100 protein-coding genes and 1 riboswitch (2 of these 101 cut by a window edge) are annotated in these 114,386 nt (G+C 74.4%); of the genes, 32 read left to right on the top strand and 68 right to left on the bottom strand.

Annotated features, from left to right (window positions below; genetic code table 11):
• Together gltX and M8330_RS05255 are read right to left on the bottom strand one after the other, a co-directional pair.
• Positions 1–282, bottom strand: the start of a protein-coding gene (gltX, locus tag M8330_RS05250; protein WP_443689923.1) for a glutamate--tRNA ligase. 1,215 nt of this gene lie to the left of the window's left edge; 282 of the gene's 1,497 nt are visible here — the first part of the coding sequence; its start codon is at positions 280–282; its stop codon lies beyond the left edge, outside the window.
• 8 nt (positions 283–290) lie between these two features.
• The gene (locus M8330_RS05255; protein WP_250826466.1) at positions 291–1,100 is read right to left on the bottom strand and encodes a fumarylacetoacetate hydrolase family protein; all 810 of its coding nucleotides are present in this window, start codon (positions 1,098–1,100) and stop codon (positions 291–293) included.
• 255 nt (positions 1,101–1,355) lie between these two features.
• On the opposite strand from M8330_RS05255, the gene M8330_RS05260 reads away from it, so the two are divergent.
• A complete protein-coding gene (locus M8330_RS05260; RefSeq protein WP_250826467.1) occupies positions 1,356–2,255 on the top strand; it encodes a 3-methyladenine DNA glycosylase in 900 nt (299 codons plus the stop codon).
• Positions 2,252–2,878, top strand: coding sequence for a nucleoside/nucleotide kinase family protein (locus tag M8330_RS05265; RefSeq protein WP_250826468.1), 627 nt, complete (start codon positions 2,252–2,254; stop codon positions 2,876–2,878). Before M8330_RS05260 ends, M8330_RS05265 begins: the two co-directional genes overlap by 4 nt.
• Positions 2,879–2,894: 16 nt before the next feature.
• Here M8330_RS05265 and M8330_RS05270 read toward each other — a convergent pair whose 3' ends face one another.
• The 3 genes from M8330_RS05270 to M8330_RS05280 form a co-directional block, all read right to left on the bottom strand.
• Positions 2,895–3,083, bottom strand: coding sequence for a DUF6767 domain-containing protein (locus tag M8330_RS05270; protein WP_250826469.1), 189 nt, complete (start codon positions 3,081–3,083; stop codon positions 2,895–2,897).
• Positions 3,084–3,340: 257 nt separating this feature from the next.
• Positions 3,341–3,523, bottom strand: coding sequence for a DUF6767 domain-containing protein (locus M8330_RS05275; protein WP_250055606.1), 183 nt, complete (start codon positions 3,521–3,523; stop codon positions 3,341–3,343).
• A 98-nt stretch (positions 3,524–3,621) separates the two neighbouring features.
• Positions 3,622–4,263: a DUF4232 domain-containing protein gene (locus M8330_RS05280; RefSeq protein ID WP_250826470.1), complete on the bottom strand. Its 642-nt coding sequence runs from the start codon at positions 4,261–4,263 to the stop codon at positions 3,622–3,624.
• A gap of 100 nt (positions 4,264–4,363) precedes the next feature.
• Here M8330_RS05280 and M8330_RS05285 point away from each other — a divergent pair, with 100 nt between their 5' ends.
• From M8330_RS05285 to M8330_RS05300, 4 genes are all read left to right on the top strand, one after another.
• On the top strand, positions 4,364–4,987 hold the full coding sequence (locus tag M8330_RS05285; RefSeq protein ID WP_250826471.1) for a pentapeptide repeat-containing protein: 624 nt from the start codon (positions 4,364–4,366) through the stop codon (positions 4,985–4,987).
• A gap of 73 nt (positions 4,988–5,060) precedes the next feature.
• A complete protein-coding gene (locus M8330_RS05290) occupies positions 5,061–6,614 on the top strand; it encodes a pyridoxal phosphate-dependent decarboxylase family protein (protein WP_250826472.1) in 1,554 nt (517 codons plus the stop codon).
• A complete protein-coding gene (locus M8330_RS05295) occupies positions 6,611–7,921 on the top strand; it encodes a lysine N(6)-hydroxylase/L-ornithine N(5)-oxygenase family protein (RefSeq protein ID WP_250826473.1) in 1,311 nt (436 codons plus the stop codon). Before M8330_RS05290 ends, M8330_RS05295 begins: the two co-directional genes overlap by 4 nt.
• Positions 7,918–10,341: a GNAT family N-acetyltransferase gene (locus tag M8330_RS05300; RefSeq protein ID WP_250826474.1), complete on the top strand. Its 2,424-nt coding sequence runs from the start codon at positions 7,918–7,920 to the stop codon at positions 10,339–10,341. The genes M8330_RS05295 and M8330_RS05300 overlap by 4 nt, the downstream gene beginning before the upstream one ends.
• Here the strand turns inward: M8330_RS05300 and M8330_RS05305 are convergent.
• Positions 10,328–10,921, bottom strand: a complete 594-nt coding sequence (locus tag M8330_RS05305; RefSeq protein ID WP_250826475.1) for a TetR/AcrR family transcriptional regulator C-terminal domain-containing protein — start codon at positions 10,919–10,921, stop codon at positions 10,328–10,330. The two genes, M8330_RS05300 and M8330_RS05305, sit on opposite strands and share 14 nt — an antisense overlap.
• A 115-nt stretch (positions 10,922–11,036) precedes the next feature.
• Here M8330_RS05305 and M8330_RS05310 point away from each other — a divergent pair, with 115 nt between their 5' ends.
• The 3 genes from M8330_RS05310 to M8330_RS05320 all read left to right on the top strand — a co-directional run bounded on the left by M8330_RS05310 (position 11,037) and on the right by M8330_RS05320 (position 13,006).
• Positions 11,037–11,642, top strand: coding sequence for a biotin transporter BioY (locus M8330_RS05310; RefSeq protein WP_250055592.1), 606 nt, complete (start codon positions 11,037–11,039; stop codon positions 11,640–11,642).
• Positions 11,643–11,723: 81 nt separating this feature from the next.
• Entirely contained in the window at positions 11,724–12,383 is a 660-nt protein-coding gene (locus M8330_RS05315; protein ID WP_250826476.1) for an energy-coupling factor ABC transporter ATP-binding protein, read from the top strand.
• Complete coding sequence (locus tag M8330_RS05320) at positions 12,380–13,006, top strand: CbiQ family ECF transporter T component (RefSeq protein ID WP_250826477.1); 627 nt, start codon at positions 12,380–12,382, stop codon at positions 13,004–13,006. Before M8330_RS05315 ends, M8330_RS05320 begins: the two co-directional genes overlap by 4 nt.
• A 36-nt stretch (positions 13,007–13,042) precedes the next feature.
• Here M8330_RS05320 and M8330_RS22335 read toward each other — a convergent pair whose 3' ends face one another.
• From M8330_RS22335 to M8330_RS05335, 3 genes are all read right to left on the bottom strand, one after another.
• Complete coding sequence (locus M8330_RS22335) at positions 13,043–13,681, bottom strand: GNAT family N-acetyltransferase (RefSeq protein ID WP_250826478.1); 639 nt, start codon at positions 13,679–13,681, stop codon at positions 13,043–13,045.
• A complete protein-coding gene (locus M8330_RS05330) occupies positions 13,678–15,111 on the bottom strand; it encodes an amidase (protein ID WP_250826479.1) in 1,434 nt (477 codons plus the stop codon). The genes M8330_RS22335 and M8330_RS05330 overlap by 4 nt, the downstream gene beginning before the upstream one ends.
• Positions 15,112–15,260: 149 nt before the next feature.
• Positions 15,261–15,800, bottom strand: coding sequence for an NADPH-dependent FMN reductase (locus M8330_RS05335; protein WP_250826480.1), 540 nt, complete (start codon positions 15,798–15,800; stop codon positions 15,261–15,263).
• A gap of 161 nt (positions 15,801–15,961) precedes the next feature.
• On the opposite strand from M8330_RS05335, the gene M8330_RS05340 reads away from it, so the two are divergent.
• On the top strand, positions 15,962–16,579 hold the full coding sequence (locus M8330_RS05340) for a TetR/AcrR family transcriptional regulator (RefSeq protein ID WP_250826481.1): 618 nt from the start codon (positions 15,962–15,964) through the stop codon (positions 16,577–16,579).
• On the opposite strand, the gene cimA is transcribed toward M8330_RS05340, so the two are convergent.
• The 5 genes from cimA to M8330_RS21815 form a co-directional block, all read right to left on the bottom strand.
• Positions 16,548–18,140, bottom strand: coding sequence for a citramalate synthase (gene cimA, locus M8330_RS05345; protein ID WP_250826482.1), 1,593 nt, complete (start codon positions 18,138–18,140; stop codon positions 16,548–16,550). The two genes, M8330_RS05340 and cimA, sit on opposite strands and share 32 nt — an antisense overlap.
• A 255-nt stretch (positions 18,141–18,395) precedes the next feature.
• Positions 18,396–20,144 carry a serine/threonine-protein kinase gene (locus M8330_RS05350; protein WP_250826483.1) on the bottom strand — a complete coding sequence of 583 codons (1,749 nt, stop codon included), beginning with the start codon at positions 20,142–20,144 and terminating at the stop codon, positions 18,396–18,398.
• A 93-nt stretch (positions 20,145–20,237) separates the two neighbouring features.
• Positions 20,238–21,317, bottom strand: a complete 1,080-nt coding sequence (locus M8330_RS05355; protein WP_250055581.1) for a branched-chain amino acid aminotransferase — start codon at positions 21,315–21,317, stop codon at positions 20,238–20,240.
• A gap of 282 nt (positions 21,318–21,599) precedes the next feature.
• On the bottom strand, positions 21,600–22,715 hold the full coding sequence (locus tag M8330_RS05360) for a 3-isopropylmalate dehydrogenase (protein ID WP_250826484.1): 1,116 nt from the start codon (positions 22,713–22,715) through the stop codon (positions 21,600–21,602).
• Positions 22,716–22,725: 10 nt separating this feature from the next.
• A complete protein-coding gene (locus M8330_RS21815; protein ID WP_272495245.1) occupies positions 22,726–22,854 on the bottom strand; it encodes a hypothetical protein in 129 nt (42 codons plus the stop codon).
• Positions 22,855–23,202: 348 nt separating this feature from the next.
• Between M8330_RS21815 and M8330_RS05365 the strand changes: the two genes are divergently transcribed.
• Positions 23,203–23,772 (top strand): O-methyltransferase, encoded by a 570-nt coding sequence (locus M8330_RS05365; RefSeq protein ID WP_250826485.1) that lies wholly within the window; start codon positions 23,203–23,205, stop codon positions 23,770–23,772.
• A 58-nt stretch (positions 23,773–23,830) separates the two neighbouring features.
• Here M8330_RS05365 and yczE read toward each other — a convergent pair whose 3' ends face one another.
• Positions 23,831–24,535, bottom strand: coding sequence for a membrane protein YczE (gene yczE / locus M8330_RS05370; protein WP_250826486.1), 705 nt, complete (start codon positions 24,533–24,535; stop codon positions 23,831–23,833).
• A 62-nt stretch (positions 24,536–24,597) separates the two neighbouring features.
• Here yczE and yczR point away from each other — a divergent pair, with 62 nt between their 5' ends.
• Positions 24,598–26,046: a MocR-like transcription factor YczR gene (gene yczR / locus M8330_RS05375; protein WP_250826488.1), complete on the top strand. Its 1,449-nt coding sequence runs from the start codon at positions 24,598–24,600 to the stop codon at positions 26,044–26,046.
• A gap of 34 nt (positions 26,047–26,080) precedes the next feature.
• Here yczR and M8330_RS05380 read toward each other — a convergent pair whose 3' ends face one another.
• Positions 26,081–26,545 carry a globin domain-containing protein gene (locus M8330_RS05380; RefSeq protein ID WP_250826489.1) on the bottom strand — a complete coding sequence of 155 codons (465 nt, stop codon included), beginning with the start codon at positions 26,543–26,545 and terminating at the stop codon, positions 26,081–26,083.
• A gap of 27 nt (positions 26,546–26,572) precedes the next feature.
• On the bottom strand, positions 26,573–28,393 hold the full coding sequence (gene serA / locus M8330_RS05385; protein WP_250826490.1) for a phosphoglycerate dehydrogenase: 1,821 nt from the start codon (positions 28,391–28,393) through the stop codon (positions 26,573–26,575).
• Positions 28,394–28,579: 186 nt separating this feature from the next.
• Here serA and M8330_RS05390 point away from each other — a divergent pair, with 186 nt between their 5' ends.
• Both M8330_RS05390 and M8330_RS05395 read left to right on the top strand, forming a co-directional pair.
• Positions 28,580–30,016 carry an MFS transporter gene (locus M8330_RS05390; protein WP_250826491.1) on the top strand — a complete coding sequence of 479 codons (1,437 nt, stop codon included), beginning with the start codon at positions 28,580–28,582 and terminating at the stop codon, positions 30,014–30,016.
• A gap of 259 nt (positions 30,017–30,275) precedes the next feature.
• Positions 30,276–31,997, top strand: coding sequence for an ABC-F family ATP-binding cassette domain-containing protein (locus M8330_RS05395; RefSeq protein WP_250826492.1), 1,722 nt, complete (start codon positions 30,276–30,278; stop codon positions 31,995–31,997).
• Here M8330_RS05395 and efeB read toward each other — a convergent pair.
• From efeB to M8330_RS05415, 4 genes are all read right to left on the bottom strand, one after another.
• Positions 31,979–33,247 (bottom strand): iron uptake transporter deferrochelatase/peroxidase subunit, encoded by a 1,269-nt coding sequence (gene efeB, locus M8330_RS05400; protein ID WP_250055562.1) that lies wholly within the window; start codon positions 33,245–33,247, stop codon positions 31,979–31,981. The genes M8330_RS05395 and efeB overlap by 19 nt on opposite strands.
• 33 nt (positions 33,248–33,280) lie before the next feature.
• Positions 33,281–34,486, bottom strand: a complete 1,206-nt coding sequence (gene efeO, locus M8330_RS05405) for an iron uptake system protein EfeO (protein WP_250826493.1) — start codon at positions 34,484–34,486, stop codon at positions 33,281–33,283.
• Positions 34,487–34,559: 73 nt separating this feature from the next.
• Positions 34,560–35,429, bottom strand: coding sequence for an iron uptake transporter permease EfeU (efeU, locus tag M8330_RS05410; RefSeq protein ID WP_250826494.1), 870 nt, complete (start codon positions 35,427–35,429; stop codon positions 34,560–34,562).
• A gap of 122 nt (positions 35,430–35,551) precedes the next feature.
• Positions 35,552–36,268 (bottom strand): DsbA family oxidoreductase, encoded by a 717-nt coding sequence (locus tag M8330_RS05415; protein WP_250826495.1) that lies wholly within the window; start codon positions 36,266–36,268, stop codon positions 35,552–35,554.
• A gap of 205 nt (positions 36,269–36,473) precedes the next feature.
• On the opposite strand from M8330_RS05415, the gene M8330_RS05420 reads away from it, so the two are divergent.
• Positions 36,474–37,406: an ABC transporter ATP-binding protein gene (locus M8330_RS05420; protein WP_250826496.1), complete on the top strand. Its 933-nt coding sequence runs from the start codon at positions 36,474–36,476 to the stop codon at positions 37,404–37,406.
• On the top strand, positions 37,403–38,269 hold the full coding sequence (locus tag M8330_RS05425; protein ID WP_250055552.1) for an ABC-2 transporter permease: 867 nt from the start codon (positions 37,403–37,405) through the stop codon (positions 38,267–38,269). Before M8330_RS05420 ends, M8330_RS05425 begins: the two co-directional genes overlap by 4 nt.
• Before the next feature lie 107 nt (positions 38,270–38,376).
• On the opposite strand, the gene ilvC is transcribed toward M8330_RS05425, so the two are convergent.
• The 5 genes from ilvC to M8330_RS05450 form a co-directional block, all read right to left on the bottom strand.
• A complete protein-coding gene (gene ilvC, locus M8330_RS05430) occupies positions 38,377–39,405 on the bottom strand; it encodes a ketol-acid reductoisomerase (protein ID WP_308196027.1) in 1,029 nt (342 codons plus the stop codon).
• 66 nt (positions 39,406–39,471) lie between these two features.
• Positions 39,472–40,017, bottom strand: coding sequence for an acetolactate synthase small subunit (gene ilvN, locus M8330_RS05435; RefSeq protein ID WP_250055550.1), 546 nt, complete (start codon positions 40,015–40,017; stop codon positions 39,472–39,474).
• On the bottom strand, positions 40,017–41,771 hold the full coding sequence (locus M8330_RS05440; protein ID WP_250826497.1) for an acetolactate synthase large subunit: 1,755 nt from the start codon (positions 41,769–41,771) through the stop codon (positions 40,017–40,019). The genes ilvN and M8330_RS05440 overlap by 1 nt, the downstream gene beginning before the upstream one ends.
• A 308-nt stretch (positions 41,772–42,079) precedes the next feature.
• The gene (locus tag M8330_RS05445) at positions 42,080–42,811 is read right to left on the bottom strand and encodes a 4a-hydroxytetrahydrobiopterin dehydratase (RefSeq protein WP_250055546.1); all 732 of its coding nucleotides are present in this window, start codon (positions 42,809–42,811) and stop codon (positions 42,080–42,082) included.
• The gene (locus tag M8330_RS05450; RefSeq protein WP_250055544.1) at positions 42,808–43,227 is read right to left on the bottom strand and encodes a VOC family protein; all 420 of its coding nucleotides are present in this window, start codon (positions 43,225–43,227) and stop codon (positions 42,808–42,810) included. The genes M8330_RS05445 and M8330_RS05450 overlap by 4 nt, the downstream gene beginning before the upstream one ends.
• A gap of 91 nt (positions 43,228–43,318) precedes the next feature.
• Between M8330_RS05450 and M8330_RS05455 the strand changes: the two genes are divergently transcribed.
• Entirely contained in the window at positions 43,319–43,972 is a 654-nt protein-coding gene (locus M8330_RS05455; RefSeq protein WP_250826498.1) for a Pr6Pr family membrane protein, read from the top strand.
• A 10-nt stretch (positions 43,973–43,982) separates the two neighbouring features.
• Here M8330_RS05455 and M8330_RS05460 read toward each other — a convergent pair whose 3' ends face one another.
• Both M8330_RS05460 and M8330_RS05465 read right to left on the bottom strand, forming a co-directional pair.
• Positions 43,983–45,038, bottom strand: coding sequence for a S66 family peptidase (locus M8330_RS05460; RefSeq protein ID WP_250826499.1), 1,056 nt, complete (start codon positions 45,036–45,038; stop codon positions 43,983–43,985).
• A 5-nt stretch (positions 45,039–45,043) separates the two neighbouring features.
• Positions 45,044–46,279: a kynureninase gene (locus M8330_RS05465; RefSeq protein WP_250826500.1), complete on the bottom strand. Its 1,236-nt coding sequence runs from the start codon at positions 46,277–46,279 to the stop codon at positions 45,044–45,046.
• A gap of 127 nt (positions 46,280–46,406) precedes the next feature.
• On the opposite strand from M8330_RS05465, the gene M8330_RS05470 reads away from it, so the two are divergent.
• Complete coding sequence (locus M8330_RS05470; RefSeq protein WP_250826501.1) at positions 46,407–46,736, top strand: antibiotic biosynthesis monooxygenase family protein; 330 nt, start codon at positions 46,407–46,409, stop codon at positions 46,734–46,736.
• Here the strand turns inward: M8330_RS05470 and M8330_RS05475 are convergent.
• Entirely contained in the window at positions 46,703–47,821 is a 1,119-nt protein-coding gene (locus M8330_RS05475; RefSeq protein ID WP_250826502.1) for an FUSC family protein, read from the bottom strand. The two genes, M8330_RS05470 and M8330_RS05475, sit on opposite strands and share 34 nt — an antisense overlap.
• A 174-nt stretch (positions 47,822–47,995) precedes the next feature.
• On the opposite strand from M8330_RS05475, the gene M8330_RS05480 reads away from it, so the two are divergent.
• Positions 47,996–48,766 carry an HAD family hydrolase gene (locus M8330_RS05480; protein WP_250826503.1) on the top strand — a complete coding sequence of 257 codons (771 nt, stop codon included), beginning with the start codon at positions 47,996–47,998 and terminating at the stop codon, positions 48,764–48,766.
• Complete coding sequence (locus M8330_RS05485; protein WP_250826504.1) at positions 48,763–51,357, top strand: glycoside hydrolase family 65 protein; 2,595 nt, start codon at positions 48,763–48,765, stop codon at positions 51,355–51,357. The genes M8330_RS05480 and M8330_RS05485 overlap by 4 nt, the downstream gene beginning before the upstream one ends.
• Positions 51,358–51,373: 16 nt before the next feature.
• On the opposite strand, the gene M8330_RS05490 is transcribed toward M8330_RS05485, so the two are convergent.
• Positions 51,374–51,844 carry an SRPBCC family protein gene (locus M8330_RS05490; RefSeq protein ID WP_250826505.1) on the bottom strand — a complete coding sequence of 157 codons (471 nt, stop codon included), beginning with the start codon at positions 51,842–51,844 and terminating at the stop codon, positions 51,374–51,376.
• A gap of 204 nt (positions 51,845–52,048) precedes the next feature.
• Between M8330_RS05490 and M8330_RS05495 the strand changes: the two genes are divergently transcribed.
• Complete coding sequence (locus M8330_RS05495; protein WP_250826506.1) at positions 52,049–53,005, top strand: EamA family transporter; 957 nt, start codon at positions 52,049–52,051, stop codon at positions 53,003–53,005.
• Positions 53,006–53,088: 83 nt separating this feature from the next.
• On the top strand, positions 53,089–53,364 hold the full coding sequence (locus M8330_RS05500; protein WP_250826507.1) for a hypothetical protein: 276 nt from the start codon (positions 53,089–53,091) through the stop codon (positions 53,362–53,364).
• Here the strand turns inward: M8330_RS05500 and M8330_RS05505 are convergent.
• The 8 genes from M8330_RS05505 to gatC form a co-directional block, all read right to left on the bottom strand.
• On the bottom strand, positions 53,351–54,280 hold the full coding sequence (locus M8330_RS05505; RefSeq protein ID WP_250055529.1) for an ECF transporter S component: 930 nt from the start codon (positions 54,278–54,280) through the stop codon (positions 53,351–53,353). The two genes, M8330_RS05500 and M8330_RS05505, sit on opposite strands and share 14 nt — an antisense overlap.
• A complete protein-coding gene (locus M8330_RS05510) occupies positions 54,277–55,938 on the bottom strand; it encodes an ABC transporter ATP-binding protein (RefSeq protein WP_250826508.1) in 1,662 nt (553 codons plus the stop codon). The genes M8330_RS05505 and M8330_RS05510 overlap by 4 nt, the downstream gene beginning before the upstream one ends.
• Positions 55,935–57,185 (bottom strand): energy-coupling factor transporter transmembrane component T family protein, encoded by a 1,251-nt coding sequence (locus tag M8330_RS05515; protein ID WP_250826509.1) that lies wholly within the window; start codon positions 57,183–57,185, stop codon positions 55,935–55,937. The genes M8330_RS05510 and M8330_RS05515 overlap by 4 nt, the downstream gene beginning before the upstream one ends.
• Entirely contained in the window at positions 57,182–58,231 is a 1,050-nt protein-coding gene (locus tag M8330_RS05520; protein ID WP_250826510.1) for a hypothetical protein, read from the bottom strand. The genes M8330_RS05515 and M8330_RS05520 overlap by 4 nt, the downstream gene beginning before the upstream one ends.
• Before the next feature lie 8 nt (positions 58,232–58,239).
• Positions 58,240–59,373 (bottom strand): prenyltransferase/squalene oxidase repeat-containing protein, encoded by a 1,134-nt coding sequence (locus M8330_RS05525; protein ID WP_250826511.1) that lies wholly within the window; start codon positions 59,371–59,373, stop codon positions 58,240–58,242.
• Positions 59,374–59,480: 107 nt separating this feature from the next.
• Positions 59,481–59,572, bottom strand: a riboswitch (cobalamin riboswitch).
• Positions 59,573–59,692: 120 nt separating this feature from the next.
• Positions 59,693–61,192 carry an Asp-tRNA(Asn)/Glu-tRNA(Gln) amidotransferase subunit GatB gene (gatB, locus tag M8330_RS05530; RefSeq protein WP_250826512.1) on the bottom strand — a complete coding sequence of 500 codons (1,500 nt, stop codon included), beginning with the start codon at positions 61,190–61,192 and terminating at the stop codon, positions 59,693–59,695.
• Positions 61,189–62,745: an Asp-tRNA(Asn)/Glu-tRNA(Gln) amidotransferase subunit GatA gene (gene gatA, locus M8330_RS05535; RefSeq protein WP_250826513.1), complete on the bottom strand. Its 1,557-nt coding sequence runs from the start codon at positions 62,743–62,745 to the stop codon at positions 61,189–61,191. Before gatA ends, gatB begins: the two co-directional genes overlap by 4 nt.
• On the bottom strand, positions 62,742–63,041 hold the full coding sequence (gene gatC / locus M8330_RS05540; protein ID WP_250826514.1) for an Asp-tRNA(Asn)/Glu-tRNA(Gln) amidotransferase subunit GatC: 300 nt from the start codon (positions 63,039–63,041) through the stop codon (positions 62,742–62,744). Before gatC ends, gatA begins: the two co-directional genes overlap by 4 nt.
• A gap of 286 nt (positions 63,042–63,327) precedes the next feature.
• On the opposite strand from gatC, the gene M8330_RS05545 reads away from it, so the two are divergent.
• Positions 63,328–63,930 (top strand): hypothetical protein, encoded by a 603-nt coding sequence (locus M8330_RS05545; protein WP_250055514.1) that lies wholly within the window; start codon positions 63,328–63,330, stop codon positions 63,928–63,930.
• Between the two features lie 13 nt (positions 63,931–63,943).
• Here M8330_RS05545 and ligA read toward each other — a convergent pair whose 3' ends face one another.
• On the bottom strand, positions 63,944–66,133 hold the full coding sequence (gene ligA / locus M8330_RS05550) for an NAD-dependent DNA ligase LigA (RefSeq protein WP_250826515.1): 2,190 nt from the start codon (positions 66,131–66,133) through the stop codon (positions 63,944–63,946).
• Between the two features lie 144 nt (positions 66,134–66,277).
• On the opposite strand from ligA, the gene M8330_RS05555 reads away from it, so the two are divergent.
• From M8330_RS05555 to M8330_RS05565, 3 genes are all read left to right on the top strand, one after another.
• Positions 66,278–67,009 (top strand): alpha/beta fold hydrolase, encoded by a 732-nt coding sequence (locus M8330_RS05555; protein ID WP_250826516.1) that lies wholly within the window; start codon positions 66,278–66,280, stop codon positions 67,007–67,009.
• A 273-nt stretch (positions 67,010–67,282) separates the two neighbouring features.
• Entirely contained in the window at positions 67,283–67,903 is a 621-nt protein-coding gene (locus tag M8330_RS05560) for a TetR/AcrR family transcriptional regulator (RefSeq protein ID WP_250055508.1), read from the top strand.
• A 78-nt stretch (positions 67,904–67,981) separates the two neighbouring features.
• Positions 67,982–69,640, top strand: coding sequence for an MFS transporter (locus M8330_RS05565; RefSeq protein ID WP_250826517.1), 1,659 nt, complete (start codon positions 67,982–67,984; stop codon positions 69,638–69,640).
• A 115-nt stretch (positions 69,641–69,755) separates the two neighbouring features.
• Here the strand turns inward: M8330_RS05565 and M8330_RS05570 are convergent, their stop codons facing one another.
• The 12 genes from M8330_RS05570 to M8330_RS05625 all read right to left on the bottom strand — a co-directional run bounded on the left by M8330_RS05570 (position 69,756) and on the right by M8330_RS05625 (position 86,239).
• Positions 69,756–70,877, bottom strand: a complete 1,122-nt coding sequence (locus M8330_RS05570; RefSeq protein WP_250826518.1) for a uroporphyrinogen decarboxylase/cobalamine-independent methonine synthase family protein — start codon at positions 70,875–70,877, stop codon at positions 69,756–69,758.
• Positions 70,874–72,049, bottom strand: coding sequence for a tRNA 2-thiouridine(34) synthase MnmA (gene mnmA, locus M8330_RS05575; protein ID WP_250826519.1), 1,176 nt, complete (start codon positions 72,047–72,049; stop codon positions 70,874–70,876). The genes M8330_RS05570 and mnmA overlap by 4 nt, the downstream gene beginning before the upstream one ends.
• A 3-nt stretch (positions 72,050–72,052) precedes the next feature.
• The gene (locus M8330_RS05580; RefSeq protein WP_250826520.1) at positions 72,053–73,333 is read right to left on the bottom strand and encodes a cysteine desulfurase family protein; all 1,281 of its coding nucleotides are present in this window, start codon (positions 73,331–73,333) and stop codon (positions 72,053–72,055) included.
• A gap of 95 nt (positions 73,334–73,428) precedes the next feature.
• Positions 73,429–74,493, bottom strand: a complete 1,065-nt coding sequence (locus M8330_RS22340) for an endonuclease/exonuclease/phosphatase family protein (protein ID WP_250826522.1) — start codon at positions 74,491–74,493, stop codon at positions 73,429–73,431.
• A 122-nt stretch (positions 74,494–74,615) separates the two neighbouring features.
• Positions 74,616–75,737 (bottom strand): glutamate 5-kinase, encoded by a 1,122-nt coding sequence (proB, locus tag M8330_RS05590; RefSeq protein WP_250826523.1) that lies wholly within the window; start codon positions 75,735–75,737, stop codon positions 74,616–74,618.
• Complete coding sequence (gene obgE / locus M8330_RS05595) at positions 75,734–77,320, bottom strand: GTPase ObgE (RefSeq protein WP_250826524.1); 1,587 nt, start codon at positions 77,318–77,320, stop codon at positions 75,734–75,736. Before obgE ends, proB begins: the two co-directional genes overlap by 4 nt.
• A 160-nt stretch (positions 77,321–77,480) precedes the next feature.
• Positions 77,481–77,735: a 50S ribosomal protein L27 gene (gene rpmA, locus M8330_RS05600; RefSeq protein ID WP_250055493.1), complete on the bottom strand. Its 255-nt coding sequence runs from the start codon at positions 77,733–77,735 to the stop codon at positions 77,481–77,483.
• A gap of 66 nt (positions 77,736–77,801) precedes the next feature.
• Positions 77,802–78,104, bottom strand: coding sequence for a 50S ribosomal protein L21 (gene rplU / locus M8330_RS05605; RefSeq protein WP_250055491.1), 303 nt, complete (start codon positions 78,102–78,104; stop codon positions 77,802–77,804).
• Positions 78,105–78,505: 401 nt separating this feature from the next.
• The gene (locus tag M8330_RS05610; protein WP_250826525.1) at positions 78,506–82,003 is read right to left on the bottom strand and encodes an Rne/Rng family ribonuclease; all 3,498 of its coding nucleotides are present in this window, start codon (positions 82,001–82,003) and stop codon (positions 78,506–78,508) included.
• A gap of 384 nt (positions 82,004–82,387) precedes the next feature.
• Positions 82,388–83,113 carry a TIGR03936 family radical SAM-associated protein gene (locus M8330_RS05615; RefSeq protein ID WP_250826526.1) on the bottom strand — a complete coding sequence of 242 codons (726 nt, stop codon included), beginning with the start codon at positions 83,111–83,113 and terminating at the stop codon, positions 82,388–82,390.
• Positions 83,106–84,305, bottom strand: a complete 1,200-nt coding sequence (locus M8330_RS05620; protein WP_250826527.1) for a winged helix DNA-binding domain-containing protein — start codon at positions 84,303–84,305, stop codon at positions 83,106–83,108. The genes M8330_RS05615 and M8330_RS05620 overlap by 8 nt, the downstream gene beginning before the upstream one ends.
• Positions 84,306–84,469: 164 nt before the next feature.
• The gene (locus M8330_RS05625; protein ID WP_250826528.1) at positions 84,470–86,239 is read right to left on the bottom strand and encodes a S8 family peptidase; all 1,770 of its coding nucleotides are present in this window, start codon (positions 86,237–86,239) and stop codon (positions 84,470–84,472) included.
• A 272-nt stretch (positions 86,240–86,511) separates the two neighbouring features.
• Between M8330_RS05625 and M8330_RS05630 the strand changes: the two genes are divergently transcribed.
• On the top strand, positions 86,512–86,979 hold the full coding sequence (locus M8330_RS05630; RefSeq protein WP_250826529.1) for a hypothetical protein: 468 nt from the start codon (positions 86,512–86,514) through the stop codon (positions 86,977–86,979).
• Positions 86,979–87,446 (top strand): NUDIX hydrolase, encoded by a 468-nt coding sequence (locus M8330_RS05635; RefSeq protein WP_250826530.1) that lies wholly within the window; start codon positions 86,979–86,981, stop codon positions 87,444–87,446. The genes M8330_RS05630 and M8330_RS05635 overlap by 1 nt, the downstream gene beginning before the upstream one ends.
• Before the next feature lie 80 nt (positions 87,447–87,526).
• On the opposite strand, the gene M8330_RS05640 is transcribed toward M8330_RS05635, so the two are convergent.
• The gene (locus tag M8330_RS05640; RefSeq protein ID WP_250055481.1) at positions 87,527–89,515 is read right to left on the bottom strand and encodes a TIGR03960 family B12-binding radical SAM protein; all 1,989 of its coding nucleotides are present in this window, start codon (positions 89,513–89,515) and stop codon (positions 87,527–87,529) included.
• A gap of 108 nt (positions 89,516–89,623) precedes the next feature.
• Positions 89,624–91,258 (bottom strand): MDR family MFS transporter, encoded by a 1,635-nt coding sequence (locus M8330_RS05645; protein ID WP_250055480.1) that lies wholly within the window; start codon positions 91,256–91,258, stop codon positions 89,624–89,626.
• Between the two features lie 100 nt (positions 91,259–91,358).
• Here M8330_RS05645 and M8330_RS05650 point away from each other — a divergent pair, with 100 nt between their 5' ends.
• Together M8330_RS05650 and M8330_RS05655 are read left to right on the top strand one after the other, a co-directional pair.
• On the top strand, positions 91,359–92,483 hold the full coding sequence (locus tag M8330_RS05650) for a calcium:cation antiporter (protein WP_250826531.1): 1,125 nt from the start codon (positions 91,359–91,361) through the stop codon (positions 92,481–92,483).
• Positions 92,484–92,640: 157 nt separating this feature from the next.
• Positions 92,641–95,487, top strand: coding sequence for an FAD/NAD(P)-binding protein (locus M8330_RS05655; protein WP_250826532.1), 2,847 nt, complete (start codon positions 92,641–92,643; stop codon positions 95,485–95,487).
• A gap of 65 nt (positions 95,488–95,552) precedes the next feature.
• Here the strand turns inward: M8330_RS05655 and rodA are convergent, their stop codons facing one another.
• The 7 genes from rodA to M8330_RS05690 all read right to left on the bottom strand — a co-directional run bounded on the left by rodA (position 95,553) and on the right by M8330_RS05690 (position 103,018).
• On the bottom strand, positions 95,553–96,782 hold the full coding sequence (gene rodA / locus M8330_RS05660) for a rod shape-determining protein RodA (RefSeq protein WP_250055477.1): 1,230 nt from the start codon (positions 96,780–96,782) through the stop codon (positions 95,553–95,555).
• Positions 96,779–98,989: a penicillin-binding protein 2 gene (gene mrdA / locus M8330_RS05665; RefSeq protein WP_250826533.1), complete on the bottom strand. Its 2,211-nt coding sequence runs from the start codon at positions 98,987–98,989 to the stop codon at positions 96,779–96,781. The genes rodA and mrdA overlap by 4 nt, the downstream gene beginning before the upstream one ends.
• On the bottom strand, positions 98,986–99,504 hold the full coding sequence (gene mreD, locus M8330_RS05670; RefSeq protein WP_250826534.1) for a rod shape-determining protein MreD: 519 nt from the start codon (positions 99,502–99,504) through the stop codon (positions 98,986–98,988). The genes mrdA and mreD overlap by 4 nt, the downstream gene beginning before the upstream one ends.
• The gene (gene mreC, locus M8330_RS05675; RefSeq protein ID WP_250826535.1) at positions 99,501–100,610 is read right to left on the bottom strand and encodes a rod shape-determining protein MreC; all 1,110 of its coding nucleotides are present in this window, start codon (positions 100,608–100,610) and stop codon (positions 99,501–99,503) included. The genes mreD and mreC overlap by 4 nt, the downstream gene beginning before the upstream one ends.
• Positions 100,607–101,629 carry a rod shape-determining protein gene (locus M8330_RS05680; RefSeq protein WP_250826536.1) on the bottom strand — a complete coding sequence of 341 codons (1,023 nt, stop codon included), beginning with the start codon at positions 101,627–101,629 and terminating at the stop codon, positions 100,607–100,609. The genes mreC and M8330_RS05680 overlap by 4 nt, the downstream gene beginning before the upstream one ends.
• Positions 101,630–101,865: 236 nt before the next feature.
• Positions 101,866–102,285, bottom strand: coding sequence for a nucleoside-diphosphate kinase (ndk, locus tag M8330_RS05685; protein WP_250055469.1), 420 nt, complete (start codon positions 102,283–102,285; stop codon positions 101,866–101,868).
• Between the two features lie 28 nt (positions 102,286–102,313).
• Positions 102,314–103,018 (bottom strand): pyridoxamine 5'-phosphate oxidase family protein, encoded by a 705-nt coding sequence (locus tag M8330_RS05690; RefSeq protein WP_284704284.1) that lies wholly within the window; start codon positions 103,016–103,018, stop codon positions 102,314–102,316.
• Between the two features lie 88 nt (positions 103,019–103,106).
• Between M8330_RS05690 and pdxR the strand changes: the two genes are divergently transcribed.
• The gene (gene pdxR / locus M8330_RS05695) at positions 103,107–104,441 is read left to right on the top strand and encodes a MocR-like pyridoxine biosynthesis transcription factor PdxR (RefSeq protein ID WP_250826537.1); all 1,335 of its coding nucleotides are present in this window, start codon (positions 103,107–103,109) and stop codon (positions 104,439–104,441) included.
• 76 nt (positions 104,442–104,517) lie between these two features.
• Here the strand turns inward: pdxR and M8330_RS05700 are convergent, their stop codons facing one another.
• The 3 genes from M8330_RS05700 to M8330_RS05710 are packed head-to-tail and all read right to left on the bottom strand — an operon-like array spanning position 104,518 to position 107,349.
• Positions 104,518–104,898: a DUF4233 domain-containing protein gene (locus M8330_RS05700; RefSeq protein ID WP_250055464.1), complete on the bottom strand. Its 381-nt coding sequence runs from the start codon at positions 104,896–104,898 to the stop codon at positions 104,518–104,520.
• Entirely contained in the window at positions 104,898–106,403 is a 1,506-nt protein-coding gene (locus tag M8330_RS05705; protein WP_250826538.1) for a bifunctional folylpolyglutamate synthase/dihydrofolate synthase, read from the bottom strand. The genes M8330_RS05700 and M8330_RS05705 overlap by 1 nt, the downstream gene beginning before the upstream one ends.
• Positions 106,404–106,434: 31 nt before the next feature.
• Positions 106,435–107,349, bottom strand: coding sequence for a GNAT family N-acetyltransferase (locus tag M8330_RS05710; protein WP_250826539.1), 915 nt, complete (start codon positions 107,347–107,349; stop codon positions 106,435–106,437).
• A 325-nt stretch (positions 107,350–107,674) separates the two neighbouring features.
• Here M8330_RS05710 and valS point away from each other — a divergent pair, with 325 nt between their 5' ends.
• Positions 107,675–110,287, top strand: coding sequence for a valine--tRNA ligase (gene valS / locus M8330_RS05715; protein ID WP_250826540.1), 2,613 nt, complete (start codon positions 107,675–107,677; stop codon positions 110,285–110,287).
• A 111-nt stretch (positions 110,288–110,398) separates the two neighbouring features.
• Here the strand turns inward: valS and clpX are convergent, their stop codons facing one another.
• The 5 genes from clpX to tig form a co-directional block, all read right to left on the bottom strand.
• Positions 110,399–111,679, bottom strand: a complete 1,281-nt coding sequence (gene clpX / locus M8330_RS05720; protein WP_250826541.1) for an ATP-dependent Clp protease ATP-binding subunit ClpX — start codon at positions 111,677–111,679, stop codon at positions 110,399–110,401.
• A 242-nt stretch (positions 111,680–111,921) separates the two neighbouring features.
• Positions 111,922–112,527 carry an ATP-dependent Clp protease proteolytic subunit gene (locus M8330_RS05725; RefSeq protein WP_250055454.1) on the bottom strand — a complete coding sequence of 202 codons (606 nt, stop codon included), beginning with the start codon at positions 112,525–112,527 and terminating at the stop codon, positions 111,922–111,924.
• A gap of 10 nt (positions 112,528–112,537) precedes the next feature.
• Complete coding sequence (locus tag M8330_RS05730; protein ID WP_250055722.1) at positions 112,538–113,140, bottom strand: ATP-dependent Clp protease proteolytic subunit; 603 nt, start codon at positions 113,138–113,140, stop codon at positions 112,538–112,540.
• Between the two features lie 119 nt (positions 113,141–113,259).
• Entirely contained in the window at positions 113,260–113,793 is a 534-nt protein-coding gene (locus tag M8330_RS05735) for an SRPBCC family protein (RefSeq protein WP_250055452.1), read from the bottom strand.
• 136 nt (positions 113,794–113,929) lie between these two features.
• On the bottom strand, positions 113,930–114,386 hold the 3' portion of the coding sequence (gene tig / locus M8330_RS05740) for a trigger factor (protein WP_250055450.1). The gene runs 956 nt beyond the window's last position; only the last 457 of its 1,413 coding nucleotides appear in the window; its start codon lies beyond the right edge, outside the window — the gene reads right to left on this strand; it ends in the stop codon at positions 113,930–113,932.

Consider the following 114,386-nt stretch of genomic DNA (forward strand, 5'->3'; position numbering starts at 1 on the left):
GGACTGCTTGTAGGGGCCGTACTCACCGCCGGCCTCGACGCCCTCGGTCCAGGTCAGACCGAGCCAGTGCATGAGCTCGAGGATCGCGCGGAAGGACTCCTCGGTGGAGCGCTCCTTGTCGGTGTCCTCGATGCGGAAGACGAAGGTCGCGTCCTGGCCCTGGCGCTTGGCGTGCTCGGCGAACGCCCAGTTGAACAGGGCGGTGCGGACGAGGCCGACGTGCGGGGAGCCCGTCGGCGACGGGGCCATCCGGACGCGGACGGGACGGGTGGTGGTGCTCAACGCTTCGGTCACCTTGCCTTGACGGTGTTCGTGAGGGAGCCGAGACCGTCCACGACGATCTCGAGCTCGTCGCCGACCTCCAGGGGGCCGACGCCGGCGGGGGTGCCGGTGAGGATGACGTCGCCGGGCAGCAGCGTCATCGTGGACGAGACGTGCTCGACCAGGGTGGGGATGTCGAAGACCATGTCGGCGGTGGTGCCGTCCTGGACGACGTCCCCGTTGCGGTAGGTATGGATGCGCACGCCGTCGGCGAAGGCCTGCGGGTCGAGGTCGGTCTCGATCCACGGGCCGAGCGGGCAGAACGTGTCGAAGCCCTTGGCGCGGGAGAAGTGGCCGACGGCCTTCTGCAGGTCGCGAGCGGTGACGTCGTTGGCGATGGTGTAGCCGTGGATCACGTCGGTGGCCTGGGCGGCCGGGACGTCGCGGCAGATCCGCCCGATGACGACGGCGACCTCCGCCTCGTAGTGCACGTTCTCGCTGGCAGAGGGGTAGGCGATCGCGTCGTTCGGCCCGATCACCGAGGTGTTGGGCTTGAGGAACCACAGCGGCTCGGTCGGCACCTCGTTGCCCAGCTCGGCGGCGTGGTCGCGGTAGTTGCGGGCGACGCCGACGACCTTGGAGCGCGGCAGGACCGGCGCGAGCAGGCGCACCTCGCTGAGCTTGTGCTCCGTCTCCAGCGGCCGGACGCCGACGTAGAGCGGGTCGCCGGCGAGCGCCACGATGGTGGCGTCCGCGTCCAGCTGGCCGTACTCGTCGAGGTCGCCGGTGATGACGCCGTACTGGGGCTCCTCGCCCGTCGTGAATCTCGCGATGCGCACGCTGCGAGCCTATCGGCGCGGCGCGGGCTGGCCGAGTCGGCAGCCCGGGGCAGCGGGACAGGGGTGAGCGCGCCCACCCGGGCGTCACGGGCCTCAGCACCGTCGGCCGACCGGAACAACGGGGGCGGACGCGGACCCGCCGCCGCGTCCGCGCAGGTCAACGGGGTCCATCCGCGGCGGCGCCGTCGTTGTTCCGGTCCGCCGACGCCGTCCTCGCTTCGGCGGCCGATGCCCGCGCGACCTACCGTGGTGGCCGTGACCGTGACGACGCAGGAGACCGAGGTCCTCGACCTCGCCACCTGGGGTGCCCGCGCGGCCGCGCACGAGGAGCGACTGGCGCCCTTCCTCGACGCCCACCTCGCCCGCCGCAAGGCGGGCGAGAAGCACCCGGTGCGCGACTTCCTGTTCGGCTACTACTCCTACCGGCCGGCGCAGCTGCGTCGCTGGCACCCTGGCTTCGGCGTGCGGCTCGAGGACGACGGCACGTTCGCGGGCCTGCACGGCTACGAGGCGGCGGACGACGGCAGCGTCACCGTCTCGCGGGGCCTGCTGGAGGAGAAGCGGGTGCTGCTGACCACGCTGCGCCGCCTGCTCGCAGCCACCGCGGCGCGCCCCGCCCACCACGGCTGCTTCGGGCTGCACGAGTGGGCGATGGTCTACCGGCTCGAGCAGGACGGCGTGCGCCACGCGTCCTGGCCCCTGCGCCTGGGCGGCGAGGGCACCGACGCCGTCGTGGAGTCGCACCGGATCGCCTGCACCCACTTCGACGCCTACCGGTTCTTCACCGAGCCGGCCCGGCCGCTCAACACCCTCTCCCCCGCCTCGCACGACCGCGCGGACTTCGAGCAACCGGGCTGCCTGCACGCCGGGATGGACCTCTACAAGCACGCCTTCCGGCTCTCCCCCCTGGTGCCCGCCGACCTGGTGGCCGACTGCTTCGAGCTGGCCGTCGACATCCGCACCCTCGACATGCAGGCCTCGCCCTACGACCTGGCCGGCCTGGACGACGACGCCTACCCGCCCGTGAGGATCGAGACCGCCGAGGGCAAGCGCGTCTACGCCGCGGCCCAGGCCGCCTTCACCGAGCGCGCCGCTCCCCTGCGGTCGGCGCTGCTGGCCGAGTGCGAGCGGCTGCTCGCCGCGCTCGAGGCGTGAGCGACCCCGCCGTGGTCCGCGCGGTCGTCGAGGTCGCCGAGGTCGTCGCTGCGACCCCGCGTCCGGGCCGACCTGTCCTGGTGGCCGTCGACGGCGTGGACGGGGCGGGCAAGACGACCTGGTCGGGGCACCTGCGCGACGCCTACCGGGGGGCCCGGCGGTGGGCCACCGTCGTCCACCTCGACGACTTCCTGCACCCGCGCGCGGTCCGCTACCGGCTGGGGCGCGACTCCCCCGTCGGGTTCGTGGCCGACACCTACGACCTGGCGGCGTTCCGGCGCTGCGTGCTGCACCCGCTCGCCGCCCCGGGCAGCAGCACGATCGTGCCCGCCGCCTTCGACCACCGCCGCGACGTCCCTCTCGAGGCCGAGCCGCTGTCGGTGCCGGACGACGGCGTGGTGGTCGTCGAGGGGATGTTCTGCCACCGCGCGGAGCTGAGGGGCGCCTGGGACGTCTCGGTCCTGCTGGACGTCCCCTTCGAGGTCAGCGTGGCCCGCCTGGCCGGCCGCGACGGCACGCCGGCCGACCCCGAGCACCCGGCGCTGCGCCGCTACGTCGAGGGCCAGCGGCGCTACCTGGCTGCGGTGCGGCCGGCCGAACGGGCCACGTTCGTGGTGCGCTGAGGCCTGGTCCGGCACCTCACCCGCACTGCCGTGCCCGCAGCTCCTCGGCCAGCTCCTGGGCCAGCTCGGGGTCGTGGCGCACCAACCAGGCCACGGGGCAGTCGTCGGGTCCGGTGGCGCCGGGCTGGCACAGCTGGCACGCCTCGTCCGGCCGGAGCGCGCAGCGCGCCTCGCCCACCTGGAGCAGGACCTCCTGTGCGGCCATCGCGATCATCTCCTCCAGGTTCCCCGGGTTCCCTACCATCGTCGGTGCGGCCGAGGCGCACGCGGAGGGGCGGAGGTCCCGACCACTGCGTGACCATCCGGACACGTCCGTCCGTTGAGCGGTGACGTCCAGGAGCTCGGGGCCCTCGGCGCAGGACAGCGGTGCGCGAGCAACCGTTCAGGCGCAGGGGGTCGGTTGCTCGCGCACCTTCCCGAGACCCGAGAGGCCGGGCGGGGCGCGCAGGTGGTCACGAGGGGTCAGGCGACCCGGCCGGTCGATCGTCGGTGCTCGGCGGTGATCTCGGCGAGCTGGGCGGAGAGCTCCGGGTCGGAGCGGACGAGCCACACGAGGGCGCAGTCCTGCGGGCCGGTGGCCCCGGGATGGCAGAGGGTGCAGGCGTCGCCCGGGCGGACCGGGCAGCGTGCCTCGGGTCGGGTCATGACGCCTCCTCCCCGGGTCCGCGAGCTGCACGGGCCCTCCTGGCCCCCATCCTCCCGCGGGGTCCGACCGGTCCCCAGGGTCGGAGGTCCCGGGCCGGTCAGGCCCGGTGGTAGGGGCCGACCTCCAGCAGGTGGACCGCGCCGTCCGCGCACCCGGTCGTGGCGTGCGCGGCGTAGAGCGAGGCGGTCTCGTCGGGCGGGTAGACCCGGACGCCGTCGACCTCCGTCGGGTCGCAGCGCGCGTCGCCGTACGCGCCGGCGTCGGTCTCGGTGAGCGCCTGCACGGCCCGCTCCCCCGTCGCCAGGACGAGGCGGGGCGCCGTGCCGCCGGTGCGGTCCGCGGCAGCGCCCACCTGCGCCCCGTCGCCCCCGCCGACGTAGGAGACGCCGCCGTAGCCCTGCAGCACGCAGGGGGCCTCGGAGGTGTTGGTGAGCACGACGCGGGAGTGCATCGCGCCGGCCGTGCCGCCACCGGGGGCCACCCGGACCGCCAGCATCAGGTCGTCGGCGGTGCACTCGGCCGGCCCGGACCCGGACGTCGCAGCGCCCGAGGACGATGCGGGCGACGACGCGGGCGACGACGGGGAGGAGGACGGGGAGGAGGACGGGGAGGCCGTCACGGTGGCGGTGACCGTCGACGGGCCGGTGGCGCTCGCCCCATCGTCGTCCTGCCCGGAGCAGGCGGTGAGCGCGAGCGCGAGGACGGCCAGCAGCAGTGCCGGGCGCAGGTGAGTGCTCATGTCAACGACGCTACGGCGGAGACGGGCCGACCCAAGCCCTCCCCGGGTTCGCCCGCACCGCGCCGCCGCACCGTCGGCACCCGTGGCTAGCGTGAGGCGCATGAGCGAGCCGATGACCGCGACGGGCCGCACCTTCTCCCGCGAGGACTGGTACGGCGACGACCTGGGGGCGGCGCGCTTCAGCGACTGCGCCTTCGTCGACGTGGACCTCACCGAGACCACCACGGACGGGGCGGTGTTCGACCGGTGCCGCTTCGAGCGCTGCACCTTCAACGCGAGCCGGCACACCTCGACGGCGTTCACCGCCTGCGACTTCATGGACTGCTCGTTCTTCGACGTCGAGCTCGACGGCTGCAAGCTGGTCGGCTCCGTGCTCGACGGCACGCGCCTGCGGCCGATCACGGTGCGGGGCGGGGTATGGCGAGGCATCTCCCTGCGCGGGGCGGACCTGGACCGGGCCGACCTGAGCGGCGTCGACCTGCGCGAGGCCGACCTCTCCCTCGCCAAGCTCACCGGCGCCCTCCTGCGCGGTTGCCCGCTCGAGGGTGCCTCGGTGCGGGAGACCGACCTGGGCGGGGCCGACCTCACGGGGGCGACGCTGGCCGGCGTGGACCTGACAGCGGCCCGACTGCGGCGCACCCGCCTGGACCTCGCGGGCGCCGTCCTGCTGGCGGAGCTGAACGGGGCCGTCGTCGTCAGCGAGGAGCTCGGCACCGACGAGTGAGCCCGCCGACTTGTCCTCCTCGCCGTCCGGAGATTAGGTAAGCCTTACCTACTTTCTCTCGGAAGGCTGATCGGTGTCCCTCACCCCTGCCCACACCCCCGCCCGCACCCAGGGCCCGCACGAGCCCCAGCACCAGGCCCAGCACGAGCACCCGCCGCGACGGACGCAGCAGCAGACGCAGCAGCACCTGCGCCAGCTGCTCCACCCCGCGCACCGCCACGCCTACGCCGATTCCGCCCGGCTGGCCGTCGACCACCTGGTCGCCGCGCTGGCCCGCGTCCGCGGCCCGGTCACCGGGCTCGACCCCGCACGGGCCGCGGCCCTGGTGGCCGAGGTCGACCTGGACGCGCCGCTGGGCTGCGCGCAGCAGGCGCTGGAGGAGCTGGACCGGATCTGGCTCGACGACACCGCCTGGTTCCACGAGACCGGCCTCGCCGCGCACCTGAACTGCCCGGTGCTGGTGCCCGCCCTGGTCGCCGAGGTGCTGATCAGCGGGGTCAACCCCAGCCTCGACACCTTCGACCAGAGCGTGGGCGGCACGTTCATCGAGCAGCGCCTGGTCGCGTGGACCGCCGAGCGGATCGGGTTCGGGCCCGAGGCCGACGGCGTGTTCACCTCCGGCGGCACCCAGTCCAACCTCCAGGCCCTGCACCTCGCCCGCGACCACGCGCTCAGCCAGTCCGGTGCCCGGCTGCAGGACCTGCACGTGCTCGTCTCGGCGGACGGCCACTACTCCGTGCAGCGTGCGGCACGCCTGCTCGGGCTGCCCGCCTCGGCGGTGGTGCCGGTCGCGGTGGACGAGCGGCGCCGGATGGACACCGCCGCCCTGACGTCCGCGCTGGAGGAGGTGACGCGCACGGGCGGCCGGCTCATGGCCGTCGTCGCCACCGCCGGCACCACCGACCACGGGGCGATCGACCCGCTGACGGAGGTCGCCGACCTGGCCCACCGGCACGGCGCCTGGGTGCACGTCGACGCCGCGTACGGCGGCGGGCTGCTCGTCTCCTCCCACCGGGCTCTGCTGGCCGGCATCGAGCACGCCGACTCGGTGACCGTCGACTTCCACAAGACGTGGTTCCAGCCGGTCTCGTGCAGCGCCGTCGTCGTGGCCGACCGGACCCACCTGCGGCACGTCGCCGCGCGCGCCGACTACCTCAACCCCGCGGACGGCGGCGGGCTCGGCCGGGCCGCGCCCGACCAGGTCACCAAGAGCCTCCAGACCACGCGCCGCTTCGACGCCCTGAAGCTGTGGCTGACGCTGCGCGTCATGGGCGCGGACGGCGTCGGGGACCTCGTGGACGCGCTGGTCGACCTGGCCCGCCAGACCCATCGGCGCCTGCTCGCCGTCGACGACCTCCAGGTGCGCGCCGCCCCGGAGCTCAGCACGCTGCTGCTGCGACCGGTCGTGCCCGGCCTCGACGCCGGCGAGGTCGACGCACTGGTGCCCCACGTCCGGGCCGCGCTGTGGGAGCGCGGCGAGCACGTGGTCGCCGCGACCGTGGTCGACGGCCGCCGCTGGCTCAAGCTGACCCTGCTCAACCCCTTGGCCGGAGTCGACGACGTGCTCGGGGTGACCCGCGCCGTCGCCGCGACCGCCCGGGCCCTGGCCGGGGAGCGGGCCGCGTGAGCGCGTGGACCGAGCCGGTGCACGACGTCGTCGGCATCGGCCTCGGCCCCTTCAACCTGGGGCTGGCCGCCCTGGCCGACCCGGTGCCGGACCTGGACGCCGTCTTCCTCGAGGCGCGCGACGAGGTGTCGTGGCACCCCGGGATGATGCTGCCGGAGTCGACCCTGCAGGTGCCGTTCCTCGCCGACCTGGTGACGATGGCCGACCCGACCTCGCGCTGGTCGTTCCTCTCCTTCCTCAAGGAGAGCGACCGGCTGTACCCGTTCTACGTGCGGGAGTCGTTCTACCCGCTGCGCAGCGAGTACGACGACTACCTGCGGTGGGCCGCGCACCGGCTCCCGTCCGTCCACCTCGGCCGACGCGTGACCCACGTGCGACGCGAGGACGACGGCACCTACCGGGTCACCACCGCGCGCGGCGAGACCTGGCGCGGTCGCCGCCTCGTCCTCGGCACCGGCACCTCGCCGACCCTCCCCTCCTGCGTGCGGGACGCCGGCGGCCCGGCCGTGCACACCGCGGGTTACCTGCCCGCCCGCGAGCGGCTCACCTCGTGCCGCACGGTGACGATCGTCGGCAGCGGCCAGAGCGCCGCCGAGGTCTACCAGGACCTCCTCGCGGCCTCCCCCGAGCACGACTACGACCTGGTGTGGCTGACCCGCAGCCCCCGCTTCTTCCCGATGGAGTACACCAAGCTCACCCTCGAGCTGACCTCGCCGGAGTACTCGGCCTACTTCCGCTCCCTGCCCGGCGACACCCGGGCCCGGCTGCTGCGCGAGCAGCGCAGCCTCTACAAGGGGATCAGCGGCGACCTGGTCGACGCCATCTCCGACCTGCACTACCGGCTGCGCGTGCAGGGGCAGGGCCCGCGGACCACGCTGGTGACGAGCACGTCGCTCGTCGACGCCCGGTGGGACGGGACCTCCTACGACCTGCGCCTGCACCACGACGAGACCGACGAGGACTTCGGCCTGCGCACGGACGGGCTCGTGCTCGGCACCGGCTACGCCGCCCGCGTCCCGGCGTTCCTGGACGACCTGCGCCCGCACCTGCGGCTCGACGAGGCCGGCCGCTACCTGGCCGACGACACCTACGCCGTGGACGTGCACGGCGGCGAGGTCTACGTGCAGAACGGCGAGGAGCACACCCACGGCTTCGTCGCGCCCGACCTCGGCATGGGCGCCCACCGCAGCGCCTGCATCGTCAACGCCCTCACCGGCCGCGAGGTCTACCCGGTGGAGAAACGCGTCGCCACCCAGACCTTCGGCATCCCCGACCACCTGCGCCGAGCCCACCCGGAGACCGCATGAGCACCCACGACCTGACCCAGCCCCCGACCCAGGCCCCGACCCAGCCCGGTGTCACCCTCGAGCCGCTGCCCGACGACCCGGGCACCACCGCCCTGCTGCACGCCTGGGTCACGCACCCGCGCTCCCGGTTCTGGCAGATGCAGGACGCCACCGCGGCCGACGTGGCCCAGGAGTACCGGGACATCGCCGCCTCGGCGCACCACGACGCCTGGCTGGGCCGGGTCGACGGACGGCCCACGTTCCTGGCCGAGACCTACGACCCGTCACGCTCGCCGCTGGCCGACGTCGGCGCGGACCTGCGCGAGGGCGACCTGGGCATGCACCTCCTGGTGGCCCCTCCGGTGGGTCCCCCGCGCGCCGGGCTGACCCGGGCGGTGATGGCCGCCGTCCTGGAGCACTGCTTCGCCGACCCCCGGGTGGCCCGGGTCGTGGTCGAGCCGGACGTCGGGAACGACGCCATCGCCCGGCTCAACGCCGAGGCCGGCTTCGTGGAGGTCGGCACGGTCCGGCTGCCCGACAAGACCGCGCGGCTGTCGTTCCTGGAGCGGGCCGACTGGGCCCGCGGACAGTATCCCGCGCCGCACCTGCGCCCCGACGTCCTGGCGCGGGCACAGCGACAGCTGGTGGCCAAGGCCATCGCGGAGCTCTGCCACGAGCGGCTGCTCGCACCGCGGCCCGCGACGCCGGTGAGGGCGGGCGGGGGAAGCGGCGGGGAGTCCGCCCCCGCGTGGACGCTGACCGCACCGGACGGCACCGAGTACCGGTTCACCGCCCGCCGGCTGCCCCTGGAGCACTGGGACCTCGACCCGGCCTCCCTCACCCGCACCCGGGACGGCGTCTTCCTCCCGCTCGACGTGCAGGAGCTGGTCGCGGAGCACGCCGAGCCCCTGGGGCTGCGCGGCGAGCTGGTCGCGGTCTACCTGGAGGAGCTGGCCGCCACCCTGGCGTGGACCTGCTGGCAGCTGGACCGCCCGCGCATGGGCGTCGAGGACCTCCTGGGGGCCTCGCACGCCGAGGTCGAGGCCGCGGTCACGGAGGGGCATCCCGGCTTCGTCGCCAACCGCGGCCGCATCGGTCTCGGCCTCGCAGCCCACGAGGCCTGGTCCCCCGACGCCGCCCGTCCCGTGCGGCTGCACTGGGTCGCGGCCCGCCGGGCCGCCTCCGGGCTGTGGCTGGGCCGCGGCTGGTCGGCGCAGGACCTCCCCGTGCTCGGCCCCGGCCGCGAGCGCGACGTCCTGCACGCGCGGCTGCGCCGCCACGGGCTGGACCCGGCGGACTACCTGCTGCTGCCGGTGCACCCGTGGCAGTGGGACGCGAAGGTGGCGGTCACGTTCGCCCCCGACGTCGCCCGCCGGGACCTGGTGCCGCTCGGCGAGGGCCTGACGCGCTACCAGGCGATGCAGTCGATCCGCACCTTCACCGACCTCGACGACCCGCGGCGCGTGCAGGTGAAGACGGCCCTGGCGATCCAGAACATGGGCTTCACCCGCGGGCTGTCTCCCGCCTACATGGAGGCCACGCCCGCGGTCAGCGACTGGGTCGCCTCGGTGGTCGAGGCGGATCCCGAGCTGCACGGCCGCGGGTTCCAGGTGCTGCGCGAGGTGGCCGCGGCGGGCTACACCGGCGACGTCTTCCACCGCCACGCCCCCGGCGCCCCGCAGCGCAAGATGCTGGCCGCCCTGTGGCGCGAGAGCCCGGCCTCCGCCGCCCGCCCCGGGGAGCGGGTCGTCACGATGGCTGCACTGCTGCACCGGGACGCGGCGGGCGACTCCTACGCCGCGGCACTGGTGCGCGCCTCCGGCCTGGAGCCACGCGCCTGGGTGGCCCGCTACCTGGACGCCTACCTGCGGCCCGTCGCCCACTGCCTGCTCGCCCACGACCTCGCGTTCATGCCGCACGGCGAGAACCTGCTGGTCGCCCTGGTGGACCACGCCCCCGTGCGCTGCGTGATGAAGGACCTCGGCGAGGAGGTGGCACTGCTCTCCCCCGACCGGCCGCTGCCCGCCGGGGCCGAGCGCGCCCGGGCGCGCGTCGACCCGGACGAGCGGTGCCTCGCCGTCCTCACCGACGTCGTGGACGGCTTCCTGCGGCACCTGGCCGCCGTGCTCGACGGCGCCGGAGTCCTGCCCGTCTCCGACTTCTGGGACGAGGCGGCCGGCTGCCTCGAGCGGCACGCGGCGGACCACCCGGAGCTCGCGGACGCCGTCGCCGCCGTGGGCCTCCAGCGGCCGCGGTTCCCGCACTCCTGCCTGAACCGGCTCCAGCTGCGCGACGCCCGCCAGATGGTCGACATCGCCGACCAGGCCTCGTCGCTGCTCTACGCCGGGACGCTCGAGAACCCGCTGCACCGACCCGAGGGCGCCGACGGCGCGACGACGAGCGAGGGCGGGGAGGTGGGAAGGCTGCTCACCCGGCCGTGAGGGACCGGTCGGTGCTCCGATCGGCACGGGCCCGCAGCCCGTCCAGGACGAGCTCGAGACCGGCCGTGAACGCGGCGCCGGGGTCGCGGGTGCCCAGCGGCTCGTCCGGGATGGCACCGGCGGCCCCGGCCTGGAGGTGGGTCTGCTCCTCCCAGGTGTGGCCGAGGGTGAAGTGCCAGACGGTGCGGGCGGCGACGGGGACGAGGTCGTCGGGCAGCCCGGAGCCGGCCAGGGCCTCCTCCAGGTCGCGCAGGGGCGCCGTGCCGCCCAGGCCGAACCCCACGACGGTGCCCACCAGCTCGGCGCCGTCGGTCCAGGCCAGCAGCGCGTCGCGCAGGCCCACGGCCACCTCGCGGACGCGGTCGGGCCAGGCGTGCGCGGTGGCGGGCCGTCGTCCGCGCGCCAGGAGCTCGTCGGCGACCGCGGCCAGCAGCGTCTGCTTGTCCGCGACGTGGTGGTAGAGCGCGGACGGGCGGACGTCGAGCTCGGCGGCCAGCCGCCGCATGGTGAGGTCGGCCAGGCCGTGGGCGTCGAGGACGCGCAGGGCCGTGCTCACGACGTCGCTGCGGGCGTGCACCACGCGCGGGCCTCCTCCTCACCGTGCTGGTCCGCTTGCCGGACCGGCGGCCCCCACCCTAACCTGAACGCCGTTCACCCTGAACACCGTTCAGGTAGGCCCGCACGAAGGACCACCCATGACCATGACCGAGCAGTCCGCCCCCGCCCCGGCCCGCCGCCGCCTCGGCGCCACCGACCTCGCCCTGGTCGCCGCGTTCGCCGCGTTCGTGGCCGTCTGCGCCGTGCTCGGCGGGTTCCCGCTCGGCGGCTCCGGCATCAACCTGACCCTCCAGACCTTCGGCGTGCTGCTGGCCGGTGCCCTGCTGGGCCCGGTGCGCGGCTTCCTCGCCGTCGCCCTCTACCTGGTGCTCGCCGCCGTCGGCCTGCCCGTGCTCTCCGGCCACGCCGGCGGCCTCGCGCCCTTCGTCGGGGCCAGCGCGGGGTACCTGTTCACGTTCCCGGTCGCCGCCGCCGTGATCGGCCTCGCCGTCGCCCTCGTCGCCCGCCGCACGGGCAGCGTCCTCGCCCTCGGCATCGCCGTGGTCGTCGGCGGCGTCCTCGCCACCGTGGTCAACCACCTCGGCGGCGTCGCGGGCATGAAGGTCTACTTCGGCGTCGACTGGGTGACCGCCTTCTCCTACGACGCGCCGTTCTGGGCCGGCGACCTGATCAAGGTCGCGCTCGTGGCCCTCGTGGCGGTGCCCGTGCACCGCGCGTTCCCGCGCCTGCTCGCCCGGGGCTGAGCCCTGAGCACCCGTCTCGAGCTGGACGGCGCCGGGGTCACCGCCCCCGGGCCCGGCACCGCGGCAGGCTCCGGCACGGTCGTGCTGCACCCGACCTCGGTCGTGCTCACCGAGCGGCGCGTCGCGGTCATCGGCCCCAACGGCTCCGGCAAGTCCACGCTCGCCCGGCTGCTCAACGGCCTGGTCACGCCCACCTCGGGTCGCGTGCTCGTCGACGGCACGGACGTGGCGCGCGAGACCGCCCGGGTCCGGCGCCGCGTCGGGTTCTGCTTCACCGACCCGGCAGCGCAGCTCGTCATGCCCACCTGCGTGGAGGACGTGGAGCTGTCGCTGCGGCGACTCGTGCCGCGCCGCGAGCGCCGGGCCGCGGCCCTCGCCGTGCTGGAGCGCTTCGGCCTCGCCGAGCGCGCCGACCAGTCCGTGCACACGCTCTCGGGCGGTCAGCGGCAGATGCTCGCGCTGGCCGGCGTGCTGGCCACCGAGCCGGACGTCGTCGTGGCCGACGAGCCCACGACCCTGCTCGACCTGGCCAACGCCCGGCTGGTCGGCGAGACCCTGCTGGGCCTGGAGCAGACCCTGGTCCTGCTCACCCACGACCTCGACCTCGCCCGCCGCTGCGAGCGCGCGCTGGTCGTGGTCGACGGTCGCATCGCGTTGGACGCACCCGCCCCCGAGGCGGTCGACGCCTACGTGGCCAGCGTGCTCGAGGGGGCCCCGCTGGGCGGGGGCGCACCGACGTGAGCGTCCCCCAGGTCGTCGCGCTGCACCGGCCGGGCAGCAGCGTGCTGCACCGGGCGCCGGTCGGCGCCAAGCTCGGCGGGCTGGCGCTCACCTCGGGGGTCGTCGTCCTGCTCGACGAGCCGGCGTGGCTCGGGCTCGCCTCCGCCGGCGGCGCCGTGGCGCTGGGGCTGCTCGCGGGGGCCGTCGCCGGGCTGCGCACCGCCGACGTGCGGGCCACGGTGCGGCCGTTGGTGCTGCCCCTGCTGGTGCTGGGCGTGCTCCAGGTGCTGCTCGCCGGGCCCGCGGAGGCGGGCCGCACGGTGCTGCTGCTCCTGGGCCTGGCCCTGTGCGCCTCGGTCGTCACGGCCACCACGGCGGTCAACGCGATGCTCGACGCGATCGTGCGCTGGCTCGGCCCGCTGCGGCGCGTGGGCGTGGACCCGGAGCGGTTCGCCCTGGCCTTCTCGCTGGCCGTGAGCGCGCTGCCCACCACCCTGGGCCTGGCCTGGGAGACCCGGGACGCCGCCCGCGCCCGCGGGCTGGGCCGGCACCCGCGCGCGTTCCTGGTACCGTTCGTGATCCGGGTGGTCAAGCGGGCCCACGACACCGGCGACGCGCTCGCCGCACGGGGGCTGGCGGACTGAGGTCCGGCAGGCACCAGGGGCAGGCTCAGGGGCGGTTCACCAGACGTCGCCGTCCCGCCAGTCGCACACGAGCGGGTGCGCCCGGTCCAGCGAGGCCGGGTCGAGGGTGCCGGGGAGCAGCAGCACGCCGTCGTCCTCGTCGGGGGTGGCCTGCACCCCCGACGGCGTCAGGACGGCGGTGGGGCCGGCCCACGGCGTCCAGCCGCGTGCCAGGTAGAGCGCCCGTGCCTGCGCGGAGGCCGACAGGGCGAGCAGGTCGTGGCCGGGGGCCAACGACTCCAACGACTCCATCACCCGGCTCGCCAGGCCGCGGCGGCGCAGGTCGCTCGCCACGGCCACCGCCTCCACGTACCCGACCCGCAGCGACCGCTCCCGGCCGGGAGGGCCGTGCAGGAACCGGCGGGCCACCAGGGCGCCGTGCGCGACGACCGGGGCCACCGGGTCCCGGCGGCCCTCCCCGGCCCGGTCCCCGCCCTGTGACCTGCCGCCCGACCCGCCCTCCGACCCGCCCTCCGACCAGCCCCCGTGCAGGAGCACCGCGTGCAGCCCGCCCAGCGCGTGCGTCCAGTCCTCCGAGGAGAACGACCCGTCGAAGGCCTGGACGCAGAGTCGGCGCGCGCCGTCGCGGACACCGGCCTCCAGGTGCGCCGTCGGCACCAGGGGCACGCGGCTCACGGACGCTCCCAGCCCGGCGGGCGGCGGTGGTGCCAGGCGGTGGGCTCCTGCTTCTGCGCCGCGGTCTCGACCTGCGCGGCCAGGCGCAGCAGCGTGGCGTCCTGGCCCGGGTGGGCGGCCAGCATCACCCCCACCGGGAGGCCGGTGGGCGTCTGGTGCAGGGGCAGGGAGACGGCCGGGCTCCCGGTGACGTTCCACAGCGACGTCCAGGGCGTGAACCGCTTCTGCGCCTCGAAGTCGGCCTCCGGGTGCTCGTCGTCGCGGATGGCGCCCACCGGCAGCGGCACGTCGGCCAGCGTGGGGGTCAGCACCGCGTCGAAGCCGGCCAGGGCCTCGAGCGCCGTCGCGGCGTGGCGGCGCATGGCGCCCAGCGCCAGCCCGAACTCGGGGCCGCTGACCGCCCGGCCCCGGTCGGCGAGCCAGGTGGTGAGCGGCCTCAGCAGGTGCTCGCGGCCGGCGGGCGCCGGGGAGAGCGCGGTGAGCACCGCCCAGCAGGTCTCGAAGGTGGCCACGGCCTCCCGCGGCAGCGGCACCGGCACGTCGACGACCTCGTGGCCGAGCGAACGGAGCAGGTCGGAGGCGTCCTCCCAGGCCTGCAGGACGTCGGGGTGCACGTGCGCGTCGGTGATGACCGGCTCGGCGAAGCGAGCCACGCGCAGGCGTCCGGGGGCCTCGTCGCAGGCGCCGAGGAAGGACGCGGGGCCGGCCGGCGGCGGGTAGGGGTCACCGGCGCGGTGCACGGCCAGCACGTCGAGCAGGGCCGCGGCGTCGCGCACCGTGCGGGCGATCGGCCCCGAGGTGGCCAGGCCGGTGGGCTCGCCGTACAGCGGCGCTCCGCTGACGCGCCCGCGCGAGGGCTTGAGCCCCACGAGGCCGCAGCAGGACGCCGGGATGCGGATCGACCCGCCGCCGTCCGAGCCCTGGGCCAGCGGCACGAGGCCCGCCGCCACCGCGGCCGCCGCTCCCCCGCTGGAGCCGCCGGCCATCCGGCCCCGGTCCCAGGGGGTGACGGCCGCGGGCAGGCCCGCGGGCTCGGTGTAGCAGGGCGAGCCGAACTCGGACGCCGCGGTCTTGCCGAGCCAGACGAGGCCGCCCTCCTCCAGCGACAGGGTCACCGAGTCGGAGACCTCCGGCACGAAGTCGGCGTAGGCGGCGGAGCCGAAGGTGGTGCGGACGCCGGCCGTGGCGTTGAGGTCCTTCACGGCAGTGGGCAGGCCCCACAGCGGCCCGGCGTCGGCGGGTCGGCCCCGCTGCGTCAGGTGCCAGGCGTGGGCGTGCGCCCGCTCGGTGGCCAGCGTGGCGAAGGCACCCACGTCGTCGAGACGGGCCGCCCGGTCCAGGTAGTGCTCGGCCAGCGCCAGGGGCGTCAGCTCGCCGGCGGCCACGAGCGCGCCCTGCTCCAGCGCGGTGAGGTCGTGCAGCGCGCTCATGCGGGCACCGTACTCCGCGACCGGCGGCTCCCGGCAGGTCCGCAGGACCCCCGGCACCCCTCAGGCCGGCACCCCTCCGGACGCGACGCGACCCCGGGACCCGCTTCAGGGGTGGCGGGTCCCGGGGTCGTGACGAGGAGGGGGGTCGCTCAGGCGGCCGCGACCTCGTAGGAGACGAGCTTGGCGACGGCGCCCCGGAGCTTGGCCTGGACGGTCTCGTCGGTGAAGACGTCGGTCTCGAGGTAGTTCTGGGAGACGGTCACGTCCTCCACCACGACGGCACCGGCAATGCCGGCCGAGCGGGCGGTGTCGCCGTGGGCCCACTGGCCGCCGTACGGGCTGGGGGCCAGGCCGATGACGCCGAAGGGCTTGCCCTTGATGGCGCCGGCGCCGAAGGGGCGGGACAGCCAGTCGAGGGCGTTGTTGAGCACGGCCGGCATGGTGCCGTTGTACTCCGGGGTCACGGCGAGGACGCGGTCGGCGCCGGCGACGGCCTCGCGCAGCGCGAGGACGGAGGAGTCGACGTCGTCGGTGTCGATGTCCTCGTTGTAGAAGGGCAGCGCGTCCAGGCCCTCGACGAGGAACAGCTCGGCGCCCTCCGGCGCCTGCGAGGCGAGGGACTCGGCGAGCTTGCGGTTCAGGGAGGCGGCGCGGAGGCTGCCGACGAGGACGGCGACGCGGGTCGTCATGAGGAAGGGGCTCCTGACTCAGCAGAGCTGAATATCGGGGACAGTTGTCGATTAAACTAACGGACCGTGGTCCGGTTCTTGTTCCCCGTCTCGCCCTGCGTGCACGTCGCAGTGCGGTGTTCTCCACCACACGGGCACCCCGCGCCGCCTAGGCTGGGCCGATGACGCGCCCGCTGCTGCCGCTCGCCGACGCCGCGCCGGCCGAGCGCGCGGACGCGGCCCGCAACCGCGAGGCGCTGCTGCGCGAGGCCGTGCGGATGGTCGCCGAGGGCGGCACCTCCTCGCTGACGATGGAGTGCCTCGCCCACCGGGCCGGCGTCGGCAAGGGCACCGTCTTCCGCCGGTTCGGCTCGCGCGAGGGGCTGATGGCCCAGGTGCTCGACCTCTCCGAGCGCGACTGGCAGGCCTCCGTGCTCGGCGGCGAGCCGCCGCTGGGCCCCGGGGCACCGCCGTGGGAGCGGCTGGTCGCCTTCGGCGAGTCCCGGCTGCGCACCACGCTGCTGCACGCCGACCTCATCCGCGCCGCGGGCGACGCGACCGGCTCACGCTCGGTGGCGGCCTCGTCCTTCATGGCGCTGCACGTGGGTCACCTGCTGGGCGAGCTCGGGGTGGCGGGAGACCTGCCGCTGCTGGCCACCGCCCTGCTGGCACCCCTGGAGGTGCCGGTGCTCGTCCAGCAGGTCGACCGCGAGCACCTGCCCGTCGAGCGGGTGGTCGCGGCGTGGGTGGACCTGGCCGGGCGCGTGGTCAGTGCTCGTGCCGACGCAGGCCGAAGGTGACCGCGTCGAGCAGCGCCTCCCACGAGGCCTCGATGACGTTGGGGCCGACCCCGACCGTCACCCAGGTGCCGGCGCCGTCCGAGGTCTCGATGAGCACCCGGGTGATCGCGTCCGTGCCGTGGCCCTGGTCGAGGATGCGGACCTTGTAGTCGACCAGCTCGAGCTTGGCGACCTCGGGGTAGGCCTGACCGATGGCGCTGCGCAGCGCCTGGTCCAGGGCGTTGACCGGGCCGTTGCCCTCGCCGGTCACCACGTAGCGCACGCCGCCGGCGCGCAGCTTGACGGTGGCCTCTGAGAGCGCGTCCGAGCCGGGGCCGGCGGCCGGGCCGGTCTCGGTGATGACGCGCCAGGACTCCACGTCCACGTAGGAGGGCCGGTGGCCGTTGACCTCCTCCTCGAGCAGCAGCTCGAAGGAGGCGTCGGCGGCCTCGAAGGTGTAGCCGCGGTTCTCCAGCACCTTCACGCGCTGGGTGATGCGGCTGACGAGGTCACGGTCCTCGGAGAGGTCGAAGCCGAGCTCGCGGGCCTTGAGCTCGATCGAGGCCCGACCGGCCATGTCGGAGACCAGCAGGCGCATGTCGTTGCCGACCCCGGCCGGGTCCATGTGCTGGTAGAGGTCGGGGTCGACCTTGATCGCCGAGGCGTGCAGGCCGGCCTTGTGGGCGAAGGCGCTGGTGCCGACGTAGGGCTGGCGCGAGGCCGGCGGCACGTTGGTGACCTCGGCGACGGCGTGGGCCGTCCGGGTCGCCTCCACCAGCTTGCCCGGCGGCAGCACCGGCCGGTCGAGCTTGAGCTCGAGGTTGGCCACCACGGTGACGAGGTCGGCGTTGCCGGTCCGCTCGCCGTAGCCGTTGACGGTGCCCTGGACGTGGGTCGCGCCCGCGTCCACGGCCGCCAGCGAGTTGGCCACGGCGCAGCCGGTGTCGTTGTGGCAGTGGATGCCGACCCGGCCACCGGTGGTCTCCACGACGTCGTTGACCACGTCGCCGACCCAGGTCGGCAGCATGCCGCCGTTGGTGTCGCACAGGGCCGCGACCTCGGCGCCCGCCTCGTAGGCGGTGCGCAGCACCTCCAGCGCGTAGGCGCGGTTGGCGCGGTAGCCGTCGAAGAAGTGCTCGGCGTCGAGGAAGACCCGCTGGCCCTCGGCGGTGAGGTGGGCGACGGTGTCGCGCACCATCGCGAGGTTCTCCTCCAGCGTGGTGCGCAGCGCCAGCTCGACGTGCCGGTCGTGCGACTTCGCCACGAGGGTGACGACCTGCGCGCCCGAGTCGCGCAGCGCGGCGACCAGCGGGTCGTCGGCGGCCGCGACGCCCGCGCGGCGGGTGGCCCCGAACGCGGCGAGCGTGGCGTGGCGCAGGTCGAGCTCGGAGGCCGCGCGCCGGAAGAACTCGGTGTCCTTCGGGTTGGCGCCGGGCCAGCCGCCCTCGATGTAGCCGACGCCGAGACCGTCGAGGGTCCGGGCGATGGAGAGCTTGTCGGCGACGGAGAGGTTGAGCCCCTCCTGCTGGGCCCCGTCACGCAGGGTCGTGTCGTAGACGTGGAAGGCGTCGTCGGCCGCCATGGTCTCTCCTCGCATCTCTCGTTCCCGCCCGGTGGCGCCCCGCGGTCGGGGCACAAAAAAACCTCTCGCGAACGAGAGGTGGCGCGCGTCGTGCTCCGTCGGTGGGCCTCAGCCCAGGAGCGCGACGCGCTGGCGAATGTGGGTCACCGGCTGGTCGGGCACGCCCCCAGTGTGCCACGACGGGGCGGTGGCGGCGCTCGCGTCCAGGTGCCGGTACCGCGGAGCGCCGGACGCCGGGAGCGGACGGACGTGGGGTCAGCCGACGAGCCAGTCGGGCAGCGTGACGCTCCGCCAGGGCGCTCCCCCGGCCGGGGCCCAGTCCGGGCCGCCGTCGAGCACGGCGGTGGCGCCCGCCCCCGCGAGCGCGGCCAGGACGACCAGCATCACCAGCCAGGTGCCCACGCCCGCCGACAGCGGCTGCACCACGCGACGCAGCGGGCGACGCACCCGCTCGGAGCCCGGGCCGGCGCCCAGAGCCAGCACGAGCAGGACACCGCCGACGAGCGCGGTGCGCGGCAGGCCCACGGCGGCCGCGTAGCAGACGAGACCGGCCGCCACGGCCCAGCCGACCGACCAGAGGAGCAGCAGCCCTGTCGACGGCAGGGTCTGGAGCAGGTCCCAGGGCAGGCCCACGACGCGACGGGGCCCGTCGTGCCAGCGGCTGCCGCGCTCGGCCCGGCGCTCGTCGACCCGGCTGGCACCGCGGGAGGCCCCGCGCAGCAGCCAGGTGGCCGCGGCCAGGCCGGCACCGACCAGGTAGGGGTAGGCCGAGAGCAGGGCCCCGACGGCGGCGGCGAGCGCCAGCCACAGCAGGCCGCGGCGCAGCCGCTCCCCCGCGCCGACGCGGACGGGCGGCTCCGGCTCGGTCTCCTCCTCGCCCCAGCCGCCCCAGCGCAGGCCGTCCAGGTCGTCGCCGTCGTCCCCGGTGCCCTCAGCGTCCCCGGTGTCCTCGTCGTCCCTCTCGTACCGGTCGTCGTACCGGTCCTCGGGCAGCACCTGCGTGTGGGGCGCCTCCTCCACGAGCGTGGGCTCGGCGGCAGCGGCCCTCGTAGCGGCACCGGCAGCAGCACCGGCGGCAGCACCGGCGACGGGGACGACGCGAGTGGTGTCCTGGGGGTGCGAGGCCGGGCCGAGCGGCTGGGTGTCGGGGACGGGGTCGGCGGCCACGGTGGCCGGCCGGGACGGCACGCCCTGGGCGCGGAACCAGGACAGCAGCTGGTCGAGGGTCGGACGGCGGTCGGGCTCGGGGTCGAGGGAGACCTCGACGACCCGGCGCAGGTCGCCCTCGAGGCCGGTCAGGTCGTGCTCGCCCCGGCGGACGCGGTCGAGCACCGCCTCGATCGGGCCGCGGCCGAACGGGGCGCGGCCGGTGCCGGCGTAGGCGACGGTCGCGGCCCACGCGTGCACGTCGGAGGCGGCGCTGGCGTCCTCGCCGACGAGGATCTCGGGTGCGACGTAGCCGGGCGTGCCGAGCAGGAAGCCGGTCCGGGTCAGCCGGGAGTCCTCGGCGAGCCGGGCGAGGCCGAAGTCGATGAGGATGGGCGCTCGGCCCTCCATCAGCACGTTGGACGGCTTGACGTCGCGGTGCAGGACGCCGGCACCGTGCACGGCCGCCAGGCCCTCGGCGAGGCAGCCGGCGAACCACAGCAGGTCGGCGCCGCGGATCGGGCCCTCCTCCGCAACGTGGTCGTGCACGGAGAGGCCCGGCACGTACCGGGTGGCGACGTAGGGCACGGTCGCCCAGGGGTCCGCGTCGAGCACCGGCGCCACCCAGCGGGAGTGGACCCGTCCGAGGGACGCGACCTCGCGGGCCAGCCGCTGCCGTCCCTCGTCGTCGCCGACCACGTGCGGGCGCAGCACCTTGAGCGCGACGCGGTCGCCCTCGGGCGTGCGCGCGAGGTGGACCACGCCCATGCCGCCCTCGCCGAGCTTGGTGATCAGCTCGTAGGGCCCCACGCGCTGGGGACCGGTGCGGTCACCGCGGTCGGTGGGCTGGGCGCTCATGGGCGTGAGGGTACCGGCGAGGGTGCGGCGCCCCCGACACGACGACGCCCGCCCCGGGCGGGCCGGGACGGGCGTCGAGCAGTGCGGGTGGGCTCAGCAGATCTTGTGCATCCAGCCGTGGCCGTCGTCCGCGCGGCCGTACTGGATGTCGACGAGCTGCTTGCGCAGCTCCATGGCGACCTCGCCGACGGGGGCCGAGGGCAGCGAGCCGCCGTCCCAGCGCAGCTCGCCGACGGGCGTCACGACGGCGGCCGTGCCGCAGGCGAAGATCTCGGTGATCTCGCCGGAGGCGACGCCGTCCTTCCACTCGTCGATGGAGAACTTCCGCTCCTCGACGGTGTAGCCCATCTTCTCGGCCAGCGTGATGATCGAGGCGCGGGTGATGCCCTCGAGGATCGTGCCGGTCGCCGGGGTGACGATGCGGCCGTCGGCGTGCACGAAGTAGAGGTTCATGCCGCCGAGCTCCTCGACGTACTTCTGCTCGGTGGAGTCGAGGAAGACGACCTGGTCGCAGCCGTGGGCCGAGGCCTCCTGCTGGGCGACCAGCGAGGCGGCGTAGTTGCCGCCGGTCTTGGCCGCGCCCATGCCCCCGCGGCCGGCGCGGGAGTACTGCTCGGTCAGCCAGATGGTGACGGGCTTGACCCCGCCCTTGAAGTAGGAGCCGACGGGGCTGGCGATCACCATGAAGGTGACGTGCTGCGAGGGCCGGACGCCGAGGAAGGTCTCGGAGGCGAACATGAAGGGGCGCAGGTAGAGGCTCTTCTCGTTCGCGCCCTCGGACGTCGGCACCCAGCGCTCGTCGGCACGGACCAGGGCGTCGACGTACTCGACGAACTCGTCCTCGGGCAGGACGGGCAGCGCGAGGCGCTCGGCGGAGCGGGCCATGCGCGCGGCGTTGGCCTCGGGGCGGAACGACCAGACCGACCCGTCGGGGTGCCGGTAGGCCTTCATCCCCTCGAAGATCTCCTGGGCGTAGTGCAGCACGGCCGCGGCGGGGTCGATCGACAGCGGCGCGTAGGGCTCGATGCGAGCCGCGTGCCAGCCGGCGTCCGGCGTCCACTCGACCGTGAGCATGTGGTCGGTGAAGTAGGTGCCGAAGCCGGGGTTCGCGAAGATCTCGGCGAGCCGGGCGTCGTCGACGGGGTGGTCCGAGACGGTCGTGCTGATCTGCATGAGGGTCACGTTAGTGGGTCTCTCTCGTGGTGAGACAGGGGTGCCGCGTCGGCGGGGGCTGCCTGGAGCGCGTCGTCACCCTGTCCGCGCGGAAGGGTCAGGGGTCGTGCGGCGGGCCTGCGAGGGCCTGACGCGCGGGGACGGCGGCGGAAAAGCGCCGACGCCGGGCGACCGCTCCCCGCCTGGTGGGGGGCAGCGCCCGACGTCGTCGGTGTCGCGAGGGTCGGGGTCAGGCCCGCGTCGTGCGGGGTCCCGGCGGTGCGCGGCGGACGTCCTCGGGCGTCAGCCGGCTACTCGGGCGGCGATCGCGTCGCCGATCGCGGAGGTCTTGCGCGGCTCGGCGCCGCGGTCTGCGAGGTCGGCCAGGACCGCCTTCTCGACCGCGGCGGCGGCGTCGGGGTGACCGAGGTGGTCGAGCAGGAGCGCGCCGGAGAGGATCGCGGCGGTCGGGTCAGCCTTCTGCTGGCCGGCGATGTCGGGGGCGGAGCCGTGGACCGGCTCGAACATCGACGGGTAGGTGCGGTCGGGGTTGACGTTGCCCGAGGCGGCCAGGCCGATGCCGCCGGTGATCGCGGCGGCGAGGTCGGTGACGATGTCGCCGAACAGGTTGTCGGTGACGATGACGTCGAAGCGCTGCGGGTTGACCGTCAGGTGGATCATCGTCGCGTCGACGTGCATGTAGTCGACGGTGACGTCGGGGTACTCGGAGGCGATCTCCTGCGTGAGGCGCCACCAGACCGCACCGGCGTTGACCAGCACGTTGGTCTTGTGGACCAGCGTCAGCTTCTTGCGGGGGCGCTTGCTGGCGCGCTCGAAGGCGTCGCGGACGACGCGCTCGACGCCGAAGGCGGTGTTGACGCTGACCTCGGTGGCGACCTCGGCCGGCGTGCCGACGCGCAGGGCGCCGCCGTTGCCGGTGTAGGGGCCCTCGGTGCCCTCGCGGACGACGACGAAGTCGACGTCCTCGCCCTTGAGCACGTGGTCGCCCAGCGGCGAGACGCTGCCCGGGTAGATCTTGCTCGGGCGCAGGTTCACGTAGTGGTCGAGCGCGAAGCGCAGCTTCAGCAGCAGGCCTCGCTCGAGGATGCCCGGGGGCAGGTTCGGGTCGCCGGGCTTGCCGCCGACCGCGCCGAGCAGGATGGCGCCCTGGCCCTTGATCTCCTCCAGCACCGAGTCCGGCAGCACCTCGCCGGTGCGCAGGTAGCGCTCGGCGCCGAGGTCGTAGGCGGTGCGGTTGAAGGTGACGCCCGACGGCGCAGCCGCCTCCAGGACCTTGAGGGCCTCGGGGACGACCTCCTGACCGATGCCGTCGCCCTCGATGACCGCGAGGTCGATGGACCCGGCTGCCGGGGCGGTGGCTTCGGTGGTGGAGGCGGCCTGCGCCGTGGTGCTCGTCATGCCGACGAGCCTAGTTGTCGTCGGGTCGCTCCCCGCCGTTGTCCCGCAGGTCGAGAGACCGCTGGACCGCCTCACGGCTGGTGGGGTTGGCGGGGTCGTGCGCGGCGGGGCCCCAGCCCTCGGGGTACATGTCGTACATCGGTGTTCGCTCCTCGACTCGTGCGTCGTCTGCTGTCCTGGGGATCGACCGTCCCTCGCCACCCTCAAGGAGTCCTGAGAGATGGATAGGAAAGGGACGGATCGGGCTCATCGACGGTGATGTGCCGGTGCGAGGCCGTGTGCGCAGTCCCTGCCCGCGCCGGTCACCACGGCGAGGGGGCCTCTGGGGCAGGTCGTCAGGCCTGCCGGGCCTCGCCGTGGCGGAGGAGTACGAGAAGGATGCGCGTCATGGTGAGAGCACCATAACCGGTGAGCGGACGCGTGACACCGCATTTCGGATGTTGTCCGCGTGGCGAGACGCGGCTCACGTGGTGGGACACTGGTCCACGTGAGCGCGCCACCCGACCTCCCGGACGTCGTCGAGCGGGCCTTCCAGGTCTCCCGCCGTGCCGGCTACGTCTCGTTCTGCCGCAACGAGACCGGGCGGCTGCTGGCGACCCTGGCCGCCACCCGCGAGGGCACCATGGCCGAGTTCGGCACCGGCTGCGGCGTGGGCACCGCCTGGCTGCGCAGCGGCGTCCGGCACGACAAGGCCCAGATCGTCACCGCCGAGCTGGACGCGCGGCTCGCCGGGTTCGCCTCGGAGATCTTCGCCGACGACCCCTGCGTCGAGGTGCTGGCGGCCGACTGGTCGCGCCTGCGCGACCGCGGCCCCTACTCGCTGCTCTTCCTGGACTCCGGCGCCCCGGACGAGGTCGGCACCGACGCGATCGCCGACCTGGTCGAGCCCGGCGGCCTCGTCGTCCTCGACGACTTCACGCCCTGCGAGCTCTGGCCGCCCATCTCCTACGGCCGCGTCGACACGCTGCGCCAGGACTGGCTGACAGACGAGCGGTTCACCGCCGTCGAGGTGATGGTCGCCCCCGACGCCGCCTGCGTGGTCGCCACCCGCCGCTGAGAGCCACGGTCGAGTCGGCAGAAAGTTGCTGCCGACTCGGCGCTGACCCGGCAGAAAGTTACGGCCGACTCGGCGCGGGGACGTGCAGACGGACCGCGACCAGGGGCAGCAGGCGCTGGGCCAGCGGTCCGATCGCCAGCGCGTAGAGCACGGTGCCCGCGCCCAGGGGCCCGCCGAGGGCGAGGCCGACGAGCACGACGACGACCTCCAGGCACGTGCGGACGAGGCGGAGCGAGCGTCCGGTGACGCGGGCGAGGCCGGTCATCAGCCCGTCGCGCGGGCCGCGACCCAGCTGGGCACCGATGTAGAACGCGGTCGCCACGCCGTTGAGCAGCACGCCGGCGACCACCAGCGCGACCCGCACGCCCAGCGGGGCGTCGGACCCGAGCGAGCCGGGCAGCACGGCCAGCGTGGCGTCGGTCGAGAGCCCCACCAGCACGGCGTTGGCGAGCGTGCCGATGCCGGGCACCTCGCGCAGCGGCAGCCACAGCAGCAGCACCACGAAGGACGTCAGCACGATCGTCTCCCCCAGCGTCAGCGGCAGGTACGCCGAGACCGCCACGTCCAGGACGCCCCACGGGGGCACGCCGAGCCCCGAGGCCACCATCAGCGCGAGCGACGCCCCGTAGAGCCACAGCCCCACCAGCAGCTGCGGGAGGCGGCGGGCCAGCCGCCCGGTGCGCAGCTGGGCCAGCGGGCCGAGGTGGGCGGGCAGCAGGAGGGGCTGCTGGGACGCGGGGCGAGGGACGGCGGTCGTGGTCACCTCTCGAGGATGTGGCAGCACTGGCCTGGCCAGGAAGAGCCAATTCTGAGACAGTGGCCTGCATGCAGCAGTCCATTTCGGCAGGCCGCGTCGCGGCGCTCGTCGGCCCGCTCGACGGCGGCCCCGCGTACGCCTCCCTCGAGGCGTCCCTGCGCCTGCTGATCGGCGACGGCCGCATCGGCTACGACGTCCGGCTGCCCAGCGAGCGCGACCTCACCGCGACGCTGGGGCTCTCGCGCACCACCGTGGCGCGCGCCTACGCCGGCCTGCGGGAGAGCGGCTACGCGGCCGCGCGCCAGGGCTCCGGCACGTTCACCCGGGTGCCCGGCGGGCGCTCGGTCACCCACGACCACGCGCTCTCCCCGCGGATGGACGAGGAGATCGACCTCGGCTGCGCGGCCACCGGGGCCGCCCCCGGCCTCACCGAGGCCTTCGCCGGTGCGGCCACCGACCTCCCCGCCTACCTCGGCGGTCACGGGTACTTCCTGGCGGGCCTGCCGGTGCTCCAGGAGGCGATCGCCGCCCAGTACACCCGCCGCGGCCTGCCCACCGACCCGCGCCAGGTCGTCGTCACCCCCGGGGCCCTGGCCGCCTCGGCGCTGGTGAGCGTGGCCCTCACGCAGCCGGGCACCCGGGTGCTGGTCGAGTCCCCCGTCTACCCCAACGCCGTGCAGGCGCTGCGCACCGCCGGCGCGCGGGTGCTCCCCTCCCCCGTCGACGGCGGCGCCGTCGAGGGCGAGGACGGGGGCTGGGCGATGGACGAGATCGGTGCCCGGCTGCGCCAGGTGCGGCCCGCGCTGGCCTACCTCGTGCCCGACTTCCAGAACCCCACCGGCCACCTCATGGCCGACGAGCAGCGCGCCCAGCTGGCCGACCACCTCGCCGCCGCCGGCACCACCGCCGTCGTGGACGAGGCGCACCACGCCATCGCGCTGGACGACGTCGACCTGCCCCTCCCCCTGGCCGCCCACGCCCCGGGGGCGATCAGCCTCGGCAGCGCCGCGAAGGCCTACTGGGGCGGGCTGCGGCTGGGCTGGGTCCGCGCCCCGCACGCGCTGGTCGACGACCTGCTCCGGGCCCGGCTCGGCCTCGACCTCGGCACCCCGGTGATGGAGCAGCTCGTGCTGCGTCGGCTGCTGGACGCGGGTCCGGTGCTGCCGGGCCACCTCGATCGGCTCCGCGAGCAGCGCGACACCCTCGTGGCCGGTCTGCGCGAGCACCTGCCGTCCTGGCGTTTCCGGGTGCCGGCGGGCGGGCTGTCCCTGTGGTGCGCGCTGCCCGCGCCGCTGGCGGTGCCGCTGGCGGCGGCCGCCGAGGAGCGCGGCGTCGCGATCACCCCCGGGCCCGTGTTCGCCATCGAGACGGGCCTGTCCCGCTACGTGCGCATCGCCTGGACGCGGCCCGCCGCCGAGCTCGCGGACGCGGTGCCGCGCCTCGCGGCGGCGTGGGCGCACACCCTGCACGGGGCGCCGGCCGGTGCCCGCGGGCCCGAGCGCATGACGGTCGCCTGAGACCGGGTCGGGACCCACGGACCCACGGCGTGGGTCAGGTCGCGGGCGGCCCGTCCCACGTCCAGGTGGGCCGCGCCAGGCCGTCGGGGACGTCCTCGGCGCTGCGCGGGTAGGCGGCCATCTGGACGCGGGTGGCCCAGGCGAACCAGTCCCGCAGCCGGGCGTGCAGCACGGCGTCCTCCGGCACGCCGACGTCGACGAGCGCGGCCTGCCAGCAGGCGATCGCCCGGTCGTCCATCTCCGGGTGCTCGCCGTTGCCGGAGTGGTCGCGCACGACCTGCGACTCGGTGCCCAGCGGGCGTGCGCCGCCGGTGAAGGTCGCCGGCCCGCCCAGGACCTCGCCGAGGTAGGCCGCGAGCCGCTCCTCGTGGGCCGGGTGGAACCCGTGCGAGAAGGCGTGGCTCACCACCGGGTCGGCCAGCACGCGGGCGTGCCACGCCCGGGCGAGCGCGGCGACGACGTCCGCGCCGCCGAGGGCCGTGTACAGGGTCTGCTCCACGGGCACAGCCTGCACCCGCGCCGCCGGTCAGACCAGGCTCACCGTGCGGGCCCAGGACGCGGAGAGGGCGTTGCCGAGGGTGTCGAGCACGGGCTGGGGCACCGCGGAGTCGAGGGCCAGGGCGACCAGCACCTCCCCGTCCAGCCGGACCACCTGCATCCCGGCGATGTTCACCCCGGCGGCGCCGAGCACCTGCCCGAGGACGCCCACGGTGCCCGGGCGGTCCGGGTGCCGCAGGAACGCCAGGTGGTCGGCCAGCTCGACGTCGAGGTCGATGCCGTCGACGGCGACCAGCCGCTGTCGCTCCCCGGTGCCCACGAGGGTGCCCGAGACCGAGACCTGGTGGGCGTCGGCCAGGGTGCCGCGCACGGTCACCAGGGTGCGGTGGTCGGGGCTCTCGGGATCGGTGATGAGGCGGACGGCGGTGCCCCGCTCGGCCGCCAGGAGCGAGACGTTGACGTAGCTGACCGAGTCGTCGAGCACCACGCCGGAGAGCGCACCCTTGAGCGCGGCCAGCTCGAGCACCCGGACGTCGTGGTCGGCGAGCTCGCCGCGCGCCTCGACGTCCATGGAGACGGCGCTGCCGCCGGAGAGCCCGGTGAACAGCCGCCCGAGGCGCTCGGTGAGCCCGATGGAGGGGCGCACCTCCTCGGCGATGACCCCGCCGTGCACGTTGACCGCGTCGGGCACCAGCTCGCCGGAGAGCGCCTGCCGCACGGACCGGGCGACCGAGCGCCCGGCCTTCTCGAGGGCGTCCTCGGTGGAGGCGCCCAGGTGCGGGGTGGCGACCACGTTGTCGAGGGCGAGCAGGGCGTTGCCCGCGGCCGGTTCCTCGGCGAAGGTGTCGATGCCCGCGGCGCCGACCCGGCCCTCGAGGAGGGCGTCGTAGAGGGCGCACTCGTCCACGATCCCGCCGCGGGCGGCGTTGACCAGCACGAGGCCGGGCTTGACCCGGGCCAGCTGCTCACGGCCCAGCAGGCCCAGCGTCTCGGTGGTGCGGGGCAGGTGCACGCTGAGGACGTCGGACTCGCGCAGCAGCGTGTCCAGGTCGACCAGCTGCACGCCCAGCTGGGCGGCGCGCCCCGCCTGGACGAACGGGTCGTGCGCGACCAGCCGCATGCCGAACGCCGCCATCCGCTGCGCCACGAGCACACCCACGCGCCCGAGGCCCAGGATGCCCAGCGTCTTGCCGTGCAGCTCGGTGCCGACGAACCGGTCGCGCTGCCACTCGCCGTGCCGCAGCGACGCGTGCGCGGCACCGACGCGGCGGGCCGCGGCGATCATCAGGCCGACCGTCAGCTCGGCGGCGGAGACGAGGTTCGCGGTGGGCGCGGTGACCACCATGACGCCGGCGTGCGTGCAGGCCCGCACGTCCACGTTGCGCAGGCCGGTGCCCGCCCGGGCCACGACCTTCAGCCGCGGCGCAGCGGCCAGCAGCTCCTCGTCGACCACGGTGCCCGAGCGCACCAGCAGCGCCTGCGCGTCGCGCACCGCCGCCAGGAGCGCGGCCCGGTCGCCGCCGTCCACGCGGCGCACGTCGACGCCCGGGCCCAGCTCGGCGTCGGTCACCGGGTGCAGCGCCTCCGCGATCACCGCCACGGGCCGAGCCACCGGACGCAGCGGGCTGGTGGGCACCGGGTAGGGCTGGGCGTCCTCGCGCCCCGCGGCCGCGTCCAGCACCGCCGAGGCCGCGCTCAGGCCGGGCTGGTGCGCGGTGCGCAGCCTGGGGACCGGGCGTGCCGGGTCGACCGGCAGGGTCTCGACGGGCAGGGTCTCGACCGGCAGCGACTCGACGGGCGGGGGCTCGAGCGGGTCGGCCGACGTGGGGGCATCGACGGGAAGCGACACAGCGGGCTGCTCCGGGGGTGGGCGGCGACCCGGCTCCGGTGCAGCACGGGGCTGCGTGGGCCTGGGAGGCGGCGCGGACGTGGGGAGCGCACGACACTGTGGCGCGGGCCATCCTAGCGGCTGCCGGGTGACCACGACCCGGCCCGCGCACCACCGCGTGGGTCGCCGGGGGCTAGCGTCACGCCGGTGACCGCCCAGCAGCAGCCCGCACCGCCCCCCACCTCGCTGCTGGCACCCGCGTACCGGTCGGCCACGATCGGCTCCCTGACGCTGGTCTTCCTGATCGCGTTCGAGGCGCTCGCCGTCGCGACCGTCATGCCCGTCGTGGCCGCCGACCTCGGCGGGCGCTCGCTGTTCGCGGTCGCCTTCTCCGCGACGCTGGCCGCGGGCATCGTCGGCATGGTCGCCGGCGGCGCGTGGGCCGACCGGGTCGGTGCCACCCGGCCGATGCTGGTCGCGGTGGCCACCTTCGCCGCGGGCCTGCTGCTGGCCGGCCTGGCACCGACGATGCCGGCGCTGGTCGTCGGCCGGTTCCTCCAGGGCCTCGGCGGCGGGGCGGCGCAGGTGACGGTGTACGTGCTGGTCGGGCAGGTCTACGCACCGGCCGACCGCTCCCGCATCCTCGGCGCCTTCGCCGCCGCCTGGGTGCTGCCGGGGCTGGTCGGCCCGTTCCTGGCCGGGCTGGTCACCGACCTCGTCGGCTGGCGCTGGGTCTTCCTCGGCGTCGTGGTCCTCGCGGCCCTCGCGCTGGCGCTGCTCGTGCCGGCGCTGCGGCGGGCCTCGGCGGCGAGCCCGGGATCGAGCGCGGCACCGACCCCGGACCGCGACACCGGCACGCAGGACGACGGCGGGCCCGTCGTGACCCGGGCGGCGACCCGCCTGGCGCTGGCCGTGGTGGTGGCGGGCGCCGTGCTCGGCCTCAACCTCGCCTCGGCGCTCGAGGGGGCGGCGCGGCCGGTGGTCGCCGTCGCGGCGGTGCTCGTGGCGCTGGCCGCCGTCCGGCCCCTGCTGCCGCCGGGCACGCTGCGCGCGTCCCGCGGGATCCCGGCCGTCGTCGCCTTCCGCGGCCTCGTGGCGGGCGGCTACTTCGCCGCCGAGTCCTACCTGCCCTACCTCCTCCAGGACCGGTACGGGGCCGCCCCCGCGGTGGCCGGCCTCGTGCTCACCGTGGCCGCGACCAGCTGGGCGGCCGCCTCCCAGGTGCAGGGGCGGGCCACCGGAGTCAGTGACGACCGGGCCTTCCGGGTCGGTGCGTCGCTCCTGGTGGCGGGCGTGGCGGTGCAGGTGCTCGTGGCCGCGGCACCGCTGCCCGGGCTCGCCGCCGGCGTCCTGGCCGCCGGCGGGTGGCTGCTCTCGGCAGCGGGCATGGGCTGGTCCTACCCGCGGGTGACGGCCAACGTGCTCGGGCGCACGCCGCCCGCCCAGCACGGCACCGCCTCGGCCGCCGTCACCATCGCCGACTCCCTGGGCGCAGCCACGGCGGTGGCGCTGGCCGGCGTGGTCTTCACGGCGCTGGCCGCGGAGGCCGTGGCCGAGCCGGTGCCGTTCGCGGGTGCGTTCGCGCTGGCGCTCGTCTGGGCGCTGCTGGCGCTGCTGGTCTCCCGCCGGTCGACCGCCGCCTGACCCCACCTGAGCCACCTCACCCGGCCCGACACGGCCCGACACGCCCGGCAGCCGGGGCACGGGGCGACGGATAACCCGTGGCGCGTCCGGGGCCCGGCTGCCTACCGTGGCCTCGACCTGCCGCCGACCCGGGAGCACCCGTTGCTGATCTGAGGCCCCGCCGCCCAGCCCCGTCCCCCACCGCGCACGCGCACGCGCACGCACCGCGCACGCTCGCCCGGCCTGGACGGTGGACCGCCGCGTCCTCGAGAGACCAGCGATGCCTCACTCCCCCGCGCCCGCCGTGCGCTTCCACCAGGTCGGCCTGACCTGGCCCGACGGCACCCCAGCCCTGCGTGACGTCGACCTGCTCGTCCCGCCCGGTCGCTCCGCGCTCGTCGGCGCGAACGGCACCGGCAAGACCACGCTGCTGCGCCTGGCCGCCGGCACGCTGCGGCCGAGCGCCGGGCACGTGTCGGTGCCGGGCCGGGTCGCCCACCTGCCGCAAGGCCTCACCCTCGACGTCGCGGCCCGGGTCGAGGACGTCCTCGGGGTCGGCCCCGCCCGACGCGCGCTGGCCGCCGTCGAGGCCGGGTCCGTGGAGCCCGCCGACTACGAGGCCATCGGTGACGACTGGGACGTCGACGCCCGCGTCGGCGCGCTCCTCGAGCGCCTCGGGCTGCCGGCGGCGCTCCTGGACCGCCGTGTCGGCGAGGTCTCGGGCGGGCAGGCCGTGCGCATCGGGCTGGCCGCCGCGCTCCTGGCCGAGCCGGAGGTGCTGCTCCTGGACGAGCCCACCAACGACCTCGACCGCGACGCACGGGCGCGGGTGGCCGACGTGGTGGCCTCGTGGCCGCGGACGCTGGTGCTGGTCAGCCACGACCGGGCCCTGCTGGAGCACGTGGAGCGGGTCGGGGAGCTGCGCCGACCCGGGCCGGCGGGTCGGGGCCGCGGCGAGGCGCCGGACCCCCGGTTGAGCGTGCGCTGGTTCGCGGGCGGGTTCAGCAGCTACGCCACCCAGGTGGCCGAGGAGCAGGCCGCCGTTGCCGACGCCGTGGCGGGCGCGCGGACGCTGCTGCGCCGCGAGCAGCGCGACGCCGTGGCCGCCGAGCAACGGCTGGCCACGCGCCGCCGCGACGCCCGACGCAACGCCGGCAACGTCTCCAAGGCCGTGCGCGACTACGAGCGGAACCGGGCCGAGAAGGCGGCCGCCGGCTTCACCGCCGTGCACGCCGAGCGGCTCGCGAGCGCCCGCGGCCGCGTCGAGGAGGCCGAGGAGGCCCTGGCCCCGGACGACGGCGTGGCGGTCGACCTCGCCCGGGACCTGGCCGCGTGCGCCGTGCCCCGGGGACGGCAGGTGCTCGACGCCGACGTGCTGCTCCCGACCGGAGTCAGCACCGGGCCCAGCACCGGGCGCAGTACCGGGCTCAGCACCGGACCCAGGGTGCGGCTCTCCCTGGCCGGCCCGCAGCGGGTGGCGCTGGTGGGCGGCAACGGCACCGGCAAGACGACGCTGCTGCGGGTGCTGGCCGGGGACGCGGCGCCCCGGGCCGGCACCGTGCGCCGCCACGTCCCGCTCGCGCACCTGCCGCAGCGCCTCGACGTGCTGGACCCGGGGCGCAGCGTCGCCGCGCAGGCCCTGGCCGCCGCCGGCCCGGGCGCGGACCCCGCGGCCGTGCGCACCCGGCTGGCCAGGCTGGGCCTGCGGGGCGGCCGGGCCGAGGTGCCGGCGGGCACGCTGTCGGGCGGGCAGCGCTTCCGCGCGACGCTGGCGGTGGTGCTGGGCGCGGAGCCGCCACCGCGCCTGCTGCTGCTCGACGAGCCCACCAACAACCTGGACCTGCCGACCTACGACGCCTTGGTGGAGGCGCTGCGCGGGTACCCGGGGGCGCTGGTCGTGGCGACGCACGACGAGGCCTTCCTCGAGGACCTGCGCGCCGACGTCGTCCTCGACCTCGACGTGCCGGACGAGGAGGGGGTCGTTCAGGCGAAGAGGGCCTGACCCACGTGCTCGCCCTCGCCGACGCCGCCGGGCACGGCGAACAGCGCCGAACCGGTGAACTTCAGGTACTCCATCAGGGTGTCGTTGCGGGACATGGCCTGCTGCACGGGGATGAACTGGGTGTCGGGGTCGCGGACGAACGCGATGAAGAACAGCCCGGCGTTGAGCCCGCCCAGGTCGTCGGTGCCGTCCACGAAGTTGTAGCCGCGGCGCAGCATCCGCGCGCCCCCGTGGGCCGAGGGGTGGACGACGGCGACGTGGCTGTCGACGGGGATCACCGGCTGGTCGTTCGAGCCGGGCATGGAGAAGTCCGGCTCGGTGAACTCGTCCCCGCCCGAGAGCGGGGCGCCGGTGCCCTTGGTCCGGCCGATGAAGCCCTCCTGGTCGGCCAGCGGCTGGCGGTCCCAGACCTCGATGGTCATGTTGGTGCGCCGGGCCACCAGGTAGGAGCCGCCGGCGAGCCAGTCGCCGCCGTCGTCCTCGGGCTGGACCCAGACCTGCTCCTCCAGCTCCGCGGTCTCCTCCGCCTTGACGTTGGCGGTGCCGTCCTTGAAGCCGAACAGGTTGCGGGGGGTCTCCTGGCTGGTCGACGTCGAGGACGTGCGGCCGAAGCCGAGCTGGCTCCACCGCACGGCCACCGTGCCGAACCCGATCCGGGCCAGGTTGCGGATCGCGTGCACCGCGACCTGCGGGTCCTGCGCGCAGGCCTGGATGCAGAGGTCTCCCCCGCTGCGGTTCCTGTCCAGGACGTCAGCGGGGAAGTGCGGCAGGTCGCGCAGCGCGGCCGGGCGCCGGTCGGCGAGGCCGAACCGGTCGACGCCGTCCTTCTCGAACAGGCCGGGGCCGAAGCCGAAGGTGATCGTGAGGCCGCCGGCCGGCAGGCCGATCGCCTCGCCGGTGTCGTCGGGCGGCACGTTGTAGGGCCCGTCCACCGCGCCGACGGGGCCGGCGTCCAGACCCTGGGTCATCCGCTCCGCGGCCGCCGTCCACTGGACCAGCAGGTCCACCAGGGCCTGGCGGTCGTCGGTGGTGACGTCGAACGCGGCGAAGTGCAGCCGGTCCTGCGCCGGGGTGACGATGCCGGCCTGGTGGGTGCCGCGGAACGGGTAGGTGTCCGAGGCAGCGTCGACCGCCGCGTCCTCGGACTCGCGGCCGAGGGCGTAGCCGCCCACGGCGATGCCCGCGGCCGCCCCGGTGGCGGCCAGTGCCGCGCCGCCGCCGAGGAGCCCACGCCTGGAGATGCCTGCCATGCGAACCAGCCTAGGAAGGAGTCGACCCGACCGTCACGCCAGCAGCGCGGCGGTGAGCTGGGAGAGCGGCTCGGAGAGGGCGTTGACGGCGTCGGAGAGCTCCTTGACCTGGGCCTGGGTGAGCTCGTCGTAGCCGACGAAGTCGTCGCCGGTGCGGTACTGGGCCAGCAGGTCGTCCAGCTGGGTGAACCGGGTGCGCAGCGAGGCCGCGAGCTCGGGGTCCTTGGTCTCCAGCAGCGGCTCGACGCCCTCGAACCCGACGCGGGCGCCGTCGACGTTGGCCTGGAAGTCGTAGAGGTCGGTCCGCGACCAGTACTCCTCCTCGCCGGTGACCTTGCCGGTCGCGACCTCCTCGAGCAGGCCGCGCGAGCCGTTGGCGATCTGGTCGACGGTGTAGGTGAGGTCGCCGATGCGGGTCACCAGCTCCTCGGTGTTCGCCAGCAGGTCCTGGGCGTAGTACGAGCGCTCCTTCGCGCTCAGCGCCGTGTAGTCGGTGGCGCGGGCCGGCCACAGGTCCTTCTCGATCCGGTGCCAGCCGGTCCACTCCTCGCCCTCGGAGAGGTCCGCCTCGCGCAGGTCCATCTTCGGGTCGAGGTCGCCGAAGGACTCCGCGACCGTCTCGATCCGCTCCCAGTGGGTGCGGGCGATGGGGTACAGCGCGCGGGCCTCGTCGTCCTGGCCGTCCTCGTAGAGCTCGACGAACTGCCGGGTCTTCTCCAGCAGCTGGTCGGCCTGGTCCTCCACGTACGTGGCGTAGTTGGCCACCGCGGTGTCGACGAGCTCCTGCTCGTCGGCGGTGACGGCGACGTCCTCGCCGGAGTCGGTCACGACGAAGTCGGAGCGGATGCCCTCGCCGACCATGCCCGGCTTGCAGGCGGTCACGTAGTCGCCGGCCGGCGCCGCGAGCACCAGCTGGCGGGTGGCCTGCGGGCCGATGTTCTCGATCTCGCCCTTGATCGTGAGGCCGTCCTCGGCGAGCAGGTAGAACTCGGTGACCTCGCTGCCGGTGTTCGTGACGTTGAAGGTGAGCGTGCCCGAGGGCACCTCACCGGTGGAGACCTCGCACTCGTCGGCGCTGGAGGTGACCGTGACGGTGCGCCCGTCGCCGTCCGTGTCGGACTCGGCCGACGGCACGGCCTCGGTGCAGGAGGCCAGCACCGGCAGGGTGAGGACGGCGGCGGCCAGGCCGAGCAGGCGGGGCGCGGTCGTGCGGGCAGGGGTCAGCGAGGAACGGCGCATCGAGGTTTCTCTCTGGTGCGAGGGACGGGACGAGAGGGGTGCCGGGGCGGGCCCGGGGCGGTGGCGAGACCGGTCAGGCGGCGGCGCGCTCCGGCTGCGCGTCCGCCGGGGAGGCGGGGGCGGCCGGCTTGCGGACCCGACGCACGAACAGCGTCAGGACCGGCACCACGTAGGCCACCCAGGCGATCGCCTCGAGCCACGTGGTCTGCGGGGAGAAGTTGAAGATGCCCTTGAGCAGGGTGCCCAGCCACGAGCCGGCGCTGATCACGCCGGAGACGTCGAAGGCGTAGCTGTTCAGGCCGGGCAGGATGCCGGCCTCCTGGAGGTCGTGGATGCCGTAGGCCAGGACGCCGGCGGCGACGAAGATAAGCAGCGCGCCGGTCCAGGTGAAGAACTTGGTGAGGTTGATGCTGATCGCACCCCGGTAGAGCAGGTAGCCCAGCACGATCGAGGTGGCGATGCCGAGCAGGGCCGCGACGACCGGCGTGGCCGTCTGCTCCCCCAGCGCCGAGCCGGTGGCCTGGCGGGTGTTGGACCACAGGATGAGCGTGGTCTCCAGACCCTCACGACCGACGGCGAGGACGGCCACCAGGACGAGCCCGAGGGCCGAGCCCTGGGCGGCGGCGTCGACCTGGCCGCGCAGCTCCGCTCCGATGGTGCGGGCGGCCCCGGCCATCCAGAAGATCATCCAGGTCACGAACGCGGCCGCGACGATCGACAGCGTGCCGCCGATGATCTCCTGCGACTGGAAGGTGAGCTGGCGCCCGAGCAGCCCGAGGCCCACGGTGATCGCGACGCAGACGGCGATCGCGGCGGCGACGCCGACCCAGATCCGCGGGAGCAGGTGCGAGCGTCCCGACTTCACGAGGTAGGCCACGAGGATGGAGACGACCAGCGTCGCCTCGAGGCCCTCACGCAGGCCGATCAGGAAGTTGCCGAGCATGGCAGCACTGTAAGGCACGAAGGATAGGCGTGCCTAACTAAGATGAGGGTGCCCTCACTTGTGCGGCAGGTGTCGTCCAGACCAGCGGCCGGCGAGGGCCGGCGCTCGAGGCGGTCCGAGCCTCAGATCGCGCAGCCGTCGGGCCCGCACACGCCCGCGTCGCCCTGGTCGGAGCCGACGGTGGTGAGGGTCGGGTGCGCGGCGTCCCAGGCCTGCTGGAGCGCCGAGGAGAAGACCTCGACCGGCTGCGCACCCGAGATGCCGAACGCGGCGTCGATGACGAAGAACGGCACCCCGGTCGCGCCGTAGCGGCGGGCCTGGTCGACGTCGGCCCACACCTCGCGGCGGAACTCGTCGGAGCCCAGGACGGCGGCGACCCGCTCGGCCGGCAGGCCCACCGCGAGCGCCTCGGCGGTGAGGACGGCGTGGTCCCCGACGTCCTCGGCGCGCTCGAAGTAGGCGCTGAGCAGCCGCTCCTTCAGGACCCGCTGCGTCTCGACGCCCGCCTCGGTCAGCGCGAGGTGCAGCAGTCGGTGCGCGTCGACGGTGTTGGTGTGGACGTTGTCGAGCAGTCGGAACTCCAGGCCGACCTCGGCGGCCGTGTCCGTGACGTGCTGCATCATGCCGCGCATCTCGTCCTCGGAGCGGCCGTACTTGCGCGCCAGGGTCGTCAGCGTCTTCTCGTGCCCGTGCTGCGGGGCGGTCGGGTCCAGCTCGAAGGAGCGGTAGACGACCTGCACCTCGTCGGCGTGCTCGAAGTCGGCCAGGGCGGCCTCCAGGCGGCGCTTGCCGATGAAGCACCAGGGACAGACGACGTCGGACCAGATCTCGATCTCCACGTCCGCGCCCAACACCCGACGGACACCGGCTGTTCCCGCCCGGAGAGCCCAGGGCGGGCACAGGGCGGGCACCGGGGGGGGCACAGGGGGTCCGGAACCCTGGTCCAAACCCCGACCCGACCCCGAGGCACCCGAGGTCGGGCCAGGGTCGGGCCCCGTCGTCCACCCGATGTGGGGCGGGCCCCGCCGGCGGTGGGATGGGCCCATGATCGTCATCGACGGACTCACCAAGCGCTACGGCGGGCACACCGCCGTCGACCACGTCTCCTTCACGGCCCGCCCCGGGCGGGTCACCGGCTTCCTCGGCCCCAACGGCGCCGGCAAGTCCACGACCCTGCGCATCCTCGCGGGGCTGACCCCGGCGACCTCCGGCACCGCCACGGTGCTCGGCCGCCCCTACCACCGGCTGCCGAACCCCGGCCGCGAGATCGGCGTCCTCCTCGACGCCTCCGCCCAGCACGCCGGCCGCACCGGCCGCGAGATCCTGCGGGTCGCCGCGATCACCATGGGCCTCCCCCGCACCCGGGTCGACGAGATGCTCGACCTCGTCGGCCTCACCCAGGACGAGGCCTCGCGCCGCGTCCGCGACTACTCCCTGGGCATGCGCCAGCGGCTCGGCCTGGCCCACGCCCTCCTCGGCGACCCGGACGTCCTGGTGCTCGACGAGCCCGCCAACGGCCTCGACCCCGCCGGCATCCGCTGGATGCGCGACCTGCTCTCCGGCTACGCCCGCGACGGCGGCACCGTGCTGCTCTCCAGCCACCTGCTGCACGAGATCGAGGTCGTGGCCGACGACATCGTCGTCATCGGCCAGGGCCGGATCGTGGCCGGCGGCACCAAGGAGGAGCTCCTCGCCGGCACCGGCACGCTGGTGCGCTGCGCCGACACGGCGCGCCTGGCCGAGTCCCTGGCCGGCGCCGGTCACCACGTGGAGCACGTCGACCCCGCGGACGCCGGCGCCGGGCTGCGCACCGACGCCGACCCCACCACCGCCGGACTCGTCGCGCTCGCGGCCGGCCTGGCCCTCACCGAGCTGCGCACCGCCGACGGTGCCGGCCTGGAGGAGATGTTCCTCCAGCTCACCGCCCAGACCCAGCGGGACGCGCACGCCCGCGAGACCGCAGGAGCAGCAGCATGAGCACCGCAGCCACCACCCCGGCCACCACCCCTGCCACGACGCAGGCACCCGGGCCCGCCCACGCGGCCGTCACCGACACGGCGACCCGGGACGCGCGGCGCCCCGCCCCGTCCCCGATCCCGTTCAGCCGGCTGCTGCTGGTCGAGGCCCGCAAGATGGTCGACACCCGGGCCGGCCTGTGGCTCATGGTCGGCATCGCCGTCGCCTCGGTGCTGGCGAGCGCGGCCGTCGTGCTCTGGGCCCCGGACTCGATGATCGACTACAGCAGCTTCTCCACCGCGATCGGCATCCCGATGGCCGTCATGCTGCCGATCATCGCGATCCTGTCCGTGACCTCGGAGTTCAGCCAGCGCACCGGACTGGCCACGTTCACCCTCGTGCCGCACCGCGGCCGCGTCGTGGCGGCGAAGCTCGTCAACGCCGTGGCCGTGGGCGTGCTCGGGATGGTCGTCGCGGCCGGCGTGGGCGCGCTGGGCAACCTGGTGGGCGCCGCGCTCGTCGGCATCGACCCCGTGTGGGACGTCTCGTTCGCCCTGTTCAGCTCGATCGTGCTGGGCAACGTGCTCGGCGTGCTCGTCGGATTCATGCTCGCCACGCTGCTGCGCAGCACCCCGGCCGCGATGGTCGGCTACCTGGTCTACGGCTACGTGCTGGTGGGCCTCACGACGATGCTGGCGAGCGTGCAGGAGTGGTTCGCCGACGCCCAGCCGTGGGTGGACTTCAACTTCCACCAGGGCAACCTGTTCGAGGGGTTCCCCGAGACCGGCGAGGGCTGGGCCCAGCTCGGCGTCACCGCCGTGGTCTGGCTGGTCGTGCCCCTGGCCCTCGGCCTGTGGCGCCTCGTCCGTGCCGAGGTGAAGTGACGTCCCAGCCGACCGGAGGAGACCCGCCGACAAGCACCGGACCCGCCGGGTCGACAGCGCGAGGCCGTCGACCCGGCGGGTCGTGGTGGTGCGTGGGGTGGGCCGGCTCAGCGGGCCGCGGTGCCCTCGACGTAGTCGGAGTCGTGGCTCTTGACCCACGCCATGAGCTTGCGCAGCTCGCGGCCGGTCTTCTCGATCGGGTGCGACTCGCCCGCGGCGCGGAGCTGCTTGAACTCCGGGGAGCCGGCGTCCATGTCGTCGATGAACCGCTTGGCGAACGCGCCGTTCTGGATGTCGGCGAGGACGGCCTGCATGTTGGTCTTCACCTCGGGGGTGATGACCCGCGGGCCGGAGACGTAGTCACCGAACTCGGCGGTGTCGGAGACCGACCAGCGCTGCTTGGCGATGCCGCCCTCGTACATGAGGTCGACGATGAGCTTCAGCTCGTGGAGGCACTCGAAGTAGGCGACCTCGGGCTGGTAGCCGGCCTCGATCAGGGTCTCGAAGCCGTACATCACCAGCTGGGAGGCGCCACCGCAGAGGACGGCCTGCTCACCGAACAGGTCGGTCTCGGTCTCCTCGGTGAAGGTGGTCTTGATGCCGCCGGCGCGCAGGCCGCCGATGCCCTTGGCGTAGGACAGGGCGAGGGGCCAGGCGTTGCCGGTCTCGTCCTTCTCCACCGCGACGAGCACGGGGACGCCGCGGCCGTCGACGTACTCACGGCGGACCAGGTGGCCCGGGCCCTTGGGGGCGACCATGAAGATGTCGACGCCCTCGGGGGCGGTGATGTAGCCGAAGCGGATGTTGAAGCCGTGGCCGAAGACCAGGGTCTTGCCCGGCTTGAGCTGCGGCTCGATCTCCTCGGCGTACACCTTGCGCTGGTGCTGGTCCGGGGTCAGGATCACGATCACGTCGGCCCAGGCGGAGACCTCGGCGGGCGTGCCGACGGTGAGGCCCTCGGCCTCGGCCTTCGGCGTGGACTTCGAGCCCGGCTGGAGGCCGATGCGCACGTCGACGCCGGAGTCGCGCAGCGACAGCGAGTGGGCGTGGCCCTGGCTGCCGTAACCGATCACGGCGACCTTCTTGCCCTGGATCAGGGACAGGTCGGCGTCGTCGTCGTAGAACATCTCAGCCACGGGGGCTTCTCCTTCTGGTTGCTTCTGGGGTCTGGTGCGGTGCGTGTGGTGCGGTGCGGGTCGGGGTCAGCCGACGTGCGCGGCCGGGGGCGCGGGGACGGCCACCGGCTTGAGGCTGCGCTCGGAGATCGAGCGGGAGCCGCGGCTGATGCCGACCATCCCGGACTGGACGATCTCACGGATGCCGAAGGGCTCGAGCACCCGGAGGAAGTCGGCGATCTTGCCGGCGTTCCCGGTGATCTGGACGGTGACCGCGTCGGTGCCGACGTCGATCACCTTCGCGCGGAACAGCTGGACGGTGTCGAGCACCTGGCCGCGGGTCTCCGCGGTGGCGCCGACCTTGAGCAGGACGAGCTCCCGGGTCACGGAGTGCTCGGGGTCCAGCTCCACGATCTTGATGACCTCGACGAGCTTGTTGAGCTGCTTGGTCACCTGCTCGAGGGGCAGCGACTCGACGTTGACCACGATCGTCATCCGGGAGATCTCCGGGTGCTCGGTCGGGCCGACGGCGAGGCTGTCGATGTTGAAGCCTCGGCGGCTGAAGAGGCCGGCGATGCGGGCCAGGACGCCGGGCTTGTCCTCGACGAGGACGGACAGGGTGTGCTTGGTCATCAGATGGCGTCCTCGTCGAACTCGGGGGCCAGGTCGCGGGCGTACTTGATGTCGTCGTTGGACGCGCCGGCGGCGACCATCGGCCAGACCATGGCGTCCTTGTGCACGCGGAAGTCGACGACCACGGGCACGTCGTTGATCTCCATCGCCTTCTCGATGGTGGAGTCCACGTCCTCGGGGCGGTCGCAGGACAGGCCGACGCAGCCGTAGGCCTCGGCCAGCTTCGGGAAGTCCGGGATGCGCACCGGGCCACCGTGCTTCTGCAGGTCGGTGTTGGAGTAGCGCTCGCCGTAGAACAGCGTCTGCCACTGCCGGACCATGCCGAGGTTCTCGTTGTTGATGATCGCGACCTTGATCGGGATGTTCTCGATCGCGCAGGTCGCGAGCTCCTGGTTGGTCATCTGGAAGCAGCCGTCGCCGTCGATCGACCAGACGGTGGCGTCCGGGCGGCCGACCTTGGCGCCCATGGCGGCGGGCACGGAGAAGCCCATCGTGCCGAGACCGCCGGAGTTGATCCAGGTGTTGGGGTTCTCGTAGCCGATGAACTGCGCCGCCCACATCTGGTGCTGGCCGACGCCGGAGGTGAAGACGGTCTCGGGGCCGGAGATCTGGCCGAGGCGCTGGATCACCGACTGCGGGGAGAGCAGGCCGGCCGGCGGCTGCTCCCAGCCCAGGGCGTACTTCCGCTTGATGCCGGCCAGGAAGCCGACCCACTGCTCGTAGTCGCCGGTCTGCCCGTTCTCGGCCGCGGCCTGGAGGGCGACGACGAGGTCGGAGATGACCTCGCGGGCGTCGCCGACGATCGGGACGTCGGCGTGCCGGTTCTTGCCGATCTCGGCCGGGTCGATGTCGGCGTGGATGACCTGCGCGTGCGGGGCGAAGGCGTCCAGGTTGCCGGTGACGCGGTCGTCGAAGCGGGCGCCGAGGCTGATGATCAGGTCGGACTTCTGCAGCGCCGCGACGGCCGCGACGGTGCCGTGCATGCCCGGCATGCCCAGGTGCTGCGGGTGGGAGTCGGGGAACGCGCCGCGGGCCATCAGCGTGGTGACCACCGGCATGCCGGTGAGCTCGGCCAGGACCCGCAGCTCGCGGGAGGCGCGGGCACGGATGACGCCGCCGCCGACGTAGAGCACCGGACGGCGGGCGTCGCCGATCATCCGGGCGGCCTCGCGCATCTGCTTGGCGTGCGGCTTGGTCACCGGGCGGTAGCCGGGCAGGCCCAGCTCGGTCGGCCAGCGGAAGGTCGTCATCGACTGCAGCGCCGACTTGGCGATGTCGACCAGGACCGGGCCCGGACGGCCGGTGCGCGCGAGGTGGAACGCCTCGGCGATCTTGGTGGGGATCTCGTCGGGGTCGGTGACGAGGAAGTTGTGCTTGGTGATCGGCATCGTGATGCCGCGGATGTCCGCCTCCTGGAAGGCGTCCGTGCCGATCATCGACGCGCCGACCTGACCGGTGACGGCCACCATCGGCACGGAGTCCATGTGCGCGTCCGCGATCGGGGTGACCAGGTTCGTCGCGCCCGGGCCGGAGGTCGCCATGCAGACGCCGACCTCACCGGTGGCGGCCGCGTACCCCTGGGCCGCGTGACCGGCGCCCTGCTCGTGGCGCACGAGGATGTGGCGCACCTTCGTGGAGTCCATCAGCGGGTCGTACGCCGGGAGGATCGCACCTCCGGGGATGCCGAAGACGTTCTTCGCCCCCGCCGCTTCCAGCGACGTGACCAGGCTCTGTGCGCCCGTGATCTCGCTCATGCCCTGCTACTTCCTTGCCTCGGGTTGTGTCCGGCCGGTGCCGCCTCCCGCTCCGGGTGGCCGGCCGACCGCGTGCTGCTCTCGTGCTGATCCCACAAAAAAGCCCCCCGGCCACAGGCTGCGAGGGGATGACGCGCTGAGTGAGCGTGGATCGTGCTCAGACGGCGCGTCGTGTGCGTACGAGAAGGAACAGTCGCATGACGCCACGGTAACGGCACTGATTCCTCCTCGTCATCGGGAAGTGACGCTTGTCCCACGATCCGGGACGGGCTTCTCGGATGGTGAACGTCCTGCGGCCGGTCCCGGCCTCACTCCCCCCGGCCGTGCCAGGTGGTCAGGCAGGCCTGGTTGCCCTGCGGGTCCGCGAGCACCCAGAAGGCGGGCGCCTCCTCGTCGGAGACCATGGTGCCACCGGCGGCCAGGGCTGCGTCGATCCTCTCGCGCACCACCTCCGGCGGCACCCGGACGTCGGCGTGCCACCGCTGCGCCGGTGCCGACCGGGCCCGTGGCCGGTCGCAGGGCTGGAACCACACGGTCGGGAGCGTGCCGCCCGGATCCACCACCTGGAGCTCGACGCCGTCCTCGTGCTCCACCCGCTCGAGCACCCCGTCGAGCACCGCCGCCCAGAACGGCGCGACCTCCTCCGCGTCCCACGTGTCCAGCGCCAGCTCTAGGACGCGCAGGGAGACCGGAGCGGCCACGACCCCCATCTCGGCGGCCAGCTCGGAGACCTCGCGGGCCAGCATCACGTCGCGGACCGTGAGCCCGCCGACGTCGTGGCTGACCAGCCCCACCTCGACGTGGCCGTAGCGCAGGTCGACGTCGGGGTGGTGGTCGGCCGCGTCCGCGAGCCGGGCCAGCTCGGCCACGAACGCGGCACCGGTGGCGAAGTCCTGCGTCAGGTAGCGCACCCGGAGGCGGCCGAGCAGCGGCCGCCAGCCGGAGAGCCCCGCCTCGTCCACCTGCGTGGTGGACCAGACCTCGCGCTCCTCGGGCACCGGGTGCCCGGTCGCGCCGGGCTGCTCCCCCGCGCCGCTCACGGCAGCACCGACAGGCCGATGGGGCCCGGGTTGTGGGCCACCTCCCAGCGGAAGCCGTCCGGGTCGGCGAAGTAGCCGGAGTACCCGCCCCACTCGCGCGCCACCCCGTCGGCGACCGGGTCCGCGCCCGCGGCCCGCGCCTCGGCGAGGACCGCGTCGACCTCGGCGGGCGTGGCGACGTTGTGCGCGAGGGTGATCGGTGAGACGCCGGGGCCGCTGCGGGGCGCCTCCCCGACCTCGGCGGTGAAGGCCGCCGCGTCCCAGAGGGAGAGGACGAGCCGCTCGCCGGCCCGGAGCATCAGCACCTCGCCGGGCACGAGCAGCTCGGGCTCCCAGCCGAGGCCGTCGACGTAGAAGCGTCTGCTGGCCTCGACGTCGGCCACCGCGAGGGTCACGAAGCTGATCCGCTGGTCCATGACGCCGACGATTCCACCCGGCGCCGACACCCGCCACCCTCCCTCCTGCTGCACTCCCGCGCCCGGCCGCGCTCCCCGCTAGGTTGCCCGCGTGCCCACCACCGCCGCGCGTGCCCTGCACGCCGTCACCGCCGTCGTCGCCACCGCCGCGATCGTCCTCCAGCTGGTGCTCGTCCTCCTCGGCGACGCCGTGCTCGACGAGGCCGCGGCACCGCCGCTCGGGCTCGCCCTGGTGCGGTTCGTCGCCTACTTCACGATCCAGTCCAACGTGCTCGTCGCCCTCGCCGCGTGGACGCTCGTGGCCGACCCCGACCGCGACGGCACCCGCTGGTGGCGCGGCCTGCGCCTGGCCGGGGTCGTGGGGATCACGGTCACCGGCGTCGTCCACTTCCTCCTGCTCCGGCCCCTGCTGAGCCTCGAGGGGGCGAGCTGGGTGGCCGACAAGGCGCTGCACGTGGGAGTCCCGCTCCTGGCGGTGCTGGCCTTCGCGGCCGCGGGGCCGCGGCCGCGCGTCGACGCCCGGGCCGTGGGCGTGGCGGTCGGCTGGGCCGTCGCCTGGCTGGTGGTGACGCTGACCTACGGGGGGCTCACCGGGTGGGTGCCCTACCCGTTCCTGGACGTGGAGGAGAACGGCTGGGGCGGCGTCGCCGTGGTCTGCCTGGGCATCACGGTGTTCTTCCTGGCGCTGTGCGGCCTGGCCGCCCTCGTCGACCGGCGGGCCGGCCGCAGCCCGCGCTCCGCCTGAGGCGCACCCCTCACCAGGTCTGGCGCCAGGTGCGCGTGGCGGTGTCGACCTCGACCAGCGCCCCGGTCACCCACGCCCCGCACGGCTGCGTGTGCCCGTGGTCGACGTCGAGCACGACCGGCACCGGGCGACCCTCGGCGTCCCGCAGGTTGCCCAGCGCGTGCGCCACCGCGTCGTGCTGGCCCAGGTCCCCGGACGCCGGCGCCGCGGTGCGTCCCACGAGCACGCCGCGCGCGTGGTCGAACCAGCCGGCCAGGCGCAGGCCGTGCAGGGCACGGGCGACGTCCAGCGCGCCCCACTCGGCGGCCTCGAGCAGCACGACGACCCCCTCGCCCTGGGCAGCCTGCGCCGCGGCGAACGCGGGCACGTCGCCCACCGGCGTGCCGGCCAGGTGGTGCACGGTCTCCAGGCACCCGGCCACGAGGCGTCCCGCGAACGCGGCCTCCCCGCCGCCCAGCACCGACCACGCGGCCTCGCCGTCGAGCGACATCCGGGCGACGCCGGGATCGGCGACGTAGTCGTCCCACCCGCTGGTGCGCCAGCGCCCCGGCGAGGTCTGCACCAGCGGCCCGCTGCGCGGGTCGTGCTCGAGCGCGTCCAGCCAGCCGACCAGGCCACGGGCGGCCGTGTACGGGGTGTCCATCAGGTTGTGGCCGGTCAGGGCGCCCCAGCCGCAGTGCACGGTGAGCGGCAGCATGAGCGTGGAGGTGTCGGAGAACCCGACGACCCAGGTGGGCTCGGCCGCGGCCAGCGCCTCCCAGCCCAGGACGCCGAGCAGGTCGATGGCCAGCTCCCCGCCCCACGGCGGCACCACGGCGGCGACGTCGGGGTCGAGCAGCATCGCGGTCAGCTCCGCGGCGCGTGCCTCCCGCGGGGCGGAGAGCACCGGGTCCCCCTCGGTGAGCAGGCACTCCCCCAGCCGGACCTCGTAGCCGCGCTCGCGGACCACGCGCACGGCCTCGCGCAGCCGCGGCACCATCGGCGGCGCCACGCCCGAGGACGGCGCGGTCACCCCGACGGTGTCGCCGGGGCGGAGCGGACGGGGGAAGCGCAGCGGTGCTCTCACGCACCTCACGCTAGGCCCGCGAGCACCTCCGCCGCAGCCGAGATCCCGGCCTCCACCTCGGCGAACGAGGTCGAGAGCGGGGAGAGCCCGAGGCGCAGCCCGCCGGGGTCGCGGTAGTCCGGCAGCACCTCGCGCTGCCACAGGCCGGCGACGACCTCGCGCATCCGGGGGTGCAGCAGCGTCACGTGCCCGCCGCGGCGCTCGGGGTCGGCCGGGGAGCCCAGCCGGGCGTCGGGGAGCAGTCGGCGGCCGGCGTCCGCGGCGAAGGTGGTGAGGGCGACGGACTTGGCGCGCACCGCCTCGATGCCCACCTCGTCGAGGAGGTCGAGCATGTCGGCGACCGGCTGCATCGAGAGCACGGACGGGGTGCCCGCGACCAGGCGGCGCACGCCGGGCGCCGGCTCGTAGCCCGGCCCCATGGCGAACGGGTCGGCGTGGCCCATCCACCCCGTGACCGGCTGGGCCAGGCCCGCGTGGTGGCGGGCGGCGACGTAGGCGAGCGCCGGGGCGCCCGGGCCGCCGTTGAGGAACTTGTAGGTGCAGCCGACGGCGAGGTCGACCCCCGTGCGGTCCAGCTGCACCGGCAGCACCCCGACCGAGTGCGAGAGGTCGGCCAGCACCAGCGCGCCCACCTCGTGGGCCACCTCGGCGACGGCGGCCAGCGGCGCGATCGCCGCGGAGCGGTAGGCCACGTGCGAGAGCAGGACGACGGCGGTCTGCTCGCCCACCACGGCGGCGACCTCGTCGTCGGTGACCCCGGTGGTGGGCTCGGCGGGCTCGATCCAGACCAGGTGCAGGCCGCGCTCGCGGGCCACCGACTCGGCCACGTACCGGTCGGTCGGGAAGTCGTCGGCGCTGAGCACCACCTCGGTGCGGCCCGGCCGCAGCGCGGCCGCGGCGTGCAGCAGCTTGTAGAGGTTGACCGTGGTGGAGTCGCCCACCACGACCTGGCCGGGGGCCGCGCCCAGGCAGGTGCGGGCGATCCGGTCGCCCAGGGTGAGCGGGAGGTCCATCCAGCCGCCCTCGCCGACGTCGCCCCAGCCGCGGATCAGCCGGCCGCCCCACTCCTCGTCCACGAACGAGCGCAGGCGCTCCCCCGTCACCCGCAGCGGGCGCCCGAGGCTGTTGCCGTCCAGGTAGACCAGGGGCTGCTCCGCGCCGACGAACCGGTCCCGGTGGGCCGCGAGCGGGTCTGCGGCGTCGAGGGCGTGCGCGGGGACGAGGTCAGGGCTGGTGCTCACTCGCCCCGTTCTATCCCGCGAGGCCCCAGGGGTCCCAGTCGCTTCACCCGGCAGCCCCCGACACCGGCCCCCGGGAGGCAGGGCAGCAGGCAGGGCAGCGGGCAGGGCAGCGGGCAGGATGGGCCTCGTGCACGTGCCCCGGACCGGCCAGGTCGTCACCGTCTTCCGCAACCGCCTCGACGCCGAGCACGAGCGCGCCTACCGCGACGAGCTGGCCGTGGTGGCCGCCCTGGCCACGGCCATGCCCGGCTTCGTGGAGACCAAGACCTTCACGGCCGAGGACGGCGAGCGCTGCACGGTGGTGACGTTCGCGGACGCGGCCTCGCACCGGGCGTGGGCCGAGCACCCGCGGCACCGGGAGGCCCAGCGTCGCGGCGTGGCGCAGTTCTACGGGCAGTACTCGATCGCCGTGGGCGAGACGACCTACGCCAGCGCCTTCGAGCGCGGCAGCAGCTGAGCGGCGGCCCAGCCGACGACGAGCCCCACGGCCACGCCGAGCAGCGTCTCCACGCCCCGGTCGAGCAGCAGGCTGCTCATCGGCTCGGGGCTGGCCAGGTGGACCATCAGCAGCGCCAGGGGCGTGATGACCACGAGCGCGAGCGCGTAGTTGCGCATCACCAGCAGCTCCGCGGCGCCCTGGAGCACGACGACGAGCAGCACCACGACGAGGCCGGGCGGGTCGAGGGTCAGGACCAGCGCCGCGAGGCCGAGGCCGACGAACGTGCCGACGACGCGGTGGATGCCGCGCACCACTGCCGGCAGCCACTCCCGCGCCATCAGCGGGACGACGGCGGAGACCATGGCCCAGTAGGGGTGACCGATCCCGACGCCGGTGGCCAGGGCGCCGGCGACGAGGACCGCCACGGCACCGCGCAGCGCGTGCCGCGTCATGTCGGTCGGTCGCACGTGGGGCGGGGCGGTCCGCACCCCACCGGGGCGGTCACCGACCGCACCGCGCTCGGCCAGGCCGCCCAGAGCGCTGACGAGGAGGGCCAGCAGGGCGCCGGAGAGCCCGACCAGCACGGCGGCCAGCACCGTGCCGGCGTCCGCGGGGATGGCCGAGGAGGCGCCGAAGCCGAAGACGGTGAACAGCGGGCCGGGCGGGCGCCAGCCCCAGTGGTCGGAGAGCAGCGACGCTCCGCCGGCGAGCACCGCGGCCACCGGCACCGCCAGCCAGGCCCGCTCCGAGGAGGTGGCGACGAGCGCTCCCAGCACGACCGCGAGCACCAGCCAGGCGCCGGCGCGCGCCTGCATGCGGACCCGCTGGCGCCAGGGATCGTTGCGGGCGTAGATCGAGGCGAACGCGCCGAACGTGGCGTAGGCGGACCACTCCAGGTGGTCGGTGGCCCACAGCACCAGCAGCGGCACCGCGACGCTGAGCCCTGCCCGCAGCGCGACCCGGTGCGCGCCGGCGTGCGGACCGACGGCGAGCAGGCCGGAGGTCAGGCGGGCGCGGGTCGAGGCGTCCCCGTTCGCCGACGTCGCGGACGTCGGGGTGGACGGCGTCGAGGAGGGCGGCACGGAGGTCGTCGGCGGCGTCATGCCCCCTGGAACCGCGGCGCGCGGCCGCGTCCTCCCGTTCCCTTCTGCTGAGCGGAAGCGAGGTGGGTCACTCCCGGGCACCTGTCCGGACCGCCGCACACCCTCCCCCGGGTGTCAGATGCGTCTCAGGCCCTCCTGCTAGGTGACGCGCGACGCACCGCCTACGCTCGCCTGGTGACCCAGGAGACGATCACGCCCGGCAGCACCCCCGACTGGCGTTCCGTCGGCGCCGTCCTCTTCGACCTCGACGGCGTGCTCACGCCGACCGCCGAGGTGCACATGGTCGCGTGGGGCGAGATGTTCAACGCCTTCCTCGCGACCGTGGACGACGAGGGTGCCGACACCTCGGAGTACACCGACGCCGACTACTTCGCCCACGTCGACGGCAAGCCCCGCTACGACGGCGTGCGCGACTTCCTCGCCTCCCGCGGGATCGAGCTGCCGGAGGGCTCCGCGGACGACGACGCCGACGAAGTGACCGTCCGCGGGCTCGGCAACCGCAAGAACCTCGCCTTCAACGAGGTGCTCGAGCGTGACGGCGTCGAGCCCTACCCGGGCTCCGTCCTCCTGCTCGACCACCTGGCCGAGATCGGCGTGCCCCTGGCCGTCGTCTCCTCCTCGGCCAACGCACCCGCGGTGCTGGCCGCCGCCGGGATCGCCGACCGCTTCGGCGTCGTCGTGGACGGCAAGGTCGCCGCGACCGACGGCCTGCCGGGCAAGCCCGCGCCCGACACCTACCTGGCGGGCGCCGAGCGCCTCGGCGTCCCGTCCTCGCAGGCGGTCGTCGTCGAGGACGCCGTCTCCGGCGTGCGTGCCGGTGCGGCCGGCGACTTCGCCGAGGTCATCGGTGTCGACCGCGGCGTGGGGCTGGAGACCCTGCGCGAGAACGGCGCCACCCTCGTCTGTTCCGACCTCGCCGAGCTCGTCCCCGGAGGCCCCGCATGAGCCGCGTCCACGTCCACAGCGACCCGCTGGACCGCAGCCGCTTCGGGCTGGACCCCTGGAAGCTGACGGAGTGGGCCTACCGCTCCCACGACCTCGGCGTGACCGAGACGCTGTTCAGCGTCGCCAACGGCTACCTGGGCATGCGCGCCAACCCCGAGGAGGGCCGGGACGCCTACGCGCACGGCACCTTCGTCAACGGCTTCCACGAGACCTGGCCGATCCGGCACGCCGAGGCCGCCTTCGGCTTCGCCCGCACCGGCCAGACCATCGTCAACGTCCCCGACGCCAAGCTGATGAAGGTCTACGTCGACGACGAGCCGCTCATCCTGGGCACCGCCGACCTGGAGCACTACGAGCGCAGCCTGGACTTCCGCGACGGCGTCCTGCGCCGCACGCTGATCTGGCGCACCCCGGCCGGCAAGCGGGTGAAGGTCGAGTCCTCCCGGATGGTCTCGATGACGCAGCGCCACCTCGCGCTGCTCAGCCTCGAGGTGACGATGCTCGAGGGCGACGCCCCCATCGTCATCTCCTCCCAGCTGCTCAACCGCCAGGACGGCAAGGACGAGTACCACGACCCGTCCGCCGCCATGGGCGAGGGCGTCGACCCGCGCAAGGCCGCGAAGTTCGAGGACCGCGTGCTCCTGCCGCGCGTGCACTACGCCCGCCAGGACCGGATGATGCTGGGCTACCAGTGCGCGAACTCGGCCATGACCATCGCCGTGGGTGCCGACCACGTCCTCACCACGCAGGCCGACCACGAGACCGTCGTGCGCGGCGACGAGGACCTCGCCAAGATGGTCTTCCGCGCCGACGCCTGCGCCGGCCAGAGCATCCGCGTGGACAAGTACGTCGCCTACCACACCTCCCGCGGCGTGCCCGTGCGCGAGCTCTCCGACCGCTGCAACCGCACGCTGGACCGGGCCACGCGGCACGGCATCGAGGCCTACCACGCCGACCAGCGCGCCTGGTACGACGCGTTCTGGGAGACCGCCGACGTGCTGGTCACCGACGAGCACGCCGACGCCGAGCAGCTGGCCGTGCAGCAGGCCATCCGCTTCAACCTGTTCAGCCTGGCGCAGGCCTCCGCGCGCGCTGACCAGCAGGGCGTGCCCGCCAAGGGCGTGACCGGCTCCGGCTACGAGGGCCACTACTTCTGGGACTCCGAGATCTACGTCTCGCCGTTCCTGACCTACACCCAGCCGCAGCTGGCGCGTAACCTCATGCACTTCCGCTCCCGGATGCTGCCGGCCGCGCGTCAGCGCGCCCGCGAGATGGCCCAGTCGGGTGCGCTGTTCCCGTGGCGCACGATCAGCGGCGAGGAGGCCTCGGCCTACTACGCCGCCGGCACCGCGCAGGTGCACATCGACGCCGACGTCGCCTACGCGCTGAGCCAGTACGTCAACGCCACCGGCGACCGCGGCTTCCTGGTCCGCGACGGCATCGACATCCTCGTGGAGACCGCGCGCATGTGGGCCGACCTGGGCTTCTGGCGCTCCAACGGCACCCCCTCGTTCCACATCCACGGCGTGACCGGCCCGGACGAGTACACGACGGTCGTGAACAACAACCTGTTCACCAACGTGATGGCGCGCTACAACCTCGAGGAGGCCGTCGCCGCCTGCGAGATCGTCGAGAAGGACTTCCCCGAGGACTGGCACCAGGTGCGCCGCCGCCTCGACATCTCCGAGGACGAGATCGAGGAGTGGCGCCGCTGCGCGGCCGGGATGCACGTGCCGTTCGACGCCGGCCTTGGCATCCACCCGCAGGACGACTTCTTCCTCGACCGCGAGGTCTGGGACCTCTCCAAGACGCCCGACGAGCTGCGCCCGCTGCTGCTGCACTACCACCCGCTGGTGATCTACCGGTTCCAGGTGCTCAAGCAGGCGGACGTGGTGCTCGCGCTGTTCCTCCAGGGCGACCGGTTCACGCCCGAGGAGAAGCGCGCCGACTTCGAGTACTACGACCCGATCACCACCGGCGACTCGACGCTGTCGGCGGTCGTGCAGTCGATCGTGGCGGCCGAGGTCGGCTACCACGAGGTGGCCTGGAGCTACTTCCTCAACTCCCTCTACGTCGACCTGGCCAACCTGCACGGCAACACCGTGGACGGCATGCACATCGCCTCCACCGGCGGCATCTGGTCCGCGCTGGTCTGTGGCTTCGCCGGCATGCGCGACCGGGGCGGGCGGCTCTCGTTCGACCCGCGGCTGCCGGACACGTTCCCGCTGCTGCGCTCGGGCCTGGTCTGGCACGGCACGCGTCTCCAGCTGCACCTGGAGGCGGACTTCTTCTCCGTGGAGGTCGTGGAGGGCACCGAGCCGGTCACCATCAGCGTCCGCGGCACCGAGCACGTGGTGGCGCCGGGCGCGCCGGTGCGGGTCGAGCTCGACGGACGCGGCACCCGGCTGGCCGGCACGCTGACCGAGAAGCCCCAGCTGGGCGGCGTGCGCGCCGACGGCACGCGGATCACCGCGGGGGTGCCGGAGCCGATCGCGCTGGACGAGGACGTCGACGAGGCCACCGCCACGGCGATGAGCCAGCCGATGAACTCGGCGCTGGGCCCCGACCCGACGATCGACGGGGAGTACTGAGCCGGGGAGGCCTGTCTCAGGCCTCGGGGACGCCGGCCTCCAGCTGCGCCTTCATGGCGGCCAGGCCCTTCTCGAAGTCGCCCGCGACCAGCTTCTCCATCGGCACGAACCGGGCGAGCAGCCCCATGAGGCCGGCGTGCACGCCCTGCATCGTCCAGGTGACCAACGTGCCGTCGGCGACCGGCTCGGTGCCGAAGACCACCGTGTTCTCGGCCCGCATGGGCCGGGTGAAGGCCAGGCCCACGGTCACCGCGGTGGGCGTGACCTCGACGATGCGCATCGAGCCGGCACCGGCCTTGCGGTTGCCCGACCACGCGTAGGCGGCCCCGACGCCGGACTCGGCGCCGCTGTAGACCCGCTCCATGCCCGGGTCCGTGTCCTCCCACGGCGACCAGGAGCGCCACCGGTGGAAGTCGACGACGAGCGCCTGCACGTCCGCCGGGTCCGCGGCGACCCTCGTGCTCCGCGCGATCTGGAACTCACCCATGTGGGCGAGCCTAGGGTCAGGGCGGCCCTCGCGCGAGCGGAACTGCGGACCTGGCTGGTCCGGTGCAGGTGGGCCCACGTCCGGCTGCCGGGGCACGTCGGCACGACCGGTGTGGACGGTACTGGGGCTGACGCCGCGCCGACGCCGCGCCGCCGCCGTGGGACGGATGTCGGGCACCTCGTCCGCGGACCCTAGGCTGCCCGGGTGACCGCACGCTCCCCCGCCCCCGCGGCACCCCGGCCGACCCGGCCCCGGGTGCCCCCGGTCGTGCTCGTGCTGATCGGCATCGCGTCGGTGCAGCTGGGCGCCGGCGTGGCCAAGTCCCTGTTCGACGAGGCCTCGCCGACCACGTTGGTCTGGCTGCGGCTGGTCACCAGCTCGGTGCTGCTGCTGGCGTTCGTGCGGCCGCGGGTGCGCGGCCGCAGCCGCGCCGACTGGGGCGTCGTCCTCGCCTTCGGCGCGAGCCTCGGACTGATGAACTGGGCCATCTACCAGTCCTTCGCCCGGATCCCCCTCGGCGTGGCCGTCACCCTGGAGTTCGTCGGGCCGCTGCTGCTGGCGGTGGCCGGCTCCCGCCGCGCCCGTGACCTGGTCTGGGTGGGGCTCGCCGGGCTCGGCGTGGCACTGCTCGGCCTCGGCGACGGCGGCCTCACGCTCGTCGGCGCGCTGCTGGCGCTCCTCGCGGGTGCCGCGTGGGCCACCTACATCCTCGCCAGCGCCCGCACCGGGGCCGCCTGGGAGGGCCTGGACGGTCTGGCCGTGGCCAGCACGGTGGCCACCCTGGGGCTCACCCCGTTCGTGCTGGGGCCGGTCGCGACCGGCGGGCACGACTCCGCGCTGACCGACCCGCACGTGCTGCTGCTGGGCGCGGCGGTGGGGCTGCTCTCCTCCGTCGTCCCCTACTCGTGCGAGCTGGTGGCGCTGCGGACGCTGCGCCCCTCCGTCTTCGGCATCCTCATGAGCCTGGAGCCCGCCGCGGCCGCGCTCGCCGGCCTGCTCGTGCTCGGCGAGCTGCTGGGGGCGGCCCAGTGGGCGGCGATCGTGTGCGTGGTGGTGGCCAGCGTCGGGGCGACCCGCTCCGGCGGCCCGCCCCGGGGAGCCGGTGGTGGTACCGGACCCGTCGGGGCTGGTGCCCGTCACAGAACGGTCGCACGGCGTTAGCCCGGAGGCTCCCGAGCGCTCCTAGCGTGGACGGTGCCGGCAGCTCCAGCCCGCCGGCCGACCACTCCCCTCGGAGGCGAGCCGTGACCCACGCACCGCGCACCCCGCTGCTGCGTCTCGTGGCCGAGCGGCCGCGCGCGCCGATGGCCGTGATCCGCCGTGCCGCCGAGCACGTGGTCGAGTCGAGCACGCTGGGCTCGCGCCGCAACGCGATGCTCGCCGCCACCGCGCTCGCCGCCGCCCGCGCCGAGCGCGAGGACGTGGAGGAGTTCCTGCGCCTGCGCGAGCAGGCCGTGGCCCCTGCGGTGGCCTCTGCGGGCCGCGCCGGTGCCGAGCCCCGGGGCGTCAGCGCTCGCTGACCCCGCCCGTCGACTCGTCCGCGGCCTCCTGGCCCTGCTCGACGCGGCCCGTCACGGTCGCGCGCCGCGCGGCCCGACGCAGCACCGCGAGGATGCTGGGGCCCAGCACCACGACCGCGACCGCGTTGGTGACGGCGCGGACGGAGTCCCACCCGCCGGTGGAGGTCAGCAGCGTGTAGACGCCGAAGCGCTGGAGGTTCTCCAGCAGCGGGGCACCGGGCACGTAGGTGAGGTCGCCCTCGTGGCCGGGCACCGCGACGCCCAGCGCGAACGGCCAGGACGAGAGGTTCATCAGGGCGCCGAACAGGTAGGCGGCCAGCACCCCGTAGACCGCCAGCAGCGCGATCTCCGCGGCACCGCGCAGCGGGCGTCCACCGAGCCGCTGCGGCAGCAGGCCCGCCAGCATCCCCACCCAGGCCGAGCAGAGCATCTGGAACGGCAGCCACGGCCCCACGCCGCCGGTCATCAGCGCGGAGGCGAGCAACGAGGTGCAGCCCAGCGCGAAGCCGAACCCGGGGCCGAGCACCCGGCCCGCCAGGATCAGCAGGAAGAAGACCAGCTCGATGCCCGCCAGCCCCGGGGAGAGCGCCCGCGCGACCGCGTTGACGGCGCTCAGCACCCCCAGCAGGGCCAGCACCCGGGCGTCCAGGCCGCCCTCGGAGATCTCGGCCAGCACCACGGCCACCACGACCGGCAGCAGCGCCAGGAACAGGAACGGCGGGTCCATCCGCTGGTCCCCCGCCCAGCCGGGAGGCACCTGCACCAGCAGCGGCCAGACCAGCATCATCAGCCCGGCCAGCGACGCCAGACCGAGCACCAGCGCCGAGCGGCGGCTCAGCGGCACCGCCGCCGTCACGTCCTGGTGGAGGCGGGTCTCGAGGCCGGTCTCGAGGCGGGGGTCGGGGGCGGCCGTCATCGCGCACCTCCCGAACCGGCCAGGGCGGCGCGGACCTCGTCCACGACCAGCCAGGGGGCGCCGAGCACCTTGGTCACCTGGGGGCTGAACGCCGGGGACTCCGCGAGCACGGCGCGAGCGGGCCCCGCCGAGACCACCTCGCCCTCGGCCATCACGACCGCGTCATCGGCGACGAGGGCGGCGAACTCCACGTCGTGGGTGGCCACCAGCACCGCCCGGCCCTCGTCCGCGAGCGAGCGCAGGGCCGCGGCCAGCGCGCCCTTGGCGCGGTAGTCCAGGCCGCGGGTCGGCTCGTCGAGCAGGAGCACCGGCGGCCGCGGGACGAGCACCAGCACCAGGGCCAGCGCGAGTCGCTGCCCCTCGGACAGGTCGCGCGGGTGGGCCTCGTCGCGCACGCCGGGCGCGAGGGTGTCGAGCAGCGCCCGGGCCGTGCCGGGGGCCTCGGCCTCGCGGTCCGCGCTGGCCAGCTCCTCGGCCACGGTCTCCAGGTACAGCAGGTCGCCGGCGTCCTGCGGGAGGAGGCCGACGAGGCCGCGGCGCGCGTCCGCGGGCAGGCGTGCGGGGTCGGTGCCGCCGCCGTGCTGGTCGGGGTCGGGCACGACCACGACGCTGCCGCCCGCGCGCTCGCGGGTGCCCTGGAGCGTCCACAGGAGCGTGGACTTGCCGGCGCCGTTGCGCCCCATGAGGGCGGTGACGCGGCCGGTGGGCAGGTCGAGGTCCAGCTCACGGACGGCGACGTGCCGCCCGCCCGGCCCGACGGTGACGGTGAGGTCGCGGGCGCCGAGGCCGCCGGGCGGGCGCTCGCGGACGGGGGTCGCGGGCGCGGGCAGGTCGGTGGTGAGGCCGCGGGCGCGGCGGCGGGCATCGCGGACCGAGAGCGGCAGCGGGCTCCAGCCGGCGGCCCGGCCGAGCTCGACCAGCGGGGGCGCCACGGGCGCGGTCGCGAGGAGGCCGGCCGGGGCGCCGACGTCCAGGTGCCCGTCGGTGCCGAGCAGGGCCAGGGTGTCGGCGAAGGGCACCACCCGCTCGAGCCGGTGCTCGGCGACGAGCACGCTGGTGCCGAGGTCGTGGACGAGGCGGGTGAGTGTCGAGAGCACCTCCTCGGCCGCGGTCGGGTCGAGGGCCGAGGTGGGCTCGTCGAGCACCAGGAGCCGCGGGTGCATCGTGAGCACGGCGCCGACCGCGACCCGCTGCTGCTGGCCGCCGGAGAGCGTGCGCAGCGCCCGGGCGCGCAGGTCGGCGATGCCGAGCAGGTCGAGCGTCTCCTCGACCCGACGGCGCATGGTGCCGGGGGCGACCCCGAGCTGCTCCATGCCGTAGGCCAGCTCCTCCTCGACCGTGTCGGTGACGAAGCCCAGGGCCGGGTCCTGGCCGACGTAGCCGACCAGGTGGGCGCGCTCGCGCGGTGGCGCCTGCAGCACCGAGGCGCCGTCGAGCAGCACGTCGCCGGCCAGCACGCCGCCGGTGAAGCGGGGCACCTGCCCGGCGACGACCCCGAGGAGCGTGGACTTGCCGACGCCGGTGGGGCCGGCGAGCACGGTCAGCTCGCCCTCCTCCACGACGAGGTCGACGCCGCTGAGCACGCGGCGGGCCGGGGACTCGGCGGTGGCGGGGTGGCTGAAGGTGATCCCGCGCAGCTCCAGCAGCGGGGCGCTCATGCGTCGTCCCCCGTCACCGGCGGAGGCGGTGCGACGAGGCCGGTGAGCACGGCCACGACGCAGACCACCAGGGCGCCCGGCGCGAGGCCCGGCAGGGCGTCGGTGCCCGGGTAGGCGAGCGCGACCTGGTGGGTGGAGGTGTGCCAGGCCAGCACGCCGACGGCCAGGCCGCCGAGGGCGACGACGACCTCGGGCCAGCGCCAGCGGTCGGGGCGGTAGCGGGTGCGGGGCACGCGGGCGCCCGCCGCGCGCAGCCCCAGGACGGCGGCGAGCAGCCCGACCCCCAGCATGGGCAGGGCCAGCACCCGCGGGGCGGTCTGGTCGAGCACGGCGTAGACGCCGACGCAGACGCCGACCAGGCCGGTGAGCATGAGCGCCCCGGTGCGTCGCCGGGAGCGGGCGTCGGCGCCGGCGGTGCGGCCGTAGCCGCGGGCGTCCATGCTGGCCGCCATCGCCAGGGACCGCTCGAGCGCGTCCTCCAGCACCGGGACCAGGAGGCGTCGCAGGCCGCGCACCCGCCCGCTGGGGCCGGAGCGCAGCGACTGCGCGGCGCGCACCCGCTGCACGGACTCGGCCAACTGCGGCAGCACCGTGACCGCGACGACCAGGGCCGTGCCGACCTCGTAGAGCGCCGCGGGCACCGAGCGCAGGAGCCGCTTGGGGTTGGCCAGCGCGTTCGCGGCACCCACGGCGATGACGATGGCGGCCAGCCGGAGGCCGTCGTAGAGCCCGCTGAGCACGGTGGACGTGGTCACCGGGCCGAGCAGCGCGATGCCGGCGGCGAACCCGGGCAGCGGGATGCTCGGCAGGTCCAGCAGCACCGGACCGGTGGCGTAGGCGCCGCCCAGCAGCACGCGGAAGGTGACCCGCAGGGCCACGATCGCGGCCCCCAGGGCGAGGTAGAACCGGAAGGAGCGCGACCAGGGCTGGTCGCCGTGGCGTGCGGAGACGACGAGCGCCGCCGACCCGACGAGCAGCAGCAGCGCGAACGGGTTGGTGGTCAGCGAGGCCGCCGTGGCCAGGCCGAGGGCCCAGACCCACCACGCGACCGGGTGCAGGTCGCGCGGGAGCCGGGCCGCGCGGGCGCGCGCGAGGAGCCGTCGACCGGCACCGGTGCGGGCGCGGGCGGCCGCGCTCGTGGGTCCACCCGGCCCACCCTGGACCTCTCCCCCGGCCCGGCCCGTGGGCGCGGCGGGGACCGCGTCCGGGGTGCCGGGCGCGGAGGAGCGGTCCTGGGTGCTGGTCACCGGGGGTCGGGTCCCCCGTTCCCTGTGTTGCTGCTGCCCGTGGCGGTGCGGGCCCGGTGGCGGCGGGCGAGGGCGACGCCGCCCGCGCCGAGGAGCACCGCCAGCACGGCGGCGCCGGCGATCCCGGCGGGGATGCCGCCGTCGGTCTCGGACGCCGCCAGAGACGTGTCGTCGCTGACGGTGTCCCCGTCGTCGGTCGCCTCGGCGCTCGGGTCCGTGCTCGGCTCGGCGCTCGCGGACGCCTCCGCGCTCGCCGAGGCGGCCGCACGCGCGGCCTGGCGCCGCTCGGCCCGCCGGGCCTTCGCCCGGGCGTCGTCGGTGGCGGACGCGGTGGCGTCGTCGCCGGCCTCGGCGGACGGGTCCGTCGAGGGGTCGGCGCTCGCGTCGGCCGAGGCGCTGCTGGACGAGCCGGAGCCCGAGGAGCCGGAGCCGCCCGAGCCGCCGGAACCGCCCGAGCCGGAGCCCGAGCCACCCGAGCTGCCCTTGCCGGAGCTGCCGGAGGACCCGCTGCCCGAGCCGGAGCCCGAGCCGGAGCCCGACGTGGGCGACGCGGACGCGCCGTGCTGCGGGGCGCTGGTGGCCGGGGTGACGGTGCCGCTCTGGTCGTCCCAGGTGACGGCGACGGAGCCGCCCGCGGGCACCGTGAGCGACCAGGCGCCCTGCTGCGAGTAGGTCCAGCCGCCCTCGCCGTCGCTCCACCACAGGTTCCAGTACGCGCTGGCAGGCGGGGTGTTCACGCACGGGTCGTCGGCCGGGACGCCGTCGACCCGGCAGATGAAGCCGGGCTGGCGCGTGGGCTGGGTGAGGCTGTGCCCGGCCGCGGTGAGCAGGGTGGCCGCGGTGTCCCCGCCGCCGTCCACGCACGCGGTCTGCACGCCTCCGCCGAGGCCGTTGAACTCGACCACGACGCTGACCCCGCCGGCGTCCGCGCAGGTGGCGGCGCCGGCGGGCGCGGCGAGGGCGAGCGAGCCCAGGCAGGCCGAGGCCGCCGCGAGCACGAGGCCCGCGGCGGCCCGGGTGGCCCTGGTGGCCGTGCCGGTGGGCACGATCAGCCCTAGCAACCGGCGATCGTCAGGCTCGCCAGCGCCGGGGCGGCGTCGGCGGTGGCCTTCTGCCACTGGTAGGCACCGGTGTCGCTGATGCCGTCCGACTCGCCGGTGCGGCGGGTCTTCGGGTCGTAGGCGATGGCGCCGTTCTGGCCGGCGAGCGCGTCGCCGCTGCGGGCGCCGAGCACCTGGGAGCGGGTGATCCACTGGGCCGCGTCCTGGGCCCGGGTGCAGGCACCGAGGGCGGTCAGGGCCCGGGCGGCCAGGCCGGTGGAGTCGGTGTTGGACGACTCCGTGCTGGAGCCACCGCCGTAGGAGCCGTTGCGCTTCTGGCCGGAGCGCAGCCACGACAGGGCGTCGGCCAGCGCGGCGTCGACCTTGCGGACGAGCACCGGGGAGCCGGAGGAGGCGATGGCCGTGAGCGACAGGACGGCCTGGGCGGTGCTGTCGGTGTCGGCACCGGAGTCGCCGGCACCGCTCTTGCAGCCCTGGCGCTTGGCCGAGGCGTCGTTGAAGTTCAGCCGGAAGTACCCCTCGTCGCACTGCTGGCGCAGCAGGAACCGGGTGGCCGCGGCGGCCTTCTTGCGCGAGCCGTCCTCCGCGAGCGCCTGTGCGGCGAACGCCTGGCCGAAGACGTTGGCGGTGTCGGCGTAGCCGGTGTCGTCCTGGACGCGGCCGACGATGCCGTCGTCGGTGCTGAGCATGGCCTTGAGGTTGACGATCAGGTCGTCCTGCGCGTTCGCCGGGCTGAGGCCGGCGTCCTGGAGGAAGGCGGCCGCCTTGGCGGTCGCGGAGGCGTAGCCGAGGACCTCGCCGTCGGCGTAGGTGTAGCCACGCACGCCCTCGCTGACGGCCTGGGCCACCGCGTCCACCGTGTCCGCACCGGCGCCCAGCTCGAGGAGGGCGGTCGCGACGTCGATGGAGACGCCGTAGTCGGAGTAGGAGTAGGTCGAGCCGTCGTAGTCGTAGAAGACCTCGACGAGGCCGTTCTCCGCCGGCTGCTTGGCCAGCCACTGGGCGGCCTTGGTCTCGCGCTTCTGGGCGGTGACGGCGCCGGCCGGGGCGACCGTGCCCAGGGCCAGGGCTCCGGTGGTCAGCGCGACGGTGGCGAGCGCCGCGACGCGGCGCAGAGGGGTCTTCACTGGTGTTCCTTCCCGCTGCACAGCGAGAAGGCGCTGCCGGACCCGGTGCCCGGCGTGCCCACTCGCTGCTTTCCTCGACAGCGTGTGATCAGGACGGCCCGGGTGCAGGTGTTCCGGCTCGCCCGCGCCGCCACGCCCCAGGGGCAGCGAGCACGGGCCTACGGTTGCGGGTCAGCGCCGGACTTTCCACCGGCTTCCCCCGCGCACGGGCATGTCTGGAGTTGGTGGGCTCACCCTACGACGAACGGCCCCGCTCACCTACCCGGAGGATGGTGAGCGGGGCCGCTCCTTCTGGTCTTGACCCGCGCGTGGCGGTGGGTCAGGTGAGCTTGGCCAGGATCAGCTCGCGGACCTTGCCCGCGTCGGCCTGCCCGCGCATCTCCTTCATCACCGCACCGATGAGGGCGCCGGCCGCGGCGACCTTGCCGTCACGGATCTTGTCGGCGACGTCCGGGTTGGCCTCGATCGCCTTGTCGACGGCCGCCGAGAGCGCACCGTCGTCGGAGACGATGCCGAGGCCGCGGGCGGCGATGATCTCGTCGGGCGTGCCCTCGCCCGCGAGCAGGCCGTCGAAGACCTGGCGCGCGAGCTTGTCGTTCAGGGTGCCGGCGTCCACGAGCTTCTGGACGGCGGCGACGTCGGCGGGGCTGACGCCGAGCTCGGCGATCTCCGCGCCGGTGTCGTTGGCCCTGCGCGCCATCTCGCCGAGCCACCACTTGCGGGCGGCCTGCGGTGCCGCACCCAGCGCGATGGTCTCCTCGACCAGGCCGAGCGCGCCGGCACCGACGGTGTCGCGCATCTCCAGGTCGGAGAAGCCCCACTCGGCCTGCAGGCGGGCCCGCTTGGCGGTCGGGTTCTCGGGCAGGGTGCCGCGCAGCTCCTCGACCCACTCCCGGCTCGGCGCGACCGGCACGAGGTCGGGCTCGGGGAAGTAGCGGTAGTCCTCCGCGTCCGACTTCTCGCGCCCGGACGTGGTGATGCCCGAGTCCTCGTGGAAGTGGCGCGTCTCCTGCAGGATGCTGCCGCCCGCGTCGAGGACGCCGGCGTGCCGGCTCATCTCGAAGCGGACCGCGCGCTCGACCGAGCGGAACGAGTTCACGTTCTTCGTCTCGGTGCGGGTGCCGAGCTTCTCGGTGCCGATCGGGGCGAGCGAGAGGTTCACGTCGGCGCGCAGGTTGCCCTGGTCCATCCGGGCCTCGGAGACGCCCAGGGCCACGATCAGCTCGCGCAGCTGCTGCACGTAGGCGCGGGCGACCTCGGGGGCCTTGGCGCCGGCGCCGGTGATCGGCTTGGTGACGATCTCGATCAGGGGGATGCCGGCGCGGTTGTAGTCGACGAGCGAGTAGTCGGCGCCCTGGATGCGGCCGGTGACGCCGACGTGGGTCGACTTGCCGGTGTCCTCCTCCATGTGGGCGCGCTCGATGCCGACGCGGAAGGTCTCGCCGTCCACGTCGACGTCCATGTACCCCTCGAACGCGATCGGCTCGTCGTACTGGGAGGTCTGGAAGTTCTTCGGCATGTCCGGGTAGAAGTAGTTCTTCCGGGCGAAACGGCACCACTCGGCGATCTCGCAGTTCAGCGCGAGGCCGATGCGGATCGCGGCCTCGACGCCGCCCTTGTTGACCGCCGGCATGGAGCCGGGCAGTCCGAGGCAGGTCGGGCAGACCTGGGTGTTCGGCTCGCCGCCGAACGCGGTGGAGCAGCCGCAGAACATCTTGGTGGCCGTCGACAGCTCGACGTGCACCTCGAGGCCCAGCGCGGGCTCGTAGCGGGTGAGGACCTCGTCGAAGTCGACGAGCGTCTCGGTGGTGGCGCTCATCGGAGGGCCCCTTCCGTGCTCGTGAGGGTCGCGACCTCGGGGGCCTGGTCCAGCAGCGGGCCGCCCCACTCCTTCTCCAGCGCGGCCTCGAGGGCGGCGCCGACGCGGTAGAGCCGGTCGTCGGCCAGCTGCGGGGCGAGGATCTGGAAGCCGACGGGCAGCCCGTCCTCCTCCGCCAGGCCGGCGGGCAGCGACATGCCGGGCACGCCCGCGAGGTTCGCCGGGATGGTGGCGAGGTCGTTGAGGTACATCGCCAGCGGGTCGTCGAGCTTCTCGCCGAGCTTGAACGCGGTGGTCGGCGCGGTGGGGCTGACCAGGACGTCCACGGACTCGAACGCCGCGTCGAAGTCGCGCTGGATGAGCGTGCGCACCTTCTGCGCGGTGCCGTAGTAGGCGTCGTAGTAGCCCGAGCTCAGCGCGTAGGTGCCGAGGATGATGCGGCGCTTGACCTCGTCGCCGAAGCCGGCGTCGCGGGTGGCGCGCATGACGGCCTCGGCCGACGGGGAGTCGTTGCTCTCCGGCATCACGCGGATGCCGTAGCGCATGGCGTCGAAGCGGGCCAGGTTCGAGGACGCCTCGCACGGCATGACCAGGTAGTAGGCCGCCAGGGCGTGGACGAAGCTCGGGCAGGAGACCTCGACGACCTCGGCGCCGGCGGCGACCAGCTTGTCGAGGGCCTCGGTGAAGCGGGCGCGGACGCCGGCCTGGTAGCCGTCGCCGCCCAGCTCGGTGATGACGCCGACCTTGAGGCCCGTCAGGTCGCCGGTCGCGCCCTGCTGGGCCGCCTCGACGAGGGAGGGCAGCGGCTCGACCACGGAGGTGGAGTCGAGCGGGTCGTGGCCGCCGATCAGCTCCTGGAGCAGGGCGGAGTCCATGACCGTGCGGGTCACGGGGCCGACCTGGTCGAGGCTGTTGGCCATCGCCACGAGGCCGTAGCGCGAGACCGCGCCGTAGGTGGGCTTCACGCCGACGGTGCCGGTGACGGCGCCGGGCTGGCGGATCGAGCCACCGGTGTCGGTGCCCAGCGCCAGCGGGGCCTGGAACGCGGCCACGGCCGCGGCCGAGCCGCCGCCGGAGCCGCCCGGGATGCGGGTGGTGTCCCACGGGTTGCGGGTGGGGCCGTAGGCGGAGTGCTCGGTGGAGGAGCCCATCGCGAACTCGTCCATGTTGGTCTTGCCGAGGATCGGCAGGCCGGCGGCCTTGAGGCGGGCCACGACGGTCGCGTCGTACGGCGGCACCCAGCCCTCGAGCATCTTCGAGCCGCAGGTGGTGGGCAGGCCGGTGGTGGCCAGCACGTCCTTCACCGCGACGGGCACGCCGTCGAGCGGGCTCAGCGGGGCGCCGGCGGCGCGGCGGGCGTCGGAGGCCTCGGCCTGGGCGAGCGCGCCCTCGGCGTCGACGTGCAGGAACGCGTGGATGCCGCCCTCGGCGTCGCCGTCGGTGGCGGCGATCCGCTCGAGCGCGGCGCGGGTGAGGGCGACCGAGGTGGTCTCGCCGGAGGCCAGGGCGTCGGCCATCTGCGCGGCGGTGGCGCGGGTCGGGTCGATGCTCATGCCTCCTCCTCCAGGATGCGCGGGACGGCGAAGCGCTGCTCCTCCACCTCGGGGGCACCGGAGAGCGCCTGCTCCGCGGTGAGGCCGGGGGTGACGACGTCCTCGCGGAAGACGTTGGTCAGGGGCAGCGGGTGCGAGGTGGCGGGGACGTCGTCCCCGACCACGCCGGTGATCGAGGCGACCGCGTCGAGGATCACCGAGAGCTGCGGGGCCATGTGGTCCAGCTCGGCGTCCGACAGGTCGATCCTCGACAGCGCGGCCAGGTGGGCCACCTCGTCGCGGGTGATGTCAGGCATGGGCCCCATCCTAGGAGCGACCGCCCGCGGCGGTGCCCGGTGGTCCCGCGCGTCCCGGATAACGTGGTTGACAGTTCAACTGGATGGGCCGTGAAGCCCACCGATCCCCCCGAGCGTCCGCGCCCCGCCCGACCCTGTGCCGGGCGGACTCCCCTGCGCGGACCCGCGGCCCCGGGACCTTCTCCCGGGGCCGTCCTCGGCCCTGGACGCCCTCTCCTCGTCACCGGCGAGGTCGTTCTCGTCGCATCCGGAGCAACATCAGCGCGCGTCCACCTACCCTGACGTCGTGCCGACGACCATCGAGACCTCCCCGCCCGCAGGCGACGCCCCCTCGGCACCACGTTCGCGCAGGCGCAGGCGCGCGGCCGCTCTCCTGCTGGTCATCGCCCTCGGCCTGGCGGCGGTCGGCGGAGTGCAGGGCTGGCGGTGGTGGACGCACCCGACGGTGCTGGGGGAAGCCGAAGGGTTCGGCTGGTTCGTCGCGGACCCACTGGCCGTGGCCGACGCCTCGCTCTACTACCTCGTGGCGTGGCCGTTGGGGGACGACGCGGCGACGACGATCACGATCGAGGACGCCGCCCCGGTGCTGACCACCGACGGGACCCGCGCCGACATCTCTGTGGTGGTCTGCCGCGGCGCCGACGAGGAGCCCATGGGTGTGGGGCCGAGCCTCGCCGGGTGGTGTGAGGCGACCGAGCCGGCCGTCGGCGCGACGTTCACCTGGGGCGGCGGGGCCGACGAGGCGCTCTACGTCCTCGTCACGGCCCAGCAGCCGGGCCGTACCCGACTGACCGCGGTCGACCTCACGTACTCCTACGAGGTCGGCCCGTTCACCCGCCGCGGCACGGAGCGGCTGGAGGAGCAGGTCTTCGTCCTGCGGGCCCGCTGATCCTCCCCGCGGGTCAGCCCTCTGGCTGCGCCGCGTCCTCCGGAGCCTCGGGGTCCTCGGCCTCGGTCACGGCAGCCGGGCCGTGCTCGAGCAGGGCCTTGAAGCCGTCCTCGTCGAGGATCGGGACGCCGAGCTGCTCGGCCTTCTCCGCCTTGGAGCCTGCGTTCTCGCCGATCACCACGAAGCTGGTCTTCTTCGACACCGAGCCGGCGGCCTTGCCGCCGCGGCTCAGGATCGCCTCCTTCGCGGAGTCACGGGAGAAGTCCTCGAGGCTGCCCGTCACGACGACGGTGAGGCCCTCGAGGGTCCGCGGGACGGACTCGTCCCGCTCGTCCTCCATCGAGACCCCGCACGCCGCCCACTTCTCCACGATCTCGACGTGCCAGTCGACGTCGAACCACTCGATCACGGCGGCCGCGATGGTCGGGCCCACGCCGTCGATGGCGGCCAGCGTCTCCTCGTCCGCCCCGCGGATCGCGGCCATCGAGCCGAGCTCGGTGGCCAGGGCGCGGGCGGCGGTGGGGCCGACGTGCCGGATCGACAGCGACACCACGACCCGCCACAGCGGCACGTCGCGGGTCTGCTGCCGGATGGCGTCCAGCGCCACCAGCAAGCCCTGGCCGTTGGCGTTGAGGACCCGCTGCCCCTCGGGGTCGCCCTCGACCTCGCCCTTCTTGGCGGCACGGGTGTAGAGGTCGGTGCGCAGCAGCGCCGACTCGTCGAGCGCGAAGAGGTCGCCCTCGTTGCGGACGACACCGGAGTCCAGCAGGGAGACGACGCCTTCGTAGCCCAGGTTGTCGATGTCGAGGGCGGAGCGGCCGGCCACGAAGGAGAGTCGCTCGCGCACCTGCCCGGGGCACTGCTCGTGGTTGGGGCAGCGCAGGTCCTTGTCGCCCTCCTTCTGCTCGGCCAGGGTCGTGCCGCACGACGGGCACTCCGACGGCATGACCCACGCCGGCAGCCCCTCGGGGCGCAGCGCCAGCACGGGGCCGAGGATCTCGGGGATGACGTCGCCGGCCTTGCGCAGCACCACGGTGTCGCCGGGGCGCACGTCCTTGCGCTTGACCTCGTGCCCGTTGTGCAGGGTCGCGTTCTCGACGGTGGAGCCCGCGACCTTCGTCGGCTCCATCACGCCGTAGGGCGTCACCCGGCCGGTGCGGCCGACGTTGACCCGGATGTCGAGGAGCTTGGCGTTGACCTCCTCCGGCGGGTACTTCCAAGCGATGGCCCACCGGGGTGCGCGGCTGGTGGAGCCGAGGCGCCGCTGCAGCGCGGTGTCGTCGACCTTGACCACGACGCCGTCGATCTCGTGCTCGACGTCGTGCCGGTGCTCCCCGTAGTAGGAGATGAACTCGCGGACGTCGGCCAGCGTCGGCAGCACCCGGACCCGGTCGCTGGTGTGCAGGCCCCAGGCCGTCAGCGCCTCGTAGGCGTGCGACTGTGCCGCAGGCGTGAAGCCGTCACGGGCACCGATGCCGTGGCAGACCATGTCCAGCGCCCGCGAGGCGGTGACCCGGGGGTCCTTCTGCCGCAGCGAGCCGGCCGCCGCGTTGCGCGGGTTCGCGAACACCGGCTTGCCCGCGTCCGCCATCGCCTCGTTGAGCCGCTCGAAGGCGGCCACGGGCAGGAAGACCTCGCCGCGCACCTCCACCAGCCTCGGCACGGGGAACTCGTCGGTGCCCGTCAGGCGCGTGGGCACCGACCCGATCGTGCGGACGTTCGGCGTGACGTCCTCACCCGTGGTGCCGTCACCGCGGGTCAGCGCCCGCACCAGGCGACCGTCCTCGTAGAGAAGGTTGATCGCCAAGCCGTCGACCTTGAGCTCGCACAGCAGGGCGGGCTCCTCGACGCCGTCGCGCGCCAGTCGCTCGTACCAGGCGAGCAGCTCGTCGCCGTCGAAGGCGTTGTCGAGGCTCTCCATGCGCTGGAGGTGGTCGTGCGCGGCGAAGTCGGTGGAGACCGCACCGCCGACCTTCTGGGTCGGGCTGTCGGGCGTGCGCAGGTCCGGGTGGGCCGCCTCCAGCTCCTCCAGCCGGCGCATGCGGCGGTCGAACTCCGCGTCGTCCAGCGTGGGGCTGTCGAGCACGTAGTACCGCCAGCGCGCGTCCTCGACCTCCTCGGCCAGCAGCCGGTGCTCCTCGCGTGCCTCGGCCGGGGTCGGCTCGGCGGCGGTGGGGCTGCTGGGGGTGGGGGCCTCGCTCATGGAGGACATCTTGCCGCGCCGCTCCGACAGCCCGGTCCCACCCCTGGACCCACCCCTGACCGCACCCCTGACCCCACCCCTGGCGGCGAGCGCGCGGACGCCACCCATCCGGTTCACTGGCCACGACGAACCAGGAGCGTGCCCGTGCCCCACCCCGGCCCCCGCGAGGGCTCCCCCGACGCCCCCGCGAGCCCCGTGCACCCCCACGAGATCGACGAGGCCCACGAGAGCACCGTCCCGGCGCCGCTGCCGTCGGAGCGCCTCGTGCGCGAGGACGTGGCCCGGCCCCGTGCCCTGGTCCTGGCCCTGCACGGGGGCACCGTCCGCTCCACCGCCCCGGTCACCGGCCGCAGCGCCTCGTGGCACCGGATGCGTGCGGTCCAGCGCGACATCGCCGCGGGCCTCGCCGACGCCGGCGTGGCGACCTGGCTGCTGCGCTACTCCGAGCGCGGCTGGAACGGTGACGGCGCCGTCGTCCGCGCCGACGCCCGGGCCGCCCTGGCCCAGGTCCGCGCCGAGCACGGCGACCTGCCCGTCGTCCTGCTGGGGCACTCCATGGGCGCCCGCGTGGCCGTGCACGAGGCGGACGACCCGCAGGTCGTCGGGGTCGTCGGCCTCGCGCCGTGGTGGCAGCCCGACGACCCGGTGACCGCCCTGACCGGCCGGCACCTGCGGGCCGCCCACGGCACCGGCGACCACATCACCTCCGCGACCATGACCGCGGCCTACGTGGAGCGCGCCGGGCGGCTCACCGCGTCCGCGGCGTTCACGCCGATGGGTCCGGTCGGCCACTACATGCTGCGTCGGGTGCCCGCCTGGCACGCCGCGGCGCTGGACGGGTGCCTGGACGTGCTCCGCTCCGCCGACGCCGTCTGAGCGTCCGCCTCCCCTCTCCTTCCGCTCCCGGGATCGCCCCGGCGTCGTCCCCGGTCGGCGGTGCTGCCGCGACGACGCGTGCCGACTGTCGGTGGTCGGTGCTGGACTCGGTGCTGGGCTCGGCGCCGGACTCGGCACCGAGCTCGCGATCAGCCCCTGGACAGTGACGCGGAACACGCTTGCCACGGGTGAAACGAAACCGTACCGTTTCGTCCGTTGGTACGAAACAGTTTCGTTCCATCGCTGTCCGCCACCAGCGTAGGAAGGACCCGCATGACCCCCGTCGAGCCCGGCACCCGGCCCCGCGTCGAGGGTGACCGCGAGAGCGAGATCCTCGCCTCGGCCCTCGAGGTGCTCCTCGAGGTCGGCATCGACCGCCTGACCATGGACGCCGTGGCCCAGCGGGCCAGTGCCTCCAAGGCCACGCTGTACCGACGCTGGGCCGACAAGACGACCCTCGTGGCGGCCGCGCTGGCCGCCCACAAGAGGTCCCGTCCGGTGCCGGACACCGGCACCCTGCGCACCGACCTCCAGGCCATGTTCTGCGGCAAGGAGGGCGTCACCGACCCCCGTCAGGCCGCCATGATGGCCGGCATCGCCGCCGCCATCGCCCGTGACCCGGAGTTCGCCGACGCGTTCCGCAGCGCGGTGGTCGCGCCCCAGATCCACGCCTCCCGCACCGTCTGGGAGCGCGCCCGCGACCGCGGTGAGGTCCGCCCGGACCTCGACCTCGACCTCGTCGAGAGCGCGCTGTCGGGCATCGTGCTGCACCGCGTGTTCGTCCTCGGCGAGACCCCGGACGACGAGACCGTCACCCGGATCATCGACCAGATCCTCCTGCCCTGCTCGCGCCCGCAGGGCGCCCCGCTGGACACGGCCGCCACCCAGGCCTGAGCCACCGCGCTCCTCGCACCCCGAGCCCGTCGCCACCGCGACCGGGCCCTCCTCACGCACGTCCCGGAAGGACCCCCCGTGACCGACACCTCTCTCGCCGACGGCCTCGAGCCCGTCGAGCCGACCGAGCAGACCGGCGGCGCCCGGCACCTGGGGTGGGCGCTCGTGCTCATCTCGATCGCGCAGCTGATGGTCGTGCTCGACGCGACCATCGCGAACATCGCGCTGCCCCACATCCAGGTGGACCTGGACATCAGCTCGGCCAACCTGACCTGGATCGTCACCGGCTACGCGCTCGCCTTCGGCGGGCTGCTGCTGCTCGGCGGACGCCTGGGCGACCTGTACGGCCGCCGCCGCGTGTTCATGATCGGCCTGGCCGTCTTCGCCGTCGCCTCCCTCCTCGGCGGCATGGCCACCAACGAGGGCCTGCTGCTCGGCGCTCGCGCCTTCCAGGGCCTCGGCGCCGCCCTGGCCTCCCCCGCGGCCCTGGCCCTCATCACCACGACGTTCCCTGCCGGCCCCGCGCGCAACCGCGCGTTCGCGGTCTACGCGGCGATGTCCGGCGCCGGCGCGGCCGTGGGCCTCATCCTCGGCGGCTGGCTCACCGGCCTCGACTCCGCGTTCGGCTTCGACGTCGAGGGCTGGCGCCTGACGTTCCTCATCAACGTGCCGATCGGCCTCGTGGCCGCGGCCGTGGCCCCGCTGCTGCTGCCCGAGTCCGAGACCCACCCCGGCGAGCTGGACGTCCCCGGCGCCATCACCGGCACGCTCGGCCTCGTCGGCATCGTCTTCGGCTTCACCCGGGCCGGCGAGTCCGACTACGGGTGGGGCAGCGCGCAGACGCTGGTCTCGCTCGCCGCCGGCGTCCTGCTCCTGGCCGCCTTCGTGCTGATCGAGCGGCGCCGCGAGCACCCCCTGCTGCCGATCCGCATCTTCGCCAACCGCAACCGGGCCGCCAGCCTGGTGGCGATGCTCATCGCCCCCGCGGCCATGTTCGCGATGTTCTACTACCTCAGCCTGTTCGTGCAGCAGATCATGGGCTACTCCAGCCTGCGCACCGGCTTCGCGTTCCTGCCGTTCAGCGTCGGCATCGTCATCGGCGCCACGATCAGCTCGAACCTGGTCAACCGCATCCGGCCGCGCTACATCTCCGGCGTCGGCACGCTGGTGGCCGCGGCCTGCCTCTTCGGCTACTCCACGCTCTCGGTCGACGACTCCCCCGCCGCCGTCCTGGCCTCGCTCGGCGGCGACCCGCTGGGCGCGGACGTGAACTACTGGCTGCACCTGGCGCCGTTCATCTTCTTCATGGCGCTCGGCATGGGCATGACCTTCGTGCCGCTGACCCTCACCGCCGTGCACCACCTGCCGGCGCACGACTCCGGCATCGGCTCCGGGGTGCTCAACACGATGCAGCAGGTGGGCGGTGCGATCGGCCTGGCGGCGCTCTCCACGGTGGCCCTGCACTACATCAACGACACCGGCGCCCGGGTCGCCCCCGACCTCGCCCAGGGCCTGACCCAGGCCGGCGTGGACCCGACCGGTGTCGTGCCGGGCACCTCGACCAGCTACCTCGACGCGGCGGTCTTCTCCGCCTCCTTCACCGACGGCGCCACCCACGCGTTCCTCGTCGGTGCGGCGATGATGCTGATCGCCTCGGTGATCATCTGGATCTTCCTCGACGTCAAGCCCGAGGAGCTGGCCACCGACGGCCCCGAGGGCGGCGTGCACGTCGGCTGAGCCCCACCCACGAACCGCCGAGCCGCGGGACGTCATACCTCTGAGGGACACTGCGTCCGCTCCGTATGACGTCCCGCGGCTCGCGGCGTTGACGGAGGGCTGTCCGGGGTGGGCCTCAGCCGAGGTGGGCGAGGTCGTGGGCGACCGAGGCGGAGAGCTGCATCGCCCGGCGCGACCACGCCGGGGAGGCGCCGGCCAGGCCGCAGCCGGGCGAGACGCCCAGTCGGCCGCTGCTGGGCTCCAGGCCGAGCATGTCGAGCCAGCGCTCGACCCGCTGGACCAGGCGCGCGTCCGAGGGCCACGGGTCCGGGTCGGTGCTGGGCACGATGCCCAGCACGACCGCGTCGCCGGCCTCCAGCGCCTCGGCGAGCAGGTCGTGGTCGGCGGTGGTGAGCATCGCCGCGTCCACGAGCAGGCCGCGGACGCCGGCTCCCCGCACGAGTGCCCAGTCGACGCCGCGCGCGCAGGAGTGCACCCAGGGCTCCGCCCCGGCGGCGGACACCGCGGCGGTGACGGTCTCGAGCAGCGCGGAGACCTCGGGCCGGTCGATGCGGCGGTAGCGCTGGTAGCCCGAGGCGGTCGGCACCTGGGCGTTCATGACCGCGGGCAGGGACGGCTCGTCCAGCTGCACCACGATGCCGGCGGCGTCCGGGAGCCGGCGACGCAGGTCCGCCACGTGCTCGCCGACCGCCTCGGCCAGGGCGCCGCCGAGGTCGCGGCGCGCTCCGTGGTCGGAGAGCACCTTCTCCCCGCGCGGCAGCTCCACCGTCGCGGCGAGCGTCCACGGGCCCACCAGCTGCGTCTTGACCACTCCGGAGAAGCCCTGGCCGAGCTCCTCCACGGCGTCGAGGTCCTGGGCGAGCAGGCTGCGCGCGCGCCGCTGGTCGAGGCCGGGGGCTCCGTCCGTGCCGGTGAGCCGCCAGCCGGCAGGCTGGAGGTCGGCGTCGACGGCGCGGACGGCACCGAGCGTCCGGCCGATCATCCGGGCGTAGGCGCTGCGGCCGGGCAGCTCGGGGAGCGGTGCCAGGGAGCCCTCGCCCAGGGTGCCGAGCACCGCCTTCACGGCCTCCCGGTAGGCCACCGCGTCCTCGGCGGCGCTCGACCCGCCACCGGCGCCACCGCCGGGCAGGGAGCCGACCGCGGTGCCGAAGGGTGCCCCGGCCAGGAGGTCGGGTGCGACGCCGGCGGCGTCGGGTGCGTCCTCCCAGTCGTCGCTGCCGGGCAGGATCAGGCTCATGCGGGGGCTCCGGCACGCTCGCGGGTGGCGACGCGTCGGGTCGCGGTGATGGTCGCCGAGCCGACGACGCGGCTGCCGGCGTAGACCACCACGGCCTGGCCCGGCGCGATGCCGGAGGCGTGCTCGAGCAGCTCCACGTCCACCCGGTGCTCGTCGGTGGGGGCCGCGGGGTCGCCGGAGACGACCACGCGGGCGCGGTGCTCGGCGCCGTGCGCGCGCAGCTGCACGGTGACGTCCTCGCCCTCCAGCACGGCGGGCCCGGCCGGGGTCGGCGCGAGCGGCACGTCGCACCAGCGGGGCCGGTCGGCCTCGAGCCCGTCGACGGCGAGCCCCTCGCGCGGGCCGACGCGGACGGTGCCGGAGACCGGCTCGATGTCGAGCACGTACCGGGGCTTGCCGTCCGGTGCCGGGCGGCCGATCCGCAGGCCCTTGCGCTGGCCGATCGTGTAGGCGTACGTGCCCTCGTGGCGGCCCAGCTCCTCGCCGGTGGCGTCGTCCACGATCGCGCCTCCGTCGTTGGGCGCCCGGTCGCCGAGCTTCTCGCGCAGCCAGCCGGCGTTGTCGCCGTCGGCGACGAAGCAGATGTCGTGGCTGTCGGGCTTGTCGGCCACGAGCAGGCCCCGGGCCGCGGCCTCGGCACGCACCTGCGACTTGGGCGTGTCCCCCAGCGGGAACAGCGAGTGCCGCAGCTGGGACTGGTCGAGCACCCCCAGCACGTAGGACTGGTCCTTGCCGGCGTCCACGGAGCGGTGCATCTCGACCAGGCCCGCGGGGTTCTCGGTAAGCACGGCGTAGTGGCCGGTGGCCACGGCGTCGAAGCCCAGGGCCAGGGCCCGGTCGAGCACCGCGGCGAACTTGATCTTCTCGTTGCACCGCAGGCACGGGTTCGGCGTGAGGCCGGCGGCGTAGGAGTCCATGAAGTCCTCGACGACCTCCGCGTGGAACTCCTCGGAGAGGTCCCAGACGTAGAAGGGGATGCCGATGACGTCGGCGGCCCGGCGGGCGTCGTTGCTGTCCTCGATGGTGCAGCAGCCGCGCGCGCCCGAGCGGTAGGACGCCGGGTTGCGGGAGAGCGCCAGGTGGATGCCGGTCACGTCGTGACCGGCCTCGGCGGCGCGGGCGGCGGCGACGGCGGAGTCGACTCCCCCGCTCATGGCGGCCAGGACGCGCACGGCTCAGCCCGCCCGTCGGTCGGACGGGCGGTCGGCCGGGTCCTGGATCGAGCCCTGGGTCGAGCCCTGGGCCGGGGCGCCGCGGCGCAGCGTGCCGCGCCCCGAGGCCAGGCGGGCACGCTCCACGGCGGGGCCGATCGCGTCGACGGCGGCGTCGACATCGGCCTCGGTGGTGCCGCGGCCCAGGCTGAAGCGCAGCGAGCTCTTGGCCTCGGCCTCGTCGCGACCCATCGCGAGCAGCACGTGCGAGGGCTGCGGCACGCCGGCGGAGCACGCCGACCCGGTGGAGCACTCGACCCCCGCCGCGTCGAGCAGCATCAGCAGCGAGTCGCCCTGGCAGCCGGGGAAGGACACGTGGACGATGCCGGGCAGCCGCCCCGCCGCGTCCGGGGTGGCCGACAGGGCCGGGCCGTTGAGCACCGCGTCGGGGACGGCGGCCCGCAGCCCCGCCACCAGGCGCGTGCTCAGCCCGAGCAACCGGGCCGCGGTGGTCTCCCGCTCGGCGACGGCCTGCTCCAGGGCGGCGGCGAACGCGGCCACCAGCGGCGTGGGCAGCGTGCCGGAGCGGACGTCGCGCTCCTGGCCGCCGCCGTGCACCAGCGGGGTCAGCGCAAGGTCGCGGCGGGCGACGAGGGCGCCGACGCCGATCGGTCCGCCGACCTTGTGCGCGCTCACGGTCAGGGCGTCCAGGCCGCTGGCGGCGAAGTCCACCGGCTGGGTCGAGAGCGCCTGGACGGCGTCGCTGTGCACCGGCACGCCGTGCTCGGCGCACAGCGCCGCGGCCTCGGCGACCGGCTGGAGGGTGCCGACCTCGTTGTTGGCCCACATGAGGCTGAGCAACGAGACCCCGCCCCGGCCCAGCTCGGCCCGCAGCGCCTCGAGGTCGAGGCGACCGTCGTGGTCGACCGGCAGCAGCCCGAGGTCGGCCTCGCCGGTGGCCGCGAGGTGCTCGGCGGGGTCCAGCACGGCGTGGTGCTCGACCGAGGAGACCAGCAGCCGCCGTCGCGACGGGTCGGCGCTGCGGCGAGCGGCGTGCCCGCCCTTGAGCGCCAGGTTGTCCGCCTCCGTGCCGCCGGAGGTCAGCACCACCTCGCTGGGGCGGCAGCCGAGGGCGGCGGCGATCCGCTCGCGGGACTCCTCCACCACCCTGCGGGCGCGACGCCCGGAGGCGTGCAGCGAGGACGCGTTGCCCACCTGGGCGAGCTCCTCGGTCATGGCCTCGAGCGCGACCGGCGAGAGCGGCGTGGTCGCGGCGTGATCGAGGTAGACGGATGGGCGTGACATCGGTTCCCCAGCCTACGTCCGTCCCCGACCCCGGATCGAACTCAGGTCGCCACCGACCCTGTTCTCGTGCCTGTTCCCGGAGCCGTTCCTCGGGCTCAGCCCGCGAGGCCCAGGTCGGCGACCAGCGCCAGGTGGTCGGTGCCCGCGAGCAGGTGGGTCCGGGTGGACGAGGCGGTCAGGCCCGGCCCCACGAGCACGTGGTCGATGCTGACGAGCGGGAAGGGCAGCCCGGCGAAGAGCCCGTTGGCCGGCCAGGTCGGCTGCCAGCCGCTGCCGGCCTCCTCGGCGGCGTCGCGCAGGCCCGCGGAGAGCAGCCGGCGCAGCTGCACGTGGTCGAGGGTGGCGTTGAAATCGCCCACGACCAGGTCGGGGGCCTCCTCGCGGACGGCGGCGCGCAGAACCGCGGCGTCGGCGCGGAAGGAGTGGGGGTCGGCCGGAGCCGCCGGGTGCACCGCCAGCAGCCGCACCGAGTCGCCCGCGTCCCCGCCGGCACCGCCCGGCTCGTCGGGCACGTCGACGTCCACCGCCCACGACTCCATGATCGTGCCCACCCGCGTCGGCTCGCCCAGCGGGAAGCGGGACAGGACGACGGTGCCGGCCGTGCTGCCCTCCTCGGCCGCGGTGCCGACGCGGTACGGGTACTCCCCCGCGGCGCCCGCGGCGTCGAGCCCGGCCATCAGGCCCACGGTCGCCTCGGGCAGCACCACCAGGTCGGCGGCCTCCTCGTCGGCCACGCTCATCAGCGCGTCGGGGTCCGCCTGGCCCATGAGGGCGTTCGCGCTGAGCACCACCAGGTGCCGCTCCGCGTCGGCGGCCCGCTCGGGCGGGCCCACCACCAGCGGCAGCAGCCACGACCCGTGCACGAGGACGCCGACGGCGGCCACGAGGGCCACCAGCAGCCGGTACACCGCGCGCCGGCGCGCCCACCAGGCACCAGCGGCGAGCACCAGCACGAACAGGTAGGCGACGAACGCGAACGGAGTGAACGCCACGGCCCGGACGGCCAGGTCGCCCTCGGCGTCGCTGAGGCGCAGCCAGGTGAGCAGCAGGGCCGGGACGAGCAGCACCAGCAGCACGGTCCACAGCACGGCGCGGCCGACGCGGACGAGCGCGCCGGGGCCGGGCTGCGGGGGCGCGGGGGCCCGCTTCGTGAGCGGCACGCAGCGAACCTAGCCGGTCCGCGGTCGTCGGTCGCGGGACGCGGCCGGGTGTGAGGACCGCGACGGTCCGCGGGCCCGGGTCAGGGCCAGGGCCAGGGCCAGGGCCAGGGCCAGGGTCAGCGTCAGAGCAGGACGAGCGCGTCGCGGTGGACGACCTCGCGCTCCCGGCGCTTCTCCGGGGCGGTCCGGGCCAGCAGGCCGGGGATCTCGTCGGCGTCGTAGTTGACCAGCCCGCGCGCGACCACCTCGCCGTCAGGGCCGACCAGGTCGACGGGGTCGCCGGCGTGGAAGTCGCCGTGCGCGCCGGTGACGCCCGCGGCCAGCAGCGAGGCACCGCGCTCGGTGACCGCACGGACTGCGCCGGCGTCCAGCACGATGCTGCCCCGCCCCTCGGTGGCGTGCTGGAGCCACAGCAGACGTCGCTTGCGCTTGCGGCCGGTGGCGTGGAAGAGCGTGCCGACGTGGTCGCCCGCCAGGGCGGCGCCGGCGTTGCCGGCCGAGGTCAGCACGACCGGCACGCCCGCGCCGGTGGCGATCGAGGCGGCCTCGACCTTGGTCTCCATGCCGCCGGTGCCGACACCGGCCGCACCGGTCTTGCCGATCGCGACGTCGGCGAGGTCGTCGAGGCCGTGCACCTCGGAGAGGAGGCGGGCGCCGGGGGTGCGCGGGTCGGCGTCGTAGAGGCCGTCCACGTCGGAGAGCAGGACGAGGAGGTCGGCCCGGACGAGGTGGGCGACCAGGGCCGCGAGGCGGTCGTTGTCGCCGAACCGGATCTCGGTGGTGGCCACGGTGTCGTTCTCGTTGACGATCGGCAGCACGTCCATGCCCAGCAGCGCCGAGACCGTCTGGGCGGCGTTGCGGTAGTGCGCGCGGCGGGTGACGTCGTCGACGGTGAGCAGCACCTGGCCGGCGGTGATGCCGTGGTGGCGCAGCGCGGTCGTGTAGTGGTGCACCAGCAGGCCTTGGCCGACGCTGGCGGCCGCCTGCTGCTCGGCGAGCAGGGTGGGGCGGCGCTTCATGCCCAGCGGGGCCAGGCCTGCGGCGATCGCGCCCGAGGAGACGAGCACGACCTCGGTGCCGCGGGCCCGGGTGGCCGCCAGGACGTCGACCAGCGACTGGAGTCGCTGGGGGTCGATCCCGCCCTCCGCCGTCGTCAGCGAGGAGGAGCCGACCTTGACGACGACCCGGCGGGCGCCGGTGACGACGGGCCGCAGGGCCGCGGCCTCGAACGGTGCTCCGCTCACTCCTCGCCGCCGCCGTCGGGGGCGTGGTCGGGGTCGTCCTCGGAGCCGATCTCGTAGGACATCGGGCCGTCGGCGCCGCCGCGCTTGGGCTCGGGCGCATCCAGCTTGCCGGCGCGGCGGGCGTCGTCGAGTCGACGGGCCACGTCGGCGCGCGCCTCGTTCTCCTCCTTGGTCTCCATGGCCTCGAGGATGTCGCGGCGACGCTGGGCGGCGGGACGGTCGGAGTTGAAGCGCTGGTCCTCGCCGCGGCGGCCGAGCATCTCGGCGCCGGCCTCGATGCTGGGGCGGAAGTCGAAGACGACCGCGTTCTCCTCGGCACCGATGATGACCGCGTCGCCCTCCTCGGCACCGGCCTTCGCGAGCGCCAGCTCGACGCCGAGCCGGTTGAGCCGGTCGGCGAGGAAGCCGACGGCCTCGTCGTTGGAGAAGTCGGTCTGGCGCACCCAGCGCTCGGGCTTGTGACCGCGCACGCGCCAGCCGTCGGGGGTCGCGGTGACGGTGAACTCCGCGCCGGGCGCCGAGCCGAGACCGGTCGGGCGCAGCACGATCCGCTGCGGGGCCGCCGGCGCCGACGTCGTCCGCGTGGCCGAGACGATCCGCGCCATGGCGAAGGTGAGCTCGCGCAGGCCCTCGGTGGAGGCCGCGGAGACGGGGTACACGTCGAGGCCGCGGGCCCGCAGGTCCTCGATGGTGATGTCGGAGATGTCGCGGCCGTCGGGCACGTCCACCTTGTTGAGGGCGACGATGCGCGGGCGGTCCTCGAGGCCGCCGTACCGGGTCAGCTCGTTCTCGATGACGTCGAGGTCGTCGACGGGGTTGCGGCCCGGCTCGATCGAGGCGGTGTCGATGACGTGCACGATGGCGGCGCAGCGCTCGACGTGACGCAGGAAGTCGTGGCCGAGACCGCGACCGTCGGCGGCGCCCTCGATCAGGCCGGGCACGTCGGCGACGGTGAAGGTGGTCTCCCCCGCGGTGACCACGCCGAGGTTGGGGCGCAGGGTGGTGAACGGGTAGTTCGCGATCTTCGGCCGGGCCCGCGACATGGCGGCGATGAGGCTGGACTTGCCGGCGCTCGGGAAGCCGACCAGGCCGATGTCGGCGACGATCTTGAGCTCGAGCACCAGCTCGCGCTCGTCGCCCGGCTCGCCGAGCAGGGCGAAGCCGGGGGCCTTGCGCTTGGTGGAGGCCAGCGCCGCGTTGCCCAGGCCGCCGCGACCGCCCTCGGCCACGACGACCTCGGTGCCCACGCCCACGAGGTCGGCCATCACGTTGCCCTCGGTGTCGGCCACGACGGTGCCGTCGGGGACGCTGAGCACCAGGTCGGCGCCGTGCGCGCCGTTCTTGTGGTCGCCGGCGCCCTGGCCACCGTGCTCGGCCTTGCGGCGCGGGCTGTTGTGGTAGTCGACGAGGGTGGTGACGTCCGGGTCGACGCGCAGGATCACGGAGCCACCGGGGCCGCCGTTGCCGCCGTCGGGTCCACCGAGGGGCTTGAACTTCTCGCGGTGGACGGAGGCGACCCCGTTACCGCCGCGGCCCGCGGAGACGTGCAGTCGCACGCGGTCGACGAAGCTGGGGACGGCCATGGGTGATCTCTCCTGGTGCTGGGGGCGCCGGGCGGGTGCCCGTGCGGGTGCTGCTGGCGCTGAGCGGTGACCCGCCGCAACGGTGTCTCAACGCGCGAAGGGCGCCCCGTGACGGGACGCCCTTCGAGGTGAAGCCTGATGTCTCAGACGACGAGTGACGTCACTCGCCCGGGACGATGTTGATGACGCGGCGGCCGCGGCGGGTGCCGAACTGGACGGCGCCGGCCTCGAGGGCGAACAGCGTGTCGTCGTTGCCACGACCCACGTTGGTGCCCGGGTGGAAGTGCGTGCCGCGCTGGCGGACGATGATCTCGCCGGCGTTGACCAGCTGGCCGCCGAAGCGCTTGACGCCGAGGCGCTGGGCGTTCGAGTCGCGGCCGTTCTTGGTGGAAGCCGCACCCTTCTTGTGTGCCATGTCGAATCCTTACGCGTTGGACGGTGCGGGCGAGCCGCGCCGAGGGCTGTACCTGACCCGTGGAGGTCAGATCGAGATGTCGGTGACCTTCACCTGGGTGTACTTCTGGCGGTGACCCTGGCGCTTCTTGTAGCCGGTCTTGTTCTTGTACTTCTGGATGACGATCTTCGGGCCCTTGGCGGCGCCGACGACCTCCACGGTCACAGCGGCCTTGTCCAGGCCGGCCGAGGTGACGGTCTCGCCGTCGACGGCCAGCAGGACGGGCAGGGTCAGCGTCTCGCCGACCGGGGTGGCGACCTTGTCGATCTCGATGACGTCGCCCACGGCAACCTTCTGCTGGGTGGCGCCAGCGCGCACGATCGCGTACACCGCGGTCTCCTTCGTCGAACTCGTCTTGCGTCTGTCTGGGGGTTCTCCGCACACCGCGAACGTGGCCGAGACGGTTCGCACCGTTCGAGTCCACCGACGTCGCTCCACGCCTGTGCAGGCGGACGACGTGACGGGTCGTGCAGGGAATGAGGGCACGTATCGACGCACCGAGGGTTCATCGTACGCACCGGGTGCAGCGGGAGCAAAACGCCCGGGAAGGGGCCCGCGGACGGGGCCACGGCGTGCTCTCGCAGCGCTCCCAGGATGGACCCTGCGGGCGCCCACGAGCCAGTCGGCGGCCCGGTGGCGACCAGGTGGCGACCAGGTGAGCGCCCTCCGGACGCCGTCGGGGCGGCCCCGCTGCTGCGGGACCGCCCCGACGGGCGTGCTCGGGCTGCTGCTCAGCCCTCGGTGGCCTCGGTCGGCTTCGCCGCGGGCCGGGCGGCGCGCTGGCCGCGGGTCCGGGTGACCACCTTGGGCGCCGGCGTGCTCGGCGTCGCGGGCGTCTCCGGCGCGGGGGTGGAGGACGCCGACGGCACCGTGATGGTCGCCGCCGTGCCCGTGGTCACCGTGCCGGTGCGGGTCGAGCGCCGCGTCCGGGTGCGCGTCGTGGTGGTCACCGTCGGCGCTGCGGGCGTCGCAGGCTCCTCGGCCGCCGGGGCGGGCTCCGGAGTGGGCTCCGCCTGGGGCTTCGCCTGGGGCTCGGCGGGCACCTCGCCCGGCGACACCTCGGGAGTGGTCTCCGCCGCCTGCGGCTCGGGGGCCTCCTCGACGACCGGGGCCTCGTCGACCGGGGCCTCCGATGCCTCCGTCGCCTCGTCGGCCGGCTTGTCCTCGTGCCGGGCCATCGCGGCGAACTCGGCCGGCGACGGGCCGCGCCGCTCGTCCTTGGCCTCGTCCTTCTCGGCCTGCTCGGACTCGTGGCCCTCGGACTTGTCGCCACCGCGACCACGGCGGTTGCGGCGCGACCGGCGGGACTCGCCGTCCTCGCCGTTGCCGTCGTGCTTGTGGTCGCCCTTGCCACCACCGTTGCCACCACCGTTGCCGCCGCCGTTGTTGCCGCCACCGTTGCCGCGGCCGCCGCCCTTGGGCTCGACGGGCAGGTCGTGGGTGACGACGCCGCGGCCCTGGCAGTGGTCGCAGTTCTCGCTGAACGCCTCGAGCAGCCCGGTGCCGATGCGCTTGCGCGTCATCTGCACCAGGCCGAGGGAGGTCACCTCGGCGACCTGGTGGCGGGTCCGGTCGCGGCCGAGGCACTCGACCATGCGGCGCAGCACCAGGTCGCGGTTGGACTCCAGGACCATGTCGATGAAGTCGACGACGATGATGCCGCCGATGTCGCGCAGCCGGAGCTGGCGGATGATCTCCTCCGCCGCCTCCAGGTTGTTCTTGGTGACCGTCTCCTCGAGGTTGCCGCCAGAACCGGTGAACTTGCCGGTGTTGACGTCGATGACGGTCATGGCCTCGGTGCGGTCGATGACCAGGGAGCCGCCGGAGGGCAGCCAGACCTTGCGGTCCAGGCCCTTGGCGATCTGCTCGTCGACGCGGTGGACGCCGAAGACGTCCTTGCCGACGTGCTTGCCCTCGGTGGCCGGCTCGAACCTGTGCAGCCGCTCCGCCAGGTCGGGAGCGACGTGCTCGACGTACTCCGAGACGGTGCTCCAGGCGTCCTCGCCCTGCACCACGAGCTGGGAGAAGTCCTCGGTGAACAGGTCACGGACGACCTTGAGGGTCAGGTCCGGCTCGCCGTAGAGCAGCTGCGGGGCCGAGCCCTTGGCCTTCTTCTCGATGTCCTCCCAGCGGGCCTTGAGCCGCTCGACGTCGCGGGTCAGCTCCTCCTCGCTGGCACCCTCGGCAGCCGTGCGGACGATGACGCCGGCGGTGTCGGGGACGATCTCCTTCAGCAGCGCCTTGAGGCGTGCCCGCTCGGTGTCGGGCAGCTTGCGGGAGATGCCGGAGGTGGTGCCGTCCGGCACGTAGACCAGGAAGCGGCCGGGCAGGCTGACCTGGCTGGTGAGGCGAGCGCCCTTGTGGCCGATCGGGTCCTTGGTGACCTGCACCAGCACCGACTGGCCCGAGGAGAGCACCGACTCGATCTTGCGGGGCGTGCCCTCCTTGTGGCCCAGCGCCGACCAGTTGACCTCACCGGCGTAGAGCACCGCGTTGCGGCCCTTGCCGATGTCGATGAACGCGGCCTCCATGGAGGGCAGCACGTTCTGGACGCGGCCGAGGTAGACGTTGCCGATGAGCGAGGTCTGGGACTCGCGGGCCACGTAGTGCTCGACGAGCACCTTGTCCTCGAGGACGGCGATCTGGGTGAGGTCCTCGCGCTCGCGCACGACCATGACGCGGTCGACCGACTCGCGACGGGCCAGGAACTCGGCCTCGGAGACGATCGGGGCGCGACGACGGCCGGCCTCGCGGCCCTCGCGGCGGCGCTGCTTCTTCGCCTCCAGTCGGGTCGAGCCCGACAGCGAGGTGATCTGGTCCTCCGGCGAGCGCGACTGCCGCACCTTGGTGACGGTGTTCTCCGGGTCGTCGCCCCCGTCGCCCCCGTCGCCACCGGAGTCGCCCGAGCGGCGACGACGACGGCGACGACGCGAGGACGAGCTGGAGCCCTCGGACTTTTCGTCCTTGGCCTCCCCGTCCTTCTCGCCCTGGTCGTCCTTGGCGCCCTGGTCGTCGGCGTCCTCGTCCTGGGCGTCGACCTTCGTGTCCTTGCCCGCGGAGTCACCGGACTTCCCGTCCGCGGCGCCGTCCTGCTTCTCGGACGTGGTCTCGTCGCCGTCCTCGCCGGAGCGGCCGCCCCCGCGGCGGCGGCGGCGACCACCCCGACGGCGACGGCGACGGCCGGAGCCGGAGCCCTCGCCGCGGTCCTCGGAGTCCTCGTCGCTCGTGTCGTCGTCACCGGTCTCGGCGTCGGTCTGGGCGTCGGTCTGGGCGTCGGTCTGGTCGTCGGTGGAGGCGGCGTCCTGCTCGGGCGCGGCGGTGGTCTCGGTGGCCTCGGCCTGCGCGGCGGCCTCCTCGTCCTCCTCGTCCGTCTCCTCGGCGGCCGCGGCTGCCGGGTCGGGCGCCTGGAAGAGCAGGGCCGTGCCGGCGTCGGCGGCCTTCTTCGCGGGGCGCGTGCGCGTGGTCTTCTTCGCGGCCGGCGCCTCGGCAGGCTCGCTCGCAGCCTCGTCGGTCGCGGCCGGCTCGGCAGCGGGCGCTGCGGCGGCGACCTTCTTGGTGGTCCGCTTGCGCGGCGCCTTCTTCACTGCCGGAGCGGGAGCGCTCTCGGCGGAATCGCCGGACTCGGCGCCGGTCTCGGGCGCGGACTCGACGGCCTCCACCGCAGCGGCGGCCTCGGCGGTCGGCGCGGCGGCGGCCTTCTTCGTCGTCCGCTTGCGCGTGGTCTTCTTCGCGGCCGGGGCCTCGGCAGCGGGCTCGGCCGCGGGCTCGGCTGCGGCGACCTTCTTGGTGGTCCGCTTGCGCGGCGCCTTCTTGACCGCCGGCGCGGGGGCGCTCTCGGTGGGCTCGGTACCGGCCTCGGGCGCGGACTCGACGGCCTCCACCGCAGCGGCGGCCTCGGCGGTCGGCGCGGCGGCGGCCTTCTTCGTCGTCCGCTTGCGCGTGGTCTTCTTCGTGGCCGGCGCGGCCTCGGCGGCGGGCTCCTCGAAGAGGCCCGGCTCGGCGGACGCGGCGGGCGCCGCGGCCTTCTTGGTGGTCCGCTTGCGGGTCGCCTTCTTCGCGGCCGGCGCTGCCTCGGCGGCGGGCGCGTCGGCGGCGGGCTCGGACGCGGCGGGCGCCGCGGCCTTCTTGGTGGTCCGCTTGCGCGTGGTCTTCTTCGCCGGGGTGGCGGCGGAGGCCTCGGGGGAGGTCTCGGTGGTCGGCTGCGCGCCGACCTCGTTCTCGTCGGGCATGTGCTGCTCCTCGGCCCGGGCCGCGGCTACGCGTCGGGCGTGTCGTCCGACGCCGCGCGACGCGCGGGCCGGAAAGTCTGTCGGTGGCGGCGACTCCTCCGCAGGGTGCGCGTCACCGAAGGACGCTCGTCACCTGCCGCGGTCGCTGGGCCCCACCTGGGGGAGGTCGCCTGCTCACTGTCACCGAGCCGACGGGCCGCGTCGCGGTCTGGCGACGACCGGCTCTCGGAGTGCCGAGCCTCGTGGCTCGGCGAGAACGTCGTCGGGTCGCCGACCGAGGGCGAGCCGTCGGGCGGGACGCTCCGGGTGTGCTGGGCGCCGTCGTCGGGTTCGACCGGTGGTCGAGGACCACGGTGAGTATCGCACAGGGGTGAGCGGAGGGGGTCAACCCTCGCTGGTCAGCGGGTCGCCGACGGCGTCGTCGACGAGCGGGCCCTGGGCGAGCCGCGTGAACAGCGGCGCGCCGCCGGCGTCCAGACCACTGACCAGCGCCAGGCCGCGGAGCACGTCGTCGGGGCGGATCGCGGGCACTCCGTGGCGCAGCAGGAGGTCGAGACGGACGGCGCCGGCCCGGTCGCTGTCCACCACCTCGAGGTGGACGACGGCGGCGCGGCAGTCCATCTGACGCAGGCCCTTCTTCGTCATCCGCTCCACCGTCACCTCGTCAGCGGCCAGGAACGTGGCGACCGCGGCCTCCAGCTCCGGGCGGCCGGCGCCCACGGGCGTGAGGTCGAGGGCCCAGCGGCTGGCCTCGAGCCGGTCGGCGAGCGACCCGCCGGGCGAGACGACGACCTCTAGCACGTCGAGCCCGGGCGGGAGCGCCTCGTCCAGGAGGGCGTGGATGGCGGCGGGGTCGACGACCTCCTTGAGCGCGATCTCGAGGTACTCGGCCTCGCTGGCCGAGCCGGTGGGGGCGGCGCCGGCGTAGGAGATGCGCGGGTGCGGGTTGAACCCGGAGGAGTAGGCCATGGGCACCCGGGCGCGGAAGACCGCGCGCTCGAAGGCGCGGGAGAAGTCGCGGTGGCTGGTGAAGCGCAGGCGTCCACGCTTGGCGTAGCGGACGCGCAGCCGCTGGACCGGCGGGGCTTGCTGCTCGGGCTGCTCAGGCACGGAGGGGAGGGTACGGCAGGTCCCCGGCCTCGGCCGTCATCGTCGGCGCCCGGTAGATCGGGCTGACCCGCTCCCCCGACAGCCAGGCGGTGAGGCGGGCGGCCGCCTCGCGCAGGGCTGCCCGGGCCTCGGTCGGGAGCGGCTCGAGCGGGCGCACCTGGACGACGCCGTCGGCGTCCTGCACCCAGCAGCCCACCACGCGGCCCGCCCACCAGGCCGTGGTGCCGGCGTTGCCGTTGCGGTCGAAGAGGGCGGGGCCGTGCTCGCCGAGGTACCAGTCCCGCTGCTTCCACCCCATGACCGTGGGGTCGAGGACGGGCAGCAGGGCCGCCCAGGGCTGCACCTCGGGCGTGGGACCGGTGTCGTCGGGCAGCACCCAGCCGACCTCGCCGGAGTCCAGGTCGACCGGGACGGCACCGACCTCGTCCAGGGCTGCGCGCACGATCGTCTTGGTCGCCCCCAGCCACCACACCACGTCGGTCTCCGTGCCCGGCCCGAACCGCGCCAGCCAGCGCCGGACCAGCTCGGCGTACCCGTCGGCCGACGCGAGGGGCTCGGGCGTGGGGCCCAACCAGTGCTGCCGGGTCTGCCAGCGTGGTCGGAAGAGCCGCCAGTGCTGGGTGTTGGGCCCGCGGACGATGGAGGCCTCGGCACCCAGCACGGTCAGCACCCGGCCGGGCGAGACCTGCGAGCTGGGCAGGTCGGCGCGGACGTCGATCTCGGGAGCGGCCGCCTTGAGCTCGAGCGCGGTGAGACCGTCCGGGGCCGCGTCCAGCGCGGCCAGCACCGCCCGCTCGGCGGAGGCCAGCCAGGCGTCGCCGTCCGTGGTGATGCCGCCACGCACGACGTCCCTGGCCAGCTTGGCCCGCTCGTTGGCGCCCGTGCGCGCGGCGGCCGAGCCCCAGGCGGCCGGCAGCAGGTCCCGGGGGAAGACGAAGAGGGTGCGGCGCATCGCGAGCTGACGGACGAGCGTGCGGCGCTCCACCAGGGCGGCCTCGACCTCCTCGCGGGTCAGCCCGTCGATCCGGGCGTGCAGCGAGAGCGGCACGGTGGGCGGCTCGGTGGCGTGCAGGCAGACGACCTGGCGGGTCGCCTCCTCGACGGACACGGCCCGCGCACCGGGCACGAGACCGTGCCGCACGAGACGCCGCCGTCGTTCGTCGTCGTCCAGTCCTGGCCTGCTCGTGGGCATGGCGGCAGCCTGCCACCCGACACCGACAGTCGACACCGACAGCCGACACCGACAGCGGCCGACGCACGACGAGGCCCGGCCTCCCCCGCAGCGTGTGCAGGAGGGGCCGGGCCGGTGTCCCGGCCGGCGGACGCGGATCGGGCCCGCGCCGCCGGTCAGGAGGCTCAGCCGACGGTGAGCGAGGTGTCGTCGATGACGAAGCTGGTGGCCAGCGAGGAGTCCTCGACGCCGGTGAAGCTGATCGTGACCGTCTTGCCGGTGAACGAGGACATGTTGAGCGTCTTCGTCACGTAGCCGGAGGTCTCGTTCAGGTTGGAGTAGGTCGCCAGCGTGGTGCTGCCGGCCTTCACCGTGAGCTTGTCGTAGGCGGTGCTCGTGGTGGTCTCCGAGGAGGAGACGTAGAGCTTGAACGACAGGCTGGCGCTGGTGCCGGACGGGATGGTGACCGTCTGGCTCAGGGTGTCGGTGTGGCTGCTGCCGTAGCCGTTCAGCCACGCCTTGTAGGAGCCGGTCGCGGCCGGGGCCGAGGTGCTGGAGGTGATGACGCCGGAGGACGCCGTCCAGGAGACGTTGCCGGACTCGAAGCCGGGGTTGAGCAGCAGGTTCGAGCCGGTCGGCGGGTCGACCGGGTCGGTGCCGCCACCGGAGCCGGTGAAGTCGTTCGACAGCAGCAGGTTCGGGGAGCCGTTGACGCCCGAGATCTTGTTCGGGGTCGCGGCGCCGAGCAGCGCGTTGGTCACGGTGCTCGGGGAGGCCGAGGTGTGGTCCTCCAGGTAGAGCGCGGCCACGCCGGCGACGTGCGGGGTCGCCATCGAGGTGCCCGAGATCGTGTTCGTGGCCGTGTTCGAGGTGTACCAGGCCGAGGTGATGGAGGAGCCCGGCGCCAGGATGTCGACGCAGGAGCCGTAGTTGGAGTAGCTGGCCAGCGAGTCGCTGCTGGTGGTCGCACCGACGGTGATCGCCGAGGAGACGCGGGCGGGCGAGCCGTTGCAGGCGTTCGTGGACTCGTTGCCGGCGGCGACCGCGTAGGTGACGCCGTCGGAGATGGAGGCGGCCACCGCGTTGTCGAGCGTGGTGGAGACGCCGCCACCGAGGCTCATGTTGGCGACGGCCGGGCCGGAGGTGTGGTTGGAGGTCACCCAGTCGACGCCAGCGATGACGCCGGAGGTGGTGCCGGAGCCGCTGCAGTCGAGCACGCGGACGGGCACGATCGTGACGCCCTTGGCCACGCCGTAGGTCGAGCCACCGACGGTGCCCGCGACGTGGGTGCCGTGGCCGTTGCAGTCGGTGGTGCCGTTGCCGTCGGAGATGGCGGTGTAGCCCGAGACGACGCGGCCGGAGAACTGGCTGTGCGAGCTGAGCACGCCGGTGTCGATGATGTAGGCCTTCACGCCGGCGCCGGTGGCGTCGTAGGTGTAGGTGCCGTCCAGCGGCAGGCTGTCCTGGTCGATGCGGTCCAGGCCCCAGGTGGCGCCGGACTGGGTCGCGTCGATGGAGATCTCCCGGTCGGCCTCGACGTAGGCGACGTTCGGGTTGTTGCGCATGCGGGTCAGCGCCTCGCCGGTCAGGGTGGCCGAGAAGCCGTCCGCGACCGTGCGGAAGGTGTCGCTGACCTCGGCGCCGCGGGCCACGGCCTGGCCACGGGTCGCGCGCAGCTGCTTGGTGGTGGCGCCGTCCTTGAGGACGACGATGTAGTCGCCGTCGATGACGCCGGAGCGGTTCGCGCCGACCAGGGGCGCCTTGTCGCTGCGCTCGGCGGTGGCGGGGGTGCGCTGGCCCGACTTCTGGCCGTCGGCCTTGTCCGTGCCCGCGTCGGCGGCCTGGGCGGTGCCCAGTCCGCTGAGGGCGGCCACGGAGGTGGTGAGCAGGGCGGCGGTGGCTGCCGTGCCGAGGGCGCGACGCCGGCGTGTGGCGCGCGTGGTGCGGTCCGTCATGAGATGTGTGCTCCCGAGAAGTGGTCCGCGCCCGACAGGGTGCCGGGCGGTCGGCACCGCGGCCCGAGCCGCGGTGCGTGACGGAGAACCTAGGACGGGGCCGTGCACGGCGGGAGGGGGTGAGCGGTGCACCTTTTCGCAGCGCGAGAAACTGCAACTCTTCCCTCCGTGGATGCCGCCGACCGCAGACCCTCCGGCCCTCGGCGTCGACGCCCGACGAACATCGCCCAGCTCCCTTGTCAAGCGGCGCCTGCACGTGGCACCGTCCGCCCATGGGCTACCTGGTGACCACGCGCGGACGGCTGCGGCTGCCGGCCACGCAGGAGAACGACGCGTTCCACGCCGCGGTGCAGGCGATGACCGGGCGCGACGGCTGGTTCCACCCCGACGACGAGCCCGCCACCTCCTTGGCCGACCTGGCGACCTACGCCGCCGCCTCGCTCGAGCGTGAGGGCGACCTGCTGGTGCTGGCCACCGACGAGGACGGCGACCCGAAGTGGTCGGCCCAGGCGACCGCCTTCTACGTCGCGCTCGCCCCGTTCGTGGGCGACGGAGTGGTCTCGTTCATCGGCGAGGACGAGGAGACCTGGACCTACACCTACGCGGCCGACGGCCTGACCCAGAACGGCGTCAACGGGTGGGACGGGGCGGCCGAGCCGTTCGGCGAGCCGGCGCCGGACGAGCAGCCCGCCCCCGCCCCCGCGCCGCGAGCGAGACGGCGCTGGTTCGGACGCGGCTGATGGCGGTCGACCGCTCGCGCATCAGGGTCAAGGCGTTCGCGGTGCTCCTGCACCCCGACGGCACCCGGCACGCGGTGTCGCGGATGTCGACCACCGAGCACCCGACGCTCCACCGGCCGCTCGGCGGCTCCGTCGAGCTCGGGGAGCCGGCGCTGGACGCGGCCGTGCGCGAGATCCGCGAGGAGCTGGACGCCACGCTCGTCGAGCCGCGGCTGCTCGGCGTCCTGGAGAACGTCTTCACCATCGACGGCGAGCTCGGCCACGAGGTGGTCTTCGTGCACCTCGGTCACCTGGCGGAGGCCGACGCCGTGCCCGACGAGGGCCGCCCGTTCACCGACGGCGACGTGCCGTGCTGGGTCGAGTGGCGGCCGGTCGCCGGGGACCCGGAGGTCCCGCTGTTCCCGACCGGGCTGCAGGAGATGCTCGAGGAGCACCTGGCGCGAGGCCGGGCTGCTCGAGGGACGTGACACGTGCGGACGGCGAACCGGGCGGTTCAGGCGTCCGCACGTGTCACGATCCCTGGCGAGCGAGCGGGGATGGTCCGGCGTCAGACGACGCTGAGCGGGAGCAGCTTCTGGCCCGTGGGGCCGACCTGGATCTCGGTGCCCATCTCGGGGCACACGCCGCAGTCGTAGCAGGGCGTCCAGCGGCAGTCCTCGATCTCGACGTCGGCCGACCCGTCGGCGACGGCGAGCGCGTCCTCCCAGTCGCCCCAGAGCCAGTCCTTGTCGAGGCCGGAGTCCAGGTGGTCCCAGGGCAGGACCTCGTCGTAGTCCCGCTCGCGGGTCGTGTACCACTCCAGGTCGGTGCCGGTGCCGGCCAGCGCCTGCTGCGAGGCCTCGACCCAGCGGTCGTAGGAGAAGTGCTCGCTCCAGCCGTCGAAGCGGCCGCCGTCGCGCCAGACCTGTTCGATGATGGCGCCGACGCGGCGGTCGCCGCGCGAGAGCAGGCCCTCGACCATGCCGGGCTTGCCGTCGTGGTAGCGGAAGCCGATGGCGCGGCCGAACTTCTTGTCGCTGCGGACCTCGTCGCGCAGCTTCTTCAGCCGCTCGTCGGTGGTCTCGTGGTCGAGCTGCGCGGCCCACTGGAACGGGGTGTGCGGCTTGGGCACGAAGCCGCCGATGGAGACCGTGCAGCGCACGTCGTTGCGCCCGGAGACCTCGCGGCCCTTGGCGATGACCTTCTTGGCCAGCTCCGCGATCTGCAGGACGTCCTCGTCGGTCTCGGTCGGCAGGCCGCACATGAAGTAGAGCTTCACCTGGCGCCAGCCGTGCCCGTAGGCGGTCGAGACCGTCCGGATCAGGTCCTCCTCGGTGACCATCTTGTTGATCACCTTGCGCATCCGCTCGGAGCCGCCCTCGGGCGCGAACGTGAGGCCGGAGCGGCGTCCGTTGCGCGAGAACTCGTTGGCCAGCGTGATGTTGAAGGCGTCCACGCGCGTGGAGGGCAGCGAGAGCGAGACGTTCTGGCCCTCGTAGCGGTCGGCCAGGCCGGAGGCGACGTCGCCGATCTCGGTGTGGTCGGCCGAGGACAGCGAGAGCAGCCCGACCTCCTCGAAGCCGGTCTGCCGGATGCCGTTCTCGACCATGTTGCCGATGGTCTCGATCGAGCGCTCGCGCACGGGGCGGGTGATCATGCCGGCCTGGCAGAAGCGGCAGCCGCGGGTGCACCCGCGAAAGATCTCCACGCTGAAACGCTCGTGCACGGTCTCGGCCAGCGGCACGAGCGGCTTGGCCGGGTACGGCCAGGCGTCGAGGTCCATGAGCGTGTGCTTCTTGACCCGGAACGGGATGCCCGGCTTGTTCGGGACGACGGCCTCGATCGTGGCGTCCGCGGCGTAGGTGACGTCGTAGAGCTGGGGGACGTAGATGTTGCCCGTGACCGCCATGCGGCGCAGCAGCTCGTCGCGGCCGCCCGGGCGGCCCTCGGTCTTCCACTCGCGCACGATCTCGGAGATCGCGAGCACGACCTCCTCGCCGTCGCCGAGCACGGCCGCGTCGATGAAGTCGGCGATCGGCTCGGGGTTGAACGCGGCGTGACCGCCGGCCAGCACGACCGGGTGGTCCTCGGTGCGGTCGACGGCGTGCAGCGGGATGCCGGCCAGGTCGAGCGCGTTGAGCATGTTCGTGTAGCCGAGCTCGGTGGAGAACGAGAGGCCGAGCACGTCGAAGTCGCGGACCGGGCGGTGGCCGTCCACGGTGAACTGCGGGATCGCGTTGTCCCGCATCACCTTCTCCATGTCGGGCCACACCGCGTAGGTGCGCTCGGCGACGATCCAGTCCCGCTCGTTGAGGATCTCGTAGAGGATCTGCACGCCCTGGTTGGGCAGCCCGACCTCGTAGGCGTCGGGGTACATCAGCGCCCAGCGGACGGTCTCGCCACCCTCCTCGGACTGCGCGGCGCAGTCCCAGTCCTTCAGCGTCGCGTTGAGCTCGCCGCCCACGTACTGGATCGGCTTCGACACGCTCGGCAGCAGCGGCTCGAGCCGGGCGAAGACGGACTCGCCCCGAGCAGCGGTGACGGACGGCGCGGACATGGGCGCTCCCTCGTGGAGGTAGACAGCGGGTGGATCAGCGCTCAAGCGTACGCGCGTGAGCAGGTCCGGCCCACTTCCGCCAGGGCCGGTCGTCCGTGGTGCGCCGGGTCACTCCCCCGCCGGCGCCGTCCGCGCCCCTCGCTCCGCGGCCGCCGAGGTGGCGCGCAGCTCCACGCGGGGCATGAGCAGCAGCACCAGGAAGGCGATCACCGCCACGCCGGAGGCCACCAGGAACACCTGGTCCATGGACGTGGCGAAGCCGGCGCGGATGGGGTGGGCCAGCGCGTCCGGCAGGGTCGAGAGCACCGACGAGTCGTCCTGCACGGAGGCGACGACGCTCGGGTCGAACCCGCCGTTGGCCTCGGCCGCGGCCTGGAACTCGGGCGAGCTCGCCGCCGCGTCCAGCTCCGTCTCGATGTTGCCGCCCACCGTGGAGAAGAGGACGGAGAGGAAGACCGCGACACCCAGCGTGCCGCCGATCTGGCGGAAGAAGGTGGCGGACGAGGTGGCCACGCCGATCTCGCGCGGGGAGACCGCCGACTGCACCGCCAGGAGCAGCGGCTGCATGCAGTTGCCCAGCCCGAACCCGAGCACGAACATCGGGACCATCACCAGCCACAGCGCGGTGTCGGCGGTGGTGAAGGACAGGGCGAAGAGGCCGACCACGACGAGCGCGGAGCCCACGATCGGGAACGGCCGGACGTTGCCGGTGCGCGAGATCGCGATGCCCGAGCCCATCGCCGCGCTCATGATGCCGAGCACCATCGGCAGCATCAGGAAGCCCGACTCGGTCGGCGAGGCACCGTGGACGATCTGCATGTACAGCGGCAGCACCAGGATGCCGCCGAACATGGCGGCGCCGATGACGATGCTGGCCACGACGGTCACCGAGACCGCGCGCAGCCGCAGCAGGCGCAGCGGGAACAGCGCGGACTCCTTCATCACGCGCTCGACCAGGAAGAACGCGACCAGGCCGATGCCGCCGACCACGAAGCAGGCCAGCGAGCGGCCGGAGTCCCAGCCCCACTCACGGCCCTGCTCGGCCACGGTCAGCAGCGGCACCAGGCCGACGACGAGCGCCAGGGCGCCCCACCAGTCGATGCGGATCCTGTGGTCGGGGGCGTCGTGGTGGACGTGCAGGGTGCGGAAGACGACGAACAGCGCGATCGCGCCGATCGGCACGTTGACGAGGAAGACCCAGCGCCAGCCGGACATGCCCAGCAGCGTGTCCTGGCCGGCCAGGAAGCCGCCGATGACGGGCCCGAGCACCGAGGAGGTGCCGAAGACGGCCATGAAGTAGCCGGAGTACTTCGCGCGCTCACGGGGGCTGACGACGTCCCCGATGATCGCCAGCACGAGCGTGAACAGACCGCCCGCGCCCAGGCCCTGGATCGCGCGGTAGACCGCGAGGGAGTACATCGAGGTGGCCAGCGTGCACAGGGCCGAGCCGATGACGAAGATGCTGATCGCGAACATGAACAGCTTCTTGCGACCGTAGAGGTCCCCGAGCTTGCCGTAGATCGGCGTCGTGATCGTCATGGTGATCAGGTAGGCCGTGGTCGCCCACGCCTGGATCGAGAGACCGTTGAGGTCGTCCGCGATCGTGCGGATCGCCGTGGAGACGATCGTCTGGTCCAGGGCGCCCAGGAACATGCCGAGCATGAGCCCGGACATGATCGTGAGGATCTGGGCGTGGGTGTACTCGCCGGTGGGCTCGCTGGCCGGCTCTGCTGTCGTTGCCATCAGCAACGAGGGTAGGCCCTCCCGGTGACAGCGCGGTGCGAGACCGCCACCGCGATCGCCGCCGCGATCGCCGTTGCACCACCTCACTAGGTTTCATGCCATGACCGCCACGACGGCCCGCCCGGGTCGCCCCTCCTGGACCACCCTCGTCCCGCCCGTCGCCGTCCTCGTCCTCGTCGCCACGTGGACGCGGCACGAGAGTCCGTGGGTGCTGACGCTGATCGCGGTGCTCCTGGTCGGCGCGGTGCTGGCCGCCGTCCACCACGCGGAGGTCGTGGCGCACCGGGTGGGCGACCCCTACGGCTCACTGGTGCTCGCGGTGGCGGTGACCATCATCGAGGTGGGTCTCATCGTGATGCTCATGGTCGGCGGTGGTGACGGAGCCTCCACCTACGCCCGCGACACCGTCTTCGCCGCGGTGATGATCACCCTCAACGGCATCGTCGGCCTCTCCCTGCTCGTCGGCGCGACGCGGCACGGGCTGGCCAGCTACAACGCCTCCGGCTCGGGCTCGGCGCTCACCACCGTCGTGGCGCTGGCCAGCGTGTGCCTGGTGCTGCCCGGCTTCACCGTCTCCGAGGCGGGTTATGAGTACTCCGCCTCGCAGCTCGCGTTCGCCGCGGTCGTCTCGCTCACGCTCTACGTCGCGTTCGTGCTCACGCAGACGGTGGGGCACCGCGACTTCTTCCTGCCGGTCTCCTCGGACGAGCTGGGCCGCATGACCGGTGTCCTCGACGAGGACGGCGACGGGCACGCCGACCCGCCCACGGCGCGCGCGGCCTGGGTGAGCGTCGGGCTGCTGGTCGCCGCGCTGGTCGCGGTGGTGGGCCTGGCCAAGCTCCTCTCCCCCACGATCGAGGACGTCGTGGCGGCCGCGGGCTTCCCGGCCCCCGTCGTCGGCGTGGTGATCGCGCTGCTGGTGCTGGCGCCGGAGTCGATCGCCGCCGTCCGCCACGCGGCGCGCGACCGCGTGCAGATCAGCCTGAACCTGGCCTACGGCTCGGCGATGGCCTCGATCGGCCTGACCATCCCGGCGATCGCCGTGGCCTCGATCTGGCTCGACGGCCCGCTCGAGCTGGGCCTGGGCCCCACCCAGATCGTGCTGCTGACGATCTCCGTGGTGGTCTCGGTGCTCACCGTCGTGCCCGGCCGCGCCAAGGCGCTCCAGGGCCTCGTGCACCTGGTGCTGCTGGCGACGTTCGTGTTCCTCTCGGCGCAGCCGTAGGCCCACCTCCAGGCGCCTCCGAGAACCTCGAGGCACCTCCACGCACCACCGAGGACGCCCCGGCGCGACGCGCCGGGGCGTCCTTGTCGCTTGGCGGCGACGACCCGCGTCGCTAATGTCGAGTAATCCGATAGACATTAGAGAGAAAGAGGGACCGATGAGCCCCACCCCCCGTCCTCGGCCGAGCTCCGGTGCCGCGCCCCGCGTGGTCGTCGTCGGCGCCGGCGCTGCCGGCAGCCTGACCGCCCTGCACCTCGCCCGTGCCGCGCGTGCCCGCGCCACCGCGCTCGAGGTCGAGCTGCTCGACCCCGCACCTCGCTGGGCACGCGGCGTCGCGTTCGGCACCGACGACGAGGAGCACCTGCTCAACGTCCCGGCGGCCCAGATGAGCGTTCTCGGTGACGACCCCGGGCACTTCGTCGCCTGGCTCGAGCAGCACGGGCGCCCGTCCGAGGCCCAGCCGCACGCCTTCGTCCCCCGGCGGCGTTGGGCCGCCTACCTGGACGCCTGCCTGAGCGCGGAGGCCGGCACCGCGGCCGAGACCGTCCGGGTCCGGCACCGGCACCTGCGCGCCACGGCCCTGACCCGCACGGACGCCGAGCCCGGGCGCGAGGGGCGGGCCTGGACCGTCCGCGCCGGCGCCGAGGACGTCGCGGCAGACGCCGTCGTCCTGGCCACCGGGGCCCCGGCGGACCAGGTGGACTGGGCTCCGGCCTCCCTGCGGGCCTCCCCGTTCCTCGTCGTCGATCCCTGGGCCCCGGGCGCGCTGGACGTCGTCCGCCGCGACCGCAGCGGCCCGGCCGACGTCCTGGTCGTGGGCTCGGGGCTCACGATGCTCGACGTCACCCTGACCGTGGTCGGGGACGGCGCCCGCCCGGACCGCCGCGTCCTCGCCACGTCCCGCCGTGGCCGAGTCCCGCACACCCACCGCCGGCGCCCCGCCCTGCCCGTCGTCCCCGACGTCAGCACCTGGGACGCCGACCTCGACGCGGTCCTCGCCGCGGCCACCGCCCACCTGCGGGGCGTGGAGGCCGACACGGGCGACTGGCGCCCTGGGGCGGACGGGCTCCGGCACCGCGTCACGGTGCTGTGGGACCGTCTCGGCGAGGAGGACCGACACCGGTTCCTCGACGAGCACCAGGGAGCCTGGAACGTCCTGCGCCACCGCGCCGCCCCGGTGCCCGGTGAGGTGCTGGAGGGGCTGCTGGCCACGGACCGGGTCGAGGTCCGCGCCGTCCGGGTCCAGGACGCCGAGCCGCTCCCGCACGGCGGCCTCCGCGTGCGCCTCGACGACGGGACCACGCACGACGTCGGTTGGGTGGTCAACGCCACCGGTGGCGGTGGCGACGTCCGCCGCTCGCCCGACGCCCTGCTGCGAGACCTGCTCCGCGACCGTGCCGGTCTCAGGCTCGCCGAGCCCGCCACCCGCGGCCTCGGCGTCCGCACGGTGGAGGGGCGCCTGCGCGACTCCGACGGCACCACCGACGCGCCGGTCTGGACGCTCGGCAGCCTGCGCCGGGGCGAGCTGCTGGAGTCGACGGCGATCCCCGAGATCCGGTCGCAGGCCCAGGCGCTGGCCGGCGCCGTCCTTGACGAGGTGGCACCGCTCCCCCGCCGCCTCGAGGACGGCCGCTGGGTCGGTGGGCACCATCCCGTCGCCCGGCCCCGCGACCTGCTCGGGCTCCCCCTCTCCACCACCGCCGAGGCGGCCGCCACCTACAACGCGGGGCTGGAGCGCGTCCTGCGGCTGCAGTCCGGTGGCGAGACGCTCATCGCGGAGGCCGTGGCGCTGGACCCCGACCTCGCGGTCGGGCACGCGGCGCTCGCCCTCCTCGGCCACGAGGGCGGCGCCGAGGTGGACGTGTCCGCAGCCCTCGCGGCAGCCCGCTCCGCCCTGGCCCGACGCGGGGACGAGCGGGAGCGCTCGTTCGTCGCGGTCGTGGGCGCCCGGGTCGGGGACGCCTCCGCGGGCACCCGGGCGGGGGCGGCCGCCCTGACCCGGCACGTGTCCCTGCACCCCCGCGACGCCCTGGCCGTCTCGGCGGCCGTCCCGACGATCGCCTTCTCGGGCGTGACCGACCTGCAGCGGGAGGCCTGGGAGCTGGTCGAGGGCCTGGCACCCGCCTACGGCGACCACTGGTGGTACCACTCCCTGCTCGCCTTCACCCGGCAGGACCAGGGCCGGCTCGAGGAGGCGGGACTGCTCGCCGAGAGCGCGCTCGCCTGCGAGCCCGCGTCCGGCCACGCCGTCCACGCCCTCACCCACGTGTTCTACGAGACCGGCGAGCACGAGGCCGGCCTGGCCTGGCTGGACGGCTGGATCGGCCGCAGCGGGCGGGACGCCGACCACCGCGCGCACTTTTCCTGGCACGCGGCGCTGCACGAGCTGACGACGGGCGACCTGGAGGCCGTGCGTCGCCGCTACTACCGCGAGCTGGCCCCGCCGACGACCACCGGGATGCGGCTGCTGGTCGACGCCGTCTCGCTGCTGTGGCGCTGGGAGCTGACCACCGCTGCCTGGCCGGGTTCGGAGGACCAGGCGCTGCCCTCGGTCGAGTCCGCCCTCGCTGAGGTCGACCCGGCGCTCCTCGCCCGTCCGGGGACGCCCTTCGGCGCCGTGCACGCGGCCGTGGCGCTGGCCGCTGCCGGGCGGCACGACCGGCTCGATCGGCTGCGACGCCGCTGCCGCGACGACGGCGACCCCGTGCTCAGCGGCGTCGTCGCCCCGCTGTGCGAGGCCCTCGCGCACCAGGGGGCTGGTCGGTACGGGCAAGCCGCCGACCTGCTGCTCGACCTGCTGCCCAGGCTCGTCCTCGTCGGCGGGTCCGCCGCCCAGCGCGAGGTCGTCGAGGAGGCTCTGCTGCTCTGCCTGGCCAGGTCGGGACGACCCGAGCGAGCCGCCACGCTGCTCGACCGGCGGCTCGACCGGCGCCCGTCCGCCCTCGACGTCCGCCGTCTGGCCTCGCTGCGCCGGGTGGCGCCGGCCCCGGCCCCCGGTCGCTGACCCGGACGTGCCGCCCGTCCGGCCCCGCTCCCTGGGGAGCAGGGCCGGGCGGGCCTCAGCCGGCTTCAGCGGGCGGCGAGCCGGTACCGGGAGGGCCGCGGCGCGGTGGCCCGCAGGCGGATGGCGACGAGCAGGCCGACGGCCATGAGGCCGGCGAACAGCGAGGAGCCGCCGTAGGAGACGAACGGCAGGGGCACGCCGGTGACCGGCATGATGCCGAGGCACATGCCGACGTTCTGGAACGCCTGGAAGCCGAACCAGCAGGCGATGCCCGCCGCGGCCACCCGGCCGAACACGTCGTCGGAGAGCCGGGCGATCGTCAGCGCCCGCCAGACCACGACGCCCAGCAGGACGACGACGAGGCCGGCGCCCACCAGGCCCAGCTCCTCGCCGGCCACGGTGAACACGAAGTCGGTGTGCTGCTCGGGCACGAAGCCCGACTGCGTCTGGGAGCCGGAGAACAGCCCCTGCCCCACCAGACCGCCGTTGCCCACGGCGATCCGGGCCTGCTCCACGTTGTACCCGGCACCCAGCGGGTCGAGGTCGGGGTTCGTGAACGCCAGGAACCGGTCCACCTGATAGGCCTTCAGCACCCCGCCGGCCACGGCCGCGACCGCCACGGCCACGCCGGAGCCGACCAGCAGCACCAGCCAGCGCCGCGGGGCACCGGAGATGCCGAGCACGCCCAGCACGGTCGCGGAGAGGACCAGCATCGTGCCCAGGTCGGGCTGGGCGAGGATGAGCACGGCCGGCAGCCCGGCCACGGCGAGCATGAGCACCACCTCGACGACCCCGACACGGGGCCGCCAGCGCCCCTCGAGGCGGCGCGCGAGCACCAGGGCCATGCCCACGACCACGGCGAGCTTGGCCAGCTCCGAGGGCTGGAAGGACTGCCCGCCGAGCACCAGCCACGAGCGGGAGCCGTTGATCGTGGAGCCCATCACCAGCACCAGGACGAGGCCCAGCACCGCCCCCGCGTAGGCGACGGGCGTGAGCAGCCTGATCCAGCGGTGCGGCACGACGGCCACGGTGACGCCCAGGGCCAGCCCGATGACGACGTTGACGACCTGCTTGTCGAGGAACGCGGTCGGGTCGCCCCCGGTCAGCGCGTCCCGCGAGGACGTGGCCGACCAGATGAGCAGCGTGCCGATCGTGACCAGGCCGAGCACGGCGCCCACGAGCACCCAGTCGACGCCGCGCCAGCGCAGGACCCCCGCGCCGTCGGGGGTCGGGCGGGTGCCGGCGCCGCTGCGGGGCGCCGGGCGGGCCGTCGTCCGGCCGAGGACGGTGCTCACGAGGAGGCCTTCCCCGAGGAGGCCACCCGCGGCGGGAGGATGGAGCCGTCGTCGGTGAAGACCGGCAGGCCCTCGGACTGCACGACCCCGGGGATGGCGGCGGCGTCGGTGTCCACGTCCTCGCCGTCGACGCCGTAGAGCGCCTCCCAGATCTTGCGCACGGCGGGCCCCGAGGTGCCCGAGCCGGTGCCGCCCTGGCTGACCATCATCACCACCACGTAGTCGTCGGAGTAGGAGGCCACCCAGGAGGTCGACTGCTTGCCGTAGACCTCGGCCGAGCCGGTCTTGGAGCGGATGTTCACGTCGTCGAGCGGGAAGCCGGTCATCCGCCACGACATGGTGCCCTGGCGGGTCACCCCGGAGAGCGCGGTGTCGAGGTAGCCGAGCACCTTCTGCGGCAGGTCCACGGTGCCGACGACCTTCGGGCGGATGCGCCGGATGACGGTGCCGTCCGAGCCGACGATCGCCTTGCCGATCCGCGGCGCGAACAGGGTGCCGCCGTTGGCCAGGGCGGCGTAGGCGCGGGCCAGCTGGAGCGGGGTGACCAGGGTGTCGCCCTGACCGATGGCGAAGTTGGCCGCGTCACCGGCCCGGTAGGCGTAGCCGTCGACGCAGAACTCGGAGGCGAACTGGTAGAGGAAGTCGCTGGTGGACCTCGTCTGGGGCTTGCGCGCGATGCCGCAGTAGTAGGAGCGCATCGACTTCCAGTAGGCCCGCTTCCAGCGTCGGTCGGCGATCCGGCCGGAGGCCTCGCCGGGCAGGTCGACGCCGGTGGCCTCGCCGAAGCCGAACGCCTTGGCCTCGGAGACGAGCGGGTCCTTGGCGGTCAGGTCGCCCTCGTCGGAGCCGTACTTCTCCCAGAAGTGGTAGCCGACCCGGTAGAAGAACGTGTTGCAGGAGACCTCGAGCGCCCGCGCGAAGCCGATGAAGCCGTAGGCGCCGGACTCGTAGTTCTTGAAGTCGCGGTTGCCGACCCGGAAGGAGCTGGAGCAGTTCAGCTGGGTGTCGGTGGAGTAGCCGTGCGTCAGGGCCCCGGCCGACATGAACGGCTTCCACGTCGACCCCGGGGCGAACTGCCCCTGCGTGGCGCGCGCCAGCAGCGGGGTGCCGGCGGCCTCGGAGTAGAGGCGACGCAGCTGCTTCTCGGTGATGCCGCCGGCCCACACCTCGGGGTCGTAGGTGGGCTGGGAGGCCATGGCCACGACCCGGCCCGTGTCGGCCTCCAGGACGACGACGGACCCCGAGTCGGCCACGTAGTTCTTCTTCGTCACGGTGTCGAAGGTCCGGCGGGCCTCCGCGATCGTCGAGGCGAGCTGCTTCTCGACCACCGACTGCACCCTGGCGTCGATGCTCGTGACCAGCGTGTCACCGGGGCGGGCCTCCTCCTCGCCGCTCTCCCCCAGCACGCGGCCCTGGGAGTCGACGGTCACCGAGGAGGTGCCGGGCAGGCCGCGCAGCCACTCGTCGTACTCCTTCTCCAGCCCGGCGCGACCGAGCACGGAGGAGGCGTCCACGGAGGTGTCGTTGTCCTCGGTGGCGGTATCCAGCTCGTCGGAGGTGACGGCGGAGGTGTAGCCGAGCACGTGGGCCAGGTTGACCCCGAAGGGGCTCGGGTAGGAGCGGACGCTCTGCTGCTCGACCACGACGGAGGGGTAGTCCTCCGGCTGCTCGCTGATCTCCAGGGCCACGGCCCGCTTCACGTCCGTGGCCACCGGCACGGCCTGGTAGGGCGAGCCGTTCCAGCACAGCCCGGCGACGGCACCGCTGGTGCCGCAGTCGACCAGCATCTTCTCGATCCGGCTCGCGCGCTGGGAGGTCGCGTCCGCGACCCGCTCGAGCACGGTGGCCCGGTCGGCGGAGCCGAGCTTGCCCAGCAGGGGGCGGTCGACCGAGATGACCCACGCCAGCCGGTTGGCCACCAGCGTGCGGCCCTGGTCGTCGACGATGAGGCCACGGCTCGGCTGCGTCACCACGTCGCGCACCGACTGCGAGGCGGCCTGCGCGTGGTAGGCCTCCCCGTGCACGACCTGCAGGTAGTACAGGCGCACCAGCAGCGTCGCGAAGAGCGCGAGCACCAGGGCCTGGATGACGATGATGCGCAGCCGCGAGGTGCGCTGGGCCCGGGGCTCGTCACCGGGCACGGCGCCGGGCGGTCCACCGGGGCGCGGGTGCCGGGGGCCGGGGACGCGGCCGAGCTGCTCGCTCACGCGGTGCCCCGCTCCGGCGTCTCCAGCCGGCGCAGCAGCGCCAGCAGGGGCGGCAGGACCAGCGGCGTCAGCGCCACGTCCCAGGCCACCGATACCAGCACGCCCAGCATCAGGTCGCCGGTGGCCACGCCCGCGGGGTCGGAGAGCACGAGACCGGTGAGCGCGACGACGGAGGCCCCGACGAAGGCGCAGCCGGCGACGGTGGCGAGCGAGGAGAGGGCGGTGGGGCGGACGTCCGGGCGCAGCCGTCCGGCCAGGTAGCCGACGAGCACGAGGGCCAGGGCCCAGCGGCCGGCCACGTGGTCGGCGGGCGGGGCGAGGTCGACCAGCAGCCCGGCGGCGAAGCCGACCACCATGGCGGGGTTGGGGCCGCGGGCGAGCGCGACGGCGACGACCACCAGCAGCACCAGGTCGGGCACGACGCCGTGCCAGGCGACGTGGGGCGCCACGGTCACCTGGAGCAGCAGCGCCACGAGCACGGCCAGGCCGGTGGCGACGGCCCGCAGCGCGCTCACCGGTCGCTCCCCTGCGCGAGCGAGCCGGTGATCAGGCCGCGGGCGGAGTCGGTGCCCGTGGGCACGACGACCCCGACGACGTCCAGCGTGGTCATGTCGACGGAGGGGGCGACCTCGACGCGGATCGAGGAGTCCCGCACCGAGGAGTACACGTGGGTCACGCGGCCGATCCGGATGCCCGCCAGGTAGGGCGCGCCGTCCTGGGAGCCCCAGGTCAGCACCTCCTCGCCGCGGTCCGGCACCTCGGTGGCGTCGACCAGCTCGAGGTCGAGGGCGGAGCCGTCGCCGACCTCGCCGGTGCCGGAGAGGAAGCCGAGCGTGCCCGAGGAGCCCACCCGGGCGCCGACGGTGGACTCGGCGTCGGTGACCAGCAGGACGGTGGCGGTCGAGGCGTCCGCGCGCAGCACCCGGCCCACGAGGCCGTCGGTGGCGATGACGGTGGCGTCCTCGACGACCCCGTCGTCGGTGCCGGCGTCGATGGTCACGGTGCTGGTGAAGGTCTGGGCCGCGCCCCACCCGACGACCCGGGCGGGGACGACGGCGCGGTCGAGGTCGCCCGCGGAGGCGGCCAGCGCGTCGTAGGCGGCCAGCCGCTGCTGGTCGATCCCGGCGCCGGCCAGCTGGTCGCGCAGCTCGGCGTTGGCGGCCTCGAGGTCGGCCACCCGGTCCTCCAGCTCGCTGCGGGTGGTGAGGGCCTCCCCCAGGCTCGTCACGGGGCGGACGACGGCCGCGGTGGCCGTCTCCAGCGGGCCGACGACGTCCGCGACCACCGCACGGGCGGCGCCCACGGGGCCGTCGTCGGCGGCGAGGTCGAGCGTGACCACGGTGGCCGAGGCCAGCACCAGGGCCACGAGCAGCGAGCGCGAGGCCGGCCGCGCGGGCACCGGCCCGGCGGACCAACGACGCTCGCGGCGCTCGACGCGCGAGAGCAGGCGACCCGCGCCGAGCCGACCGCGCTCGCCGCGCGGCTCGGGGGCCGAGAGGTCGCGGAACGGGCTGCGGACGGCGGGCCGCGCCGCCTCGTCCCGGGCGAGCGCCTCGCCGTCGAGCGGGTCGTGGGGTGCGCCCTCCCGGGGGCGGCCGACGAGGTCCGTCACGCCGCTCACCGCCGCCCGTCGCCGACGAGGACCTGCTGGAGCGCCTCGAACTGCTCCACGCAGCGCCCCGCGCCCAGGGCGACGGAGGTCAGGGGGTCCTCGGCGACGTGCACCGGCATCCCGGTCTCGTGCCGCAGCCGCTCGTCCAGGCCGCGCAGCAGAGCGCCGCCGCCGGTGAGGGCGATGCCGCGGTCCATGATGTCGCCGGCCAGCTCGGGCGGGGTCTGGTCGAGGGTCGTGCGCACCGCGTCGACGATGGCGCTGATCGGCTCCTCCATCGCCTGGCGAATCTCGGCGGTGGACACCGAGACGGTGCGGGGCAGCCCGGAGACCATGTCGCGGCCGCGGACGTCGGCCTCGGGCTCGTCCGGCAGCGGGAACGCCGAGCCGAGGGTCGTCTTGACCTCCTCGGCGGTGCGCTCGCCCAGGAGCAGCGAGTACTCCTTCTTCATCCAGGAGACGATCGCGGCGTCCAGCTCGTCGCCGGCGGTGCGGATGGACAGGCTGGTGACGATGCCGCCGAGGCTGATCACCGCGACCTCGGTGGTGCCCCCGCCGACGTCGACGACCATGTTGCCGGTGGCCTGGTGCACGGGCAGCCCGGCGCCGATCGCGGCGGCCATGGGCTCCTCGACGATGAAGACGCGGCGGGCGCCGGCCATGTAGCCGGCCTCCTTGACCGCGCGCTGCTCGACGGCGGTGATGCCGCTGGGCACGCACACCACGAGGCGCGGCTTGGCGAAGGCGCGGCGGTGCACCTGCTGGATGAACCAGCGCAGCATCTGCTCGGTGGCCTCGAAGTCGGCGATCACGCCGTCCTTGAGCGGTCGGATGGCGGTGATGCCCTCGGGCGTGCGGCCGATCATCCGCTTGGCCTCGTGGCCCACCGCGAGGATCTCGTTGGTGGTGCTGTTCAGGGCGACGACGCTCGGCTCGTCCAGCAGCACGCCCTTGCCCCGCACGTAGACGAGCGTGTTGGCGGTACCGAGGTCGACGGCCATGTCGCGGCCGAGGAAGCTGTTCGCCATCGCTGCTGCGTCCCTGGGGTGTGCGGGCACCACGGGTGGAGCCCCCGCCGGGTGGCCGGGGCTGGTGGTGCGTGTGGGGAAGGAGTGCCTCCTGGGGAGGTCTCCTCAGGCTAGGGACGCAGCCTGTGATTCTCGGGAGACACGCCACAACGACACCGGCGGTGCGGGAGCAACCGTTCGCGCGTCACGAACCGTTGCCCACGCACCGCCGGTGGGTGGTGGTGTGGATCAGGCCATCAGGACTGGGGGAACCAGATGCCGATCTCGCGCTCGGCCGACTCGGGGGCGTCGGAGCCGTGGACGAGGTTCTGCTGCACCTTCAGGCCCCAGTCGCGGCCGAGGTCGCCGCGGATGGTGCCCGGGGCGGCGGCGGTCGGGTCCGTGGCCCCGGCCAGGCTGCGGAAGCCCTCGATGCAGCGCTCGCCCTCGATCACGATGGCGGCGACGGGGCCGGAGAGCATGAACTCCACGAGCGGCTCGTAGAACGGCTTGCCCACGTGCTCCTCGTAGTGCTGCTCGAGCAGCTCGCGAGTGGCGGTGCGCAGCTCGAGGCGGGCCAGGGTGTATCCCTTGGCCTCGATCCGGCGGATGACCTCACCGGTGAGGCCACGGGCGACGCCGTCGGGCTTGACGAGGACGAGGGAACGCTGGGTCATGCCCCGACCCTAGCGAGTGATGACCGCCTCATCGCAGTGAGGCCGCTCTCGCCGCCACGTCCGGGGGCACGGGGACGCCGGCGGAGAGCTCGTCGGTCACCGGCTCGCCCGCCACCAGCCGCAGCGGGACGTGCCCGCCCCAGACGCCCGCGGCCACGTCCTCCTCGTCGTCGACCGGGCCGCCCCCGCGCACCTTCAGCGACGCCTCGGCCAGCGGCAGGGCCAGCACCGCGGTCGCGGCCAGCTCCTTGCGGCTCATCGGCCGCAGGGTCGCCGCGCGACCGGGCACCAGCTGGTCGACGACCAGGTCGAGGGCGCGCACCCGCTCGTCGGGGTCCTCCACTAGCCGCAGGCGGCCGATCACCACCGCCGAGCGGTAGTTCATCGAGTGGTGGAAGCCGGAGCGGGCGGTGACCATCCCGTCCAGGTGGGTGACGGTGAGGCAGACCGTGCTCCCCACCGCCGAGGACAGCCAGCCCGCGGCCACCGAGCCGTGCACGTAGAGCGTGCCCCCCTCGTCCGGCCCCTGCCCTTCCAGGGAGCCCGGGTCCAGGGCGATCGCCACCGGCAGGACGACGGGGTGCGACTCCTCCCCCACGCCCACCGTCACGCCGAGGTGCCCGACGAGGGCCTCGCGCAGGCAGGCGTGCAGGGCCTCCCGGTCGTCCACGGCGCGGTGACGGCCGCGGGTCAGCGTGGTGCGGGGCGTGGGCTGCAGCGGAGTCGTGCTCATGGCACCATGCTGAGCCAGTAGTGGCCTGCCGACGAGTGGCACTTGCGAGCGATCTCGCCAGGCCACTTCGCCCACCCACGGAGGCCCGATGCCCACCCTCGCCGTCACGCTCGACCGGGCCCTCGGCACGCCCCTGGGCGCGCAGCTGGCCACCGCCGTCCGGGAGCGCGTCGGTGACGGACGGCTCGCCCCCGGCACCCGGCTGCCCTCGAGCCGGGCGCTGGCCCGCGACCTCGGGGTGGCCCGCTCGGTCGTGGAGCAGGCCTGGGCCCAGCTCGTGGCCGAGGGCTGGCTCGAGGGCCGCCACGGCGCAGGCACGTTCGTCGCCGCCGTCCGCCTCTCCCCGGACGCCGGCGCACGGCCCGCGCCCGCGCCCGCACCCGGCCCGGCGCTGCTGCGGCTCTCCGCGGGGCACCCGTGGGTCGACCCGGCGCACCACGCGGCCTGGCGGCGGGCCTGGCGCGAGGTCGGCACGGCCGCCCCGCCGGCCGGCTACCCCGACCCCCGGGGCGACGCGGACCTGCGCGCCGCCCTGGCCGAGCGGCTCCGGCGCACCCGCGGGCTGGCGGTGACCGGCGACGACGTCCGCCTGACCTCGGGCACGACCGAGGGCCTGCGGCACCTGCTCGCGGGGCTGCCGCCCGGCCCGGTCGGGGTGGAGGACCCGGGCTACCGCGCGGCCGTGGCGGTGGTGCGCGCCACCGGCCGCACGGTGGTCGACGTGCCCGCCCTCCGCCCGCCGGCGCGCGCGGAGGAGCTGGCCGGGCTGGTCGCGCACTACGTCACCCCGGCCCACCAGCACCCGCTCGGCCCGGTCATGCCGGCGCCGGCCCGCGCCGCGCTGCTCGCCGCCGCGCGCGAGGCCGGCACCCTGGTGGTCGAGGACGACTACGACTCCGAGTTCCGCTACGACGTCGCGCCCGTGCCGGCCCTGGCCAGCCTCGACCCGGGCCGGGTCGCGCTGCTGGGCACGGTCTCGAAGTCGGTCAGCCCCGCGCTCCGGCTCGGCTGGCTGGTGGCACCGACGGCGGCGCTGGAGCGGGTGGACGCGTACCGCGAGGTCACCCACGACACCCCGTCGTGGCCGGCGCAGCGGGCGCTGCTGAGCCTGCTGCGCGACGGCTACGTCGACCACGCCGTGCGCAGCGCCCGCCGGGTCTACGCACGCCGGGCCGCGCGCGTGACGCAGGTGCTGGGGCCCTGGCTGGGCGGCCCGGTCGCGGGCATGTACCCCTCGCTCCCCCTGCCGGCCGCCCGGGCCGAGGCGGCGCACCGAGCAGCCCGCGCGGCGGGCTACGACGTGCCGCTGCTGTCGGACGCGGCTCGCTCCAGCGGGGCCACCGGCCTCGTCCTCGGCTTCGGGGGCTGCACCGACGCGCAGCTGGAGGAGGCGCTGGCCGCGATCAGGGGTGCGCTGGCGTGACCGGGGGTGGTCCCGACGTGCGCTCCTCGCCCGTCCTCGTCCCCGTCCTCGTCGCCGCTCGGCCGCCGACCCAGCGTCAGGACTCGGTCGCGCCGCCCGCGGCCTGCTCGGCCTCGTAGGCGGCGAACGCCTCGGCCCGCTCGCGATCGATCTTGTTCGAGAGCCAGATGGCGGTGGCCCACAGCGCCGCGAAGACGCCGCCGAGGAAGAACATCGGGGTGATGAGCAGGCCCATCGCCACGGCGAGCACCTGCACCAGCCAGCCCACGGTGTAGGCCCACTGGTAGCGCAGGAAGCCGGTGAGCAGGATGCTGACCAGCGCCAGCCCCAGGCCCAGGCCGAGCGAGGCGCCGGTGGGCACGTCGGTGAGGGTGATGAGCACCGGAGTGGTGAGGCCCAGGGCGATGCCCTCGAGGGCCAGGATGGCGGAGCAGAGCCCGCGTCGGGGGGAGCGCATCAGTCCTCGTCCTCCCCGGACAGGGTGTCGCGCAGCAGCGCCTGGAGCGAGAGCTCGGAGAGGTCGCCGCCGCCCTCGTCCTCGGGCACCTCGACCTCCTCCTCGCCGCGGGTCAGGCGCACGCCGGAGCCCGTGCGGCGCGGCCGCTCCTTCGGGGCCAGCAGCGTGCGCGCCTCGCCGGCGGTGACGACCGAGCCGGTCACGAGCACGGCGCCGGAGCCGATGGAGGCACCGCCGGTGTCAGCGGCCTCGGCCAGCGTCGCCGCCGCCTCGATCGCGTCGGCCAGCACCGGGGCCACGGTCACCCGCTCCTCGCCGAAGACGCCGACCGCGACCTCGGCCAGCTCGGCGGCCGGCAGGCAGCGGTCGGTGGAGTTCTGGGTGACCACCACGTGGTCGAGCTGCGGCTCCAGGGCCACGAGCAGCGGCTCCACGTCCTTGTCGGCCATGACGCCGAGCACGCCCACCAGCGGGCGGAAGGTGAAGGAGTCCTCCAGTGCCGCGGCCGTGGCCTCGGCGCCGGCGGGGTTGTGGGCCGCGTCCAGCAGCACGGTGGGGCTGCGGCGCACGATCTCCAGGCGTCCCGGCGAGGTGACGTCGGCGAACGCCGCCGAGACCACGTCGGGCGAGAGCGCCTCGGACCCGCCGAGGAAGGCCTCGACGGCGGCGAGCGCGACGGCGGCGTTCTGCGCCTGGTGCGCGCCGTAGAGCGGGAGGAACAGGTCGTCGTAGCGGGCGCGCAGGCCCTGGAGCGAGAGGCTCTGGCCCCCCAGCGCCGGGGTGCGGGAGACGACCCCGAAGTCGACGCCCTCGGCCACGACCTTCGCCCCGACGGCCGCGGCCTGCTTGGCCAGCACGGTGGCGACCTCGGGCGTCTGGGCGGCGGTGACGAGGGTGGAGCCCTCCTTGATGATCCCGGCCTTCTCGTGCGCGATCGCCTCGGGCGTCCCGCCGAGGTACTTGGCGTGGTCGACCGCGATGGGGCCGACGACGGCGACGTCGCCGTCGATGACGTTGGTGGCGTCCCAGGCCCCGCCCATGCCGACCTCCACGACCGCCACGTCGACGGGGGCGTCGGCGAACGCGGCGTAGGCCATGCCCACCACGGACTCGAAGAACGACAGCGGGTGCGGCTGGTCCTCGTCCACCAGGCCCAGGTACGGGGCGACGTCGTTGAAGGCCCGGACGAACGCCTCGTCGTCCAGCGGCTCGCCGTCGACGCTGATGCGCTCGTTGATCCGCTCCAGGTGCGGGCTGGTGAAGCGGCCCGTGCGCAGCTCGACGGCCCGCAGCAGCGCGTCGATCATCCGGGAGGTCGACGTCTTGCCGTTCGTGCCGGTCAGGTGCACGGCCCGGTAGGCGCGCTGCGGCTCGCCCAGCAGCTCCATCAGGGCGGAGATGCGGTCGAGGGAGGGCTCCAGCCGGGTCTCGGGCCAGCGCGAGAGGAGGGCGTCCTCGGCCTCGGCGACGGTCTCGGCCGGGCGGGGAGCAGACGAGTCGTTCATGGTCCGCCCAGTCTAGGAGCGTCGGCCACGCTCACCCCATTCGCGCGCCCGCCCGCAGCACGACCTCGGTCATGTCGGCCAGCGGGCGGTAGCCCAGCCGCTGGTAGAGCGCGTTGGAGACCGGGTTGCCGGCGTCGGTGAAGAGGCAGACCCGGGCCCCCTGGGCCTCGCGCAGCGCCGTGACGTGCGCGGTGAGCGCGCCGGCGTAGCCGCGGCCCCGGTGCTCGGCGGGCGTCATCACGGGGCCGACGCGGCTGACGCCGAAGGCCGGCGGCGTGGCACCCACGGCGCAGACGGGGGTGCCCGCGACCTCCCAGACCCACAGGGCGTCGGCCTCCAGCCGACGCCGGACCCAGTGCTCGTCGAGGTGGTCGCCGGCGTCGCGGTGGGTGCGGCCGGCCTGGGCGGCCGCCTCGGTCTCGAAGCGGCCCAGCAGCGGCACCAGCCACGGCAGGTCGGCCTCGTCCGCGGCCCGGGCGGCGCCGGCGGGCGCGGTCGGGCGGACGAGGCGGTCCAGCTCGTAGAGCCGGGTCGGCACGGCCACCTCGGGCACCGTGCCGTCCTCGCGCAGCCGGGCCAGCTCGGCGAGCAGCACCTCGCAGGCCGGCACCGCCCCGTTGGCGGCGGAGGCGTCGTCGCCCCGGGCGTGCAGCGCCGCGGCGAGGCAGCGGGCCGCCTCGTCCGCCATCGGGAGCAGGTACAGCGGGTGCGGCTCGAAGGACGCCGTGCGCATCGCGACCGAGACCACGTCACCGTCGGCGTCGCGCACCAGCGCCCACCACGGCCCCCACAGGCCCGGCTCGCAGGGCAGCGTCGGCGCCAGCCAGGCGGCGGTGGCCGAGGAGACGACCGTGCCGAGCACCGGGTGCGCCTCGAGGTAGGCGGAGGCTGCCTCGGTGAAGGCGGCGGCGTCGGTGACGACCTCGGCGGAGAAGGAGCTGCTCATGCGCCGCAACCTAGGCCGGACGGGCCGCGACGGGCCACCGGATTCCGGGCCGCGTGGCGGACGGCGCTCCGCCCTGGTCGGAGCAACGGGATCGCCCAGGGTGTCCAGCCACTCGGCACCGCCGACGCGAGCCGGGCGGGGCGCCGTCCACGCTGGCGTCCACTTTACCGGTTTCTCACCCCCGTGGGCGAGGCGTGCGCCACGTCCGTCGGGCAGGCCGCCGGGTGCTCCCGCGCCCCTCCCGCACCCGTCCCGCACCGGCCCGTGGCCCGCGAAGGGGGAACGGGTTGGAGCCCGCGGTGGGGGCGAAACTAGGATTCGGTCCATGACCGACACCACGCAGGCCGCACCCGAGACGACGAGCCCCACCCCGCGGGCCGTCGCCGTACCGGAGAAGCCTGCCCTCGAGGGCCTCGAGGCGACGTGGTCGCAGGCCTGGAAGGAGGCGGACACCTACGCCTTCGACCGGACGCAGCCGCGCGAGAACGTCTACTCCATCGACACCCCGCCGCCCACCGTCTCGGGCTCGCTGCACGTCGGCCACGTCTTCTCCTACACCCACACCGACCTCATCGCCCGCTTCCAGCGGATGCGCGGCAAGTCCGTCTTCTACCCCATGGGCTGGGACGACAACGGCCTGCCGACCGAGCGTCGCGTGCAGAACTACTTCGGCGTCCGCTGCGACCCGTCGATGCCGTACGACCCGGACTTCACCCCGCCGGAGAAGCCCGACGCCAAGAAGCAGGTCCCGATCTCGCGACCCAACTTCATCGAGCTCTGCTCGCAGCTGGTCGAGCAGGACGAGCAGGTCTTCGAGTCGCTGTGGCGCACCCTGGGCCTCTCGGTGGACTGGAAGCAGCACTACACCACCATCGGTACCGGCGCCCAGGAGATCTCCCAGCGAGCGTTCCTGCGCAACTTCGCCCGCGGCGAGGCCTACCTGCAGGAGGCGCCGACCCTGTGGGACGTCACCTTCCAGACCGCCGTCGCCCAGGCCGAGCTCGAGGCCCGCGACTACGCCGGCGCCTACCACCGGGTCGCGTTCACGCTGCCCGACGGCGGCCCGGCCTACATCGAGACCACCCGCCCGGAGCTGATCCCCTCGGTCGTGGCGCTCATCGCGCACCCCGACGACGAGCGGTACCAGCACCTGTTCGGCTCCACCGTCGCCTCGCCGGTCTTCGGCGTGCAGATCCCGGTCGTCGCCCACGCCGCAGCCGAGATGGACAAGGGCTCCGGCCTGGTCATGTGCTGCACGTTCGGTGACCTGACCGACGTCACCTGGTGGCGCGAGCTGCAGCTGCCGGTCCGCACCGTCATCGGCCGCGACGGCCGCCTGACCCGGGAGACCCCCGAGTGGCTCGCCGCCGCCGAGGAGTCCTACCAGCGCCTGGCCGGCAAGACCGTCTTCTCCGCCCGCGAGGAGATGGTCGCCATGCTGCGCGAGACCGGCACCCTGGACGGCGACCCCAGGCCCACCCAGCGGATGGCGAACTTCTACGAGAAGGGCGACAAGCCGCTCGAGATCGTCTCCACCCGCCAGTGGTACGTCCGCAACGGCGGCCGCGACGCGGACCTGCGCTCCGACCTGGTCAAGGACGGCGAGCAGATCACCTGGGTGCCCGCCCACATGAAGCACCGCTACGACAACTGGGTCTCCGGCCTCAACGGCGACTGGCTGATCAGCCGTCAGCGCTTCTTCGGCATCCCCTTCCCCGTCTGGTACGCCCTGGACGCTGAGGGCGAGCCGGACTACGAGCACCCGCTGCTGCCGCGCGAGGCCGACCTGCCGGTGGACCCCTCCACCGACGCCCCCTCCGGCTACGAGGAGTCCCAGCGCGGCCAGGCCGGCGGCTTCATCGGCGACCCGGACGTCATGGACACCTGGGCCACCTCCTCGCTGACCCCGCAGATCGCGGGCGGCTGGAGCGTCGACGACGACCTGTTCGAGCGCGTGTTCCCGATGGACCTGTGCACCCAGGGTCACGACATCATCCGCACCTGGCTGTTCAGCCGCGTCGTGCGCGCCCACTTCGAGCAGGGTCAGGTCCCGTGGACCCACGCCATGCTCTCGGGCTGGATCCTCGACCCGGACCGCAAGAAGATGTCGAAGTCCAAGGGCAACGTCGTCGTCCCGACCGAGATCCTGGAGAAGTTCGGCGCGGACGCGGTGCGCTGGCGCGCCGCCATGGCCCGCCCGGGCCTGGACTCCCCCTTCGACGAGGCCCAGATGAAGGTCGGCCGCCGGCTGGCCATGAAGGTCCTCAACGCCTCCAAGTTCGTCCTCGGCTGGGTGGGCGCCACCGAGCTGCGGCCCTACGAGGTCTCCGAGCCGGTCGACTGCGCGCTGCTCGGGCGGCTGGCCGAGGTCATCCGCCGGGCGACCAGCGCGTTCGAGGCCTACGACTACACCACCGCGCTCGAGGTCAGCGAGAAGTTCTTCTGGGACTTCTGCGACGACTACCTCGAGCTGGTCAAGGAGCGGGCCTACGACAAGGAGAGCACCGGCGGCGCGTCCGCCCGGGCCACCCTGGCGCTCGCGCTGCACGCCCAGCTGCGACTGCTCGCGCCCTTCCTCCCGTACGTGACCGAGGAGGTCTGGTCGTGGTGGCAGGACGGATCGGTGCACACCAGCACCTGGCCGACCGAGCTCGACCTGGGCTCGGCGGCCGCTGCCGACAGCAGCGTCCTGGACGCCGTCGAGACCGTCCTCGGCGGCATCCGTGGCGCCAAGTCGCAGGCCAAGGTCAAGATGCGCGCCCCGCTGTCGCGCGTCGAGGTCACCGGGCCGGCCGCGACGGTCGCGGCCGCCGAGAAGGCCGCGGACGACCTGCGCCGCACGGGCACGATCACCGGTGACCTGGTCTTCACCGCCGCCGGCGACGACGCCGAGGTCTCCGTCAGCGCCGAGCTGGCCGAGGCCCCCCAGGAGGGCTGACCCTCCGGGGGCCTCGACCCCACGACGCTGGCCCCGCTGCAGCACGAAGGCCCGGCACCCCCTGGTGGGGTGCCGGGCCTTCGTCGTGGTGCGTGGAGGCGGTGAGCCGCCTCAGGCGCTCTTGCGGTTCTTCTCCTCGTCCTGGAGGACGAGGGTGGGCACCTCGGCGCCGCTGACGCTCTCGGCGGTGACGACGACCCGGGCGACGTCGCCACGGGAGGGGACCTCGTACATCGCGTGGAGCAGCAGCTCCTCGATGATGGCGCGCAGTCCACGGGCACCGGTACCGCGCTCCAGCGCCTTGTCGGCGATGGCCAGCACGGCGTCCTCGGTGAACTCCAGCTCGACGCCGTCGAGGTCGAACAACTTCTGGTACTGCTTCACCAGCGCGTTGCGCGGAGCGGTCAGGATCTGCACCAGGGCGTCCTGGTCGAGCTTCTCGACGCTGGCGATCAGCGGCAGACGACCGATGAACTCGGGGATGAGGCCGAACTTGGTCAGGTCCTCGGGTCGCACCGCGGCCAGCAGGTCCTGCTCGGACCTCTCCTGCTCGGCGGCGACCTCGGCGGTGAAGCCGAGGGTCTTCTTGCCGACGCGCTGCTCGATGATGTGCTCGAGCCCCGCGAACGCCCCGCCCACGATGAACAGGATGTTCGTCGTGTCGATCTGGATGAACTCCTGGTGCGGGTGCTTGCGGCCGCCCTGCGGGGGCACCGAGGCGGTCGTGCCCTCGATGATCTTCAGCAGCGCCTGCTGCACGCCCTCGCCGGAGACGTCACGCGTGATCGACGGGTTCTCGGCCTTGCGGGCCACCTTGTCGATCTCGTCGATGTAGATGATGCCGGTCTCGGCCTTCTTCACGTCGTAGTCCGCGGCCTGGATCAGCTTGAGGAGGATGTTCTCGACGTCCTCGCCGACGTACCCGGCCTCGGTCAGCGCGGTGGCGTCGGCGATGGCGAACGGGACGTTCAGCATGCGCGCCAGGGTCTGGGCGAGGTAGGTCTTGCCGCAGCCCGTGGGGCCGATGACCAGGATGTTGGACTTCGCGACCTCGACAGCCTCCTCCTTGGAGTGCTTGCCGGAGGCGGGCGAGACGCCGGCCTGGACGCGCTTGTAGTGGTTGTAGACGGCCACGGCGAGCGACTTCTTCGCCTGCTCCTGGCCGATCACGTAGGAGTTGAGGAAGTCGAAGATCTCGCGCGGCTTCGGCAGCTCGTCGAGGCCCACCTCGGTGCCCTCGGAGAGCTCCTCCTCGATGATCTCGTTGCAGAGGTCGATGCACTCGTCGCAGATGTACACGCCGGGACCTGCGATGAGCTTCTTGACCTGCTTCTGCGACTTGCCGCAGAAGGAGCACTTCAGCAGGTCACCGCCGTCACCGATTCGTGCCACCGGGCTCGTCCTCCTCATCCCGGCCGGCCGGCCGGGCTCGTGACCCGGCGTGCGCCGGGGTGCTGCTGGTCTGTCGTGCGTGTCTCGGTCCAGGGACCGTGGGTGCCACCCGTGTCGCCGCACCCGGGGGACCCGGCCTCACCACGGTAACCTGCCTCACCCTCCGCGAGGACGGCGACGCGGTGCTCATTGTGGATCGGCCGGGCCCGGCCCGTCCTGACCCGTACGGGTCAGGTGGTCGCTCAGGCGAGCGCCGGGGTCTTCAGCGTCTCCAGGACGGAGTCGATCAGCCCGTACTCCACGGCCTGCGGAGCGGTCAGGATCTTGTCGCGCTCGATGTCCTTCGAGACCTCCTCCAGCGGCTTGCCGGAGTGGTCGCTGATCATCTTCTCGAGCAGGTCACGCATGCGGATGATCTCGTTGGCCTGGATCTCGATGTCCGAGGTCTGGCCGAACGTGCCCTCGGTGTAGGGCTGGTGGATCAGGATGCGGCTGTTCGGCAGCGCCATCCGCTTGCCCTTGGTGCCGGCAGCCAGCAGGATCGCGGCCGCGGAGGCGGCCTGACCCAGGCAGACGGTGCGCACGTCGGGGCGGATGAACTTGATCGTGTCGTAGATCGCCGTCAGCGCGGTGAACGAGCCACCGGGGCTGTTGATGTAGATGCTGATCTCCTGGTCGGGGTTCATCGACTGCAGGCAGAGCAGCTGGGCGATGACCGCGTTCGCGACCTCGTCGGAGATCGGCGTGCCCAGGTAGATGATCCGCTCCTCGAAGAGCTTCGTGTACGGATCGATGCGGCGGACGCCGTAGGAGGTGCGCTCCTCCCACTGCGGGATGTAGTAACTCATGCGAGCCTCCTCAGCTGTTGTGGGCCGGACGGCCCTGGTCGGCGGCCTCGCGGCTGCTGCGGATCACCTTGTCGACGAGGCCGTACTCGAGGGCCTGGTCGGCGGTGAACCAGCGGTCGCGGTCGGCATCGGCGATGACCTGCTCGATCGGCTGGCCGGTGTGCTCGGAGATGAGGTCGAGCAGCACCTTCTTGATGTGCAGCGACTGCTGGGCCTGGATCTTGATGTCCGAGGCCGAGCCGCCCATGCCGGAGGAGGGCTGGTGCATCATGATCCGCGCGTGCGGCAGGGCGTAGCGCTTGCCCTTGGTGCCCGCGCAGAGCAGGAACTGGCCCATGGAGGCGGCCAGGCCCATGCCGACCGTCGCCACGTCGTTGGGGATGTAGTTCATCGTGTCGTAGATCGCCATGCCGGCGTCGACCGAGCCACCCGGGCTGTTGATGTGCAGGAAGATGTCCGCCTCGGGGTCCTCCGCGGACAGCAGCAGGAGCTGGGCGCAGATCGCGTTCGCGTTCTGGTCGCGGACCTCGGAGCCGAGGAACACGATCCGCTCTCGCAGCAGGCGCTGGTAGATGTGGTCGTCGAGGACGTTGAGGCCGCCGCCGCCACCCATCGAGGGGTCGTGCGCCGACGTCGTGGAGTTGGGGTTCACGTGAGCGACAGTAGCCGCAACCGGGGACACATCCACGGGTGCGCGCCGCCTGTTCGCCGACAGCAGATTTCACCCGGCTCTCAGGAACGGCCCGGCCCGTCGACGGCCGCGCGGAGGCCCGCCAGGGTGCGCGCCATGCCGCTCTCGAGCTCGTCCGCGTGCCCCTCGTTGCCGCCCAGGAACAGCGGCGCGAAGGCCCGGCTGAGCCAGGTGGTGCCCTCCGGCACCGGACGCCGGTGCACCACCCGCGTCCCCTCCCCCGCCGGGGCCAGCTCCCACACCCACAGGGCGCCGCTGGAGGTGGTCAGCCAGGACAGCTCGCGGCACGGGCGACAGGCCCGCACGACGCTGCGGGTGGGCCACAGGACGGGGCCGCGACGGTTGACGCACAGGTACTGCTGGCCGGCGCGCAGACCACCGGGCCGCAGGCGCAGCATGGTCACCAGCTCGGGGCTCCAGGACGGCATCCTGCGCAGGTCGGTGAGGGCTCGCCACACCGCGTCCGGCGGGGCTGCCAGCACGGCCTCGACCCGCAGCTCGCGCTCGGCTCCCCCGCGGCCAGCAGGGGTCGGCACCGGGTGGATCCGGCCCGTGACGTCGTCGTCGTGAGGCATGCGGCCACGATAAGCCCGGCCCGCCCCACCGCGCCGGTGCCGAGGTCCGGACGCACCACAGCCCGCCCCGGCGCTGCCGGGACGGGCTGTGGCGAGGTGCCGCCGAGGTCCGCGCAGGACCCGGCGGCAGGAGGGCTCAGGCCTCCTCGGAGGTCTCCTCGGCCGCGGCCTCGGGGGCCTCGACCTCGGCGGCCTCGTCAGCGGGCTCGTCGGCCGGCTCGGCGATGGTGCCGTCGGCCTGGAGGTTCTTCAGGTCCACGGCGTTGCCCGACTCGTCGGTGACGACGGCGGACTCGACCATGATCGCCAGGGCCTTGCCGCGCAGGATCTCCTGCACCAGCTCCGGGATGTGGTTGTGCTCGAACATGTGGTTCGCGAACTCCTGCGGGTCCTGGCCGGACTGCTGGGCGCGCTGCACCAGGTGCTGGGAGAGCTCGGCCTGGTCGATGCCGATCTCCTCCTTCTTCGCGATCTCGTCGAGCAGGAACTGCGCGGCGACGGCGTCGCGGACCCGGCGCTCGAGGTCGGCCTCGAAGTCCTCGGAGGTCATCTCCTCGTCCTCGAGGTACTTCTCCATGGTCATGCCGGCCATG

It is taken from the genome of Nocardioides bruguierae (assembly GCF_023656415.1).
Taxonomy (GTDB): Bacteria; Actinomycetota; Actinomycetes; order Propionibacteriales; family Nocardioidaceae; genus Nocardioides; species Nocardioides bruguierae.

Coding starts and splice junctions, on each gene's coding strand:
- M8330_RS05270 (WP_250826469.1), bottom strand. CDS start 3,083: ATGGCCGCACAGGAGGTCCTGCTCCAGGTGGGCGAGGCGCGCTGCGCG.
- M8330_RS05275 (WP_250055606.1), bottom strand. CDS start 3,523: ATGACCCGACCCGAGGCACGCTGCCCGGTCCGCCCGGGCGACGCCTGC.
- M8330_RS05280 (WP_250826470.1), bottom strand. CDS start 4,263: ATGAGCACTCACCTGCGCCCGGCACTGCTGCTGGCCGTCCTCGCGCTC.
- M8330_RS05285 (WP_250826471.1), top strand. CDS start 4,364: ATGAGCGAGCCGATGACCGCGACGGGCCGCACCTTCTCCCGCGAGGAC.
- M8330_RS05300 (WP_250826474.1), top strand. CDS start 7,918: ATGAGCACCCACGACCTGACCCAGCCCCCGACCCAGGCCCCGACCCAG.
- M8330_RS05310 (WP_250055592.1), top strand. CDS start 11,037: ATGACCATGACCGAGCAGTCCGCCCCCGCCCCGGCCCGCCGCCGCCTC.
- M8330_RS05330 (WP_250826479.1), bottom strand. CDS start 15,111: ATGAGCGCGCTGCACGACCTCACCGCGCTGGAGCAGGGCGCGCTCGTG.
- M8330_RS05335 (WP_250826480.1), bottom strand. CDS start 15,800: ATGACGACCCGCGTCGCCGTCCTCGTCGGCAGCCTCCGCGCCGCCTCC.
- M8330_RS05340 (WP_250826481.1), top strand. CDS start 15,962: ATGACGCGCCCGCTGCTGCCGCTCGCCGACGCCGCGCCGGCCGAGCGC.
- cimA (WP_250826482.1), bottom strand. CDS start 18,140: ATGGCGGCCGACGACGCCTTCCACGTCTACGACACGACCCTGCGTGAC.
- M8330_RS05350 (WP_250826483.1), bottom strand. CDS start 20,144: ATGAGCGCCCAGCCCACCGACCGCGGTGACCGCACCGGTCCCCAGCGC.
- M8330_RS05355 (WP_250055581.1), bottom strand. CDS start 21,317: ATGCAGATCAGCACGACCGTCTCGGACCACCCCGTCGACGACGCCCGG.
- M8330_RS05360 (WP_250826484.1), bottom strand. CDS start 22,715: ATGACGAGCACCACGGCGCAGGCCGCCTCCACCACCGAAGCCACCGCC.
- M8330_RS21815 (WP_272495245.1), bottom strand. CDS start 22,854: ATGTACGACATGTACCCCGAGGGCTGGGGCCCCGCCGCGCACGACCCC.
- yczR (WP_250826488.1), top strand. CDS start 24,598: ATGCAGCAGTCCATTTCGGCAGGCCGCGTCGCGGCGCTCGTCGGCCCG.
- M8330_RS05395 (WP_250826492.1), top strand. CDS start 30,276: ATGCCTCACTCCCCCGCGCCCGCCGTGCGCTTCCACCAGGTCGGCCTG.
- efeB (WP_250055562.1), bottom strand. CDS start 33,247: ATGGCAGGCATCTCCAGGCGTGGGCTCCTCGGCGGCGGCGCGGCACTG.
- efeO (WP_250826493.1), bottom strand. CDS start 34,486: ATGCGCCGTTCCTCGCTGACCCCTGCCCGCACGACCGCGCCCCGCCTG.
- efeU (WP_250826494.1), bottom strand. CDS start 35,429: ATGCTCGGCAACTTCCTGATCGGCCTGCGTGAGGGCCTCGAGGCGACG.
- M8330_RS05420 (WP_250826496.1), top strand. CDS start 36,474: ATGATCGTCATCGACGGACTCACCAAGCGCTACGGCGGGCACACCGCC.
- M8330_RS05425 (WP_250055552.1), top strand. CDS start 37,403: ATGAGCACCGCAGCCACCACCCCGGCCACCACCCCTGCCACGACGCAG.
- ilvN (WP_250055550.1), bottom strand. CDS start 40,017: ATGACCAAGCACACCCTGTCCGTCCTCGTCGAGGACAAGCCCGGCGTC.
- M8330_RS05440 (WP_250826497.1), bottom strand. CDS start 41,771: ATGAGCGAGATCACGGGCGCACAGAGCCTGGTCACGTCGCTGGAAGCG.
- M8330_RS05450 (WP_250055544.1), bottom strand. CDS start 43,227: ATGGACCAGCGGATCAGCTTCGTGACCCTCGCGGTGGCCGACGTCGAG.
- M8330_RS05475 (WP_250826502.1), bottom strand. CDS start 47,821: ATGACGCCGCCGACGACCTCCGTGCCGCCCTCCTCGACGCCGTCCACC.
- M8330_RS05485 (WP_250826504.1), top strand. CDS start 48,763: ATGAGCCGCGTCCACGTCCACAGCGACCCGCTGGACCGCAGCCGCTTC.
- M8330_RS05490 (WP_250826505.1), bottom strand. CDS start 51,844: ATGGGTGAGTTCCAGATCGCGCGGAGCACGAGGGTCGCCGCGGACCCG.
- M8330_RS05505 (WP_250055529.1), bottom strand. CDS start 54,280: ATGACGGCCGCCCCCGACCCCCGCCTCGAGACCGGCCTCGAGACCCGC.
- M8330_RS05510 (WP_250826508.1), bottom strand. CDS start 55,938: ATGAGCGCCCCGCTGCTGGAGCTGCGCGGGATCACCTTCAGCCACCCC.
- gatB (WP_250826512.1), bottom strand. CDS start 61,192: ATGAGCGCCACCACCGAGACGCTCGTCGACTTCGACGAGGTCCTCACC.
- gatA (WP_250826513.1), bottom strand. CDS start 62,745: ATGAGCATCGACCCGACCCGCGCCACCGCCGCGCAGATGGCCGACGCC.
- gatC (WP_250826514.1), bottom strand. CDS start 63,041: ATGCCTGACATCACCCGCGACGAGGTGGCCCACCTGGCCGCGCTGTCG.
- ligA (WP_250826515.1), bottom strand. CDS start 66,133: ATGAGCGAGGCCCCCACCCCCAGCAGCCCCACCGCCGCCGAGCCGACC.
- M8330_RS05560 (WP_250055508.1), top strand. CDS start 67,283: ATGACCCCCGTCGAGCCCGGCACCCGGCCCCGCGTCGAGGGTGACCGC.
- M8330_RS05570 (WP_250826518.1), bottom strand. CDS start 70,877: ATGAGCCTGATCCTGCCCGGCAGCGACGACTGGGAGGACGCACCCGAC.
- M8330_RS05580 (WP_250826520.1), bottom strand. CDS start 73,333: ATGTCACGCCCATCCGTCTACCTCGATCACGCCGCGACCACGCCGCTC.
- obgE (WP_250826524.1), bottom strand. CDS start 77,320: ATGGCCGTCCCCAGCTTCGTCGACCGCGTGCGACTGCACGTCTCCGCG.
- rpmA (WP_250055493.1), bottom strand. CDS start 77,735: ATGGCACACAAGAAGGGTGCGGCTTCCACCAAGAACGGCCGCGACTCG.
- M8330_RS05610 (WP_250826525.1), bottom strand. CDS start 82,003: ATGCCCGACGAGAACGAGGTCGGCGCGCAGCCGACCACCGAGACCTCC.
- M8330_RS05620 (WP_250826527.1), bottom strand. CDS start 84,305: ATGCCCACGAGCAGGCCAGGACTGGACGACGACGAACGACGGCGGCGT.
- M8330_RS05625 (WP_250826528.1), bottom strand. CDS start 86,239: ATGACGGACCGCACCACGCGCGCCACACGCCGGCGTCGCGCCCTCGGC.
- M8330_RS05630 (WP_250826529.1), top strand. CDS start 86,512: ATGGGCTACCTGGTGACCACGCGCGGACGGCTGCGGCTGCCGGCCACG.
- M8330_RS05635 (WP_250826530.1), top strand. CDS start 86,979: ATGGCGGTCGACCGCTCGCGCATCAGGGTCAAGGCGTTCGCGGTGCTC.
- M8330_RS05640 (WP_250055481.1), bottom strand. CDS start 89,515: ATGTCCGCGCCGTCCGTCACCGCTGCTCGGGGCGAGTCCGTCTTCGCC.
- M8330_RS05645 (WP_250055480.1), bottom strand. CDS start 91,258: ATGGCAACGACAGCAGAGCCGGCCAGCGAGCCCACCGGCGAGTACACC.
- M8330_RS05650 (WP_250826531.1), top strand. CDS start 91,359: ATGACCGCCACGACGGCCCGCCCGGGTCGCCCCTCCTGGACCACCCTC.
- M8330_RS05655 (WP_250826532.1), top strand. CDS start 92,641: ATGAGCCCCACCCCCCGTCCTCGGCCGAGCTCCGGTGCCGCGCCCCGC.
- M8330_RS05680 (WP_250826536.1), bottom strand. CDS start 101,629: ATGGCGAACAGCTTCCTCGGCCGCGACATGGCCGTCGACCTCGGTACC.
- ndk (WP_250055469.1), bottom strand. CDS start 102,285: ATGACCCAGCGTTCCCTCGTCCTCGTCAAGCCCGACGGCGTCGCCCGT.
- M8330_RS05690 (WP_284704284.1), bottom strand. CDS start 103,018: ATGAGCACGACTCCGCTGCAGCCCACGCCCCGCACCACGCTGACCCGC.
- pdxR (WP_250826537.1), top strand. CDS start 103,107: ATGCCCACCCTCGCCGTCACGCTCGACCGGGCCCTCGGCACGCCCCTG.
- M8330_RS05700 (WP_250055464.1), bottom strand. CDS start 104,898: ATGCGCTCCCCCCGACGCGGGCTCTGCTCCGCCATCCTGGCCCTCGAG.
- M8330_RS05705 (WP_250826538.1), bottom strand. CDS start 106,403: ATGAACGACTCGTCTGCTCCCCGCCCGGCCGAGACCGTCGCCGAGGCC.
- M8330_RS05710 (WP_250826539.1), bottom strand. CDS start 107,349: ATGAGCAGCTCCTTCTCCGCCGAGGTCGTCACCGACGCCGCCGCCTTC.
- valS (WP_250826540.1), top strand. CDS start 107,675: ATGACCGACACCACGCAGGCCGCACCCGAGACGACGAGCCCCACCCCG.
- M8330_RS05725 (WP_250055454.1), bottom strand. CDS start 112,527: ATGAGTTACTACATCCCGCAGTGGGAGGAGCGCACCTCCTACGGCGTC.
- M8330_RS05730 (WP_250055722.1), bottom strand. CDS start 113,140: ATGGGTGGCGGCGGCGGCCTCAACGTCCTCGACGACCACATCTACCAG.
- M8330_RS05735 (WP_250055452.1), bottom strand. CDS start 113,793: ATGCCTCACGACGACGACGTCACGGGCCGGATCCACCCGGTGCCGACC.